This is a genomic window from Amycolatopsis jiangsuensis (assembly GCF_014204865.1).
Taxonomy (GTDB): domain Bacteria; phylum Actinomycetota; class Actinomycetes; order Mycobacteriales; family Pseudonocardiaceae; genus Amycolatopsis; species Amycolatopsis jiangsuensis.
This window is the reverse complement of record NZ_JACHMG010000001.1, coordinates 2,630,643-2,744,781: the sequence shown is the minus strand read 5'-3', so window position 1 is coordinate 2,744,781 and position 114,139 is coordinate 2,630,643. Positions and strand designations below refer to the sequence as shown.

105 protein-coding genes and 1 pseudogene (1 of these 106 running past the window's edge) are annotated in these 114,139 nt (G+C 70.9%); 69 read left to right on the top strand and 37 right to left on the bottom strand.

Going from position 1 to position 114,139, the window contains the following annotated elements:
• A protein-coding gene (locus BJY18_RS12025; protein WP_246458847.1) for a bifunctional acetate--CoA ligase family protein/GNAT family N-acetyltransferase crosses the window boundary here: on the top strand, positions 1–1,061 show its final stretch. The gene continues 1,861 nt to the left of window position 1, outside the view; only the last 1,061 of its 2,922 coding nucleotides appear in the window; its start codon lies beyond the left edge, outside the window; it ends in the stop codon at positions 1,059–1,061.
• Between the two features lie 36 nt (positions 1,062–1,097).
• Here BJY18_RS12025 and BJY18_RS12020 read toward each other — a convergent pair whose 3' ends face one another.
• Together BJY18_RS12020 and BJY18_RS12015 are read right to left on the bottom strand one after the other, a co-directional pair.
• Positions 1,098–2,120, bottom strand: a complete 1,023-nt coding sequence (locus BJY18_RS12020; RefSeq protein ID WP_184780052.1) for an acyl-CoA dehydrogenase family protein — start codon at positions 2,118–2,120, stop codon at positions 1,098–1,100.
• 8 nt (positions 2,121–2,128) lie between these two features.
• Positions 2,129–3,310 carry an acyl-CoA dehydrogenase family protein gene (locus BJY18_RS12015; protein WP_184780051.1) on the bottom strand — a complete coding sequence of 394 codons (1,182 nt, stop codon included), beginning with the start codon at positions 3,308–3,310 and terminating at the stop codon, positions 2,129–2,131.
• A 103-nt stretch (positions 3,311–3,413) separates the two neighbouring features.
• On the opposite strand from BJY18_RS12015, the gene BJY18_RS12010 reads away from it, so the two are divergent.
• The 13 genes from BJY18_RS12010 to BJY18_RS11950 all read left to right on the top strand — a co-directional run bounded on the left by BJY18_RS12010 (position 3,414) and on the right by BJY18_RS11950 (position 15,261).
• Positions 3,414–3,605 (top strand): ferredoxin, encoded by a 192-nt coding sequence (locus BJY18_RS12010; RefSeq protein ID WP_184780050.1) that lies wholly within the window; start codon positions 3,414–3,416, stop codon positions 3,603–3,605.
• Between the two features lie 155 nt (positions 3,606–3,760).
• Complete coding sequence (locus BJY18_RS12005; RefSeq protein WP_184780049.1) at positions 3,761–4,642, top strand: 3-oxoacyl-ACP reductase; 882 nt, start codon at positions 3,761–3,763, stop codon at positions 4,640–4,642.
• A 42-nt stretch (positions 4,643–4,684) separates the two neighbouring features.
• The gene (locus tag BJY18_RS12000; RefSeq protein WP_184780048.1) at positions 4,685–5,443 is read left to right on the top strand and encodes a glucose 1-dehydrogenase; all 759 of its coding nucleotides are present in this window, start codon (positions 4,685–4,687) and stop codon (positions 5,441–5,443) included.
• An 87-nt stretch (positions 5,444–5,530) separates the two neighbouring features.
• On the top strand, positions 5,531–6,325 hold the full coding sequence (locus BJY18_RS11995) for an MlaE family ABC transporter permease (protein ID WP_184780047.1): 795 nt from the start codon (positions 5,531–5,533) through the stop codon (positions 6,323–6,325).
• Between the two features lie 2 nt (positions 6,326–6,327).
• Positions 6,328–7,200: an MlaE family ABC transporter permease gene (locus tag BJY18_RS11990; RefSeq protein ID WP_184780046.1), complete on the top strand. Its 873-nt coding sequence runs from the start codon at positions 6,328–6,330 to the stop codon at positions 7,198–7,200.
• On the top strand, positions 7,197–8,552 hold the full coding sequence (locus BJY18_RS11985) for an MCE family protein (protein ID WP_184780045.1): 1,356 nt from the start codon (positions 7,197–7,199) through the stop codon (positions 8,550–8,552). Before BJY18_RS11990 ends, BJY18_RS11985 begins: the two co-directional genes overlap by 4 nt.
• A complete protein-coding gene (locus BJY18_RS11980; protein ID WP_184780044.1) occupies positions 8,549–9,586 on the top strand; it encodes an MCE family protein in 1,038 nt (345 codons plus the stop codon). The genes BJY18_RS11985 and BJY18_RS11980 overlap by 4 nt, the downstream gene beginning before the upstream one ends.
• Entirely contained in the window at positions 9,583–10,614 is a 1,032-nt protein-coding gene (locus BJY18_RS11975; RefSeq protein WP_184780043.1) for an MlaD family protein, read from the top strand. Before BJY18_RS11980 ends, BJY18_RS11975 begins: the two co-directional genes overlap by 4 nt.
• A 43-nt stretch (positions 10,615–10,657) precedes the next feature.
• Entirely contained in the window at positions 10,658–11,854 is a 1,197-nt protein-coding gene (locus tag BJY18_RS11970) for an MCE family protein (RefSeq protein WP_184780042.1), read from the top strand.
• Positions 11,851–13,050, top strand: a complete 1,200-nt coding sequence (locus tag BJY18_RS11965) for an MCE family protein (protein WP_184780041.1) — start codon at positions 11,851–11,853, stop codon at positions 13,048–13,050. The genes BJY18_RS11970 and BJY18_RS11965 overlap by 4 nt, the downstream gene beginning before the upstream one ends.
• Positions 13,047–14,288 (top strand): MlaD family protein, encoded by a 1,242-nt coding sequence (locus BJY18_RS11960; protein WP_184780040.1) that lies wholly within the window; start codon positions 13,047–13,049, stop codon positions 14,286–14,288. The genes BJY18_RS11965 and BJY18_RS11960 overlap by 4 nt, the downstream gene beginning before the upstream one ends.
• Entirely contained in the window at positions 14,288–14,776 is a 489-nt protein-coding gene (locus BJY18_RS11955; protein WP_184780039.1) for an Rv1363c family protein, read from the top strand. Before BJY18_RS11960 ends, BJY18_RS11955 begins: the two co-directional genes overlap by 1 nt.
• Positions 14,740–15,261: a hypothetical protein gene (locus tag BJY18_RS11950; RefSeq protein WP_184780038.1), complete on the top strand. Its 522-nt coding sequence runs from the start codon at positions 14,740–14,742 to the stop codon at positions 15,259–15,261. Before BJY18_RS11955 ends, BJY18_RS11950 begins: the two co-directional genes overlap by 37 nt.
• A 35-nt stretch (positions 15,262–15,296) precedes the next feature.
• Here the strand turns inward: BJY18_RS11950 and BJY18_RS11945 are convergent, their stop codons facing one another.
• A complete protein-coding gene (locus BJY18_RS11945) occupies positions 15,297–15,779 on the bottom strand; it encodes a hypothetical protein (RefSeq protein WP_184780037.1) in 483 nt (160 codons plus the stop codon).
• A gap of 61 nt (positions 15,780–15,840) precedes the next feature.
• Between BJY18_RS11945 and BJY18_RS11940 the strand changes: the two genes are divergently transcribed.
• From BJY18_RS11940 to BJY18_RS11930, 3 genes are all read left to right on the top strand, one after another.
• The gene (locus BJY18_RS11940) at positions 15,841–17,085 is read left to right on the top strand and encodes an aspartate aminotransferase type Ic (protein WP_184780036.1); all 1,245 of its coding nucleotides are present in this window, start codon (positions 15,841–15,843) and stop codon (positions 17,083–17,085) included.
• Positions 17,086–17,161: 76 nt separating this feature from the next.
• Positions 17,162–18,268, top strand: coding sequence for an FAD-dependent oxidoreductase (locus tag BJY18_RS11935; RefSeq protein ID WP_184780035.1), 1,107 nt, complete (start codon positions 17,162–17,164; stop codon positions 18,266–18,268).
• Positions 18,269–18,295: 27 nt separating this feature from the next.
• A complete protein-coding gene (locus tag BJY18_RS11930) occupies positions 18,296–18,754 on the top strand; it encodes a YbjQ family protein (protein ID WP_184780034.1) in 459 nt (152 codons plus the stop codon).
• A gap of 156 nt (positions 18,755–18,910) precedes the next feature.
• Here BJY18_RS11930 and BJY18_RS11925 read toward each other — a convergent pair whose 3' ends face one another.
• On the bottom strand, positions 18,911–20,707 hold the full coding sequence (locus BJY18_RS11925) for an AMP-dependent synthetase/ligase (protein WP_184780033.1): 1,797 nt from the start codon (positions 20,705–20,707) through the stop codon (positions 18,911–18,913).
• Positions 20,708–20,818: 111 nt separating this feature from the next.
• Here BJY18_RS11925 and BJY18_RS11920 point away from each other — a divergent pair, with 111 nt between their 5' ends.
• Genes BJY18_RS11920 through BJY18_RS11895 form a run of 6 tightly spaced genes read left to right on the top strand, consistent with a single transcriptional unit; the run spans position 20,819 to position 25,100 of the window.
• Positions 20,819–21,247 (top strand): polyketide cyclase / dehydrase and lipid transport, encoded by a 429-nt coding sequence (locus BJY18_RS11920; RefSeq protein ID WP_184780032.1) that lies wholly within the window; start codon positions 20,819–20,821, stop codon positions 21,245–21,247.
• Between the two features lie 9 nt (positions 21,248–21,256).
• Positions 21,257–22,051, top strand: coding sequence for a metallophosphoesterase family protein (locus BJY18_RS11915; RefSeq protein WP_184780031.1), 795 nt, complete (start codon positions 21,257–21,259; stop codon positions 22,049–22,051).
• A 27-nt stretch (positions 22,052–22,078) separates the two neighbouring features.
• Complete coding sequence (locus BJY18_RS11910; protein WP_184780030.1) at positions 22,079–22,516, top strand: SRPBCC family protein; 438 nt, start codon at positions 22,079–22,081, stop codon at positions 22,514–22,516.
• Positions 22,517–22,524: 8 nt separating this feature from the next.
• Entirely contained in the window at positions 22,525–23,688 is a 1,164-nt protein-coding gene (locus tag BJY18_RS11905) for an ArsA family ATPase (RefSeq protein WP_184780029.1), read from the top strand.
• Positions 23,685–24,131 (top strand): hypothetical protein, encoded by a 447-nt coding sequence (locus BJY18_RS11900; protein WP_184780028.1) that lies wholly within the window; start codon positions 23,685–23,687, stop codon positions 24,129–24,131. Before BJY18_RS11905 ends, BJY18_RS11900 begins: the two co-directional genes overlap by 4 nt.
• Positions 24,132–24,146: 15 nt before the next feature.
• Positions 24,147–25,100 carry an ROK family protein gene (locus BJY18_RS11895; protein ID WP_184784574.1) on the top strand — a complete coding sequence of 318 codons (954 nt, stop codon included), beginning with the start codon at positions 24,147–24,149 and terminating at the stop codon, positions 25,098–25,100.
• Positions 25,101–25,145: 45 nt separating this feature from the next.
• On the opposite strand, the gene BJY18_RS11890 is transcribed toward BJY18_RS11895, so the two are convergent.
• A complete protein-coding gene (locus BJY18_RS11890) occupies positions 25,146–26,141 on the bottom strand; it encodes a zinc-binding dehydrogenase (protein WP_246458843.1) in 996 nt (331 codons plus the stop codon).
• A gap of 123 nt (positions 26,142–26,264) precedes the next feature.
• Between BJY18_RS11890 and BJY18_RS11885 the strand changes: the two genes are divergently transcribed.
• The 3 genes from BJY18_RS11885 (at position 26,265) to BJY18_RS11875 (ending at position 28,479) form a co-directional block, all read left to right on the top strand.
• Positions 26,265–26,876: a TetR/AcrR family transcriptional regulator gene (locus tag BJY18_RS11885; RefSeq protein WP_312873821.1), complete on the top strand. Its 612-nt coding sequence runs from the start codon at positions 26,265–26,267 to the stop codon at positions 26,874–26,876.
• Between the two features lie 114 nt (positions 26,877–26,990).
• A complete protein-coding gene (locus BJY18_RS36800; protein WP_221457687.1) occupies positions 26,991–27,566 on the top strand; it encodes a GNAT family N-acetyltransferase in 576 nt (191 codons plus the stop codon).
• 46 nt (positions 27,567–27,612) lie between these two features.
• The gene (locus tag BJY18_RS11875) at positions 27,613–28,479 is read left to right on the top strand and encodes an NUDIX domain-containing protein (protein ID WP_184780025.1); all 867 of its coding nucleotides are present in this window, start codon (positions 27,613–27,615) and stop codon (positions 28,477–28,479) included.
• Position 28,480: 1 nt separating this feature from the next.
• Here the strand turns inward: BJY18_RS11875 and BJY18_RS11870 are convergent, their stop codons facing one another.
• From BJY18_RS11870 to BJY18_RS11845, 6 genes are all read right to left on the bottom strand, one after another.
• Positions 28,481–29,905, bottom strand: coding sequence for a glycosyltransferase family 39 protein (locus tag BJY18_RS11870; protein ID WP_184780024.1), 1,425 nt, complete (start codon positions 29,903–29,905; stop codon positions 28,481–28,483).
• A gap of 23 nt (positions 29,906–29,928) precedes the next feature.
• Complete coding sequence (locus BJY18_RS11865) at positions 29,929–31,473, bottom strand: sensor histidine kinase (protein ID WP_184780023.1); 1,545 nt, start codon at positions 31,471–31,473, stop codon at positions 29,929–29,931.
• Complete coding sequence (locus tag BJY18_RS11860) at positions 31,463–32,191, bottom strand: response regulator transcription factor (protein ID WP_184780022.1); 729 nt, start codon at positions 32,189–32,191, stop codon at positions 31,463–31,465. Before BJY18_RS11860 ends, BJY18_RS11865 begins: the two co-directional genes overlap by 11 nt.
• Before the next feature lie 99 nt (positions 32,192–32,290).
• Complete coding sequence (locus BJY18_RS11855; RefSeq protein ID WP_184780021.1) at positions 32,291–33,439, bottom strand: glutamate--cysteine ligase; 1,149 nt, start codon at positions 33,437–33,439, stop codon at positions 32,291–32,293.
• A gap of 10 nt (positions 33,440–33,449) precedes the next feature.
• On the bottom strand, positions 33,450–33,947 hold the full coding sequence (locus tag BJY18_RS11850) for a hypothetical protein (protein WP_184780020.1): 498 nt from the start codon (positions 33,945–33,947) through the stop codon (positions 33,450–33,452).
• The gene (locus BJY18_RS11845; protein ID WP_184784572.1) at positions 33,944–34,708 is read right to left on the bottom strand and encodes an alpha/beta hydrolase; all 765 of its coding nucleotides are present in this window, start codon (positions 34,706–34,708) and stop codon (positions 33,944–33,946) included. The genes BJY18_RS11850 and BJY18_RS11845 overlap by 4 nt, the downstream gene beginning before the upstream one ends.
• A 219-nt stretch (positions 34,709–34,927) precedes the next feature.
• Here BJY18_RS11845 and BJY18_RS11840 point away from each other — a divergent pair, with 219 nt between their 5' ends.
• Both BJY18_RS11840 and BJY18_RS11835 read left to right on the top strand, forming a co-directional pair.
• Positions 34,928–35,689, top strand: coding sequence for a lysophospholipid acyltransferase family protein (locus BJY18_RS11840; RefSeq protein WP_184784571.1), 762 nt, complete (start codon positions 34,928–34,930; stop codon positions 35,687–35,689).
• 62 nt (positions 35,690–35,751) lie between these two features.
• Positions 35,752–36,243, top strand: coding sequence for a polyadenylate-specific 3'-exoribonuclease AS (locus tag BJY18_RS11835; RefSeq protein ID WP_184780019.1), 492 nt, complete (start codon positions 35,752–35,754; stop codon positions 36,241–36,243).
• A gap of 27 nt (positions 36,244–36,270) precedes the next feature.
• Here BJY18_RS11835 and BJY18_RS11830 read toward each other — a convergent pair whose 3' ends face one another.
• The gene (locus BJY18_RS11830) at positions 36,271–37,362 is read right to left on the bottom strand and encodes a 3-deoxy-7-phosphoheptulonate synthase (RefSeq protein WP_184780018.1); all 1,092 of its coding nucleotides are present in this window, start codon (positions 37,360–37,362) and stop codon (positions 36,271–36,273) included.
• 288 nt (positions 37,363–37,650) lie between these two features.
• Here BJY18_RS11830 and BJY18_RS11825 point away from each other — a divergent pair, with 288 nt between their 5' ends.
• The 10 genes from BJY18_RS11825 (at position 37,651) to BJY18_RS11780 (ending at position 49,889) form a co-directional block, all read left to right on the top strand.
• On the top strand, positions 37,651–38,676 hold the full coding sequence (locus BJY18_RS11825; protein ID WP_184780017.1) for a 6-phosphofructokinase: 1,026 nt from the start codon (positions 37,651–37,653) through the stop codon (positions 38,674–38,676).
• A 97-nt stretch (positions 38,677–38,773) separates the two neighbouring features.
• Positions 38,774–40,069, top strand: a complete 1,296-nt coding sequence (locus BJY18_RS11820; RefSeq protein WP_184784570.1) for a S41 family peptidase — start codon at positions 38,774–38,776, stop codon at positions 40,067–40,069.
• Positions 40,070–40,314: 245 nt separating this feature from the next.
• The gene (locus tag BJY18_RS11815; protein WP_184780016.1) at positions 40,315–41,559 is read left to right on the top strand and encodes a glycoside hydrolase family 18 protein; all 1,245 of its coding nucleotides are present in this window, start codon (positions 40,315–40,317) and stop codon (positions 41,557–41,559) included.
• Between the two features lie 90 nt (positions 41,560–41,649).
• Positions 41,650–42,315 carry a DUF2461 domain-containing protein gene (locus BJY18_RS11810; RefSeq protein ID WP_184780015.1) on the top strand — a complete coding sequence of 222 codons (666 nt, stop codon included), beginning with the start codon at positions 41,650–41,652 and terminating at the stop codon, positions 42,313–42,315.
• Positions 42,316–42,431: 116 nt separating this feature from the next.
• On the top strand, positions 42,432–43,856 hold the full coding sequence (gene pyk / locus BJY18_RS11805) for a pyruvate kinase (RefSeq protein ID WP_184780014.1): 1,425 nt from the start codon (positions 42,432–42,434) through the stop codon (positions 43,854–43,856).
• A 29-nt stretch (positions 43,857–43,885) separates the two neighbouring features.
• On the top strand, positions 43,886–44,785 hold the full coding sequence (locus BJY18_RS11800) for an acyl-CoA thioesterase (RefSeq protein WP_184780013.1): 900 nt from the start codon (positions 43,886–43,888) through the stop codon (positions 44,783–44,785).
• 418 nt (positions 44,786–45,203) lie between these two features.
• Entirely contained in the window at positions 45,204–46,106 is a 903-nt protein-coding gene (locus tag BJY18_RS11795) for a helix-turn-helix domain-containing protein (protein WP_184780012.1), read from the top strand.
• A 13-nt stretch (positions 46,107–46,119) separates the two neighbouring features.
• The gene (locus tag BJY18_RS11790; protein ID WP_184784569.1) at positions 46,120–46,329 is read left to right on the top strand and encodes a DUF397 domain-containing protein; all 210 of its coding nucleotides are present in this window, start codon (positions 46,120–46,122) and stop codon (positions 46,327–46,329) included.
• Between the two features lie 177 nt (positions 46,330–46,506).
• Positions 46,507–46,707, top strand: coding sequence for a hypothetical protein (locus tag BJY18_RS11785; protein WP_221457685.1), 201 nt, complete (start codon positions 46,507–46,509; stop codon positions 46,705–46,707).
• Positions 46,708–46,880: 173 nt separating this feature from the next.
• Entirely contained in the window at positions 46,881–49,889 is a 3,009-nt protein-coding gene (locus BJY18_RS11780) for a helix-turn-helix transcriptional regulator (RefSeq protein WP_184780011.1), read from the top strand.
• Positions 49,890–50,198: 309 nt separating this feature from the next.
• Here BJY18_RS11780 and BJY18_RS11775 read toward each other — a convergent pair whose 3' ends face one another.
• Both BJY18_RS11775 and BJY18_RS11770 read right to left on the bottom strand, forming a co-directional pair.
• On the bottom strand, positions 50,199–51,812 hold the full coding sequence (locus tag BJY18_RS11775; RefSeq protein WP_184780010.1) for a succinic semialdehyde dehydrogenase: 1,614 nt from the start codon (positions 51,810–51,812) through the stop codon (positions 50,199–50,201).
• Positions 51,813–52,130: 318 nt separating this feature from the next.
• Positions 52,131–52,799, bottom strand: coding sequence for a TetR/AcrR family transcriptional regulator (locus BJY18_RS11770; protein WP_184780009.1), 669 nt, complete (start codon positions 52,797–52,799; stop codon positions 52,131–52,133).
• Positions 52,800–52,902: 103 nt separating this feature from the next.
• On the opposite strand from BJY18_RS11770, the gene BJY18_RS11765 reads away from it, so the two are divergent.
• Together BJY18_RS11765 and BJY18_RS11760 are read left to right on the top strand one after the other, a co-directional pair.
• Entirely contained in the window at positions 52,903–54,057 is a 1,155-nt protein-coding gene (locus BJY18_RS11765; protein ID WP_184780008.1) for an acyl-CoA dehydrogenase family protein, read from the top strand.
• Positions 54,058–54,089: 32 nt separating this feature from the next.
• Positions 54,090–55,232, top strand: coding sequence for a CaiB/BaiF CoA transferase family protein (locus tag BJY18_RS11760; RefSeq protein WP_184780007.1), 1,143 nt, complete (start codon positions 54,090–54,092; stop codon positions 55,230–55,232).
• A gap of 3 nt (positions 55,233–55,235) precedes the next feature.
• On the opposite strand, the gene BJY18_RS11755 is transcribed toward BJY18_RS11760, so the two are convergent.
• Complete coding sequence (locus BJY18_RS11755) at positions 55,236–55,781, bottom strand: GNAT family N-acetyltransferase (RefSeq protein WP_184780006.1); 546 nt, start codon at positions 55,779–55,781, stop codon at positions 55,236–55,238.
• A gap of 209 nt (positions 55,782–55,990) precedes the next feature.
• Here BJY18_RS11755 and BJY18_RS11750 point away from each other — a divergent pair, with 209 nt between their 5' ends.
• The 5 genes from BJY18_RS11750 to BJY18_RS11730 all read left to right on the top strand — a co-directional run bounded on the left by BJY18_RS11750 (position 55,991) and on the right by BJY18_RS11730 (position 58,846).
• On the top strand, positions 55,991–56,158 hold the full coding sequence (locus BJY18_RS11750; protein WP_184780005.1) for a hypothetical protein: 168 nt from the start codon (positions 55,991–55,993) through the stop codon (positions 56,156–56,158).
• A 317-nt stretch (positions 56,159–56,475) separates the two neighbouring features.
• The gene (locus BJY18_RS11745; RefSeq protein ID WP_184780004.1) at positions 56,476–56,967 is read left to right on the top strand and encodes a helix-turn-helix transcriptional regulator; all 492 of its coding nucleotides are present in this window, start codon (positions 56,476–56,478) and stop codon (positions 56,965–56,967) included.
• 151 nt (positions 56,968–57,118) lie between these two features.
• Positions 57,119–58,015, top strand: coding sequence for a lytic transglycosylase domain-containing protein (locus BJY18_RS11740; protein WP_184780003.1), 897 nt, complete (start codon positions 57,119–57,121; stop codon positions 58,013–58,015).
• A gap of 67 nt (positions 58,016–58,082) precedes the next feature.
• Entirely contained in the window at positions 58,083–58,469 is a 387-nt protein-coding gene (locus BJY18_RS11735) for a hypothetical protein (protein WP_184780002.1), read from the top strand.
• Positions 58,470–58,495: 26 nt separating this feature from the next.
• The gene (locus BJY18_RS11730; RefSeq protein WP_184780001.1) at positions 58,496–58,846 is read left to right on the top strand and encodes a DUF3817 domain-containing protein; all 351 of its coding nucleotides are present in this window, start codon (positions 58,496–58,498) and stop codon (positions 58,844–58,846) included.
• 74 nt (positions 58,847–58,920) lie between these two features.
• On the opposite strand, the gene BJY18_RS11725 is transcribed toward BJY18_RS11730, so the two are convergent.
• Together BJY18_RS11725 and BJY18_RS11720 are read right to left on the bottom strand one after the other, a co-directional pair.
• Entirely contained in the window at positions 58,921–60,519 is a 1,599-nt protein-coding gene (locus tag BJY18_RS11725) for a monocarboxylic acid transporter (protein WP_184780000.1), read from the bottom strand.
• Positions 60,516–60,950: a DUF485 domain-containing protein gene (locus tag BJY18_RS11720; protein ID WP_184779999.1), complete on the bottom strand. Its 435-nt coding sequence runs from the start codon at positions 60,948–60,950 to the stop codon at positions 60,516–60,518. The genes BJY18_RS11725 and BJY18_RS11720 overlap by 4 nt, the downstream gene beginning before the upstream one ends.
• A 970-nt stretch (positions 60,951–61,920) precedes the next feature.
• Here BJY18_RS11720 and BJY18_RS11715 point away from each other — a divergent pair.
• From BJY18_RS11715 to BJY18_RS11695, 4 genes are read left to right on the top strand one after another with little or no spacing between them, the layout of a single operon-like run.
• Positions 61,921–66,732, top strand: coding sequence for a nitrate- and nitrite sensing domain-containing protein (locus BJY18_RS11715; protein ID WP_312873820.1), 4,812 nt, complete (start codon positions 61,921–61,923; stop codon positions 66,730–66,732).
• Positions 66,729–67,181, top strand: coding sequence for a roadblock/LC7 domain-containing protein (locus tag BJY18_RS11705; RefSeq protein ID WP_033295708.1), 453 nt, complete (start codon positions 66,729–66,731; stop codon positions 67,179–67,181). The genes BJY18_RS11715 and BJY18_RS11705 overlap by 4 nt, the downstream gene beginning before the upstream one ends.
• 7 nt (positions 67,182–67,188) lie before the next feature.
• Positions 67,189–67,956: a DUF742 domain-containing protein gene (locus BJY18_RS11700; RefSeq protein WP_184779998.1), complete on the top strand. Its 768-nt coding sequence runs from the start codon at positions 67,189–67,191 to the stop codon at positions 67,954–67,956.
• Positions 67,937–68,566 carry a GTP-binding protein gene (locus tag BJY18_RS11695; protein ID WP_184779997.1) on the top strand — a complete coding sequence of 210 codons (630 nt, stop codon included), beginning with the start codon at positions 67,937–67,939 and terminating at the stop codon, positions 68,564–68,566. The genes BJY18_RS11700 and BJY18_RS11695 overlap by 20 nt, the downstream gene beginning before the upstream one ends.
• Before the next feature lie 43 nt (positions 68,567–68,609).
• Here the strand turns inward: BJY18_RS11695 and BJY18_RS11690 are convergent, their stop codons facing one another.
• Both BJY18_RS11690 and BJY18_RS11685 read right to left on the bottom strand, forming a co-directional pair.
• Positions 68,610–68,945 carry an SRPBCC family protein gene (locus tag BJY18_RS11690; protein WP_184779996.1) on the bottom strand — a complete coding sequence of 112 codons (336 nt, stop codon included), beginning with the start codon at positions 68,943–68,945 and terminating at the stop codon, positions 68,610–68,612.
• Positions 68,935–69,183, bottom strand: a pseudogene (locus BJY18_RS11685) (ArsR/SmtB family transcription factor); the annotation flags it as partial. The pseudogene BJY18_RS11685 and the gene BJY18_RS11690, both read right to left, overlap by 11 nt.
• Before the next feature lie 78 nt (positions 69,184–69,261).
• Between BJY18_RS11685 and icmF the strand changes: the two are divergent.
• Positions 69,262–72,501: a fused isobutyryl-CoA mutase/GTPase IcmF gene (gene icmF, locus BJY18_RS11680; protein WP_184779994.1), complete on the top strand. Its 3,240-nt coding sequence runs from the start codon at positions 69,262–69,264 to the stop codon at positions 72,499–72,501.
• Positions 72,502–72,505: 4 nt separating this feature from the next.
• On the opposite strand, the gene BJY18_RS11675 is transcribed toward icmF, so the two are convergent.
• Positions 72,506–73,204: a class I SAM-dependent methyltransferase gene (locus tag BJY18_RS11675; RefSeq protein ID WP_184779993.1), complete on the bottom strand. Its 699-nt coding sequence runs from the start codon at positions 73,202–73,204 to the stop codon at positions 72,506–72,508.
• 105 nt (positions 73,205–73,309) lie between these two features.
• Here BJY18_RS11675 and BJY18_RS11670 point away from each other — a divergent pair, with 105 nt between their 5' ends.
• Entirely contained in the window at positions 73,310–74,140 is an 831-nt protein-coding gene (locus tag BJY18_RS11670) for an LLM class F420-dependent oxidoreductase (protein ID WP_184779992.1), read from the top strand.
• Between the two features lie 421 nt (positions 74,141–74,561).
• Here the strand turns inward: BJY18_RS11670 and kstR are convergent, their stop codons facing one another.
• Positions 74,562–75,194 (bottom strand): cholesterol catabolism transcriptional regulator KstR, encoded by a 633-nt coding sequence (gene kstR, locus BJY18_RS11665; protein WP_184779991.1) that lies wholly within the window; start codon positions 75,192–75,194, stop codon positions 74,562–74,564.
• Positions 75,195–75,338: 144 nt separating this feature from the next.
• On the opposite strand from kstR, the gene BJY18_RS11660 reads away from it, so the two are divergent.
• Positions 75,339–77,378: an acyl-CoA dehydrogenase family protein gene (locus BJY18_RS11660; RefSeq protein ID WP_184779990.1), complete on the top strand. Its 2,040-nt coding sequence runs from the start codon at positions 75,339–75,341 to the stop codon at positions 77,376–77,378.
• A 43-nt stretch (positions 77,379–77,421) separates the two neighbouring features.
• On the opposite strand, the gene BJY18_RS11655 is transcribed toward BJY18_RS11660, so the two are convergent.
• The 3 genes from BJY18_RS11655 to BJY18_RS11645 form a co-directional block, all read right to left on the bottom strand.
• The gene (locus tag BJY18_RS11655; RefSeq protein ID WP_184779989.1) at positions 77,422–78,138 is read right to left on the bottom strand and encodes a YoaK family protein; all 717 of its coding nucleotides are present in this window, start codon (positions 78,136–78,138) and stop codon (positions 77,422–77,424) included.
• Between the two features lie 277 nt (positions 78,139–78,415).
• Positions 78,416–78,994 (bottom strand): TetR/AcrR family transcriptional regulator, encoded by a 579-nt coding sequence (locus BJY18_RS11650; RefSeq protein WP_184779988.1) that lies wholly within the window; start codon positions 78,992–78,994, stop codon positions 78,416–78,418.
• Complete coding sequence (locus BJY18_RS11645) at positions 78,991–80,067, bottom strand: lipase family alpha/beta hydrolase (RefSeq protein WP_184779987.1); 1,077 nt, start codon at positions 80,065–80,067, stop codon at positions 78,991–78,993. Before BJY18_RS11645 ends, BJY18_RS11650 begins: the two co-directional genes overlap by 4 nt.
• Positions 80,068–80,516: 449 nt before the next feature.
• Here BJY18_RS11645 and BJY18_RS11640 point away from each other — a divergent pair, with 449 nt between their 5' ends.
• Both BJY18_RS11640 and BJY18_RS11635 read left to right on the top strand, forming a co-directional pair.
• The gene (locus BJY18_RS11640; RefSeq protein WP_512699128.1) at positions 80,517–83,249 is read left to right on the top strand and encodes an SCO1167/SCO6262 family helicase; all 2,733 of its coding nucleotides are present in this window, start codon (positions 80,517–80,519) and stop codon (positions 83,247–83,249) included.
• Positions 83,249–84,391, top strand: coding sequence for an SWIM zinc finger family protein (locus BJY18_RS11635; protein ID WP_184779986.1), 1,143 nt, complete (start codon positions 83,249–83,251; stop codon positions 84,389–84,391). The genes BJY18_RS11640 and BJY18_RS11635 overlap by 1 nt, the downstream gene beginning before the upstream one ends.
• 324 nt (positions 84,392–84,715) lie before the next feature.
• Here BJY18_RS11635 and BJY18_RS11630 read toward each other — a convergent pair whose 3' ends face one another.
• A complete protein-coding gene (locus BJY18_RS11630; RefSeq protein ID WP_184779985.1) occupies positions 84,716–85,405 on the bottom strand; it encodes a helix-turn-helix transcriptional regulator in 690 nt (229 codons plus the stop codon).
• 130 nt (positions 85,406–85,535) lie between these two features.
• On the opposite strand from BJY18_RS11630, the gene folE reads away from it, so the two are divergent.
• Positions 85,536–86,129, top strand: coding sequence for a GTP cyclohydrolase I FolE (folE, locus tag BJY18_RS11625; RefSeq protein WP_184779984.1), 594 nt, complete (start codon positions 85,536–85,538; stop codon positions 86,127–86,129).
• Here the strand turns inward: folE and BJY18_RS11620 are convergent.
• Positions 86,093–87,367, bottom strand: a complete 1,275-nt coding sequence (locus tag BJY18_RS11620) for an alpha/beta hydrolase (protein ID WP_184779983.1) — start codon at positions 87,365–87,367, stop codon at positions 86,093–86,095. The genes folE and BJY18_RS11620 overlap by 37 nt on opposite strands.
• Before the next feature lie 58 nt (positions 87,368–87,425).
• Between BJY18_RS11620 and BJY18_RS11615 the strand changes: the two genes are divergently transcribed.
• From BJY18_RS11615 to BJY18_RS11605, 3 genes are all read left to right on the top strand, one after another.
• Positions 87,426–88,817 (top strand): WS/DGAT/MGAT family O-acyltransferase, encoded by a 1,392-nt coding sequence (locus tag BJY18_RS11615; protein WP_184779982.1) that lies wholly within the window; start codon positions 87,426–87,428, stop codon positions 88,815–88,817.
• Positions 88,818–88,899: 82 nt separating this feature from the next.
• Complete coding sequence (locus BJY18_RS11610; protein WP_184779981.1) at positions 88,900–91,008, top strand: CHAT domain-containing protein; 2,109 nt, start codon at positions 88,900–88,902, stop codon at positions 91,006–91,008.
• Between the two features lie 17 nt (positions 91,009–91,025).
• Positions 91,026–91,538 (top strand): trypco2 family protein, encoded by a 513-nt coding sequence (locus BJY18_RS11605; RefSeq protein WP_184779980.1) that lies wholly within the window; start codon positions 91,026–91,028, stop codon positions 91,536–91,538.
• On the opposite strand, the gene BJY18_RS11600 is transcribed toward BJY18_RS11605, so the two are convergent.
• Positions 91,535–92,485 (bottom strand): alpha/beta fold hydrolase, encoded by a 951-nt coding sequence (locus BJY18_RS11600; protein WP_184779979.1) that lies wholly within the window; start codon positions 92,483–92,485, stop codon positions 91,535–91,537. The two genes, BJY18_RS11605 and BJY18_RS11600, sit on opposite strands and share 4 nt — an antisense overlap.
• A 139-nt stretch (positions 92,486–92,624) precedes the next feature.
• On the opposite strand from BJY18_RS11600, the gene BJY18_RS11595 reads away from it, so the two are divergent.
• The 6 genes from BJY18_RS11595 to BJY18_RS11570 all read left to right on the top strand — a co-directional run bounded on the left by BJY18_RS11595 (position 92,625) and on the right by BJY18_RS11570 (position 98,048).
• On the top strand, positions 92,625–93,692 hold the full coding sequence (locus tag BJY18_RS11595) for an acyl-CoA dehydrogenase family protein (RefSeq protein ID WP_184779978.1): 1,068 nt from the start codon (positions 92,625–92,627) through the stop codon (positions 93,690–93,692).
• Positions 93,693–93,694: 2 nt separating this feature from the next.
• Positions 93,695–94,867, top strand: coding sequence for an acyl-CoA dehydrogenase family protein (locus tag BJY18_RS11590; RefSeq protein WP_184784566.1), 1,173 nt, complete (start codon positions 93,695–93,697; stop codon positions 94,865–94,867).
• The gene (locus BJY18_RS11585) at positions 94,864–95,772 is read left to right on the top strand and encodes a bifunctional MaoC family dehydratase N-terminal/OB-fold nucleic acid binding domain-containing protein (RefSeq protein ID WP_184779977.1); all 909 of its coding nucleotides are present in this window, start codon (positions 94,864–94,866) and stop codon (positions 95,770–95,772) included. The genes BJY18_RS11590 and BJY18_RS11585 overlap by 4 nt, the downstream gene beginning before the upstream one ends.
• Positions 95,769–96,167 carry a MaoC family dehydratase gene (locus BJY18_RS11580; RefSeq protein WP_184779976.1) on the top strand — a complete coding sequence of 133 codons (399 nt, stop codon included), beginning with the start codon at positions 95,769–95,771 and terminating at the stop codon, positions 96,165–96,167. The genes BJY18_RS11585 and BJY18_RS11580 overlap by 4 nt, the downstream gene beginning before the upstream one ends.
• The gene (locus BJY18_RS11575) at positions 96,164–97,333 is read left to right on the top strand and encodes a lipid-transfer protein (protein ID WP_184779975.1); all 1,170 of its coding nucleotides are present in this window, start codon (positions 96,164–96,166) and stop codon (positions 97,331–97,333) included. Before BJY18_RS11580 ends, BJY18_RS11575 begins: the two co-directional genes overlap by 4 nt.
• A gap of 166 nt (positions 97,334–97,499) precedes the next feature.
• Positions 97,500–98,048 carry a DUF5134 domain-containing protein gene (locus BJY18_RS11570; protein ID WP_312874097.1) on the top strand — a complete coding sequence of 183 codons (549 nt, stop codon included), beginning with the start codon at positions 97,500–97,502 and terminating at the stop codon, positions 98,046–98,048.
• A gap of 4 nt (positions 98,049–98,052) precedes the next feature.
• On the opposite strand, the gene BJY18_RS11565 is transcribed toward BJY18_RS11570, so the two are convergent.
• The 6 genes from BJY18_RS11565 to kstD are packed head-to-tail and all read right to left on the bottom strand — an operon-like array spanning position 98,053 to position 103,577.
• Complete coding sequence (locus BJY18_RS11565) at positions 98,053–98,511, bottom strand: riboflavin kinase (RefSeq protein ID WP_184779973.1); 459 nt, start codon at positions 98,509–98,511, stop codon at positions 98,053–98,055.
• A gap of 27 nt (positions 98,512–98,538) precedes the next feature.
• Positions 98,539–99,399, bottom strand: coding sequence for an enoyl-CoA hydratase ChsH3 (chsH3, locus tag BJY18_RS11560; RefSeq protein WP_184779972.1), 861 nt, complete (start codon positions 99,397–99,399; stop codon positions 98,539–98,541).
• Between the two features lie 9 nt (positions 99,400–99,408).
• Positions 99,409–100,440, bottom strand: coding sequence for a ferredoxin--NADP reductase (locus tag BJY18_RS11555; protein ID WP_184779971.1), 1,032 nt, complete (start codon positions 100,438–100,440; stop codon positions 99,409–99,411).
• Positions 100,433–100,717 (bottom strand): hypothetical protein, encoded by a 285-nt coding sequence (locus BJY18_RS11550; RefSeq protein WP_312873819.1) that lies wholly within the window; start codon positions 100,715–100,717, stop codon positions 100,433–100,435. The genes BJY18_RS11555 and BJY18_RS11550 overlap by 8 nt, the downstream gene beginning before the upstream one ends.
• The gene (locus BJY18_RS11545; protein WP_184779970.1) at positions 100,714–101,901 is read right to left on the bottom strand and encodes a 3-ketosteroid-9-alpha-monooxygenase, oxygenase component; all 1,188 of its coding nucleotides are present in this window, start codon (positions 101,899–101,901) and stop codon (positions 100,714–100,716) included. Before BJY18_RS11545 ends, BJY18_RS11550 begins: the two co-directional genes overlap by 4 nt.
• Positions 101,898–103,577, bottom strand: coding sequence for a 3-oxosteroid 1-dehydrogenase (gene kstD / locus BJY18_RS11540; protein WP_184779969.1), 1,680 nt, complete (start codon positions 103,575–103,577; stop codon positions 101,898–101,900). Before kstD ends, BJY18_RS11545 begins: the two co-directional genes overlap by 4 nt.
• Before the next feature lie 99 nt (positions 103,578–103,676).
• Between kstD and BJY18_RS11535 the strand changes: the two genes are divergently transcribed.
• The 5 genes from BJY18_RS11535 to hsaB all read left to right on the top strand — a co-directional run bounded on the left by BJY18_RS11535 (position 103,677) and on the right by hsaB (position 109,683).
• Complete coding sequence (locus BJY18_RS11535) at positions 103,677–105,260, top strand: FAD-binding protein (protein ID WP_184779968.1); 1,584 nt, start codon at positions 103,677–103,679, stop codon at positions 105,258–105,260.
• Positions 105,261–105,291: 31 nt separating this feature from the next.
• Positions 105,292–106,461 (top strand): 3-hydroxy-9,10-secoandrosta-1,3,5(10)-triene-9,17-dione monooxygenase oxygenase subunit, encoded by a 1,170-nt coding sequence (gene hsaA, locus BJY18_RS11530; RefSeq protein ID WP_184779967.1) that lies wholly within the window; start codon positions 105,292–105,294, stop codon positions 106,459–106,461.
• Positions 106,461–107,306, top strand: a complete 846-nt coding sequence (gene hsaD, locus BJY18_RS11525) for a 4,5:9,10-diseco-3-hydroxy-5,9,17-trioxoandrosta-1(10),2-diene-4-oate hydrolase (RefSeq protein ID WP_184779966.1) — start codon at positions 106,461–106,463, stop codon at positions 107,304–107,306. The genes hsaA and hsaD overlap by 1 nt, the downstream gene beginning before the upstream one ends.
• The gene (gene hsaC / locus BJY18_RS11520) at positions 107,306–108,205 is read left to right on the top strand and encodes an iron-dependent extradiol dioxygenase HsaC (RefSeq protein ID WP_184779965.1); all 900 of its coding nucleotides are present in this window, start codon (positions 107,306–107,308) and stop codon (positions 108,203–108,205) included. Before hsaD ends, hsaC begins: the two co-directional genes overlap by 1 nt.
• Before the next feature lie 776 nt (positions 108,206–108,981).
• The gene (gene hsaB, locus BJY18_RS11515; protein ID WP_312873818.1) at positions 108,982–109,683 is read left to right on the top strand and encodes a 3-hydroxy-9,10-secoandrosta-1,3,5(10)-triene-9,17-dione monooxygenase reductase subunit; all 702 of its coding nucleotides are present in this window, start codon (positions 108,982–108,984) and stop codon (positions 109,681–109,683) included.
• Position 109,684: 1 nt separating this feature from the next.
• Here the strand turns inward: hsaB and BJY18_RS11510 are convergent, their stop codons facing one another.
• The 4 genes from BJY18_RS11510 to BJY18_RS11495 all read right to left on the bottom strand — a co-directional run bounded on the left by BJY18_RS11510 (position 109,685) and on the right by BJY18_RS11495 (position 113,817).
• The gene (locus tag BJY18_RS11510; RefSeq protein WP_184779964.1) at positions 109,685–109,939 is read right to left on the bottom strand and encodes a Smr/MutS family protein; all 255 of its coding nucleotides are present in this window, start codon (positions 109,937–109,939) and stop codon (positions 109,685–109,687) included.
• 306 nt (positions 109,940–110,245) lie between these two features.
• Positions 110,246–111,184 carry a prolyl aminopeptidase gene (gene pip / locus BJY18_RS11505; protein WP_184779963.1) on the bottom strand — a complete coding sequence of 313 codons (939 nt, stop codon included), beginning with the start codon at positions 111,182–111,184 and terminating at the stop codon, positions 110,246–110,248.
• Between the two features lie 514 nt (positions 111,185–111,698).
• A complete protein-coding gene (locus BJY18_RS11500; RefSeq protein ID WP_221457675.1) occupies positions 111,699–112,769 on the bottom strand; it encodes an MBL fold metallo-hydrolase in 1,071 nt (356 codons plus the stop codon).
• A gap of 10 nt (positions 112,770–112,779) precedes the next feature.
• Positions 112,780–113,817 (bottom strand): fatty acid desaturase family protein, encoded by a 1,038-nt coding sequence (locus tag BJY18_RS11495; RefSeq protein ID WP_184779961.1) that lies wholly within the window; start codon positions 113,815–113,817, stop codon positions 112,780–112,782.
• Between the last annotated feature and the right edge of the window lie 322 nt (positions 113,818–114,139).

Sequence of the window (114,139 nt, the reverse complement as noted above, 5' to 3'; positions counted from 1 at the left end):
TGGACTCGCCGGAGACCGACGCGTTGATCGCGGTGTTCGCGCCGCCGGTGGCGATCCCGGGCACGGCGTACGCGCGGGCGTTGAAACAGGCCGTGCTGGAACCGGAGCAGCTGAAGCCGGTCGTCTCCACTTTCCTTGCCGCGGAGGGGATTCCGGACGAGTTGGCGGTGCTGTCCGAGGACGGGGTGCCGGTGCGGGGGTCGATCCCGTCCTATCCCAGTCCGGAACGCGCCGTCACCGCGCTGGCCCGCGTCGTGCGGTATGCCGCGTGGCGGCAACGTCCGCACGGCACGCTGGTGCGTCCGGGCGGCCTGCACGCGGAGCAGGCCCAGGAACTCGTGCGCGAGCTGCTCCCCGCGGACGGCAGCGCCACCCTGCTTTCCGACGACGACGTGGTGCGGCTGCTCGGCTGCTACGGCGTGGACGTGGTCGGGTTCCGCGTGGTGTCCAGTGTGGACGACGCGGTCGCGGCGGCCGCGGAGCTCGGGTATCCGGTCACGCTCAAGGCGCTCGACGAACGGCTGCGCGGCCGGCCGGACCTCGCGGGTGTGCGGCTCGACCTCACCTCCGAGGACTCGGTCCGCGTCGCCTACCGCGCGCTGCGCGAGGTGTCCGGTGACGACGACGTGTACGTGCAGCGGATGGCCCCGAAGGGCGTGTCCTGCGTGATCGGGCTGCAGGACGATCCGTCGTTCGGCACGCTCGTGTCGTTCGGGTTGTCCGGCCTGGTCAGCACGCTGCTCGGCGACCGGGCCTACCGGGCGGTGCCGCTGACCGACATGGACGCGGCGACGCTGGTCCGCGAGCCCCGCACGTCACCGCTGCTGACCGGCTACCGCGGCGACGAGCCGGCGGATCTGGCCGCGCTGCAGGACATGGTGCTGCGGGTGGCCGCGCTCGCCGAGGACAACCCGGAGGTGCGGTCGCTGGCGCTGGACCCGATCCTCGCGTCCCCGGACGGTGTGTTCGTGGCGAACGCCCGGATGGTGCTGGGCCCGCCGCCCACGCGTCCGGACACCGGCCCGCGCCGTCTGCGACCGATCACCCCTCCCGAAGAATGAACCGCTGCGTACCTCGTGAGGAGACGGCGTCGCCACTCACGAGGTGACCAGGCGGCCGAGTGTCAGCAGTTGTTCGGTCGCGCCGCCGCTGGTGAATTCCAGACGCTTCGCCGCGGCGAAGTAGCGGTGTACGGGATGCTCCACGTCGATGCCGACACCGCCGTGCAGATGTACGGCGGTGTGCGCGACGCGGTGCCCGGATTCAGCTGCCCAGTACTTCGCAGTGGCCACTTCGGCGTCCGCGGGCAAGCCTTCGGACAGCCGCCACGCAGCCTGCCACAGCGTGAGGCGTACGGCTTCGACGTCGATGTACGCGTCGGCGAGACGATGCCGTACTGCCTGAAAGCTACCCAGCACCTTGTCGAACTGCTTGCGTTCGCGGGTGTACTCGGCCGTCAGCTCGAGCGCGCGCTCCACGACGCCAAGCTGTTGCGCGCAAAGGCCCAGCGTGCCGCGGAGACGCAGTTCGTGCGCGACGTCGCCCAGCGGCGTACCCGACGCGTCCGACAGCTCGACCAACGCGGCGTCCGCGTGGTCGATGGTCGCTTGCGGTGTGATCGAGACGCCAGGCGCCTCCTTCTCGACGATGTACACGCCGTCGGAAGCCTCTACGAGCACAGCGTCGGCGAAGGCCGCGAAGGGCACCGCAGTTTGCGTACCGGTGAGCTTCCCGCCTGAAGCGGTGAAGGCGCCACCGAGCGCCACCGCCAGCACTGCCTGACCTCGCGACACCGGCAGTAGCCAGCGTTCGACCAGCTGTGGATCGTTCGCCAGCACTGATCCGGCTTGCATCACCGAAGGCAGGTACGGCACGGGAGCGACCGCGCGGCCGACCTCGATGAGTACCGAGCACTGCTCGAGGACTCCGAAGCCACCACCGCCTGCCGACGACGGAAGCGCGGCGTCCAGTACCCCGGCCCGCGCCAGTGTCGTCCACAGTGGAGCGTCGAAGCCGCCGGATCCGTGCGGCCCCAGCGATTCCGGGGTCACCTGCTCGGTGAGGATCCGTCGAGTGAGCGCGGCGAGGTCTTGCTGCGCCTCGGTGAGGGAGAAGTCCACAGCGTCTCCTAACGCGTCACGGGCTGGCCGAGGGCGGTGGCGGCGACGAGGTCGCGCTGGACCTCGTTCGTCCCGCCGCCGAAAGTGAGAATGAGTGCGGAGCGGTGCAGCCGTTCGAGCCGCCCGGCGAGTACGGCGCCGGGCGATCCTTCGCGGACGACAGCGGCCGCGCCGACCACTTCCATGAGCAACCGGTACGCCTCGATCGCCAGCTCGGTACCGAACACCTTCGTCGCCGACGCCTCCGCCGGACCGAGCTCGCTGGCCGCCGCGGCCCACGCGATACGCCAGTTGCGCAGCTTCAGGTACTCGGCGTGCGCATGCACGCGGGCGAGATGCAGCTGTACCCACTCGTGGTCGGTCAACGGGCGTCCGTCGGCCGCAGTGGCGCCGCGGGCCCACGCGAGCACCTCAGCCAGCGCCGTGCGCAACGGCGCGGCCGAAGTCAGGGCGACGCGCTCGTGGTTGAGCTGGTTGGTGATCAACGGCCAGCCTGCGTTCTCGTCGGCGATTCTCGACGTGACCGGCACGCGTACGTCGTCGTAGTAGGTGGCGCTGGTGCCCGGGCCGGCCACGGTGCGCACCTTCGTCCACGAGAAGCCCGCTGCCGAGGCCGGCACGATCAGAATCGACAATCCCTTGTGCTTGGGTGCTTCCGGATCGGTGCGCGCGGCGAGCCACACGTAGTCGGCGTACTCGATCAGGCTGGTCCACATCTTCTGCCCGTTCACCACGTACTCGTCCCCGTCGCGTGTGGCACGCGTGCGCAGCGAGGCGAGATCCGTGCCGGCACCCGGCTCGGAGTAGCCGATGGAGAAGTGCAGCTCGCCGGCGGCGATCTTCGGCAGGTAGAACGCCTTCTGTTCTTCGGTGCCGAACCGCATGATTGTCGGCCCGATGGTGTTGACCGTCAGGAACGGCACGGGCACGCCGGCCGCGGCCGCCTCGTCGGTGAACACCAGCTGCTCGAGCATGCCGCGCGCCTGGCCGCCGTACTCCTCCGGCCAGCCGAGCGCCAGCCACCCGTCCTTGCCGAGCTGGCGGACGATCTCCTTGTACGCCAGTCCGTCCCCGTACTCACCGCCCGCTGCCGCGAGACTGTCCCTGCGGACCGGGGTCATCAGCTCGGCGAAGTACTCACGCAGCTGCCCGGCCAGCGCCCGCTGCTCTTCGGTGTAATCGATACGCACCCGTCACCTCCACCCCGCCGGGCTCGTTGTGGTGTGGTACCGGGCGCCGACGGTAGGCTAGAACTTGTTCTAGTTGTACCAGGAGTGGCGGACGGGAGGAAGTATGGAGGTCGGTGTCGACCGCACGCTGTGCGAGGCGAACGCGGTCTGTGTGGGATTCGCGCCGGAGGTGTTCGACCTCGACGACGACGAGGAACTGGTCGTGACGCCGGGCGCGGTGCCCGCCGAGCAAGTAGAACGTGTTTCGCAAGCCGTCTCGGGCTGTCCGAAGAATGCCCTGTTCATCACGGGTTGACCCTGTCAAAATGGGACTTGCCTGTAACGAGAACAGATTCTAGTCTGTGGTCGGTCAAGGCAGGCTTCGACGAGGAGGCTCGCGGTGGGGACAGCCGTAGTGGACACCGTCGGCGGCGTGCCGCGCCGCCGTGGCATCCGGGTGGTGGCAGCCCGATGAGCCTGGCAGGCAAGGTCGCCGTGGTCACCGGTGCCGGAGCGGGGCTGGGCCGTGCGGAGGCCCTCGCGCTCGCCCGGGAGGGTGCGGCGGTGGTGGTCAACGACATCGCCGAAGCCCGCGACGTGGTCGACGAGATCGAAGCCGGCGGCGGCAAGGCCCTCGCGGTCGCCGGCGACGTTTCGCTGGCCGAGACCGCGGACGCGGTGCTCGCCGCCGCCGTGGACCACTTCGGCACTCTCGACGTGGTGGTCAACAACGCCGGCGTGCTGCGGGACCGGATGCTGTTCTCGATGTCCGACGACGACTGGGACAAGGTGATCGCGGTGCACCTGCGGGGGCACTTCCTGCTGTCCCGCAATGCCGCCAGGTACTGGCGCGATCGGTCCAAAGCGGAAGGAAAACCCGTCTATGGGCGGCTGGTGAACACCGCGTCCGAGGCGTTCCTGGTCGGCTCACCCGGCCAGCCCAACTACTCCGCGGCGAAAGCGGGCATCGCGGCGCTCACCACGTCCGCCGCGCGCGGTCTGGCGAAGTACGGCGTGCGCGCCAACACGATCTGCCCACGGGCGCGCACCGCGATGACCGCCGACGTGTTCGGCGAAGCTCCGGAGGGCAGGATCGATCCGCTTTCGGTCGAGCACGTCGCGCCGTTCGTCGCCTACCTCGCCTCGCCGGCCGCCGACGCGATCAACGGCCAGGTCTTCGTCGTGCACGGCGGCATGGTCGCGCTGCTGAACCCGCCGTCGGTGGAGCAGCGGTTCGACACCGCGAGCGGGGTCTGGACCACCGGTGAACTCGCCGAAACCGTGGGCGCGCACTTCGCCGGCCGCGATCCGGAGCGGATGTTCGCCGCGACCGATCTGCTTGCCCTGCCCTGATTTCCGCACACCCCGTGCGCTCACCGCGAGGAGATGATGCAGATGGGCCGGCTGGCCGGCAAGGTCGCGCTGATCACCGGGTCCGCGCGAGGGCAGGGCGCCGCCGCTGCCCGGGCTTTCGTCGCCGAAGGCGCCCGCGTGGTGGTGGCCGACGTGCTCGACACCGAAGGCAAGGCGCTGGCCGGCGAACTCGGCGAGACGGCGGCGTTCTGTCACCTCGACGTCGGTGACGAGGACAGCTGGGCGGCCGCGGTGGAACGCACCGTGACCGAGTTCGGCCCGCCGTCGGTGCTGGTCAACAACGCCGGGATCCTGCACTTCTCCGAGCTGGCGAGCACGACGCTTGCCGATTACGAGCGCGTGGTGCGGGTGAACCAGATCGGGGCGTTTCTCGGCATGCGGTCGGTCGTTGAACCCATGGCAGGGGCCGGTGGCGGCTCCATCGTCAACGTGTCCTCTGTGGAGGGTCTTGCCGGAATGCCGTTCCTCGTCGCCTACACCGCCAGCAAGTTCGCGATCCGCGGGATGACCAAGGTCGCGGCACTGGAACTGGGCGCCCGCGGGATCCGGGTCAATTCGGTGCACCCCGGCATGATCGACACGAAAATGGTCTCCGAGGCCGCCGGCACCGACGTGGACGTGTCCTGGGTCGGCAAGAAGGTCGCGCTGGGGCGGGTGGGGCGGGCCGAGGAAATCGCGCCGCTGCTGGTGTTCCTCGGCAGCGACGAGAGTTCGTACTGCACGGGTGGCGAGTTCGTCGCCGACGGGGGAGCGACGGCCACGCACGCGCTGAAGGTGTGACCGAGCCGACGGAAACGAGGAGTGAACACCGCTAACGGAAACCGGCGGCAGGGGATGGGCAAGACTCGGGGGTGACTACTGGGAGGTGTGGTGGGCGAGACCGGCTCGATCGCCCTCCCGGGCACCGCGGCGCTGACCCAGGTCGGCCGGCTCGCCACGCTGTCCTGGGAGGTGCTGCGGGCGATCTTCCGGCGCCCGTTCCAGTTCCGTGAATGGATCCAGCAGTGCTGGTTCTTCGCGAGTGTCACCATTCTGCCGACCGCGCTGGTGGCCATCCCGTTCGGTGCGGTGATCGCACTGCAGCTGGGTTCGCTGACCACGCAGATCGGCGCGCAGTCGTTCACGGGCGCGGCCAGTGCGCTCGCGATCGTGCAGCAGGCCAGCCCGCTGATCACCGCGCTGCTGGTGGCCGGGGCCGGCGGAAGCGCCGTCTGCGCCGACATCGGCGCGCGCAAGATCCGCGAGGAGATCGACGCGCTGGAGGTCCTCGGCGTCAACCCGGTGCAACGCCTCGTGGTGCCCAGGGTACTCGCCGCGATCGTCGTGTCGGTCCTGCTGAACGGGCTGGTCAGCGTGGTCGGCGTGCTCGGCGGCTACTTCTTCAACGTGGTGCTGCAGGGCGGCACGCCGGGTGCCTACCTGGCCAGCTTCAACGCCCTCGCGCAGGTACCGGACCTCTGGGTCAGCGAGATCAAGGCGTTCCTCTACGGCTTCGTGGCCGGGGTGGTCGCCGCGTTCCGCGGGCTGAACCCGGCCGGCGGGCCGAAGGGCGTGGGCGACGCGGTGAACCAGGCCGTGGTGATCACCTTCCTGCTGCTGTTCCTGATCAACGTCGTCCTGACCGCGGTCTACCTCAAGATCGTCCCGGCGAAGGCGCTCTGACCGTGACCACGCAGACAGCCGAACCGGTCGAGCGCGGCGCCGCCGAGGACGCCCGGGTGCTGGAGATCATCGCGCGCCCGGGGGCGAGCCTGGAGGGCCTGGGCAGGCAGCTGTCCTTCTACGGCCGCGCGCTCGCCTGGTCCCCGCGCACGCTGCGGCGTTACGGCCGGGAGACCACCCGCCTGCTCACCGAGGTCTGCTTCGGCACCGGGGGGCTCGCGGTGATCGGCGGTACCCTCGGCGTGATGATCGGGATGACCTTGTTCACCGGTCTCATCGTGGGCCTGCAAGGGTATTCGGCCCTCAACCAGCTCGGCACGGCAGCGCTCACCGGTTTCATCTCCGCCTACTTCAACACGCGCGAGGTCGCGCCGCTCTCGGCCGGGCTCGCGCTGTCGGCGACGGTCGGCTGCGGGTTCACCGCACAGCTCGGCGCGATGCGGATCTCGGAGGAGATCGACGCGCTGGAGGTGATGGCGGTCCCGAGCATGCCGTACCTGGTGACCACGCGGGTGCTCGCCGGGGTGACCGCGGTGATCCCGCTGTACGCGGTCGGGCTGCTCTCCTCGTACCTCGCTTCGCGGCAGATCACCATCTGGCTCTACGGCCAGTCGGCCGGCACCTACGACCACTACTTCACGCTGTTCCTTCCACCGGAGGACGTGCTCTGGTCGTTCGCCAAGGTGATCGTGTTCAGCGTGCTGGTGATCCTCTCGCACTGCTACTACGGCTACACCGCGTCCGGTGGGCCGGCGGGCGTCGGCGTCGCGGTGGGCCGGGCGGTGCGCACGTCGATCGTGCTGATCTCGGTGCTCGACTTCTTCCTCAGCCTCGCCATCTGGGGCGCCAACACGACGGTGCGGATCTCCGGATGAGCACCCGGCGGGAAGTCCTCATCCGGCTGCGGCACCAGGTGCTGGGGCTGGCGTTCCTCGTCGTGGCCGCGGTCTTCTTCGCGACCACGATCGCGGTGTACCAGAAGGTGTTCACCCCGGTCACGCTCGTCAGGCTGGAGACCGACCACGTCGGCAGCCAGCTGCGCACCGGCGGCGACGTGAAGGTGCGCGGAATGCTCGTCGGCGAGATCCGGTCGGTCACCTCGACCGGCGACCACGCCGAGCTGGAGCTGGCCCTGCAGCCGGACAAGGTGGACGTGATCCCGGCGAACGTGTCCGCCCGGCTGCTGCCCAAGACGCTGTTCGGCGAGCGGTACGTGGCGTTGCAGCTGCCGGCCAGCCCGCAGTCGCACATCGAGGCCGGCGCGGTGATCCCGCAGGACCGCAGCAGCAGCGCGATCGAGCTGGAGCAGGTGCTCGACCACGTGATGCCGCTGCTGCAGGCGGTGCAGCCGGAGAAGCTGGCGAGCACGCTCACCGCGGTGTCCACCGCGCTAGAGGGACGCGGCGAGCAGCTCGGGCAAACGCTCACCCGGCTCTCGGACTACCTCGGCAAGCTGAACCCGTCGCTGCCCGACCTCAACGCTGACATCACCGGGCTGGCGAACGTGTCCGGGATCTACGACAAGGCCGCGCCGGACCTGCTGCAGGCGCTCTCGGATCTCACCACCACCAGCCGGACCGTGGTGGAGAAGCGGCAGGGACTGTCCGATGTGTACTCCTCGGTGGCCGCCGCTTCCGGTGACCTGACGAACTTCCTTGACGTCAACAAGGACAACCTCATCCGCCTCACCACCGCGATCCAGCCGACGCTCGACGTGCTCGCGAAGTACGCGCCGGAGTACCCGTGCATGCTCGAGCAGCTGGCGGGTTCGGTGCCGGAGGCGGAGCTCGCGTTCGGCAAGGGCACCGCGCATCCGGAGGTCAGCCGCGTGACCATCGAGTTCGCCGCGAGCCGGGGCAAGTACCTGCCCGGGGTCGACGAGCCGAAGTACGACGACAAACGGGGCCCGCGCTGCTATCCGCAGGTGCCCAAACCGGGGTACTGGCCGCAGTACCCGCCCGACGGCGCGGTGCGTGACGGGTCCGGCAAGCCCGCGCCGCCGCGGGTACCGGACGGTTCGCTGCCCGGGGAGATCACCTCCGGCGCGATCTCCGGCGGGTCCGGCGCGCCGGGCGGGGCGCCGTCGGTGGTCGGCTCGAGTGCCGAGGACAAGCTGATCGGGCTGCTCGCCTCGCCCACGCTCGGCACCACCCCGGAGCAGGTGCCGGGCTGGGCAGGGCTGCTCGTCGGCCCGCTCTACCGCGGGGCGGAGGTCGAGCTGAAATGAGGTCGTTCGTCCCGGCGCTGGTGAAGATCCTGATCTTCGCCGCGGTCACCGTGCTGCTCACCGGCGTGCTCGCGGCGACCATCGCGAACACGAACTTCGGGAACGCCTCGGGGTACGTCGCGAAGTTCACCGACGCCTCGGGCCTGCAGGCAGGCGACGACGTGCGGATCTCCGGCGTCAAGGTCGGGCAGGTCGACACGATCGACGTCGCCGAGGGCGAGCAGGCCCGCGCCGAGGTCCGCTTCGCGGTCGACTCGTCCTACCGGCTGCCCGCGCTGGCCACCGCGACGATCAAGTACCGCAACCTCGTCGGCCAGCGGTACCTGGCGCTGGGCACCGACGTGACCGGGCCCGGCACGCTGCCCGCGGGCGGCACCATCCCGGCGGAGCGGACCAAGCCGGCGCTGAACCTGACCGTGCTGTTCAACGGGTTCAAACCGCTGTTCAAGGCGCTGGACCCGAAGGAGGTCAACCAGCTCTCCGCCGAGATCGTGCAGGTCTTCCAGGGTGAGGGCGGCACGATCACCAGCCTGCTCGCGCACACCGCGTCGATCACCACCTCGATCGCGGACAAGGACCAGGTGATCGGGCAGGTGATCGGCAACCTCAACCAGGTGCTCGGCACGGTCAACGCGCGCGGACCGCAGCTGGGCGACCTGATCGACCAGACCCAGCGGCTGGTCAGCGGGCTCGCGCAGCAGCGGGAGCCGATCGGCGAGGCGGTCGGCGCGTTGGGCGAGCTGACCACCGCCACCGCCGGCCTGCTCGCCGACGCCCGGCCGGCCGTGGCCGACGACGTGAAGCAGCTCGGCACGGTGTCGAAAAACCTGGCCGATTCGCAGCAGCTGCTGGAGCACCTGCTGCAGGTGCTGCCGGGGAACCTGGAGAAGTTCACCCGGACGCTGAGCTACGGCAGCTGGTTCAACTACTACCTGTGCGGTATCGAGGGCACGGTCGGCATCTCCTCGCTCGACGTCACGCTGCCGATCGTGCCGATCCCCGGTACCGAGCGAGCGCCGAGGTGTGGCCCGTGAAGCGGCTGAAGGAACGCAACCAGGCAGCGGTCGGCGCGGTCACGCTGGTGCTCATCGTGCTGGTGACCGCGGTGACGTACTTCTCCGACAGCATCCCGATCTTCGGCAACGGCACCACCTACACCGCCTCGTTCGCCGAGGCGGCGGGGCTCGCGCCGGACAACGAGGTCGAGGTGGCCGGCGTCAAGGTCGGCGAGGTGACGTCGGTGTCGCTGGGGCACAAGCAGGTGCTGGTGAAGTTCCGCGTCAAGGGCGTACGTGTCGGCGAGCAGTCCACGGCGTCGATCGAGATCAAGACGCTGCTGGGGGAGAAGTACCTCGCGCTCACGCCGAAGGGCGGTGGCGCCCAGGATCCGGATGCGGCCATCCCGGTGCAGCGCACGCGTACGCCGTTCCAGCTGCAGGACGCGTTCGACCAGCTGTCCACCACGGTCGGCGACATCGACACGAAGCAGCTGGCGGACAGCTTCAACGCGCTCTCCGGTGCGCTCAAAGACAGCCCGAAGTACCTGAAGGACACGCTGTCCGGGCTGTCGTCCCTGTCGCGGACGGTGTCGTCGCGAGACGCCGACCTGCACACCCTGCTGTCCAACACGAGCCAGGTGTCCAAGACGCTGTCCGACCGCAACGCCCAGCTGCAGCAGGTGATCAGCGACGGCAACCTGTTGCTCTCGGAGCTGCAGAAGCGCCGCGAGCAGATCAGCACCCTGCTGAAGGGCACCCAGCAGATCTCGCAGCAGCTCTCCGGGCTCGTCGAGGACAACCGCACGCAGCTCGCGCCGACGCTCGCCGAGCTGGGGAAGGTGACCGATGTGCTGCAGCACAACCAGAGCAACCTCGACCGCAGCCTGCAGCTGATGGCGCCGTTCGCCAGGGTCGGCGCCAACGCGACCGGCAACGGGCGCTGGTTCGAGGGGTACCTGTGCGGGCTGCTGCCGCCGACGATCACCGCCGGTGGCTTGTCGATCAACCCGGAGGGCTGCACCCCGCCCATCGCCGCGCCGAACCAGGGGGTGGGCGGCCGATGACCCGCCACAGCCACCCCCGCCACAGCCACGCAGGGAGGGCGACATGACCATCGAGACCAGGGCCGGGCGATCGCTGGTCACGTGGCTGGCTTTCGGGTGTGTGGCGGCGCTTCTGCTGACCGCCGGGCTGTGGCTGCTGCTGCGTGACACGGGCGGCACGAAGATCTCCGCGTACTTCGGCAAGACGGTGGGGCTCTACGCGGGTTCGTCGGTGCGGGTGCTGGGCGTGCCGGTCGGCCAGGTCACGTCGGTGACGCCGGACGGGCAGGCGGTGCGCGTGGAGATGCGGGTGGACGGCGACGTGCCGATCCCCGCCGGTGCCGGGGCGGTGGTGGTCGCGCCGAGCCTGGTCAGCGACCGCTACGTGCAGCTCACCCCGGCCTACGACACCGGGCCGACGCTGGCCGGCGGCACCGTGCTGGCGCGGGACAAGACCGCCACCCCGGTGGAGCTCGACGACCTGTACGCCAGCCTCGACAAGCTGTCCACCGCGCTGGGACCCCACGGCGCCAACAAGAACGGCGCGCTGTCGGACGTACTCGACACCGCGGCGGACAACCTCGACGGCAACGGCTCCGACCTCAACTCCACGGTGACCCGCCTCGCCGACCTATCGTCTACTTTGGACAAGTCCAAGGACGATCTCTTCTCCACCGTGCGGAACCTGAACTCGTTCACCTCCGCGCTGGTGCGCAGCGACAGTCAGCTCAACCAGTTCTACGAGCGGGTGTCCGATGTGAGCGGCTTCCTCGCCGACGATTCCGGGGACGTCGGGGCCGCGCTCGACTCCCTGTCCTCCTCGCTGGGCCAGGTGAAGCAGTTCGTGGCGGACAACAAATCCGCCCTCAGCTCCAATGTGGACAAACTGGCCTCGCTGACCAAGGTGCTGGTGGACCAGCGGGCCGCGCTCGCCGAGGTGCTCGACGTGGCGCCGACCGGGGCGACGAACTTCATCAACTCCTACGACGCGGCGTCCGGCACGATCGCGGTGCGGGACAACCTCAACGAGGTCACCAACCCGCCGATCCTGACCGTGTGCCGGCTGATCAGCGCCGGCACCCCGAAGCCGATCCCGGACGCGCTCGGCGGCATCTGCAAGAAGCTCGCCCCGGTGCTCGACGGCACGCTGAAGCTGCCCACGATCCCGCAGGCGCTCAACTCCCTGCAGAACGGGCAGTTGCCTCCGCTGCCGCTGCCGTTGTCCGACGTGCTGACCCAGCTTTCCGGGGGTGGCAAGTGAAGCGGGTGCGCCGGCGGCTGGCCGGCGTGCTGGCCGGGGTGCTGGTGCTCGCCGGGTGCAGTGACGGCGGGTTCAACGGGCTCTACTCCACCCCGCTGCCCGGCGGCGCGGATCTGGGTGATCACCCGTACCACGTGACCGCGCTGTTCACCGATGTGCTCGACCTGGTGCCGCAGGCCACCGTGAAGGTGAACGACGTGGCGGTCGGCCGGGTCGACAAGGTCACGCTCACCCCGGACACCCGGTCCGCGCTCGTCGCGATGACGGTGAACGGCGACATCGCGCTGCCTGCCAACGCGCGTGCCGAACTGCGGCAGTCGAGCCTGCTGGGGGAGAAGTTCGTGGAGCTGGGCGCACCGGGGGCGGAGCAGCCCGCCGGCCGGCTGGCCGACGGCGCGCAGATCCCGCTCGGGCGCACCAATCGCAACCCGGAGATCGAAGAGGTCCTCGGCGCGCTTTCGCTGCTGCTCAACGGCGGCGGAGTGGAGCAGCTGCAGAACATCACCCACGAGCTGAACAGTGCGCTGTCGGGCAACGAACCGCAGATGCGTGCGTTGCTGTCGCGGGTGGACGAGCTGGCCACCCAGCTGGACGGGCACAAGGGCGAGATCCTGCGGGCGATCGACGGGCTGGACAAGCTGTCGCACACCCTGGTCGGCCAGCAGCAGAACCTCACCACCGCGCTGGACGACCTGGCGCCGGGGATCAAGATCGTCGCCGACCAGCGCGATCAGCTGGTGGACATGCTGAACGCGCTGAACAAACTGTCCGGGGTCGCGGTGGACACCGTGCACCGCAGTCGCGACCAGCTCGTGGCCAACCTCGAGGCGCTGGAGCCGACGCTGCGCGAACTCGGCGCGGCAGGCAAGAACCTGCCCGACGCCCTGCAGATCCTGCTCACCTACCCGTTCCCGGACTACGCGGGCAACGTGATCAAGGGCGACTACGCGAACGTCGACGCGCGGATCAACCTCGACCTGGACAAGCTCGTGCAGAACTTCACCCACTCCTCGCAGCCGCCGATCCAGCTGCCCGGTGCCTCGCCGACCGCGCCGGGCTCGCTGCCGCTGACCAACGGGCCCGGCGAGGCACCGCTGCCGCTGCCGACCACCGCGCCGCCCGCAAGCAACCAGCCCGGGTTCGGCGGTGTCCTGGGCGGACTGCTGGGCGGACTGACCGGAGGGGGCGGGAAATGACCACCCGCAAGACCCGGATCCAGCTGCTGGTGTTCGTCCTGATCGCGGTGGTGTCGGTGGTCTACGCCGGCGGCCACTATGCCGGGCTCGACCGGCTCTTCGGCAGCCGCGGCTATCAGGTCACCCTGCAGCTGGCGGACTCCGGCGGGATCTTCGTGAACTCGGAGGTCGCCTACCGCGGGGTGACCGTGGGCCGAGTCGCGAAGCTCGACCTCACCGGGCACGGTATCGACGTGACCCTGGACCTGGACTCCGGCGGCCCGGAGATCCCGGCCGATCTGCGGGCGCAGGTGGCGAACCGGTCCGCGGTCGGGGAGCAGTTCGTGGACCTGCTGCCGAACCGGGATTCCGGGCCCTACCTGGAGAACGGCGCGGTGATCGACCAGCAGCGCACGTCGCTGCCCACCTCGCCGGAGTCCGTGCTGTCGCATCTGGACAACCTGGTCGCGAGCGTCGACCCCGGATCGCTGAAGACGGTCGTGGAAGAGACCTACGACGCGTTCGCCGGTTCCGGGCTGCAGCTGCAGAAGCTGCTCGACAGCACCGGTTCGCTGACCGCGACCGCCACCCAGTACGTGCCGGAGACCCAAGGGCTGCTGGGCAATTCGCGTACCGTGTTCGCGACGCAGGAGCGGCAGGCCCGGAACATCACCTCGTTCGCCTCGGGGCTGCACACGATCGCCGGGCAGCTCAAGAGCTCCGATCCCGAGCTGCGCACGGTGATCGACCAGGCTCCCCAGCTGAGCCGCCAGATCAGCGACGTGCTCGCGACGTCGGGAACCGACCTCGGGGTGCTGTTCGCGAACTCGCTGACCACCGCGCAGATCACCTCCTCGCGCACCGATGCGCTCGAGGAGCTGCTCGTGGCCTATCCGGTGATCTCGGCGTTCGCGCCGTCGACGTCGCCGGACGGCAGCGGGCACCTCGGCGTGGTGTTCAACTTCTTCGACCCGGCGTCGTGCACCAAGGGGTACGAGGGCACCAAGCAGCGTCCGGCCAGCGACACCACCGAAGCGCCGGTCAACCTGAACGCCTATTGCGCGGAGCCGCCCGGTAGCCCGACCGCTGTGCGGGGTTCGCAGAACGCGCCGTACGCCGGGAAACCGCCCGCGATCCCGGCCGCACCGCACCCGTCCGAACCTTCCTCGTCCGCCGGGAAGAACGAGCTGCCCGGGCTGCTGGGCTCGTTGGGCACGCCCGCGGCGGGTGGGCTCGGGGCGTTGCTGGGCGGGTCCTGATGATCACGCGGCTGCTGTGGGTGCTGTCCGTGGTGGGTGTGCTGGCGGCCGCGTGGTTCGGCTGGTCGTGGTGGCAGGCCGCGCACGACGACGGGTTCGCCCGCGGCCGGGACCGGGACGCCGTGCTCGCCGCGGCGGGCACGGAGCTGGTCACCCTCAACACGGTCGACTACCACAGCGGGGCCGCCGACGTGGACCGGTGGATCGCCGCGACGACCGGGCAGTACGGGAAGGACCTCGCCGGCGACCGGCAGCTGCAGATCCAGCGGGCGACGAGCACGAAAACGGTGTCGACCGCGTCTCTCGTGCAGGCCGCGGTGACCGACCTCGACCCGGCGGCGGGCACCGCCCGGCTGATCGCGGTGCTCGACGTGCGGGTGAGCACCGGCGGTGGCGCCGCGACGGCGAAACAGGCCCGGTTGAGTGTCGATTTCGCCCGGGAGGGTGAGGCATGGAAGGTCGGGGGAGTGCAGGCGGTGGGCTCGTGAAAACACGCGTACTGCCGCTGGCGATCGCGGTCGTGACGCTGGGGTGCGCCGTGTGGTTCGCCGTCCAGGCGTGGCTGCTGCGCCCGGGCGACGACGAGGCGCTGGCCGACCAGTCCGCGACCGCGGAGGTGACCGGCCAGGTCGGTGCGGCGGTGAAGGCGGTGTTCTCCTACGACTACGCCAATCTCGACCGCACCACCCGCGCCGCGGCCGAGGTGCTGAGCGGGCCCGCGGTGGCCCAGTACCGGACCCAGTTCGCCTCCGCCCGGCAGAAGGCTGCGGAGCAGAAGCTGATCCGCACCACCACTGTCCGTGCGATCGGCGTGCGCAGCCTGCGTGGCGACGACGCGAGCCTGCTGCTTTTCCTGGACCAGCAGACGATCCTGCCCTCGGGCGGCGCCCCGAAGTCGTCCGTGGCGCCGCTCTCGGTGACCGCCCACCGCAGCGACGGACAGTGGAAGATCACCGGCATGGACCCGCTGTGACCACGCCTCGCCCCCGGATCGTGCACCGGCCGAGCTCAGCCGTCCCAGACCGCCGCGCCGGCGCGGCGGACGGCGACGGGAGCGGGGGAGGCCGAAGGCCACAGGTCCAGTACGTAGCGGAAGTGGGCGCCGAACTCGTGCTCGTTCCACGGTGCGGCAGGGGGCCCGCTCTCCACATAGGACACCCGCACCCGGTACCGGCCGGGTGCCAGTGAGAGGTGGTGCCACCGGTCCGGGTAGTCGGTGGGGCCGGCGAGCGTCACCTCGCCGCCGGGAACCGCCAGATCGGCCTCCACGACGTGCTCCGCGTCCACCCGGACGGGTGGTGCGGACGGATGCGCGGACACCTCCACCTCGACCAGATCGGACCGCGCGGTCGCCACCGCGAGCGACGACGGCTCCACGGCGATCCGATGCGAGGTCACCGCCTCGTCGGTCCACCCGCCGTCGCCCGGGAGCCAGGCACTCTTGTCCCGCAAGGAGAACTGCCGCAGATCGGCATGCACCACGTACCGCACGTACCCACGCTAGCCCACCCTGTCGGAAAACCGTGTCGACGAGCGGTTTAGCGTGGAGGCCATGACCACAGCTTCCGTCGACGTCGACTCCGCCCGTCGTGCCTACGCGGCGCTCGTCGACCGCGGCCTGTCCCTGGACATCACCCGCGGCAAGCCGTCGCCCCGCCAGCTCGACCTCGCCGCGGACCTGCTGACCCTGCCCAACGGCGAGTACCGCGCCGAGGACGGTTCCGACACCCGCAACTACGGCGGGCTCAAGGGCCTGCCCGAGCTGCGCCGCATCTTCGCGGGCGCACTGCAGGTGCCGGAGGAGCAGCTGCTCGCGGCCGGGAACTCGAGCCTGGAGCTGATGCACGACACGGTCGCGCAGGCGATGCTGTCCACCCTGCCCGGTGGGGAACGCCGGTGGGCGGACGAGCCGCGCGTGGCCATGCTGTGCCCGGTGCCCGGCTACGACCGGCACTTCAACCTCGCCGCCCGGTTCGGCATCGAGCTGATCCCGGTGGCGATGACCGGGACCGGCCCGGACATGGACGAGGTCGAGCGGCTGGCCGCCGCGGACGCCGGGATCAAGGGCATCTGGTGCGTGCCCAAGTACTCGAACCCGACCGGGGTCACCTTCTCCGACGAGACCGCCCGGCGGCTGGCCGCGATGCCCACTGCCGCACCGGACTTCCGGATCATCTGGGACAACGCCTACGCCGTGCACCATCTCACCGAGGTGGAGACCGAGGTGGCGGACCTGCTCGCGCTGTGCGCGGAGGCCGGTAATCCGGACCGTGCGTTCGTGTTCGGGTCCACCTCGAAGATCACCTTCGCCGGGGCGGGCGTCGGCTTCTTCGGTGCCTCCGAGGCGAACATCGCGTGGTGGCTGGGTCTGATCGCGCTGCGCACCATCGGCCCGGACAAGGTCAACCACCTGCGGCACGTGCGGTTCCTCAAGGACGCCGACGGGCTTCGCGCGCACATGCGCAAGCACGCGGAGATCATCGCGCCGAAGTTCGACGCGGTGGACCGGATCCTCACCGAGGAGCTGGGTGACTCCGGCCTGGCGAGCTGGACGAAGCCGGCCGGCGGGTACTTCATCTCGCTGACCGTGCCCGAGGGCACCGCGAAGGAGGTCGTGCGGCTGGCCAAGGAGGCGGGCATCGCGCTGACCCCGGCCGGGGCGACCCATCCGCACGGAGACGACCCGGCCGACGCGACCATCCGCATCGCGCCGACGTTCCCGGAGCTGGCCGAGGTGGAGGAGGCGGTGCGCGGTCTCGCCGTCTGCCTGCGGCTCGCGGTGGCCGAGCGCGCCTGAGAGACCCCGGAGAGCACGTCCGTGCCGCCGCCACCCGTTACGGTGGCGGCGGCACGGACGTTTCCAGGGGGTGGTGATGCGGGTTCTGATCGCAGGCGGTGGCGTCGCGGGCACGGTCACGGCGATGGCGCTGCAGCGGGCCGGTCACGAACCGGTGGTCTTCGAAGCGCATCCTTCCGGCGGCGCGGACGCCGGGGCCTTCCTCACCGTGATGCACAACGGCATGGACGCGCTGCGGGCGATCGGGGCCGAAGCTCCGGTGGTCGAGGCGTCGTTCGCCGCACGCGGTGTCGAGCTGGCCGGACCGGACGGGAACACGCTGAGCAGCCGGCAGTTCGGCACCGAAGACCTCGCCGGCCCGCGCACGCTGACCCGGGCCGGGCTCTACCGCGTGCTCCAGGACGAAGCGAAGCGCCGCGGCATCGCTCTCGCGCACGGCCGCCGGCTGGCCGGGGCGACCTCCGGCGAGCACGGCGTGACCGCGACGTTCGAGGACGGCAGCACCGAGTCCGGTGATGTCCTGGTCGGCGCGGACGGAGTGCACTCGCGCGTGCGCGGGCTCATCGACCCGGACGCGGCGCTCCCGCGGTTCACCGGGGTGACGGTGGTCTACGGCTACACGCGCGCCGAAGGACTGCCCGTCGCGCCCGGGATCTACCGGATGATTCGCGGCAGCCGGGCCGCGTTCGGCTTCACCACCGCACCCGACGGGGCCACGTTCTGGTTCGCCCGGGTCTTCGACGGCGAACGCCCGCGTGCGGAGGTCGCCGCGGTCACCCCGGCCGGCTGGCGGGAGTTCGCCGGTGCCGCCTTCGCCGGCGATCCGCTGCCGTGCGCGGAGATCGTGGCCGCGACCGGCGACGAGGTGTACGGCGGGCATTCCTACGACCTGCCCACCACCCGGGTGTGGTCGACGCCGGACCTGGTGCTGGTGGGGGATTCCGCGCACGCGGCCTCACCGGCGGCGGGGCAGGGCGCGTCGATGGCCATCGAGGACGCCGTGGTGCTGGGCAAGTGCCTGCGGGACCTGCCCGCTCCGGCATCCGCTTTCGCGGCCTACGAACGAGTGCGCCGCGCCCGCGTCGAGAAGCTGGTGGCCGCGAGCGCAGGGAAGGACGTGGGGGAGGAACGTGGCTGGGTCTACCGCCATCGCCTGGACTGGAATACGGAAATCACCGCGTGAGCGCTCGCGCGACGATACGATCCGCGCATGACTCAACCGGCACCACCAGCACCACAGCAGTATCAGCAGTTTCCGATCATGCTGTCCACGATGAACGATTTGCCGGGCTACCGGGTGGTCCGCGTCTTCGGCGAGGTGTTCGGCCTCACCGTGCGCAGCCGCAACATGTTCTCCAACATCGGGTCCGGCTTCAAGGCGATGGCGGGTGGTGAGCTGAAAGGACTGTCCAAGCTGCTCTCGGACTCCCGTAACGAGGCGCTCTTCCGGCTGTCCCAGGAAGCCATCCAGCACGGGGCGAACGCGGTGCTCGCGTTGCGCTTCGACTGCAACGAAATCGCCCAGAGCGCCAGTGAGATCGCCGCCTACGGCACGGCGGTGTACGTGGTGCCGGACGGCGCCCCGCAGCAGCAGGCCCAGCAACAGCAGCAGCAACAACAGCAGCAGCAGTTCCAGTCGCCCCAGCAGTACCAGGCCCCGCAGCAGTGACCGTGCACCGCGGCGGCCTGCGTACTTCCGGCCGCCGCGGTGCACGGGTCTCCGGTGCCACCGGGCGTGCTCGAGGTCCGGAACCCGGACGTGCTGCGAGGTCCGGACCCCTGACCCGGCTGAACGTCCACTGTGGACGGAGCCGGGCGCCCGCGGTCACTTCCGGTACAGCGCCTCGATGTCGTTCGCGTAGTTCTTGTTCACCACGTTGCGCTTGAGTTTCAGGCTCGGCGTGATCTCGCCGCCCGCCTCGGTGAAGTCGCCGGACAGCACGGTGAACTTCTTGATCGCCTCGGCGTGCGAGACCTGCTTGTTGGCCTCGTCGACCGCGGACTGGATCTCCGCCAGCAAATCCGGGTCCGTCGCCAGCTCGGCGACGGTGGCCTCGGCCGGTTTGCCGTGCTGGGTCTTCCAGGACGGGAAGTACTCCTCGTCCACGGTCACCAGCGCGGCGATGAACGGGCGCTGGTCGCCCACCACCATCGCCTGGCTGATCAGCGGTGCGGCCTTGATGGTGTCCTCGAGACCGGACGGCGCGACGTTCTTGCCGCCCGCGGTCACGATGATCTCCTTCTTGCGCCCGGTGATCTTCAGGAAGCCGTCGTCGTCGAGTTCACCCAGATCGCCGGTGTGGAACCAGCCGTCGGTGAGCGATTCGGCGGTCGCCGCCTCGTTGTTGTGGTAGGAGCCGAAGACCACGTCGCCCTTGAGCAGGATCTCGCCGTCCTCGGCGATGCGGACCGAGGTGCCCGCGACCGGCCGCCCGACGGTGCCCACGCGGAATGCGGCGGTGGTGTTCACGTTCGCCGCCGCCGAGGTCTCGGTGAGGCCGTAGCCCTCGAACACCGGAACGCCGATGCCGCGGAAGAAGTGCGCGAGGCGTGCGCCGAGCGGGGCCCCGCCGGACACCGCCGCGACGCACCTGCCGCCGAGCGCGGCGCGGAGCTTGCCGTACACCAGCTTGTCGAACAGCAGGTGCTTCGCGCGCAGGCCCATTCCGGCGCCACCGCGGTCCTGCGCCTCGCTGTAGGCGACCGCGGTCGCTTCGGCGGCGTCGAAGATCTTGCCCTTGCCGTCGCTGTGCGCCTTCTGCTTGGCGGTGTTGTAGACCTTCTCGAACACGCGGGGCACGGCGACCACGAACGTCGGGCGGAACGTACCCAGGTCGGGCACCAGGTTCTTGACGTCCGGGGTGTGGCCGAGGGTCACCCGCGCCGACAGCGCGGTCACCGCGATCGCGCGGGCCAGGATGTGCGCCAGCGGCAGGAAACACAGCAGCGAGTTGCCCTGCTCCATCAGCTCCGGGAACGCCTCGATGTCGGCGCGGATCTCGGTCAGCAGGTTGCGGTGGGTGAGCACCACACCCTTGGGCCTGCCGGTGGTGCCGGAGGTGTAGACGATCGTGGCCGCCTCGTCGGCGGTCACGCCGCGGCGGCGCTCGTGCAGGTCCTCGTCGGACACCTCGGCGCCCAGCGCGGTCAGCTCGTCGACCGCGGGCGAGTCGCCCTCGATCTGCCAGGTCCGCGTCAGCCCGTCCAGCCGGCCGCGGACCTGCTCGACCGCGTCCCGGTGCGCTCCGGTCTCGACGACCACGGCGGTGGCCGCGGAGTCGGACAGGATCCACTGCACCTGCTCCGGGGACGAGGTTTCGTAGATCGGCACGGTGACCGCGCCCGCCGCCCAGATCGCGAAGTCGAGCAGCGTCCACTCGTAGCGGGTCTTGGACATCAGCGCGACCCGGGCGCCGTGCCCGACGCCGGCCGCGATCAGGCCCTTGGCCACCGCGGACACCTGATCGGCGAAGTCCTTCGCGGTCACGTCCAGCCAGGTGCCCTCGACCTGCCTGCGGAAGCTCACGACGTCGGAGAAGCGCTCGGCGTTCGCCCAGACGACGTCGGCCAGGTTCTCGTCGTCGGTCACCGGCTTCCCGGCGGGGGCGCTGTATTCGCGCACGTGGACCTCCGTGTTCGGCGCGGCGGTTACCCGCCGGTCAACTTAGCGTGCCGTAGACCTTAAGACCATGCTGGCACGAGGTGCTCGTCGAGGGCGTGACATCGTGGCGAGGTGAACCCCGGACCACCTGTGCTCGACCTCGTCGACGAGACGTTCATCGCGGTGCCGCCGGGCACGCTCGCCGCCGCGTTCGCCGGTCCGGCCTCGTGGCGGCGCTACTGGCCGGATCTCGTGCTCGAGGTCTACACCGACCGCGGCGACAAGGGGCTGCGCTGGACCGTCACCGGAGCTCTCGTCGGTACGATGGAGGTCTGGCTGGAACCCGTGCTCGACGGCACCGTGCTGCACTACTTCCTGCGCGCGACGCCCGCCGGTCCCGGCGGTGCCGTGCGCGAGCTGCGCCCACGTGAGCTGCGCCGCGAGTTCGACCGGCGGGCCAGGGCGGCGAAGGACGTGGCGCTGGGGCTGAAGGAGATCCTCGAGGACGGGCGCGCGCCGGGGGTGCCGCCCCGGCACGGGGAGCCGGGCACCGGCGACTAGGGAGGTCTTGTGCGGGTTCACGTCGTTTCGGACGTGCACGGCAACGCCGACGCGCTGAAGCGGGCGGGGGACGGGGCGGACGCCCTGGTGGTACTCGGCGACCTGCTGGATTTCGTCGACTACCACGACCACGACAAAGGCATCATGGGCGCGTTGTTCGGCGCGGAGAAGGTGGGCGAGTTCGCCCGGCTGCGCCGCGAGGGCACCCGGGAGCAGACGGTGGCCTACTCGCGCACGCTGTGGGCCACCCTCGAGGATCCGGCCGCGGCCGTCGACGAGGCGATCCGGGAGCAGTACGCCGCGTTGTTCGCTGCGATGACTGCACCGACCTACGCCACGCCCGGCAACGTCGACGCGCCCGCGCTGTGGCCGGAGTTCACCGGATCGGGAGTGCAGGTGCTCGACGGCGAGGTGACCACCATCGGCGGGCTGCGCTTCGGCTTCGCCGGTGGCGCGGTGCTGCCCGAGGGCGTGCAGCCGCGTCCGCGCAAGGGCGCTGCCTGGCGGCCGTACCTGCGGGCGCGCGAGGAGTACGACGAGTCGGTGGCGCGGCTGGAGAACGTGGACGTGCTCTGCACGCACATCCCGCCCGCGGTGCCGGAGCTGACCTACGACGTGGTCGCCCGGCGGGCCGAACTGGGTTCGCGGGCGCTGCTGCGGCTGATTGACCTGCAGCGTCCCCGCTGGTCGCTGTTCGGCCACGTGCACCAGCCGCTGGCCGTCCGCAGGCGGGTCGGGCGCACCGAATGCCGTAACGTCGGTCACTTCAAGGAGACCGGGCAGCCCTACGTGCTGCGCTGGTGACGGGGCTGTCCGGCTACCCTTCGTCCCATGGCCGAGCAGTCCACGCAGTCCATCGAGGTCGACGCCGAGCCCGCGCGGGTGCTGGCGGTGATCGCCGACTTCCCCGCGTACCCGGAGTGGGCCAAGGCCGTCCGGGAGACCGAGGTGCTGGACACCGGCGGCGACGGCAGGGCCAAGCAGGTCAAGCTCACCCTCGACGCCGGCCCGATCAAGGACGTGTACACGCTCGAATACGACTGGGACGCCTCCGGCCTCGGCGTCAGCTGGCACCTGGTGAAGGGCCAGATGCAGAAGGCACAGGACGGCCGGTACGCGCTCGAGCCGCTCGAGGGCGGGCGCACCCGGGTCACCTACACGCTGTCGGTCGAGCTGGCGCTGCCGATGATCGGGCTGCTGCGGCGCAAGGCGGAGAAGATGGTGATGGACACCGCGCTCAAGGAGCTCAAGCGGCGGGCCGAGGACTAGAGGACCACATGCGGATCCTGCTGTTCACCGGCAAGGGGGGTGTCGGGAAGACCACGCTCGCCGCGGCGACCGCGCTCGCTCTCGCCGGCCGCGGCAGGAAGACGCTGGTCGTCTCGACCGATCCGGCGCATTCGCTCGGCGACGCGTTCGGCGCGGCGCAGGGCAGTGAACCCGCCGAGGTGGACGTGCGGGGGGACGGCAGCCCGGCGGGCCTGTGGGCAGCGCAGGTGGACTCGCGGTCGCTGGCCGACCGGACCTGGCACGAGCTGCGCGGCGAGCTGCGCGCCGTGCTCTCCGGTGCGGGTCTGGACCTGCTGGATGCCGAGGAGCTGACCGTGCTGCCCGGTGTGGACGAGCTGCTCGCGCTCGGCGAAGTGCGCCGCCTGGCTGCCCAGGGTCCGTGGGACACCGTGGTGGTCGACTGCGGGCCGACCGCGGAGACGTTGCGGTTGCTGGCCCTTCCGGAGGCGGTGTCCGGCTATCTGGGCCGCGTGCACGGCGGACGGCGCCGGCGGCTCGCGGATCCGGTGCGTCGGCTCGGTGCGCACCTGGACGCGCTGCGTGAACTGCTCACCGATCCGGCCGTGACCACCGTCCGGCTGGTGCTGACGCCGGAGCGGGTCGTGGTCGCCGAGGCCCGGCGCACGCTCACGTCGCTGGCGTTGCGCGGGATCGCGGTGGACGGCCTGATCGTGAACCGGCTGATGCCCGCGCCGGGCTTCTGGCGTGGTTCGGCGGCGAACTGGCTGCGCACCCGCCGTGCCCAGCAGGACGCGGTGCTGGGGGAGCTGGCCGCCACCGGGATCGGCGCCGGCGAACTGGCCCGGGTCGAGCACCGGGCGGGTGAACCGGTCGGCACAGCCGCGCTCACCGCGCTCGCGCGTGAGCTGTACGGCGACCGCGATCCGTTGTCCGGCAAGGGAAAGCCGGTTACGCCGTTGTTGCGGGCGGAAGCGGTGGACGGTGGCTTCCGGCTGCGCGTGGCGATTCCGCTGGAGCAGAACTCCGCGGTGGACCTGGCCCGGGTGAACGACGACCTGGCGATCACCGTGGACGGGTTCCGCCGGCTCGTCGCGCTGCCGGAAACCCTGCGTGCATGCCGGATCACCGGCGCGGAGTCCGATGCCGACGGCCTGGTGGTCAGCCTGGCCGGGGACCGGGGTCCCGGATGAGCGAGCAGGAAGCGGCCGACGGCGAGGCGGCGAGCCTGCGGCTGGCCGAGGAGATCCGGCTGCTGGTCGAGATGGTGCTCGACCGCGCCGCACCGTGGCTGGAGGGCGTCGTCGCGGCCGGGCACGGTGCGCCCGACGGTGCGCAAGCCCACGATCAGGGGGACTCGGGGTGCGGGTGGTGCCCGCTGTGTGCGATCGTCGCCGTCGTGCGTGGTGAGCGGCCGGAGTTCGCCGCGCGGCTGCTGGAGCAGGCGGCGCAGCTGGTGGCGTTGTTGCGGGCGGTGCTCGCGGACCGCTGGCAGCCGGACGAGGGAGTGCACATGCCGGGATTCCAGCCCGCGGCGCGCCCGTCCGCGGCGGAGCCCGCTGCGCCGGAACCGTCGCGGGTGCAGCGCATCGTCGTGCGCCGGCGGGAAGACTGGCGGCCGGAGCGGGAGAACTGAGTGCTGACCATAGGGGTGGACGTCGGCGGGACCAGCGTGCGCGCCGGGGTGGTGGACGAGCGCGGTTCGCTGCTCGACACCGCGCGCGTCGGGACGCCGAGCGAGGAGAACGCGCTCGAGGACGCCATCGCGGGCGTCGTCGAGGACCTGCGCAACCGGCACGACGTCGCCGGGGTGGGCCTGGCCGTGGCCGGGTTCGTGGCCCGCGACCGGCGGTCGGTGATGTTCGCGCCGCACCTGGCGTGGCGGGACGCACCGGTGGCGGACCGGATCTCCAAGCGCGTGGGCCTGCCGGTGACGCTGGAACACGACGTGAACTCCGCGGTCGTCGGCGAGCACCGGTTCGGGGCCGCGCGTGGTGCCCGGGTCGCCGCGCTGGTCGCCCTCGGTACCGGAATCGGTGCGGGGCTGCTGCTGGACGGCGAGATCTACCGCGGGGCGCACGGCGTGGCCCCGGAGCTGGGTCACCTGACCGTGGTGCCCGGTGGCCGGGCGTGCCCGTGCGGCAAGTACGGCTGCTGGGAGCGTTACTGCAGTGGCACCGCGCTGACCGCGACCGCAGTCGAGCTGCTGGCCCGCTATCCGGGCCGGTCCACCGTGCTGTCGCGGGAGATCGCCGGCGATCCGGGTTCGGTCACCGGCCGCAGGGTGGCCGGTGCCGCCCGGGACGGCGATCCGATCGCGCTGCGTGCGATGGCCGAGCTGGCCAAATGGCTGGGCGAGGGGCTGGCACTGGTGGCCGACGTCTTCGACCCGGAGATCATCGTGATCGGCGGGGGTGTGTCGGAGTCCGCGCCGCTGTTCCTCGACGAGGCCCGCGAGCACTACGCCGGCGCGATCACCGGTGCCCGGTTCCGTCCGCTGGCGCGGATCCGTACCGCGCACCTCGGTGACGACACGGCCATCGTCGGGGCCGCCGCGCTGGCTCAGGACGCGGCGGAGACCCCGGCCCTCGGCGCGACCGGCTGACCTCCGGACGCGCGCCCTTTCGGCGAACCCCGCCGACCCCCGGGCTCAGCTCCCCGACGCCACCACGATCTTGCCGATGGTGCGGCCGGCTTCGACGAGTTCGTGCGCGCGACGCATGCTGGGCACGGTGAGACCGTCGAGTACGGTCGTCGCGATCGGGCGCAGCCGGCCTTCGGTGGTCTCCCGCGCCAGTTCGGCGAGCATCGCCTGCTGGCTGGCGCCGTCGGCGAGCCTGCTGAACACCAGCTCGGCGTGCAGTGACAAGGACTTTCCTGCGAGGGGATCGGTGTCGAGGGGCCCGCTGAGGTCGATCGCGCAGACGTGGCCGAACGGTCGGAGCACCTCGGCGATCCACCCGAGGTTGGCGGTGGTTCCCGCGGTGGACAAGACCAGGTCGACCCGGTCGATGCCGGCGTCACGCAGCTGTCCGACCACCTCGCGCGAATGGTCGACGACCAGGTCCGCTCCCATCGCGGTCGACCACTCCCGCGACGCATCACGTGACGCCGTGCCGATCACGAAGGCCGGCGTCCTGGTTTTCAGCAGCTGTGTCGCCATCGAGCCCACACCGCCGGCGCTGCCCACGACGAGCACTCGGTCCACCGCCGGCGGCAGACGGTCCTGGTCGCGGAACAGCGCCTCCCACGCGGTGAGCCCGCCGATGGGCAGCGAAGCGGCGTCCACGAAGGACAGCCTGTCCGGAATCTTGACGACCACGCGATGATCGACCGCCAGTCGCTCGGCCCAGGCTCCGTCCCGGGTCATGTCGCCGGTGCCCATGACGCGATCGCCGGCGGCGAACCCCGTGACGGCCGCCCCGGCCTGCACGACCACCCCGGAGAACTCCCAGCCGAGGATGATGCGTCCGCCCGGCTCGGCGCTGCGCGTCCGGCGTATCGCCGCTTCGCCGGGATTGATCCCGACGGCGCGGATTTCGACCAGCAGGTCGGTCGCGCGCGGCCGGGGCTCCGGCACGTCGATCCGCTCCAGGGCGAACGCGCTGAGTGGGTGCGCCTTCTCGTACCCGAGGGCCTTCATCATGCGTGCTCCGTTCTCCCGATGAGGAGGCTCAACATCAAAACTACAATGTCATCTAACATTATTAACTGTCAACTTTGATGACAGGTAGCATCGGAAGGCGAGCCGGCCAGGGAGGTGTCCGAGGTGCCCCGGATCACGCAGGAGCAGAAGCGGCGCAACCGCGAGAAGATCGTCGACGCCGCGGGTGCGGGCTTCCGGTCGCGGGGCATCGACGGCGTCGGGATCGAGGAGGTCATGAAGAACGCCGGGATGACCCACGGCGGCTTCTACAACCACTTCACCTCGAAGGAAGCCCTCGCACTCGAAGTCCTCCACGAGGGCTTCACCTCGTCGCTGGACGCTGTCGCCGCCACGCGCGCGGCCCATCCGCGCTCCGCACGGGCCGCGCTGAACGGGATCGTCGACGACTACCTCACCACGACCCATCGCGACCACCCGGAATCCGGATGCGCCTCCGCCGCCCTGGTCTCCGACGCCGGCCGGCACGGCGCCGCCGCACAGGCCGAGTACCGGCGCGGGCTGGAGGGTTACTTCGCTGCCTTCACCGAGCTGCTGCTGGATCGGGCGCGGCAGTCGGATGCCGAGCTCGATCCCGCGGCCGCCCGCGAACACGCCATCGCCGTGTTCAGCCAGATGGTCGGTGCGCTGGTGCTCTCCCGCGCCGTCGCCGACGCCGAACCCGCGCTGTCCGACGAGGTCCTGACAGCCAATCGCCGTCAGCTCAAACGGAAGTGAGGCAGCCTTTCCGCAACGGTGTCTCACGCCCCGCGGGCACGGTCGCCGAGCGCGGCGAACAGGCGAACGTCCGCCCGGCTCGCCGTCTGTCGTCGCGATACCAGGCTGGCGATCGTGCAGCCGGACTCCAGTGACGGGGCGAGCGCCGAGCTCGCCGTCCTCGATGCCGCGGAGCTGGCCTCCGACCCGGACCTGGACGCCCGGTTCGCCGAGTCCGCCCACCGGATCCTGGCGGACCTGGTCGGCGGAGGTGCCGCGCTGGGCTGGGTCGAACCACCCTCGCGAGCGGAGGTGGCGGAGCTGGTCGGCCTCGTCGTCGGCGCGGTGCGAAACGGCGACGCGTCTCTGCGCGCCGCATACCTCGATCGTCGGCTGGTGGGGTTGGGGTACTGGCTTCGCTACGCCCGGCCCACTCATCGGCCGCACGCCGATCTGGAGAAGATCGCGGTGGCTGCGTCCGCTCACGGCCGCGGAATCGGCCGGGCGCTGACCACGGCCCTGATCGCGGACGCCCGGGAGACCGGCATCGAGGTCCTCACCCTCGACGCCCGCGGCGACAACGCCGGTGCCCTGCACCTCTACCGAACACTGGGCTTCGCCGAATACGGTCGCCTGCCCGGCTTCGTCGCCGTCGGCGAACGTCGCTGGGACAAGGTCTTCTGCATGCTGGACCTCCGCCGGCACGGGTGAGCCGGCCAGTGCCCGTTCGGCGGACAGGTGTGCAAAGCTGGGGGTGATGACGCCGAGGACCGCCAACCGCTTCGTGCGGTGTTCCTGCGGGCGGTTGCACTGGGGCGCGTTCGGCGCGGCCGGCTTGCTGCTGTGCGACCCCGAGCGGGGCGTGCTGATGCAGCGGCGGGCCTGGTGGGTGCACAACGGCGGCACCTGGGCCCTGCCCGGCGGTGCGCTCGAGATCGGCGAGACGGCGCGTTCGGCGGCGGCACGTGAGGCGTGGGAAGAAGCCGACGTGCCGGTGTCCGCGTTCCGGGCGATGTCGGCTTTCGTGCTGGACCACGGGGTGTGGCAGTACACGACGGTGCTCGGGATGGCAGGCAGCGGCCTCGAAGCCCGCGTCGCGAATCCGGAGAGCACCGAACTGCGCTGGATCCCGCCGGATGAAGTCCCGGGGCTGAAGCTGCACCGCGATTTCGCCAGGTCCTGGCCGCTGCTGCGTGCGCAGCTGGGCCGGGAGCTGGTCCTGGTGGTGGACGCGGCGAACGTACTGGGTTCCCGCCCGGACGGCTGGTGGCGGGATCGCCGCGGTGCCACCGAACGCCTGCGTGACCGGCTGGCCACCCTGGCCGGGGAAGGCCTGCGCGACCCGGTCGCCGGCGTCGGTGCCGGACCGGCGTGGCAGTGGTGGCCGCGCGTGGTCCTCGTCGTCGAGGGCGAGCCCAGGACGGTGCCCTCGGTCCCGGGCGTGGAAGTGGCCGCCGCGGACGCCGACGGCGATGCGAAGCTCGTCGAGGTCGCGGCGCAAGCGCGTGAGCGCGCGGAAAACCACGTGGTCGCCGTGACCGCCGACCGTGAGCTGCGTGACCGGGTGTCCGCGCTGGGGGCGCAGGTGCTGGAGCCCGGCGCGCTGCTGCGGGAGCTGGGCTGACTCAGAACTGCCGCGAGTACAGCCGTAACCGGAGGGATCCGGCACGTTCGTCGAACGCGACGCGCCGGCCGTACCGCACATTCCGTGGTACCGCGTCACCACCGGTTTCGACCAGCCAGACGCGGTTTGCCGCGCCCACCCGCCGGGCCAGGGTGTCCGGGTCCACTTCGGTGCCGCGCAGCGTGCCCGACGCGGCCGGCGACCTGTCCAGCGCGAGGTCGTCGAGGCGGCCGAACGCCTCCGGGTATGCGGAGGCGAACTCGCGGGGCAGGTCGGGATAGTGGCAGGAAGGACAGTGGTAGAGCACGCCGTCACCGGGTCGCGCGTGCTGGTCGAGAGCTTGCGCGGCGGCTCTGATGTCCTCACCGTGGCCGTCCTGCCCGCGCTCGGCCAGCTGTACCGGAAGACCGAGCGCGGCCACCAGGAGCAGTGCGATCACCCGGTGCGGCCACGCCGTCCTTGCCAGCCCCGCGCCGATCGCCAGGGCCAGCGCGGGCAGGCAGAATGCCAGGTACCGCGGCACGTACACCGGCACCGCCAGACGAGCCGCGAGCAACAGCAGCACCGGCGGAGCGATCAGCCAGGGCAGGGACAGCCACGCCGGACCCCGGAAGCGCAGGCCCAGTCCCACGAGAACACCCATCAGCGCGGCCGCACCGGACGAACCGGCCAGCCAGACCACGAGGTCCCCACCCGCGGACGCGTCCGGCGCGGCGACCCAGCCCAGCTGGTCGCGTTGCTGCCAGGCCAGGATCGCGATCGGTACCGCGGGAAGGCAGCCGAGCGCGGCCGGTACCGCCCAGGCGCGCAGCCGGGACCTCGCCGTGCCGAGCAGGTAGAGCGCGTGCCCGGCCAGCAGCAGCAGACCGAACAGGTTCAGCGTGCCGAGCGCGGCGACCGCCCAGCCGTAGCCGGTCAGACCGCGCCGGGGCTCAGTGCCCCCGCGTACCAGTAGCCAACTCGCCAGTACCGCGCAGGCGAGGACGAGCGCGTAGGACCGCGCTTCCTGTGCGTACCTGCTGACTTGCGGCAGCACCGCGAAAACGAGTCCGGCGAGCAGCCCGGTCGCCCGACTCTGCAGACGCCGGCCGATCGCCGAGATCCCGGCCGCCGCGGCGGCCATGGCCAGCACCGACGGCAGCCGGAGCACGATCTCCCCGGTGCCGAAGACGTGCACGACCGGCCACAGCACGACGTAGTAGCCGCCGTGTACGGCGTCGACCGTGGTCAGCATGTGCAGCAGTGCGGGAAAGGGCCGGGTCACCGCGTCCAGGGTCGCGGCTTCGTCCCGCCAGTACGACGGCGTGCCGAGGTGCCACAGCCCGATCACCACCGTGGCGAGCGCCGGGCCCACTGTCCACAGCGCGGTGCCGCGCACGGCTCGAGGGAGCGGGACCGCTTTGCCGGGCGTGCGAAGTGTGGACACCCCGCAATGCTGGCGAGCGGAGTTCAGACCTGCGCGGGAGAACTGTGGGAGTCCGGTGTGAGTCGATCGGGCAGCGGCAGCGTGATCCGCACCCGCAGGCCGCCCGACGGATGCGCGCCGGCTGTCACGGCTCCTCCGTGCACGGTGACGATCTGGGTCACGATGGCCAGGCCGAGGCCGGCTCCGGGACCCGGTGTGCCGGAGCCGGCGCGGTAGAACCGGTCGAAAATGTGCGGCAGGCGCTCGGCCGGCACCCCGGGGCCGGTGTCGGCGACCTCGATCTCGGCCATGCCGTGCCGTTCGCGCAGCGTCACCGTGGCCGTGGCGTCCTGCGGGGTGTGCGCGAGCACGTTGGCCAGCAGGTTGTCCACCGCCCGGCGCAGCAGTTCCTCGTCGCCGACCGAGAGCACGTGATCGGCGAGTTCCGTGTGCCAGCGGCGTTCCGGCGCGGCCACTCGGATCCGGTCCACGCAGCCGGCCACGAGCTCGCTCAGGTCCACCGGCTCGGAGTCCCGGGCCGGATGCTGGTCCAGCCGCGCCAGCCGGAGCATGTCGTCGACCAGCCGGCTCATCCGCCGCGACTCCAGCGCGATGCGCCGCATCACCTCGTCGACCTGGTCCGGCCCGGCCAGCGCACCCTGCTGGTACAGCTCGGCGTTGGCGCGCAGTGAGGCGAGCGGGGTGCGCAGCTCGTGGCTGGCGTCGGCGAAGAACCGGCGCATCAGCTCCTGTTCGGCCTCCCGCTCGTGTACGGATGTCTCGATCCGGGTCAGCATCCCGTTGAGCGCGTTGCCCAGTCTGCCCACTTCGCTGTGCGGATCCTGGTCGGTGACCCGCTCGGTCAGGTCACCCGCGGTGATCCGGTCGGCCTGTGCCGCCATCGTCTCGATCGGCCGCAACCCGCGCCGCAGCAACCAGAACACGCCCAGCCCGATCACCAGCACGGCGGCGACCGAGCCGAGGACCATGATCAGCCGCATCCGGTCCACAGTGCGCTCGACCGAGCCCAGGCCGGAACTGATCAGCAGCAGTCCGCCGGGCGCCGGAGCAGCCACCAGCCGCACGTCCGCCGTGCCGTCCATGGACCGGTCGGTGCGGGCTCCGCCGCCTGCGGCCAGTGCCCGCACATCCGGCGGAATCGTGGCCGAGTTCGCGTACCCGGGCACGGTGGACACGATCGAGTCGCTGACCGCCAGCGCGAGCGACTTTTCCCCGTCGCCGGGCCAGTAGAGCACCGAGTACGAGCCCACCGAGACGTAGTCGACCGGTCCGGTCGACTCGTGCAGTGCACGCAGTACATCGGGCGCTGCCAGGATCGGCCCGCGCCCGGTCGCGGGACGCTGCCGCAGCACCGAGGCCAGCACGTCGGACAGCCGGGCCTGGATGCTGTCCGCGGCCGCGTGCAGGGTGGCGTCGGTCTGGTTCATCAGATAGCTGCGCAGCCCGCCGACCGCGGCGAGGTCGAAGGCCGCCAGCGCCACCAGGACCACCGACACCACAGGGAGGAGCACCCGCAGCCGCAACCGGCTGCGCACCAGCCGCGGAAAGGACAGCCGTTCAGCGTTCATCGGTGGCCGCCGGGTGGGGCAGCCGCAGCCGGTAGCCGACGCCGCGCTGGGTGTGGATCAGGTCCTCGCCGAACTCCGCCAGCTTGCGCCGGAGATAGGCGATGTAGGTGGACACCACGGTGCTGGAGCCGCCGAAGTCGTAGGCCCACACATGATCCAGCAGCTGTCCGCGGGTCAGCACCCTGCCCGGGTTGAGCATCAGGAACCGCAGCAGCCGGAACTCGGTCGGGGACAGGTCAACCGGATGACCGGCGCGGCGTACCTCGTAGGTGTCCTGATCGAGCTCGAGATCGGCGAAGGTGAGCACCGGCCCGGTCCCGGGCGGGCGGGCGCGGCGCAGTACCGAGCGGATCCGGGCGGCCAGCTCCTCCAGCCCGAACGGTTTGGTCAGGTAGTCGTCGCCGCCGATGCTCAGCCCGGTGACCTTGTCCGCCTGGGTGTCCTTGGCGGTCAGGAAGATCACCGGCACCTGGCAGCCGTCCCGGCGCAACCTGCGCAGCACCTCGAAGCCGTCGGTATCCGGCAGCATGACGTCCAGTACCGCCAGGTCGAACGGCCGGTCCCGCAGCAGGCCGAGCGCCTCCGCGCCGGTCCCGCCGGTGGTCACCTCGAAGCCGAGGAAGCGCAACGAAGCGGCGACCGCGTCCCGAAGGAACGGTTCGTCGTCGACCACCAGCAGGTCACCGTGGTCCGGAGGCGGCTTCGGGGCCGGTTCCATGCGCGCGCTCCTCTTCGTCCCGGCTATCCGACCACACCCGGCCGCGAACGGCATGGGAACTGTGTGTGAGTTTCGTGAGAGAAACCAGCCCCGAGTAGGTCAGCTGTGCGGGGAGTGTGGGACGCCGTCACGCATTTCCGCGACCAGGGAGGCCACCACGGCCTTCAACGAACCGTCGTAACTCTTCGCCACCGCGCGCTGGCGCTGGTAGCTCGCGCCCACACGGAGAATTTCCGCGACGTCGCCCAGCTCCCGGGCGCAGTCGAGCCGGCGGGCCACCGGTTCCAGGCGCTCCAGCAGGTCGGCGAGGTCGTCGGTGACGAGGCGTTCGCGGCCGGCCGCGTCGAGGATCACGATCGCGTCGGTGCCGTAGCGGGCGGCGCGCCACTTGTTCTCCTGCACGTGCCACGGCGGCAGCACCGGCAGCGTCTCGCCCCGGTCCAGCCGGGTACTGAAGTCCTCCACCAGGCACTGGGTGAGCGCGGTGATCGCACCCACCTCATGCAGAGTGGGCAGGCCGTCGCAGACCCGCGTCTCGATCGTGCCGAAATGCGGGGCCGGCCGGATGTCCCAGCGGATCTCCGAGAAGGAGTCGATCACGCCCGTGGTGAACATGTCGTCCACGTAGTGCTCCAGCTCGGCCCATTCGCGGAACTGGAACGGCAGCCCGGCGGTGGGCAGCTGCTGGAACATCAGCGCCCGGTTCGACGCGTAGCCGGTGTCCTCACCCGACCAGTACGGCGACGACGCGGACAACGCCTGCAGGTGCGGGGCGTGGCACAGCAGGGCGTCGAGCACCGGCAGCACCTTGTCCCGGTGATCGAGCCCGACGTGCACGTGGACGCCGTAGATCAGCATCTGCCTGCCCCACCAGCGGGTGCGGTCGATCAGCTTGGCGTAGCGCTCCTCGTCGGTCACCTTCTGCCGGTACCACGACGAAAACGGGTGCGAGCCGGCGGAGAACAGCTCCACGCCGAGCGGGTCGGCCACCCGGTGCACCTCGTCCAGCGCGGCGGCCAGATCGGCCTTGACCTCGGCGACCGCGCGCCGCGCGCCGCTGATCACCTCGATCGTGTTCAGCAGCAGCTCCTGCTTGATCCGCGGGTGCTCGCAGGCGCCCTCCGGGCGCACCGCCTCGAGCAGCTTCTCCGCGACCGAGCGCAGCTCGCCGCTGCGCCGGTCCACCAGCGCCAGCTCCCATTCGGCGCCGACCGTGGAGCGCGCCGACGGGGTGAAATCGATCCGCATGCCCGTCCGGTCAGACCTGGGCGCCGTTGCTCGGGTCCGCGCCGGGCGGCGGGCCCTGGCGCACCCGCAGCAGCAGCAGTGCGATGCCGGTGGCCAGCGCCAGGATGCCCAGCGGCGTGGCCAGCGCGGGGCCGACCCCGATCAGGTTCGGCACGATCAGCAGGAGCAGCCCCACGACGAAGAACAGCAGCACCACGAACGCGCCCTTGCGCCAGCGGGGCAGCGGCGGCGGCTCCGGCGGGACGAAGTGCTCGTCGTCCTCGGCCGGGTCGTCGGAGAACACCGTCTCGTCCCAGCCGGTGCCCCCGGTGCGCCAGCCGTCCGCGCCGGGTTTCGCCGCGGCGGTGGTGGCGGGCGGGCCCGCGGCCGGTGGCTCCGGCTCGTCCTTCCCGGCGGGCGCGGGCGGATCCTCCTCGAGGAACATGCCTACGCCCTCGGCCCGCAGGTCGGCCACGATCTCGGCGAACGTGGCGTCGACGTCCTCGGGCCCGTCCTTCCCCCGGGTCATCCGGCACCCACCTGTCCCGCCCGGGGCGCCCGGGCGAAGTCGACACTCCGGCTGAAGATCAGGTCCGCGTCGTGGTCCTGGGTCGCGACGTGGAAGCTGTTCTCCAGCACCACCTCGGTCACGTCCGCGCTGGACACCCCGGACAGCACGATCCGCGCGTTCTCCGGCTCCACCACGTGGTCGACCCGGGAATGCAGCAGCAGCACCGGCTGTGTCACCTTCGGCAGGTCGGCGCGCACCTTCTTCCACAGCCGCGCGAGGCTCGCCGCGGCACGGACCGGCGTGCGCGGGTAGGCCAGCTCGGTCTCCCCGGGTTTGGCGATGTCATTCGCGATCGCCGGGACCGACGGAACCACCCGGGACAGCAGCGGCAGCAGCTTCGCGTCCGCGCTCAGCCGCGTCACCGACGGGTTGACCAGCACGAGCCCGGAAATCCATCCGAACTCCTGCGCCAGCGCCAGTGCCAGCGTGCCGCCCATGGACAGCCCGCCGACGAACACCTGGTCGCAGCCGGCGCGCAGCGCGAGCAGCTCCTCGCGGACCGCGCCGTACCAGTCCTGCCAGGTGGTGCGGTTGAGATCCGGCCAGCGGGTGCCGTGTCCGGGCAGCAGCGGGCAGCGCACCGCGAAGCCCGCCGCGGACAGGTGCTCGCCCCAGCCGCGCAGCCCGGCCGGGGTGCCGGTGAACCCGTGGCAGAGCAGGAAGCCCGCGCCGGACGTGCCGGGGAAGGCGAACGGTTCCGCGCCGGCGAGCACGCCCATGACGAACGCCCTTCCGATCGGGGTGGCGGTGGAGTCCTTCCATGCTCTCACGCCGGAGACGGGTTGTGGGGCGCGCTCCGGACGTGGTGCCAGCCGGTGACCGCTGTGAGATCGGTCGCTGCCCGGCGGTGACCGGGCCGCCGCGCGTTGTGCGGGGGACCGCCGGTTCCGTAGGCTGCACAGTCGGCGACCAGGCTGGTGAGGAAGGACTCGAGCGCGGTGCTGTACTTGCTGATGAAGTGGGTGTTCATCGGACCGCTGCTGAAGACGCTGTGGCCCACCAAGGTCGTCGGCGCGGAGAACATCCCGGAGACCGGCGGGGCCATCCTGGCCGGCAACCACCTGGCGGTGGCCGACTCGTTCTTCATGCCGCTGCGGGTCAAGCGCAAGGTCACCTTCCCGGCGAAGTCCGAGTACTTCACCGAACCGGGGTTCAAGGGCCTGCTCAAGAAGTGGTTCTTCACCGGCGTCGGCCAGTTCCCGATCGACCGCTCCGGCGGCAACGCCGCGCAGGCGGCGCTGGACACGGCCACCCGCCTGGTCACCGAAGGCCACCTGCTCGGCATCTACCCGGAGGGCACCCGCTCGCCGGACGGGCGGCTGTACAAGGGCAAGACCGGCGTCGCCCGGATCGCGCTGGAGTCCCGCGGCGTGGTGGTCCCGGTGGCCATGGTCGGCACGGACAAGGTCAACCCGATCGGCTCGAAGATGTGGTGGCCGCGCCGGCTGGAGATCCGCTTCGGCACGCCGCTGGACTTCTCCCGCTACGACGGGCTGGCCGGCGACCGGTTCATCGAACGCTCGATCACCGACGAGATCATGTACGCGCTGATGGAGCTCTCCGGCCAGGAGTACGTGGACATCTACGCGGCCAAGGCCAAGGAACTGCTCGCCGCGGAGGCGGCCGGTGCGAAGCCCTCGGTGCCCGCGCAGCCGTCGGTCCGCGAGGCCGACCGTGTGCCGCAGACCAAGGCGGGTTAGCCCGGCCGGTGCCCCTCGCCACCCTCGAGGAAGGTGCCACGCACCGCTGCTAACCTCCGCCGGTGCGTTTTTTCTACGACACCGAGTTCATCGAGGACGGCGTGACGATCGACCTGGTGTCGATCGGTGTCGTTGACGAGCGCGGCCGTGAGTTCTACGCCGTGTCCACCGATTTCGATCCGGACCGGGCCGGGCCCTGGGTCCGCGAGAACGTGCTGCCCAAACTGCCCTCGCCGGCCGACCCGGCGTGGCGCGGCCGCGAGCGGATCCGCACCGACCTGCTGGAGTTCTTCGGCAAGCCGCCCGGCGGGATCGAGCTGTGGGCCTGGTTCGCCGCCTACGACCACGTGGCGCTCGCCCAGCTGTGGGGGCCGATGCCGGCGTTGCCCCGCCAGCTGCCCCGGTTCACCCGCGACCTGCGTCAGCGGTGGGAGGACGCGGGCAAGCCGAAGCTGCCCGCGGCCCCCACCGACCAGCACGACGCACTGGCCGACGCCCGGCACAACCGGGACCGCTGGGACGTCATCGACACCGCGTTCCGCCGCCGTCCGTGACAGCCGCGAAGGCGGCCTTCACGGCTGTCAGCGGCGATCGCGGACCGCGGCGGCCAAGGTGTCCAGTAGGCCGTCGGTGGTGTCCCAGTCCAGGCAGGCGTCGGTGATCGACTGGCCGTAGGCGAGGTCGCCGCCCCTGCCGAGCACGAGTTCCTGACGTCCGGCGACGAGGTTGCTCTCCAGCATCAGCCCGGCGATCCCGCGTTCGCCGCCGGCGATCCGGGCGGCCAGCTCACGCACGACCCCGGCCTGGCGGACGTGGTCCTTGCCGCTGTTGCCGTGGCTCGCGTCGACCACCAGGCGCTGCGGCAGCCCGGACTTCGCGAGCCGGCCGAGCGTGTCGGCCACCGAGTCCGGATCGTGGTTCGGTCCGGCCGAGCTCCCGCGCAGGATCACGTGGCAGTCGGAGTTGCCCGCGGTCGTCATGAGCGCGGCGAGGCCGTCGAGGGTGATCCCGGGGAACACGTGCGACGCGGCGGCCGCGCGGGTGGCGTCCACCGCGACCTGGACGTCGCCCTCGGTCGAGTTCTTGATCCCCACCGGCATGGACAGCGCACTGCACAGCTGCCGGTGCACCTGGCTGGCCGCCGTGCGCGCGCCGATCGAACCCCAGGTCACCACGTCCGAGATGAACTGCGGGGTGATCGGGTCGAGGAACTCGCAGCCCACCGGCAACCCGAGTGCGGACACGTCGAGCAGCAGCTTCCTGGCGATCCGCAGACCCTTGTTCACCGCGAACGTGCCGTCGAGATCGGGATCGTTGATCAGGCCCTTCCAGCCCAGCGTGGTGCGCGGCTTCTCGAAGTACACGCGCATCACCACGTGCAGCTCGCCGCGCAGCTGCCCGGCCTTCTCGGCGAGCCGCCGTGCGTAGTCCAGCGCCGCGGCGGGGTCGTGCACGGAGCACGGGCCGACCATCACCGCGAGCCGGTCGTCCCGGCCGTCGAGGATGTCGAGGGTCCGCGCGCGACCGGTCTGCACGACCTCGGCCACGTCGGCGTCCACGGGATGCTCTTCGCGCAGCAGCGCGGGGGAGATCAGCGGGCTCACCGCGGTGGTGCGCTGCTGGTCGAGCGCACCAGGACCGACGGGCGCGGAGAGCAGGGAAGGGGTGGTCATGGTCGGGGGTGTTCCTCTCTGGCGAACACCGGCCCGCGGGGGACTCGCCGAGCCGGTGGGAAAACCGGCTCGGGGTGGGGTCAGCGCAGGTCGGCGCCGCCAGGCCCACCCGGGGCCGGCTTCGCAAACCAGAAATACCGCTGCACGGCGCCACCGTAGCACAGCCGGGGCCGTCTCCCGTCTCGGACCGATTCGGCAGGTGGTCCGCCCTGCACCGATCCAGACGAAGCCCGCTACGCTGGCCGCGATGTGACCCCACTCTCCACGTGACGAAGACGGAGGCAACAGATGCGTGTCGGTGTGCTGACCGGTGGCGGGGACTGCCCCGGCCTGAACGCGGTGATCCGCGCGGTGGTCCGCAAGGGCATCGAGGTGCACGGCTGGGATTTCGTCGGCTTCCGCAACGGGTGGCAGGGTCCGCTCACCGGGGACAGCCGGCCGCTGGGTCTCGCCGACGTCGAGGACATCCTCACCCGCGGGGGCACCATCCTGCGGTCCTCGCGGACCAACCCGTACAAGGTCGAGGGCGGCGTCGAGAAGATCCGCAAGGTGCTGGCCGACCAGGGCGTGGACGCGCTGGTCGCGATCGGCGGCGAGGACACCCTCGGCGTGGCGAAGCGGCTGACCGACGACGGCATCGGCGTCGTCGGCGTGCCCAAGACGATCGACAACGACCTCGGCGCCACCGACTACACGTTCGGCTTCGACACCGCGGTCTCCATCGCGACCGAGGCGATCGACCGGCTGCACACCACCGCCGAGTCGCACCACCGCGCGCTCGTGGTCGAGGTCATGGGCCGGCACGCGGGCTGGATCGCGCTGCACTCCGGCCTCGCCGGTGGCGCGAGCGTGATCCTGGTGCCGGAGCGGCAGTTCTCCGTCGACCAGGTCGTGAAGTGGGTCGAGCAGCGGTTCGAGAAGGAGTACGCGCCGATCATCGTGGTCGCCGAGGGCGCGCTGCCCGAGGGCGGCGAGGAGAAGCTGCTGACCGGGGAGAAGGACGCGTTCGGGCACGTGCGGCTCGGCGGGATCGGCACCTGGCTGGCCGACGAGATCGCCTCGCGCACCGGCAAGGAGTCGCGTGCGGTGGTGCTCGGTCACGTGCAGCGCGGTGGTACGCCGACCGCCTACGACCGGGTGCTGGCCACCCGGTTCGGCCTGCAGGCGGTGGACGCGGTGGCCGACGGCGACTTCGGTGTGATGGTCGCGCTGAAGGGCACCGACATCGTCCGGGTCAAGCTTTCCGAGGCGACTGCCGAGCTGAAGACCGTGCCCGCCGAACGGTACGAAGAAGCCGAAGTCTTCTTCGGCTGAGCACCGGCTTTTCGGGTGGGGGCAGCCCTACCCGCCGACCGGGGGCGCGCGGCATTCCGCGCGCCCCCGGTCGCTCGTTAACGTCGCTCTCGTGCGAATGTTCCTGGCAGCCATGGCTGCGCTCTCCGTCGTAGCGGTGCCCGCCGAATCCACTGTGGACGGTGTATGGCAGACCGACGGCTACCGGCAGCTGATCGAGGTCCACGCCGGGAAGCTCACCACGTACGACGTCACCGAGGTCGGCTGCCTTCCGGGTGCGGTCACCGGAACCGGCGACGGAACCACGTTCACCACCAATGAAGGTTTGGTCGCGACGCTCGACCGGCGCGCCGCCACCTTGAGCTTCGATGGCGACCTGGGTGTGCGGTCGCTGCGGCGGCTGTCGCGACTGCCCGCGGAATGCCGCTCCACTCCGTCCGCAGATCCACTGTCCACTTTTGACGTTTTCTGGCACACGTTCGCCGAGAACTACCCGTTCTTCGCCGCGAAAGGCGTCGACTGGCAGGCGCAGGGGATCTCCGCGCGTCGCGAGGTGGCTGCCCATCCGGAACAGCTGTACGACGTCCTTTGTGGACTCATCATGCCGCTGCGCGACGCCCACGTCGGCTTGTTCGCCCCCGGCAAGCGGTGCACTTCGACGCGGTCCGGCACGCCGGATCCGACGACCACCGTCCCGCGCGCGGTAGCAGTCGCCGATGCGAACCTCGGCGCGCCCGTGCGGCGCTGGGCCGAAGGTGCGATCGCGTACGCGGACCTGCCCGGCGATGCGGGATACCTGCGGATCCGGAGTTTTCAGGGCTATACCGACACTTTCGCCGGTGATCAAGCCCTGCTGGGCAAGGCGCTCGACGAGATCTTCACCGCGGAACGGGTTTCCACGCTGCGCAACCTGATCCTGGACGTGCGCGTGAACGGTGGTGGTGCCGATCCGCTCGGGCTCCAGGTCGCCGCTCGGCTCACCGACGTTCCCCATTTCGCGTACGCCAAGTGCGCCCGCAACGATCCACACGACCCGGCGCGGTTCACCTCGCCGCAGCCTTTCGTGGTCCGCCCGGCCGCCGGCCCGCGCTACACCGGTCCGCTCGCGGTGCTGATCGGCAACCTGGATGTGTCGGCGGGGGAGACCTTCGTCCAGGCGCTGGTGAACCGCCATCCGCGTCCGGTCCTCGTCGGAGCGCCCACCCAGGGCGTCTACTCGGATGTCATGGACCGCGCGCTGCCGCTGCCCGGCTGGCGGGTGGACGTGCCGAACGAGCAGTACCTGGACCCGCGGGGCCGAACCTACGACGGGACCGGAATCGGGCCGGACGTGACGGTCCCGGTCTTCACGCCGCAGGACCTCACCGCCGGCCGCGACCCGGCACTGGCCGCGGCGCGGCGGTCAGCGGGGTAGGAGTGGCTGCCGGCCGCGAAACGCGGCGTCGCGCCCTGTTTCTGCTCCGGAATTCGCTGCGTACGGTCTCTTCACGCCCTCGGGACCGCGGCCTCCGTCCGCTGGAAGCAGTCCGCGGCCGGTACCGCCATCCTGGTCTACACCAATCGAAAGCATTGACGATTGGTCTAGTCCACTTTACGGTGTGATCGTCCCCACATCCATCCGGTCCGTCACCACAGGTGACTCCCCGAAGGGAGCCCGGAATGTCCCGTCCGCGCAGCAGAAGACGCACGCTGTCCCTCCTGGCCGGCCTGGCGAGCGTGGCACTCGCCGCCGTCGCGCCGGCCGTACCCGCCACCGCCACCCCCGCCGGTCCCGCCGCGTCCGAGAGCGAGCAGGCCTCGGTCGGCAAGGTCGTCGGGTACTTCACCGATTGGGGCGTCTACCAGCGCAACTACCACGTCAAGAACATCGAGACGTCCGGTTCGGCCGCGAAGCTGACGCACATCAACTACGCGTTCGGCAACGTCACGAACGGTGGCTGCGCGGTCGGCGACTCCTTCGCCGACTACGAGAAGACCTACGACGCGGCGGGCAGCGTCGACGGTGTCGCCGACACCTGGGACCAGCCGCTCGCGGGCAGCTTCAACCAGCTGAAGAAGCTGAAGGCCCAGCATCCCGGGCTCAAGGTCATCTGGTCGTTCGGCGGCTGGAGCTGGTCGGGCGGGTTCGGGCAGGCCGCCCAGAACCCGGCCGCCTTCGCGGACTCCTGCTACAACCTGGTCAACGACCCTCGCTGGGCCGGCCTGTTCGACGGGATCGACATCGACTGGGAGTACCCGAACGCCTGCGGGCTCAGCTGCGACACCAGCGGGCCGGACGCGCTGAAGAACGTGCTTTCCGCGCTGCGCGCCAAGTTCGGCTCGTCGAAACTGGTCACCGCGGCGATCACCGCGGACGGCTCCGACGGCGGCAAGATCGACGCGGCCGACTACGCCGGGGCCGCGCAGTACGTCGACTGGTACAACGTGATGACCTACGACTTCTTCGGCGCCTGGGCAGCGCAGGGGCCGACCGCCCCGCATTCGCCGCTGACGAGCTATGACGGCATTCCCACCGCGGGCTTCTACTCCGACGCCGCGATCCAGAAGCTGAAGGCGAAGGGCGTTCCGTCCGAGAAACTGTTGCTGGGCATCGGTTTCTACGGCCGGGGCTGGACCGGTGTGACCCAGGACGCGCCCGGCGGCACCGCCACCGGACCGGCACCCGGAACCTATGAACAGGGCATCGAGGACTACAAGGTGCTCAAGTCCAGCTGCCCGGCCACCGGCACGGTCGCGGGCACCGCGTACGCCAAGTGCGGCTCGAACTGGTGGAGCTACGACACCCCGTCCACCATCGTGGGCAAGGTGTCCTACGCGAAGGACCAGGGCCTCGGCGGAGCGATGTTCTGGGAGCTCTCCGGTGACACCACCGGCGGCGAGCTGATCGGCGCGCTCGCGCAGTGACGCCTCCCCGGTGCGGCCGGCAGCGCAGGGGCGTGCCGGCCGCACCGGGGCACCACCGGACTGTCGGTGCCGCGGTTTATCGTGCGGCAGGTGAAGTTCAGCGGATTCGGGGAGCACGCCGTCGAGTTCTACGACGGGCTGCTCGCGGACAACTCCAAGCCCTACTGGGCAGACCACGTCGAAATCTACAAGACCCACGTGCGCGAGCCGATGGAGGCGCTGCTCGGCGAGCTGCAGGCCGAGTTCGGTGCCGGCTTCGGCGAGGGCAAGGTGTTCCGCCCCTACCGCGACGTGCGGTTCGCCCGCGACAAGACGCCGTACAAGACCCACTGCGGCGGGGTGATCGAGGCGGGCCGCGGCGGTGGTGCCTACTACGTCGAGCTGGGCCCGGCCGGGCTGCGCGCCGGCGGCGGCTGCTTCCACCTCGCGTCCGACCAGCTGGCCCGGTTCCGCGCCGCGGTGGACACCGAGCTGCACGGCCCGGCGCTGGAGAGGATCCTGGCCGCGTTGCGCCGGAAGGGCTGGGAAATCCTGGGCGACCGGCTCAAGTCGCGCCCGCGCGGATACGCCGAGGACCACCCGCGTCTCGATCTGCTCCGGTACCGCTCGGTGTACGCGATCCGGGCCTGGCAGCCGGACGACTTCCTGCACGAGCGCGAGGCGCTGACCCGGGTGCGCACGGCGTGGCGGCAGCTGCGCGAGTTCAACGAATGGGCCCGTGACCACGTCGGGCCGAGCGAGCAGCCCCGCCGCTGACCGGCACCGCCGTGGCCGGGACACCGGGTGCCCGGCTGAATGGTTTCCGAAGACTTCGCCACGAGTTTCGGGATCGGTACAGACGGGAGCGGGCGAAGGGACTACCCTGTCCTGACGTGAGCCGACGCGCGAAGATCGTTTGTACCCTGGGCCCCGCCACCTCCACCGCGGAGAAGATGCGGGCACTCGTCGACGCCGGAATGGACGTCGCGAGGATGAACTTCAGCCACGGCAGCCACAGTGACCACAAGCAGGTCTACGACCTGGTTCGGTCCGCGGCCGCCGAGAGTGGCCGGGCGGTCGGCATCCTCGCCGACCTGCAGGGCCCCAAGATCCGGCTGGGCACGTTCGCCAGCGGCTCGGCCGAGTGGCACACCGGCGACGTCGTCCGCATCACGGTCGAGGACGTCGTGGGCACCCACGACCGGGTCTCCACCACCTACAAGGGCCTCGCCACCGACGCCAAGCCGGGCGACCGGCTGCTGGTCGACGACGGCAAGGTCGGCCTGGTGGTCAAGGAGGTCGACGGCCAGGACGTGGTATGCGAGGTGACCGAGGGCGGCCCGGTCAGCAACAACAAGGGCGTGTCCCTTCCCGGGATGGACGTCTCGGTGCCCGCGCTGTCCGAGAAGGACATCGAGGACCTCGAGTTCGCGCTGCAGCTCGGCGTGGACTTCATCGCGCTGTCCTTCGTCCGCTCGCCCGCCGACATCGACCTGGTGCACCAGGTGATGGACCGCGCGGGCAAGGGCAGGCTGCCGGTGGTCGCGAAGATCGAGAAGCCGGAGGCGGTCTACAACCTCGAGGCCATCGTGCTGGCCTTCGACGCGGTCATGGTCGCCCGCGGTGACCTGGGTGTCGAGCTGCCGCTCGAGCAGGTGCCGCTGGTGCAGAAGCGGGCCATCCAGATCTGTCGGGAGAACGCCAAGCCGGTCATCGTCGCCACGCAGATGCTGGAGTCGATGATCAGCAACTCGCGGCCCACCCGCGCGGAGGCCTCCGACGTCGCGAACGCGGTCCTGGACGGCACCGACGCGGTCATGCTCTCCGGTGAGACCAGCGTCGGGCGGTACCCGATCGAGACGGTGCAGACGATGGGCCGCATCGTCGAGGCGGTCGAGACCGACTCGCCGATCGTCCCGCCGCTCACCCACGTGCCGCGCACCAAGCGGGGCGTGATCTCCTACGCCGCCCGCGACATCGGCGAGCGGCTCAACGCCAAGGCGCTGGTCGCGTTCACCCAGTCCGGCGACACCGTGCGCCGGCTGGCCCGGCTGCACACCCGGCTGCCGCTGATGGCGTTCACGCCGGAGCAGAACGTGCGCAGCCAGCTCGCGATGACCTGGGGCACCAGCACGCAGATCGTGCCGCGGGTGGACTCGACCGACCAGATGATCCAGCAGGTGGACCACGCGATGCTGGAAATGGGCAAGTACCAGCGCGGCGACCTCGTGGTGATCGTGGCAGGCTCCCCGCCCGGCACCGTCGGGTCGACCAACCTGATCCACGTGCACCGCCTCGGGGAAGACGACCACGCCTGACGCGGGAGACCGCGGGGTACGTTCCGGACATGACCGAAATGGCCAGGCAGGCCGCCACCGGGCTGGACACCGGTCCCGGTGGCGGCGGGCAGCCGGTGCTCGACAAGCTCGTCGCCCTGCTCGACCTCGAGCAGATCGAGGAGAACTTCTTCCGCGGGGTCTCGCCCGCGCACTCACCGGTCCGGGTGTTCGGCGGGCAGGTCGCCGGGCAGGCGCTCGTCGCGGCCGGCCGTACCGTGCCGGAGTCGCGCAGGGTGCATTCGCTGCACGCCTACTTCATCCGCGGCGGCGACCCGAGCGTGCCGATCGTGTACGAGGTGGACCGCATCCGCGACGGCCGCTCGTTCACCACCCGGCGGGTCGTCGCGATCCAGCACGGCAAGGCGATCTTCTCGCTGTCCGCCTCGTTCCAGGTCGACGAGCCGGGAATCGACCACGCCGAGACCATGCCGGACGTACCGGATCCGGAGAGCCTGCCGACGTTCGCCGAGCGCATCGAGGGTTTTCCGCTGCGCTTCACCGACCGGCCGCGCCCGATCGACGTCCGCTACGTCGGCGATCCGCCGTGGATCACCCGGACGAGCGGACAGCGGCCGCGGCACAACCGGGTGTGGATGCGGGCCGACGGGGCCCTGCCGGACCGGCAGCTGCTGCACGTCTGCGTGCTCACCTACGCCTCGGACATGACGCTGCTCGACTCCGCGCTCGCGCGCCACGGCGTGTACTGGGACGTGGACCGGGTGCTCGGCGCCAGCCTCGACCACGCGCTCTGGTTCCATCGGCCGTTCCGCGCGGACGAGTGGTTCCTCTACGACAGCACCTCGCCCAGCGCCTCGGGCGCTCGCGGGCTGGCCACCGGACGGTTCTTCAGCCGCGACGGCACGCACGTCGCCACGGTCGTGCAGGAAGGCCTGCTGCGGGTGCTCTGAGCCCTCTCGACCGAGGGAACCACGGAGAGTGGTTCCGGGGTCCGGAAAATTCCGGAACACCATACTTTCGTGGGGCCTGAATAGCCGGAAAACGCTGATGAGTAATGGCCCGACGAAAGTCGGGTGGCGCCCGGGACCGGTCGGGGGACAGCCCCGGGCACCCGACGCCGGGAAAACACCCGCGCACTCCGTGCGTTTCCCGGCGGGTCTTCGTCTACGCTGCTCAGAAGCCCTGGGCAGCCGGACGTGCACGGTGTCAGAGTACAACCGCACTCTGCATTTTGCAGTTCGGAACCGGCCCGCAGGCGACGCGGGAATTCCGCGGTGTCACCATTCCACGGACCGGCCAGGTGACTGGTTAGATATGCGGTGCGGGCAAGGGGTGCGCGCACGCGGAAGACGAACCGGAGGTGCTGTCGTGGCGAGAGGCCAGGGACCCACCGTTCGGCGCCGGAGGCTCGCCAGCGAGCTGAGAAGGCTGCGCGAAGCCGCCGATCTCACCATCGACGAGGTCGGCGAGAAGCTCGAGTGCTCCGCCTCGAAGGTGAGCCGCATCGAGACCGGGCACGTCGGCGTGACCCCGCGCGACGCCAGGGACATGCTCGCGCTGTACGGGATCACCGGCGACGAGCAGGAAGCGCTCGTGCAGCTGGCCCGCGAGGCACGCAAGCGCGGCTGGTGGCATGCCTACAACGAGGTCTTCACCGGCACCTTCGTGGGCCTGGAGGCGGATGCCAGCTCGCTGCGCGCGTTCCAGGCGCTGCTGGTGCCCGGGCTGCTGCAGACCGAGCGCTACGCGCACGCGGTGATCCGCGCCCTGCGGCCGGACGCCGAGGACGCCGAGATCCGGCGCCGCGTGGCCGCGCGCACGGCCCGCCAGGAGCTGCTGAACGAGACCCCGCCTCCGGAGTACTGGGCGGTCGTCGACGAGGCGGTGCTGCACCGCGTCGTCGACGGCCCGGAGGTGATGGCCGAGCAGCTGCACCGGATGACAGTGGTCGCCGAGAAGCCGAACGTGACCATCCAGGTGGTGCCCTTCGGGGCCGGGGCGCACCCCGGGATGGAAGGACCGTTCCTCATCATGGGCTTCCCCGAGCAGGCCGATCCCGACGTCGTCTACGTGGACGACAGCACCTCCAGCGGGCTGTACCTGGAGCAGCCCGAAGACGTCCGGCGCTACGCGCTGATGTTCGACCACCTGCGCGCAGCCGCACTGAAACCGGACGACTCGGTCGATCTGATCACCGAGGCGGCCGGCCGGTTCGCCGAGAAGGCCGCCGGCACGGGCTCAGTGCACAAACTGGAACCGAGGACACAGTGAGGAAGTGGGGATCATGATGCCGGACGCGGACCTTTCCCGGGCGCACTGGCGCAAGAGCAGCTTCAGCGGCGGCGGCAACGACTGCGTCGAGGTCGCCTTCGTCGACGGTGGCGCCGCGGTGCGCGACTCCAAGAATCCCGCAGGGGGTGCGTTGCGCCTGCCTGCCGCGGGCTGGCGAGGGCTGCTGGCCGCGGTGCGTGCCGGCGGCCCGGAATCCGCCTGAGCCCTTCCGGGCTCTGCTCGACCCCTTACCCCGGTGAACAGGCCTTCGTTGGCCGGCAGCGTGGGTAAGGGGTCGATCTGTATGCGGTGATGGGTGATCACCCGATGCGTCGGGCTGCCCCTCAGCACGAGTGTGGACGTCGTACCGAAGACGATCCGCGAAGCTGGGGAGAACCCGATGAACGCTGTATTTCTGGACGCGACCCAGGCCGAGGTCGAATACCGGGCGGCCGAGTTGCGCCGCGCCGCCCGCCGGTCCCGTCTGTCCGGCCCGAACCGGGTGCTGCACTGGATACGCAGACACCGAGCGGCCGCGGCGACGGTGCCCCGGCAGGAACGCCGCACCCCGGTGACCGGCGCCGCCCGCGGCCGTGCGTGACCGGCCGGCGGGTGTGGGGCTGCGGCTGTGTGTAGTGCTGCGGCTCGGCGGCGCGGCGGCCCGGTACCGCTCTGCCGTGTGAACCCCGGGTGCGGGGATCCGCGTGAGCCTCGGAGTGGGATCGGAGCGGCCGGGTGAAAACCGTGCCGGAACTGTCGGAGGTGTGGGACAGAATGCCTCTCGTGCCTCGTCTCGGTTCCGGAATTCCGCTCGTCGCCCGCACTCACGAGATGCGGCGGCTGCGTGCGGCCTTCGCCCGTGCCGAACGGGGCGAGGCGGGTGCGGTCCTGGTCGCGGGCGACGCGGGGGTCGGCAAGACCCGGTTGCTCGCCGCGCTCGGTGAGCATGCGGCCGGCCGCGGTGCGCTGGTGCTCACCGGCCGCTGCATCGACGTGCGCGACGGCGGCCTGCCCTACCTGCCCTTCGCCGAGGCGCTGGAGCCGCTCGGCGCGGCGGCCGATCCGGTGGTCGCGGCCGCGGTGCGGGTTCGCCCGGCGCTGCGCCGGCTGTTGCCGCAGGGCGGCGTACCGGAGCCGGCCGGCGGTGATCACGGGCAGGTGTCCGCCGGCGAGCGGGACTCCGCGCGAAGACCCCGGCCGGAACAGGATCTCGGTCAGCTCCAGCTGTTCGACGCGGTACTGGGGGTGCTGACCGAGATCGCCCGCGACCGGCCGGTGGTGCTGGTGGTCGAGGATCTGCACTGGGCCGATCCCTCCACCCGCGACCTGCTGTCGGTGCTGCTCAGCCGGCTGCGGACACAGCGGCTGCTGGTCGTGGGCAGTTACCGCGAGGAGGACGTGCACCGGCGGCATCCGCTGCGCGGCCTGCTGTCCGAGCTGGTGCGGCTGGCCACCGTCGAACGACTGGAGCTGCCGCCGTTCGCGCCGGCCGACGCGCGGGCCTTCGTGTCCGCGCTCGCCGAGGAACCGCTGCACCCGCAGGTGATCGCCGAGATCGCGGAGCGGTCGGAGGGCAACCCGTTCTTCGTCGAGGAGCTGCTGGCCAGCGGTGCCGATTGCGACGACCTGCCGGCCGGGCTCGCCGAGGTGCTCCTCGCCCGGCTGGAGCGCCTCCCGGACGAGACCCGCCGCGTGCTGCGGGTGGTCGCGGTCGCCGGCGAAGGGGTGTCGCACGCCGCGCTCGCGCAGGTGGCCGGCGTAGGCGAGCTGGAACTCGACGATGTGCTGCGCGAGGCAGTGCAGCACCACGTGCTGGTGATCGAGGACGGATTCTACGTCTTCCGGCACGCGCTGCTGCAGGAGGCCGTCTACGCGGACCTGTTGCCGGGCGAACGCACCCGGATGCACGCCGGATACGCCGCCCGCATCCGGGAAATCCCGCAGGGGCGCGGAAAAGACGCCAAGCTGGCGTACCACAGCCTGGAGAGCGGCGATTTCGGCACGGCGCTGCCCGCGTTGCTGCGGGCGATGTACGAGGCGGAGAAGCTGGGTGCGCCCGGAGCGGCGCTGCGGCACGTGGAGCGGGCGCTGTCCATCTGGGACGCGGTCCCGGAGGACATCCGCCCGGACGATGTCGACGAGGTGAAGCTCCTGCACGAGGCGTCCTACTTCTCGGGTACCTCGGGGGAGCCGGAACGCGCGGTGGCCTACGCCCGTTCGGCGGTGGACGCGCTCACGTCGGAGACTTCGCCGCCGCACGCGGCCCACACGTGGCGGCGTTACGCCGAGGCGCTGCTGGTCCTCGACGGAACGTTCGACGAGGCGATGGCCGCGATCGAACGAGCGTGGCAGCTGCTCGAGAAGGAGCAGCCGAGCGCGGCGCGGGCCTGGGTGCTGGCCGCGCGCGCCGGGTTTCTCCGCAGCGGTGACCGGCCGGACGAAGCGCTGGCGAGTGCGCTCACCGCGGTCGCCGACGCACGGTCGGTCGGTTCGGCGGGTGCCGAGGCGTCCGCGCTGGTCACGCTCGGCACGTTGGCCGATTCGTCGGGCGATGCCGCCGAGGCGCGTGAGCGGCTGGGGGAGGCCCTGCGGAAGGCGCACGACGCGGGATCGCTGAACGTGGAGCTGCGCGCGAGGTACTTTCTGGCGCTGAGTCACGACGACCAGGCCGAGCTCGAGCCCGCGCTGGCGCACGCCGCCCAGGGTGCGGCGCGGGCCGAGGAAACCGGGCTGACCTGGAGTTCCTACGGGCTGGAGCTGCGCGCCCGGCAGCTTCACCTGCGTTACCTCAGCGGCGATTGGCCGGAGCAGGACGAGGCCGGCCGGGGTGGCCGCGGGGTGTCGAGCGCGGTCGTCGCGCGAATCCTGGCCATCTGGGTGCTGTTCCTGGTGGCGCGAGGCCGGTTCGACGAGGCCGGGCAGCTGGTCGCGGAGCTGCGCCGGCTGTGGACCGCGGACATCCAGATCGCGCTGAACGCGGGCGACGCCGCGATCCAGCTCGCCGCCTGGCGCGGTGACCATGCCAAGGCTGTCGAGGGCGCTGAGGAACTCGTGGCATGGCTGGAAAAGGTCGAACCGTCGCTGCTCGGCGGCATCCGGGTGGCCGCGCTGGGCATGTCGTCGGCCGTCGCGCTGGCTGCCGAGGCGCGGGCGCGTGGTGACCAGCGCGCCGAGGAAGCGTTCGTCCGTTCCGGGCGGCGGCTGCTCGAGCACGGCCGCCGCTGCGCCACCGACGGAACTCCACGCTCGGGCACCCTCGGCCCGGAAGGCCGCGCCTGGCTGGCGCGCCTCGAAGCCGCGGCGTCCGGGCTGCACGGACAGCCGGATCCGGCGCGCTGGTCCGAAGCTGCCGAGGCGTTCGCGTACGGCGCGGTCTACGAACAGGCGGTCTGCCGCTGGCACGAAGCCTCCGCGCGGCTCGCCGCCGGTCAATCGGGCACCGCCGCGTTGGAGGCCGCACACGAGGTCGCCGTGAAACTGGGTGCCACGCCGTTGCGGGACGCCGTGCGCACCCTCGCCCGCCGAGCGCGAGTGGACCTCCCCGGCGCCGAACCGGCCGCGAGCCCGCCGGGCCCGAGCCCCCTGACCGAACGCGAACGGGACGTCCTGGAGCGGGTGGCTCTGGGCCGCACCAACCGCCAGGTAGGGGAGGAGTTGTACATCAGCGAGAAGACAGTGAGCGTGCACCTGTCCCGTGTCATGGCAAAGCTGGGCGCGAGCCGCCGCGCCGAAGCCGTAGCCATCGCCTACGACCGTGGCCTGCTCACCACCCCAGCCGAATAACGCTCACCCCGGCACAGACGGCTTCGCTGCACACCGGTCGCTGCCCCCTGGCACTAGCCACCGACTGAACCCACGGCGGCACAGCGTCCACCGAGCCCGGTCCCGGTTCGGATGGGTGCAGCATCAACCCGTACCGGGCCACGACGCGTTGTGGCCCCGGCCCGTGCTTGTCAGGGCCACTGTCGTCCGCCGTGCGAGTGGGGTCGTTAGCCCGAGGTTGTTGTCGGCAACGGGAAAGTCCGCACGCGGCCTCGTCCGCCGTGCCCGCCCAGCCGCGCGGAGTCGTCGGCGCCGGGCCGATCGGATGGTTCAGCGGCCGGGCAGACGGCGCAGCAGCTTCATGCTCACCGACATCAGCCGCGCCCACAATGATCCCGGTACCGGTTTCGGTGGGCGCAGAGCCAGGCCGCGCTGGATGGCGATCGACTGCGCTTCGGTGTACTTGAGCAGCCCCTCGGCTCCGTTGCGGCGGCCCGCGCCGGACTCCTTCATTCCGCCCATCGGGACGCCGACCGTCCCGAACGTGGCGGCGTAACCCTCGTTCACGTTGACCGTGCCCGCTTTCAGCCGGGCCCCCACCTCCCAGCCGGCGCGGCCGTTGCGCGTCCAGACGCTCGCGTTGAGGCCGAACGGGGTGTCGTTGGCGCGTTCGATCGCATCGGCGACGTCGGTGAAGCCGTAAATCGACACGACCGGCCCGAAGGTCTCGTCCGCAAACGGCACCATCTCCGGCGTCACGTCCGTCAGCACGGTCGGCTCGTAGAACAGCGGGCCGAGGTCCGGTCGCGCACGGCCGCCGGTGAGTACCCGTGCGCCCTTGGCCCGGGCATCCTCGACGTGCGCGGTCACCGTCGCCAGCTGGCTTTCCGAGGTCAACGACCCCATGCCGGCGTGGTAGTCCAACGCGCCGCCCAGCTTGAGGGCCTCCGTGCGCGCGACGAACGCCCGGGTGAACTCCTCGCGGACGCTCTCGTGCACGTAGATCCGCTCCACTGACACGCACAACTGCCCGGCCGAGGAGAAGCACGCGGTGACCGCCCCGGTCGCGGCCTTGGCCACGTCCGCGTCCGGCAGCACGATCATCGGGTTCTTGCCGCCCAGTTCGAGCGAATAGCCGGTGAGCCGACGGGAAATCCGGCTCGCCAGGTCCTTGCCGGTCGGGGTCGATCCGGTGAAGCACAGGTAGTCGCATTCCTCGACCAGCGCGTCGCCGATCCGCGAACCCCGCCCGAGCACGATCTGCCACAGTCCCGCGGGCAGCCCGGCCTCCTCAGCCAGTTCCTGCAGCCAGAGCGCGGACAGCGCGGTCTGGTTGTCCGGCTTCTGCACCACCGCGTTGCCCGCCGCGAGTGCCGGGAAGACATCCATCGCGGTCAGCGCGAGCGGGTAGTTCCACGGCGAGATGATCCCGACCACGCCCTTGGGATGACGCAGTTCACCGGCTTTCGTCAGCGCCGGGATCACGCCCGCCTGTCGCCGCGGCGACAGGATTTTCGCGCTGTGCTTGCCATAGAACGCCGCGACCAGCGCGGTGGCGCTGACCTCGTCGAACGCGTCGATCCGCGCCTTGCCGGCCTCCACCTGGACCAGGTCGAGGACTTCCGCCTGCCGGTCGAGCAGGAGGTCGTGCAGCCGCACCAGGAACCGCTGCCGCTGCGCGACCGACGTCGCGGACCACTCGCGCTGCGCCTCTCGCGCGGCGGCGAACGCGGCCCGGACCTCGCCGTCGTCGGCCTGCGGAAGCGAAGTGACCGGCTGCCCGGTGAACGGCGCGAGCATCCGCACGGGCGCCGCATCCGCACCCCCGGTCACCCGCGCCACGAGCGCGGCAGCACGGGCCGCGGTGGGCGCCCCCGCCACCCCGCCGACGGTTGAAGGCAAGTCCTGCCCGGCCGCAGGGTCCGCGGGGCTCGTCCTGGTCACTCGGGCACCTTCCTTCCACGCCGAACGGAGTTACCGACGAGTACACCATACCGCCGGTATGGAAACCAGCGGAGTTCTCCACGCTCGGACGGTGCCGCCGGCCCGGAGAGACCATGGGGGACGGTGCTGCCTGCGCCACGGGAGTTGCCGGCTGCCAGGACCGCCGAAGACTGCCGGGGCTGCTGGGATTGCCGGCTACGGGTATGGTTGCCGGGGTTGTCACGGCTCGTGTGGCGCTGCGGTCGCCGGGGTCGCCTCGGGCCGGCAGGCCTCTTGTGTTGCTGGGGATGGCCGAAGTCGCCGAAGCTGCCGAGTCGCTCAGTGTCCGGTGTCGTGCGGGTCTGCGGAACCGCCGATGTTCCCGGACCCCGACCCGGCGGATGCGTCCGAGTACAGCTGTACCGCGATCCGCTTCCACTCCGCCAACAGCTGGCGGCGGCGGTTCGGGTCGCCACCGAGCTCGGCGTCCAGAGCCAGGCCTCGGGTGAGGTTCACGGTCAGCCAGAACAGCATTTCCGCCCGTTCCGGGGGCAGGTCGCCGGCGACCTGGCTGATCTGCTCGAGCGTGGCACGGCCCAGCGCGCGGTCCACCGGGCGGATCGCCGCCCGCAGCTCCGGATCGGTGCGGGCGGCGACCCACAGTTCCGTGACGGCAGTCGACAGCGTGCCCGAGTATCCCGTCCACAGCAGGTCGATCGCGGCGGCGACGCCGGACGATCCGCCGGGCAGTGCGTCGAGCGAGGCCGCCAGCCGGGTGCGCAGCTTCGTGGTGAGGTGCTCGACCGCCGCGGCCATCAGCTCCGCCTTCGTGGCGAAGTAGTGCTGCACGGCGCCTTTGGACACCCTTGCCCGCGCGCAGATCTCCTGGACCGACGCCCGTGCGTAGCCGATGTCCACCAGGCATTCGATCGTCGCGTCGAGCAGGGCGGTGCGTGTCTGCTCGCGCCGCTCCGCCTGGGTGCGGTGCCCGCGGGCGAGTTCGGTCATCGCGGTCCCCTTTACGTACCGGTCGGAACGGTTGTACATTCCGGAGAGAACTTACCTGCCAATCGTCATGTTTTCCAGCGTAGCTGCACAGGGAGGCGTCACCGTGCCGTTGCAGACCCCGAAGAGCTCGTGGAGCAGCACTCCGGAACTCCAGGACCTCCGGGAGCTTTCCCGGTCGTTCCTGCAGAAGGAGCTCGTCCCGCACCAGGAACGCTGGGCGGCGGAGAAGAAGCTCGACCGCGAGGTCTGGAACAAGGCCGGTTCGCTCGGCCTGCTCTGCCTGTCGATCCCGGAGGAGTACGGCGGGGGAGGCGGCACGTTCGCGCACGAGGCCGTGCTCTACGAGGAGCAGGCGCGCTGCGGCGACAACGCCTGGGGCGTCACCGTCCACAACGGAATCGTCGCGCACTACCTGATGTCCTACGCGGCGGAGGAGAAGAAGCGGGAGTGGCTGCCGAAGCTCGCCAGCGGCGAGTTCGTGGGGGCCATCGCGATGACCGAACCGGGCACCGGCTCGGATCTGCAGAACATCAAGACCCGCGCTGTGCGCGAGGGCGGCGACTACGTCATCAACGGCGCGAAGACGTTCATCACCAACGGTTTCCACTCCGATCTGGTGGTGGTCGCGTGCAAGACCGACCCGGAAGCCGGCGCGCAGGGCGTCTCGCTGATCGCCGTCGAGACGGACACCCCCGGCTTCCGCCGCGGCCGGGTGCTGGACAAGGTCGGGCTCAAGGGCCAGGACACCGCCGAGCTGTTCTTCGACGACGTCCGGGTGCCCGCCGCGAACCTGCTGGGTGATCAGGAGGGCCAGGGCTTCATCCAGCTCATGACGCAGCTGCCGCAGGAACGGCTGATCATCGCGGTGACCGCGGTCGCCGGGCTGGAGGCGGCGGTGGACCTCACCATCGACTACACCAAGGAACGCACCGCGTTCGGCCGCCCGATCTTCACCTTCCAGAACACGAAGTTCAAGCTCGCCGAAGCGGCCACGGAAGCCGCCGTGTCGCGTGCGTTCCTGGACCAGTGCATCGAACGGCACCTGCGTGGCGAGCTGGACGTGCAGGGCGCGGCGATGGCGAAGCTGTGGACCACCGAGCGGGTGAACAAGGTCGTGGACGACTGCGTGCAGCTCTTCGGCGGCTACGGCTACATGACCGAGTATCCGATCGCCCGCGCCTGGGCGGACGTGCGGATCTCCCGCATCTTCGGCGGGACGAGCGAGATCATGAAGGAGATCATCTCCCGCACGCTGTGAGGCAGTTTCCCCTACGCCGAAAGGACTTTCCGGTGAAGTCAGGTCCACTGGGCGGCGTGCGGGTGGTGGAGCTGGCCGGGCTCGCGCCCGCCCCGTTCGCCTGCATGCTGCTGGCCGACCTCGGCGCGGAGGTGATCCGCGTCGACCGCGCGACGCCGGGTGCCGACGTGCTCGGGATCCCGAACGACCCGCTCACCCGCGGCCGGCGCTCGGTCGGTGTGAACACGAAGACGGCCGAAGGTGTCGAGCTGGTGCTGCGCCTCGCCGAACGCGCCGACGTGCTGGTCGAGGGCTTCCGTCCCGGCGTCGCGGAACGGATGGGTCTCGGCCCGCAGCAGGTGCACGCGCGCAACCCGGCGCTGGTCTACGGCCGGATCACCGGCTGGGGACAGGACGGCCCGCTCGCCCAGTCGGCCGGGCACGACATCAACTACATCGGGATCGCCGGCGCGCTCGACCCGGTCGGCCGGGCCGGTGAGCGCCCGGTGCCGCCGCTGAACCTCGTCGGCGACTTCGGCGGTGGTGGCCTGCTGCTCGCCATGGGCGTGCTGGCCGCGCTGCACGAGCGCACGACTTCCGGGCGCGGGCAGGTCGTGGACGCCTCCATGGTCGAGGGCGCGGCGCTGCTGACCACGAGCCTGCACGGGATGCACGCGGCCGGGCTGTGGCCGGGGGAGCGTGGGCAGAACCTGCTCGACGGCGGCGCTCCGTTCTACGACACCTACGAGACCGCGGACGGCGAGTACGTCGCTGTCGGCGCGATCGAGATGCGGTTCTGGGCGGATCTGGTCAAGGTGCTCGACCTGCCCGCCGAAGACCTGCCGGTGCACGTCGACCAGTCCCAATGGCTGCGGTTGCGTGAAATCCTGGCCACGGCGATCCGCGGGTTCACTCGCGACGAGCTGCTCGCTCGCGCCGAAGGTACCGACGCCTGCCTCACGCCGGTGCTTTCGCCGTGGGAAGCCGCCGCCCATCCGCAGAACGCGGCGCGCGGGACATTCGTCGACATCGGCGGCACCGTGCAGCCGGCCCCGGCCCCGCGGTTCGACCGCACGCCGGCTGCGACGCCGGACGCGCCGCCGCGGACGGGCGCGGACACCACGGACGTCCTGACCGAACTCGGCTACGACGCCGACGGCCTCACGGCGCTGCGGGAGGCGGGAACGATCGCCTGACCTTCACGAGCTCAGATCGGCACGGACGACCGAGTACAGCACGTGGTCGCGCCATTCGCCGTCGCGGAAGTCGAAACCACGCAGGACGCCTTCGCGGGTGAACCCGGCTTTCTCCAGCGACCGCTGCTCCGCCCGGTTGCCCACCTCGGTACTCGCCTCCACGCGGTTGAACTGCGTGTGCGCGAACAGGTAGCGCACGAGCAGCCGCTGCGCCTCGGTGCCGAGCCCGTGCCCGCGAGCCTCCGGCAGCAGCACCATGCCGATGTTCCAGCAGTAGGTGTGCGGGCCGGTGCGGGTGCGGTGCCAGGAGACGAGCCCCAGCGGACGCTCCTCCGCTGTGGGGACGAGCATGCCGCCCTCGGTGCTCAGCAGGCCGGTGTCGCGCCAGCGACGGCGGAGGTAGCCCGGGTCGTGCCAGCCGAACCACTGGTACTCGCCGACCGTGGCGGGGTCGTTGGTCAGCGCCTCCAGCAGGTCCACATCGGACTCGCGGGCCGGGCGCAGCCCGACCGCGCCCGGGCCCCCGGCGGCTGGTCTCTGCACGTCCATCGCGGGAGCGTAGCGGGATCCGGGAGACACTTCCGGGGGTCACCCGGTAGTGAGGTGGCTCACTCCGGCCCGCTGATCGGCTCCGCCGCGGGCCGGGTCCGGGCTTTCCGGGCGGTTCGTCATTACAGTGGACCCGACCGCGCGCCGTGCCCGCGGGGTCACAGCAGGCGTCCGCGGGGCGTCCGGCGCACGTGCATCGGAGGGGAGCCATGTCGAGCGGCGTGAAGAAGATCATCGTGGTCGGAGTGGTCGTGCTCGTGCTCTTTTTCCTGATCACGCAGCCGACCGGCTCGGCAGAGCTGGTGCACCGCGTGCTCGGCTGGCTCCGGGAGGGCGCGGAGGCCATCGTGACCTTCTTCCGGACATTGTTCTCCTGACCCGTCCGGACGGTCGCCCGCCGGGGTGGTCACCCTTCGTGACCGGATTCCGGAATCCGGACGGGCTACTCGACCATCCGGGTGGATTGCCCCCTGAAACCGCCTGGTCACCGAATTTGTCGCTGCCGGGGTATGGCGGAGAAACCCGGCTCCGCCCTACGGTGCTCACATTGCGTGATCAGCCGGTGCTCCGGTCTTCCGGAAACCGGTCCCGGACGGGGTGTGTCCGCTGGTCACGCGGTCGTTGCCAATCGAGGAACCGCACAGCGGGGCAGGCGGTCAGGGCCTGTCCGACGCGGGCCGAGTAGGAGGCAGGGATGACCGGAGATCCCGGAGTGGACGCGTTGATCCGGCAGTGGGCGGCCGAGCGGGAGCGGACTCCCGAGGAGCTGGAGGTCGACCGCATCGCCTCCGCCTGGCTCGCGGACGCTCCCGTGGCACCGCCGGGCATCCCGGCCCAGCGCGGTGGCTCCGGTGGCTCCGCCCCCGGCCGGTTCGCCCCGGTCGAGGCCGCCGATCCCGGCTACCTCGACGCGATGCGCGAGCGGCTGCCGGAGGTCCCCGACGAGCTGCTCGTGGCCGCCGCGGGCTGGTGGCAGATGGTCGGCGACGTCGCCGAGGCCCAGCGGTGGTGGGACGCCGGGCTCAGCCCGCTCGACCAGCGCGCGCTGGACTACCGGGCGGCCGGTCTCGCGCCGTCCGACCTGAGCCGCAGGCTCGGCCCGATGACCGTGTTGCAGCACCTGCGCCGGGGCAGCGCGCCGGCCTGGTGCGTCGCGAGGCTGGCGAGGCAGCAGAAGCCGGCCTGAGACCGTTCCGGTCCGGCCGGGTGAACCGGGGTGGCGGGGCTCTCCGGTCCGCGCGCGTAACGCTAATCTGCGCGGACTCGTTGTTCGATCGACTGCGTTCGGCCCGAGCCGGTCGGATCGACCCACCGCCACCCTGGAGGACCCGAGTTTCGTGCCCGTCACCGGACAGACCCCCGACACCGAGCCGGCCGGGGACGAGATCGAGGCCACGCCGTCCCGCGTGCGTCGCCACGGCGTCGCACTGGCCGTGCGGCTCGCGGTCGTGGCCGGCGTGCTCGTACTGGCCGGCGGCGGGGTGTGGTTCGTGACCAGGGCCTCGGACCCGGTGGCGAGCCCGACCACCACGGACATCCCGGCGCTGAGTGTGAAAGCCGTGGACGTGCAGCCGGGGTCGATCGCCCCGGTGAGTGCCGCGGCCGCCGGCGGCGCGGACCAGGGCACGGCCCCGCAGTCGGCGAAGCCCTCCGGGGGTGACCCGCTGGAGAGCTGGGCCGAGCAGGTCGCGGATGCCACCGGGATCCCGGCTCGCGCGGTCCGCGCGTACGGCAACGCGGAGCTCGCGATGCGTTCGGCCGACGCCGGCTGCCGGATCTCGTGGGCGACGCTCGCCGGTGTCGGACGCATCGAGTCCAACCACGGCCAGTACGGCGGTGCGGTGCTCGGTGCCGACGGGCGTCCGTCCAAGCCGATCATCGGTGTCCCGCTCGACGGTTCGGCCGGCGTCCGCGCGATCACCGACACCGACCGCGGCCGTTTCGACGGTGATCCGGTGGCCGACCGGGCGGTCGGCCCGATGCAGTTCATCCCGAGCACCTGGGCGAAGTGGGCGTCCGACGGCAGCGGCGACGGGATGGGCGACCCGCAGCAGATCGACGACGCGGCGCTGGCCGCGGCGCGGTACCTGTGCGCGGGCGGGCGCGACATGGCCGGCCCGTCCGGCTGGTGGTCGGGCATCCTGTCGTACAACAACTCGACCGAGTACGCACAGAAGGTCTTCGGCCTGGCCGACGGCTACGCGAAGTCCGCGCAGCGGGTCCGGGCCGGCTGACGGTGGTGCGTCACAGCTGAGCCGCCTCTCAGGGAACGGGAGAGCGGCCAGTGCTAGCGTCGAAGCCGTGTCAGCAGAACCCGGCCCGGCCGCGTCCCCGCTCGGGCGGCGGCTCGCGATCGCCGCCACGTGTGTGGTGAGTCTTGCGCTGTGCTGCGGGCTGGCCTGGTGGCAGTGGGACCGGTTCATGTCCGCCAGCGGCACCTTCCAGAACCTCGGATACGTGTTGCAGTGGCCGCTGTTCGGGCTGTTCCCGGCGTTCATGTTCTGGCGCATCCGGAAGCTGCGCGCGCAGGAAGAGGCCGAACCGGCCGACGCCGGCGTTCCCGCGCCGGCCGCGGTGACCGTTCCCGCCCCGCGGCGCGCGACCCCGCCGCCGGCCGACGAGGACGACGAACTCGCCGCCTACAACCGTTACCTGCGCGAGCTCCACGCTCGCGACCAGCAGTCCTGAACGCCCGCGGAAATGAGGACGCTCCCATGACGACCAGCACCGAAGGCGCCGCCCCGGCCCGCTCCGCGAAGGTGACCGGTGCGCTGACCCGGTTCCGCGTCGCCGCCTACGTGACCGGCCTCGGCCTGCTCGCGCTCTGCGTGACCCTCGTCATCGAGTACGGCTTCGACAACGCGACCCCGGCCGCGGTGTACTCGCCGATCCACGGCGTGCTGTACATGATCTACCTGGTCCTCACCATCGACCTGGCGATCAAGACCCGCTGGTCGATCAAGAGCACCGTGCTGGTCCTGCTGGCCGGATGCATTCCGTTCGTGTCGTTCCTGGTCGAACGCCGGGTGTCGCACCGAGTCCCGGCAGGCCGGGACATCTTCTGAGACGCTCCGGCAGCACCACACCGCACACCGCGGCGGCCTCGGCCGGGGGATGACAGCCGAGGCCGCGCGTGTGCTCAGGTGTCGGAGCCGATGCCGGTCAGCGAGCGGACCTCCATCTCCGCGTGCTTTGCCGGGTCCGCCTTCGAGCGGCCGGCGAACGTGCCGATCGCACCGCACAGGAACGAGAACGGGATCGACACCAGGCCCGGGTTCTTCAGCGGGAACCAGTGGAAGTCCACGTGCGGGAAGATCGCGTCCGGCGCCCCCGACACGACCGGGGAGAAGAGCACCAGCAGCACGCACGCGCCGAGCCCGCCGTAGATGCTCCAGAGCGTTCCGGTGGTGTTGAACCGCTTCCAGAACAGCGAGTACAGCAGGGTGCACAGGTTCGCCGAGGCCGCCACCGCGAGCGCGAGCGCGACCAGGAAGGCCACGTTCTGGCCGTTCGCCAGGATCCCGCCGAGGATGGCCAGCACCCCGATCACGACCGCGGTCAGCCGGGCCACCCGCACCTCGTCGCGCGGCTCCGCCTTGCCCTTCTTGAAGATGTTCGCGTACACGTCGTGCGCGAACGAGGCCGACGCGGTGATCGTCAGGCCGGCCACCACGGCCAGGATGGTCGCGAACGCGACCGCCGAGATGATGCCGAGCAGCACCGTCCCGCCGATGTGCAGGGCCAGCAGCGGGGCCGCGGAGTTCTCGCCGCCGGGCGCCGCCTTGATCTCATCCGAACCGACCAGTGCGGCCGCGCCGAAGCCGATCACCAGCGTGCACAGGTAGAAGACGAACATGCACACCGTCGCCCACACCACCGAACGGCGGGCCTCCGAAGCGTTCGGCACCGTGTAGAAACGCATCAGCACGTGCGGCAGCGAGGCGATGCCCAGCACCAGCGCGAGCGACAGCGAGACGAAGTCGAGTTTCGTGGTGCCGTCCTTGCCGTAGGCTCCGCCCGGCTCCAGCAGCTGCTTGCCCATCGGGCTGCGGTCGGTGGCCGCGGAGAGCAGGTTCGAGAAGCTGAAGCCGAACTTGCCGAGCAGGAACACCGTGATCAGGGCACTCGCGATGAGCAGGATGCTGGCCTTGATGATCTGCACCCAGGTGGTGCCCTTCATGCCGCCGATCAGCACGTAGCAGACCATCACCAGGCCGACCACCACGATCACCAGGCTCTGGCCGAGTTTCGAGTGCACGTCCAGCAGCAGGGCGATCAGCCCGCCCGCGCCGGCCATCTGAGCGAGCATGTAGAAGAACGAGATGACCAGCGTCGAGGTCGCCGACGCGGCCCGCACCGGACGCTGCTGCATCCGGAAGCTCAGCACGTCGCCCATGGTGAACCGGCCGGTGTTGCGCAGCAGTTCGGCGATCAGCAGCAGGTCGACGAGCCAGGCGACGAGGAAGCCGATGGAGTAGAGGAAGCCGTCGTAGCCGTGCATCGCGATCGCGCCGGCGATGCCGAGGAACGAGGCGGCGGACAGGAAGTCACCGGAGAGCGCGACGCCGTTCTGCCGTCCGGAGAAGGCGCTGTCGGCGGTGTAGTAGCCGGAGGTGGAGGAACGGCGGTTGCCCGCGCGGTAGACGACGAACAGGGTGATCGCGACGAACACCGCGAACACCGCGATGTTCACCACCGGGTTGTTCGCCTCCGTGCCGGCGGCCAGGGTGGTGGTCACAGGGGCTTTCCTTCCGTCACGGCGGCCCGTTCCCGCAGCTCGGCGACGCGGGGGTCGATCTGGCGCTCCGCGAAGCGGGTGTAGAGCCAGGTGATGAGCGCGGTGGTCACGAACTGTGCGAGACCCAGCAGCATGCCGACGTTGACCAGGCCGAACACCGGCGTGGCCATGAAGTCGGTCGCGTACGCGGCCAGCACCACGTAGAGCAGGTACCAGAGGAGGAACGCCACGCTCATCGGGAACACGAAGCGGCGGAACCGCGTGCGCAGCGTGCGGAACTCCGGGCTGCGCTGGATCAGGTCGTAGTCCGGTCCCTGCGGGGCCGCCTCGGGTTCGGTGGGCGTGCTGCCGTCGCGGTCGAACAGCGCCGGCATCCGGCCGGTTTCCTCGAGCGGGGTGGCCGGCGCGGGGGTGCGCGCGACGTTGTGCATGGGAGAGCCTCCGGCAACTTGCGCCCGTGGTCGGGGTCGGACGGGACCGGGCCTCGTTCGGATGGCACCCGGATCGCCCTTGCGGACGGGGAGGCGGCCATACTAACGATGCCCCGAGAGTGGGGAAAAGCCGGTTCCGGGAGGCCCGCGGGGAATTCGATTTCGGCTGGAAAATACCGGTGCGGGACGTTTTCCGGAAGATCACGGTTCGATCACTCGGAATAGTGAGTGGCGATGTGACGGGGTGTTGCCGCCCCGCGGAGCGGTTGCGGCAAATGGCGGGGCGAACGCTGCTCCGACTGCCTCGGCAGTGACCCCGGGTAGTGAGCGCGGGCTGCCTCGTCCGGAGGCCGGCGGACCGTCGGGGGACGATTGCCGGACGGAGCCGGCAGGCCGAAAGAAATCACCGGGTCGGGCGGCGAGTCGCTGCATCTCCACAACATCGGGTTCATCTTCGGGGTTGATCCACCCGATGGGGGCACGCAGCGTAGGCCTGGTCCGGGTTTCGGCTACCCTCCGTGGGCTGATCGGGTGACCGGAGGACCGTCCGGTCCGGCGCAAGCGGTAACCGAAATTCCCTCTTCGCGTCCGCGACCGGAAACTCCACGGCGCACTCCCGCCGGTTCCGGCCATTTTCCCAGGTCAGCCGCGCGCCGCGGAAGACAATAAGGTTCCGCCGGATTGGTGTACGATTCTTTGGCCCAGCTGACCGCAGCGATAGATAAGGCACCGTCAAGTTGATCTCGACCGCAGCCGTGCAGTACGCAAGTTGCGCCGTGCACGTGCAGAGTCCCGGGAAGCCGGCCGGCTTCCGGTGCCGCGCCGGATCCGCACGTGCGGGCCTGGGGCCGGTCGATCGCGCGGATCGGCGGAACGCCGTGGACCGCACCCGTAGCGCCGGGTGCCGTCGGCGGGCAGCCACGACGCCGGACAGGGAGTCACTTTCGTGACCGTTGCAGGAGAAGGCCAAGTGCCTGTGGAGAAACTGCTCGGCCGCCCGCCGCGGCGGCCGCGCGGGTCGTCCGGCTGGCGGGCGGCGATGCGCTGGCGGGACTGGAGCCTGCCGGTCAAGCTGTCCGCCGTCACGCTGGTCCCCATCGTGCTCGCGCTGGTACTGGGTATCACCGCGATCGTGGGTCAGGTGTCGCGGTCCAGCGACTACCAGCGGATCGACCGGCTCGTCGCGCTCAGCACGCAGCTGCGTGCGCTCACCGACGGGCTGCAACGTGAGCGCACCCTGACCGCCGCGCAGCTGAGCGCGGGCGCCTCGGGGGTCACACCCGAGCTGAAGTCCGCGCGTGACGCCACCGACGCCGCCATCGGCCCGTTCACCGAGGCGGCCACCCGCGCGGGTGCCGACGGCTCCAGCGTGTCCGGCGCGGTGAACTCGGCGACCGCGCAGGTCAACGAGATCGCCGTGATCCGCCAGCAGGTCGGCGCCGGGCTGCTGCACGCGGCCGAGGCGGTCAGCGACTACAACGCGGTGACCGCGGCGCTGATCGGCGCGGACACCGCGGTGGCGGCGGGCGCCAGCGCGGACGCTCTCGGCAGCACCCCGAGCGCACTGCACGATCTCGAAGCCGCGAAGGAACAGACCTCGGTCACGCAGGCGATCGTGGCCTACGGCATCGACGACGGTTCGCTGACTCCGCAAGAGCTGAGCAACGTACGCGACGCGCAGCTGCGCTACGACGACCGCATCGCCGACTTCACCGCCGCGGCCACCGCGCCCCAGCGGCAGGACCTCGACAGCACACTCAAGCCGGACACGTCCTATGACCTGAAGCGGATGGTCGGCACCGTGCTCGGGCAGCAGGGCGCTTCGAGTGACGCCGCGCTCCGCGGGCTGTCCGCACAGGAGTGGAACGCCGCTGCGAACGCCGTCACCGGACAGCTGAACGAGGTCGGCAACCGGATGGCCACCGACCTCACCGCGGCGTCCGCGGCGCTGGTGGAGGACGCCAGCAGCAGTGCCGGCCTGCTCGCCGTGCTGCTGTTCGCCGCGCTCGCCGCGGCCGCCGCGGTCGTGTTCGTGATCACCCGGCAGCTGCTGCGTTCACTGAAGACACTGCGGCGCAGCGCGCTCGACGTGGCCGAAAAGGACCTGCCGGACGCGGTGCGCAACATCCAGGAGGGCCGCGCGCAGAGCGTCGAGGTCGAGCCGGTCCCGGTGCAGGTGCACGACGAGGTCGGTGAGGTGGCGCGCGCCTTCGAGAAGGTGCACAGCCAGGCGCTGCGGCTCGCGACCGAGCAGGCCGCGATGCGTGCCGGGTACAGCAGTGTGTTCGTGAACCTGTCGCGGCGCAGCCAGAGCCTCGTGCAGCGGCAGCTGCAGCTGATCGAGCGGCTGGAGCGCGACGAGGAGGACGCCGACCAGCTGGCCACGCTGTTCCAGCTCGACCACCTCGCCACCCGGATGCGGCGCAACAACGAGAACCTGATGGTGCTCTCCGGCGCCGAGCCGGGCCGCCGTTCCGGGCAGCCGGTGACCGCGCACGACGTGCTGCGTGCCGCGGTCTCGGAAATCGAACAGTACCAACGGGTTTCCGTGCAGCACCCGCCGGTGGTGAAGATCGTCGGGTTCGCCGCGAGCGACGTGCAGCGGCTGGTCGCGGAGCTGCTCGACAACGCGACCGCGTTCTCCGCGCCGGAGACCCAGGTGACGGTCGCGACGCGGCTCGCCGAGGACGGCTCCCTCAACGTCGACATCCTCGACAAGGGCATCGGCATGAACGAGCACGAGGTCCTCGAGGCCAATGGCCGCCTCACCGACTCGGGTTCGGTCGACCTCGCGACGTCGCGGCGGATGGGCCTGTTCGTCGTCGGCCGGCTCGCCGGGCGGCACCGCATCGGCGTCTCACTGCACGGTGGCAAGGACATCGTCGGGGTGCGCGCCACCGTGGTGGTGCCGCCGGAGCTGGTGATGACCGGTTCGATGACCGAGACCGGCCCGATCACGAGCATTCCCGCGCCGCCGTCGACTCCCGGTGGCCTGCCGCGCCGGCAGCGTCCGGCCAACGGCTCGCCGCGCCCGGGCATGCTGCCGTCCGGCGACCAGCGCTGGCCTTCGCCGAGCGACCTCGCGGGTTATCCCCCGGAGCAGGGTGTCCGCCCGCCGTCGGATCTGGAGGTCTCCGGGACCGCGTTGTTCAGCCCGATCCCGCGGGACGATCCGGCGCCGCCGTCCGCGCCGCGGATGCCGCAGGTCGTGGACGTGCCGCCGCCGCGGCCGGAACCCGTGCCCGGGCCGTCGTCTCCGGCTCCGCCGGCATCGTCTCCGTCGTCTCCGTCGCAGGAGTCCGGGGAACCACCGCGGGACGAGCTGCCCTCGGGCAAGGACCTGTTCTCCGCGGCCAACGGCACCACGCTGAGCGACTGGTGGAACCAGGCGGCGCAGCAGGTGCCGGAGGTGCCGCCGCCCTCGGCGGCCGAGACGACGATCGAGAACACGCCGATCTTCGACGAGATGCTGTCGGCCTGGTTCCGGTCGCCGGCGCCGTCCACTGAGGACGAGACGGCGGAGCCGGTGGCCGCGGCCGGGGATGCTCCGGTCACCACGCCCGCGCAGGACGAGCGCAACTGGGACTTCGCCAGCGATGAGAACTGGCGCACGGTCCAGGCGGTCACCCAGTCCGAGCCGACCGCGTTCACGAAGGCGGGCCTGCCCCGGCGCCGCAAGGGTGAGCAGCTGCTGCCCGGCAGCGCGACCCCGGAACCGATCGCGCCGGAACCGGACCAGGAGCGGGAACTGCCCGTCCGCGACCCATCCGACGTCCGCGGCCGCCTGACGAGCTTCCAGCGCGGAGTGAACCGGGGCCGCCAGCACGTCCGTGACTCCGGCGGCAGCCCGGGCGAGCAGTCCGCCCACCCGGTGGCGGGCTTCGCACCCGGCACGCCGGACGAGCAACAGCGACCGGCAGCCTTCGGCGTCCCGGCCGGCCAGCCGGGTCCGGTCGGATCGGTGTTCACCCCACAGACCGAGCGGTCTGGTCAGACGAGCGCCGGGCCAGTCCCGGGCGAGCAGTCCGGACAGGCGGGCGCTGGGTCTTCGTCGCAGGGTGAGCGGGCCGGTCAGGCTGATTCTGGATCTGGGGCGTCGGGCGAGCAACCGGACCGCGCCGGTTCCGTGCCGGCGCAGGATCTGCAGCGGGGATCGGCCACGCCTGATTCGACCACCGGCGGTTCCGCTACGGCCGGATCCACTACGGGCGGAGAGGAAGCTTCCCGCCCGGGCACCGTCGGCGGGCCGGATGGCGTTGCCGGCCCGGACCGTCCCGCCGCGATGCCGCGGCGCACTCCGGGTGCCACTTCGCCCGGTCCCGCCGGCGATGCGCCACGGTTCCCGTCCGCGTTCACGCCGGCTCAGGACGGTTCGTCCTCCGAAGGGGACGCGGGACACCGCCCGACCGCCGGCGAGGGAAGCCCCCCACCGGACACCGGACGTGCACGGGTCGCGGCCGCGTTCATGGGAAACCGGGGTCAGACCCCCGCCACGGACGACCCGGCAACTGGTCCGGACCAGTCCGGCTCAGCGGACGGCAGCAGGCCCGCCGAAGCAGACCGTCGCGACCCGTCCGCGGAGCACTCCGGCCGTCCCGCCCCGGCGGACGCCCAGTCCGCGGAGACGAACGGCCTGACCGCCAGGTCCGGCATCGAGGGCCCGAAGCCGTCGGTTCAGGCCGCGTCGAGTGCTGGTGTCGCCGAGACCGGTGTTGTGCGCCCGGATCCGGTGGAACAGCGTGGAGCGGGTGCTGGTGTGGCGGGTTCCGGTGCCGAGCGCCGGGAACCGGCGGATCAGTCGTCCGCGGGCACCAGCGCCACGTCCGGTGCGAGCGGGTGGGCCGCCGGTACGGCCGCGCCCGACACCGGTAGCCCGGCCGAGAGTGCCCCGGCTGCGAGTGATGCGCCTGCGACCGGATCTACCGAGAACGCCCCGGCCGCAAGCACTCCCACGGCCGGCGCCCCGGCTTCCGGCGCCCCGGTCGCAAGTGATCGGGACCAGACCATCGCGGACGCAAGTGGTCCGGACCAGCCGGACGCTGCCGGAGCGCCCACGCAGGCCGGTCCGGTCACCGAGGCCGGACAGCCCACCCAGCCTGGTCAGGCCACGCAAGCCGGTCCGGCCACACAGGCCGGCCAGCCGACGCAGCCCGGTCCGGCGACGCAACCGGGTCAGCCCGCACAACCGGGTCAGCCCACGCAGCTCGGCCAAGGCGGTCCGTCCACTCCGGCCGGTCAGCCCACGCCGTCCACCCCGGCCGGACAGCCCACCCCGGCCGGACAGCCCACCCCGGCCGGACAGCCCACCCCGGCCGGACAGCCCGCCACCCAGCCGGGCCGGCCCGGGGTGGACGGTGGACGTCCGGAGCGGCCGGAGGCGTTGCCGAGCCGGCGGCGGGGGGCGTCCGAGTTGCCGCCCGGGCCGCCCGCGGCCGATCCGGGGCAGGTGCCTGCCGCGGTGGCCGGGCTCGAGGCTGCCGGGGGAGGAAAGGGCGGCGCGGAGTGGACGTTCGGGTCGGATGAGGGCTGGCGGACCGTGGAAGCGGTGTCCCAGTCCGCGCCCACTTCGTTCACTTCGGCAGGATTGCCCCGTCGCCGCCGGGGAGAGCAGCTTCTCCCGGGTAGTGCACCGCCGCCTTCGGGGGCGGCGCGACCCCGTCCGTCCCGCGACGCGCACGATGTGCGTGGCCGCCTGAGCAGTTTCCAGCAGGGTATCCAGCGCGGCCGCCACCGCACCGCGCAGGCCGCCGAGAAGAACCACGAAACACTGGAGGGTGAATGACCTCGCCGAATGCGGCCCAGCCGCAGCAGAACCAGTTCGGCTGGCTGGTGAACGACTTCGCCGAGCGGGTCCCCGGAGTCGCGCACGCGGTCGTGGTGTCGGCCGACGGGCTGCTGCTCACCGCCTCCAACCGGCTGCCGCTCGACCGGGCCGACCAGCTCGCGGCCGTGGCCTCCGGGCTGGTCAGCCTGACCCAGGGCGCCGCACGCTGCTTCGAGGCGGGCACTGTACGCGAGACCGTCGTGGAGATGGAGCTCGGCATCATGGTGCTGATGTCCATCAGCGACGGGTCGTGCCTGGCCATCCTCGCCGCACCCAACTGCGACATCGGCCAGGTGGCCTACGAGATGACCATGCTGGTGGACCGGGTCGGTCAGATCCTCACCCCGGAGCTGCGTGCGCAGCTGCAGGGTGCCGGGGGCTCGCTGATCGGCGAACCGGTGGGATGATGGCGCGATGAGCCAGGGGTCCGGACTGTTCGGCGACGAGCCTCCAGACGGCGGCGAGCCCCCGCGCGGGGAGGCTCGCGACGCCGACGACGACGGCACGATCGCCGACGTCTTCAACGGCTTCAGCCTCGATTCGGGCCGCTCACGCAAGAAGCGGAAGAAGACCGGCAAGGAAACCCAGCCCCCCGAGCCGCCCGCCCCCGCAGCGCATGCGGCGGCGGAACCGCAGGCGGCACCGCCGCCTGCCGACCTAGGAGATGGTGTGACCTCTCTCGTCTCTCCACCGGGCAGTACGGACTCCGACGGCCCCAGACCAGGTGGGCTCTTCGATCCCGGACCGCCGAGCGGCGAGTTCTCCGTGCCCACCGCGTTCACCCGGCCGGACCGCATGGACCGCGTCGACCGCGTGGACCCGGACGAGGAGACGTCGATCGTGCGCCCGTACGCTCTCACCGGCGGGCGCACCCGGGCGAACTACGCGCTCGAACTGGAGACCCTGATCTCCACGAAGGACCACGTCGCCGCGGGGGGCTTCCCCGAGGCGGCCGCGGAGCAGATCGAGAGCGTCTCGATCATGGAAGAGTGCCGGACACCGCGTTCGGTGGCCGAGATCGCCGCGGCACTGCGGGTGCCGCTGGGGGTGGCCAGAGTGCTGATCAGCGACGCCGCCGACGCGGGCCTGGTCACCGTGCACCGGACGATCTCGGGCCAGGACGGCGCCGAAGCACACTTGATGTTGATGGAAAGGGTTTTGAGTGGACTCCGTCGGCTTTAAGGCACCGCGGGAAACCGCACCCCCGACCATGACATCGGCCAAGATCGTGGTCGCGGGCGGCTTCGGCGCGGGGAAGACGACGTTCGTGGGCTCGGTGTCGGAGATCGTTCCGCTCACCACCGAGGCGATGATGACCGACGCGAGCCGCGGCATCGACAACCTCGACCAGACCCCGAACAAGACGACCACCACGGTCGCCATGGACTTCGGCCGCGTATCGCTCGACGCGGACCTGATCCTGTACCTGTTCGGCACCCCGGGCCAGCAGCGGTTCTGGTTCATGTGGGACGACTTGGTGCGCGGGGCGATCGGTGCGGTCGTACTGGCCGACACCCGCCGCCTGGCGGACTCGTTCGCGCCGATCGACTTCTTCGAGGACCGCGGGCTGCCCTACATCGTCGGCGTCAACACCTTCGACGGGGTCCTCGAGCACGACATCAACGACGTGCGCGAGGCGCTGTCGATCGACCCGAGCATCCCGATCGTCCGGTGCGACGCCCGGGAACGCGAGTCGACGAAACAGACGCTGATCACGCTGGTCGAGTACGCCATGCGGCAGTGGATCGCGCTGCGGGCGGCCAACGCCGGCAGCAACGCGAACGCCCACTGATCCCGCGTCGCGCCGGGTCACTTTCCCCGTGGCCCGGCGCCGTTCAGCGTGAACGGGGACTGTCGCCGGGCGCGTCCAGCGCCGCCGCCAGGTCCTCGAAGGCCGACATCCAGCCGTACCGGTGGCCTTCGCGCTCCGTCTCGTCGGGGAACCTTCCCTGGTGGAAGGTCATCTCGGTCTTGCCGTCGGCGTCGGCGAAGGTGATCGTCACGACGGTCTCGCCCACCTCGTCGTCCGGCTCCTCCCAGCGGTAGGTGAACACCAGCCGCGAGGGCGGGCGCACCTCGCGGTAGACCCCGCCCATCCGGCGGTCGACGCCGTACTCCGCGCTGCGGATCCGGGCTCGCCACCCGCCGCCGGGGCGGGGGTCAGTGGCCACCTCGGAGGCCTGGAACTCGGTCGAACCTGTCCTCCCAGAACCGCCGGTACTCGGCCACCCAGCCGGCGATCCCGGCGAGCGGCGCGGGTTCGAGCCGGCACGGGCGCCATTGCCGGGTCCGTCCGCGGCTGATCAGCCCGGCTTGCTCCAGCACCTTCAGGTGTTTCGACACCGCCTGCAGGCTCACTTCGAACGGTGCGGCCAGCTCGCTCACGGTGGCCTCACCGCGGGCGAGCCGTCCGTGTCAAGGCTCGATGAGATCCCGGTCACTGCAGTTTGGCTATCCGATAGTAGGAAGTCCGAGTATTTTGGTGGGATGAGCGGCAGCGATCTGTACCGTCCGAAGAACCCGGTCCGGTTCGTCACGGCCTCGAGCCTGTTCGACGGCCACGACGCCTCGATCAACATCATGCGCCGGATCCTGCAGTCCCAAGGCGCCGAGGTGGTGCACCTGGGGCACAACCGTTCGGTGGACGAGGTGGCCACCGCCGCCATCGCCGAGGACGTGCAGGGCGTCGCCATTTCCGCCTACCAGGGCGGGCACGTCGAGTACTTCAGCTACCTCGTCGAGCTGCTGAACGAACGCGGGGCCGGGCACATCAAGGTGTTCGGCGGCGGGGGCGGCGTGATCGTGCGCGAGGAGATCGAGCTGCTGCACTCGCGCGGCGTCGCCCGGATCTTCTCGCCCGAGGACGGCTACGAGATGGGCCTGCCGGGCATGATCAACTCGATGATCGAGGCCTGCGACAGCGATCTTTCCACGCAGCCGCCCGCCTCGGTCGACAAGCTGCTGTCCGGTGAGGTGCCCGCGCTCGCCCGGGTGATCACGCAGCTGCAGCGGGAGAACCTGCCCGCCGACTGGCGTGCGGCGATCACCGAGGCCGCGGAGCAGCGGCCCGTGCCGGTCCTCGGCATCACCGGCACCGGCGGGTCCGGCAAGTCCTCGCTCACCGACGAGCTGATCCGCCGGTTCCGCCTCGACCAGGAGGACAAGCTGCGGATCGCGGTGCTGGCCGTGGACCCGTCGCGACGCAAGGGCGGTGGCGCGCTGCTCGGCGACCGGATCCGGATGAACTGCCTGGACGGCTCGCCGGTGTACTTCCGCTCGCTGGCCACCCGCACCACCGCCGGCGAGATCCCGGCGGGACTGCAGGAATCCGTCCTCGCCTGCAAGGCCGCCGGCTACGACCTGGTGATCGTGGAGACCCCCGGTATCGGCCAGGGTGACGCCGGCATCGTCGACCACGTCGACGAATCGCTGTACGTGATGACGCCGGAGTTCGGCGCCGCGTCACAGCTGGAGAAGATCGACATGCTCGACTTCGCCGACGTCGTCGCGATCAACAAGTTCGAGCGCCGCGGTGCCGAGGACGCCCGCCGTGACGTCGCCCGCCAGCTGGTGCGCAACCGGGAGGCGTTCGGTTCCGCCCCGGAGGACATGCCGGTCTACGGCACGAGCGCGGCGAAGTTCAACGACGACGGCGTGACCGCGTTGTACCAGCATCTGCGTGACGTGCTCGCCGAACGTGGCCTTTCGGTCTCGGCGGGCGTGCTGCCCGCGGTGTCGGGCAAGGTGTCCACGGACGCGAGCACGGTCATCCCGGGCAACCGCGCGCGCTACCTCGCGGAGATCGCGGACACCGTGCGCGACTACCACACGCAGACCGGCAAGCAGGTCGCGGCGCTCCGCAAGCGTGAGCACCTGGCCGAAGCCAGGACCGCGCTGTCCGAAGTGGACGCGAGCACGGACGCGCTGGACGGCCTGCTCGCCGCCGCCGAGTCCGATGTGGACGGCGAGTCGACAAAGCTGCTCGAACGGTTCCACGCGCTCGCCGAGGAGTACCGCGGCGAGGAGCTGGTGGTGAAGGTCCGCGACCGCGAGCTGCGCACCCAGCTGTGGCGCGACACCTTGTCCGGCAACCGGATCCCCCGGGTCGCGCTGCCGCGGTACACCGAGACCGGGGAGCTGCTGTCGTTCCTGCGGCGGGAGAACCTGCCCGGCTACTTCCCGTACACCGCGGGCGTTTTCCCGTTCAAGCGCGAGGGGGAGGACCCGGCGCGGATGTTCGCCGGCGAGGGTGATCCGTTCCGCACCAACCGCCGGTTCAAGCTGCTGTCGTCCGATTCCGAGGCCAAGCGGCTGTCCACCGCGTTCGACTCGGTCACCCTCTACGGCCACGATCCGGCCACCCGGCCGGACATCTACGGCAAGGTCGGCACGTCCGGCGTCTCCATCGCGTCGCTGGACGACATGAAGGTGCTCTACGACGGTTTCGATCTCACCGCGCCGAGCACCTCGGTGTCGATGACGATCAACGGTCCGGCGCCGACCATTCTCGCGTTCTTCCTGAACACCGCGATCGACCAGAAACTGGCGGAGTTCCGCGCCGAGCACGATCGCGAACCGGACGAGGCCGAGGCGGGCGAACTGCGCGAGTGGGCGCTGAAGAACGTGCGCGGGACCGTGCAGGCGGACATCCTCAAGGAGGACCAGGGGCAGAACACCTGCATTTTCTCCACCGAATTCAGCCTGCGCATGATGGCCGATATCCAGGAATGGTTCATCGAGCACGGTGTACGGAACTTCTACTCGGTGTCGATTTCCGGATATCACATCGCCGAGGCCGGCGCGAACCCGATTTCGCAGCTGGCGTTCACCCTCGCCAATGGCTTCACCTATGTGGAGTCCTACCTGGCGCGCGGGATGAGCGTGGACGACTTCGCGCCGAACCTGTCGTTCTTCTTCTCCAACGGGATGGACGCGGAGTACTCCGTGCTCGGCCGGGTCGCGCGGCGGATCTGGGCGGTGGCGATGCGCGAGCGCTACGGCGCGAACGACCGTTCGCAGAAGCTCAAGTACCACGTGCAGACCTCGGGCCGCTCACTGCACGCCCAGGAAATGAGCTTCAACGACATCCGTACCACGCTGCAGGCGCTCTGCGCGCTGTACGACAATGCGAACTCGCTGCACACCAATGCCTACGACGAGGCGATCACCACGCCGAGCGAATCGTCGGTACGCCGGGCGATGGCCATCCAGATGATCATCAACAAGGAATGGGGCCTGTCGAAGAACGAGAACCCGCTGCAGGGTTCGTTCGTGATCGACGAGCTGACCGATCTGGTCGAGGAGGCCGTGCTCACGGAATTCGACCGGATCTCCGAACGCGGCGGGGTGCTCGGCGCGATGGAGACCGGTTACCAGCGCGGCAAGATCCAGGACGAATCGCTGCTGTACGAACGGCAGAAGCATGACGGTTCGCTGCCGATCGTCGGCGTGAACACCTTCCGCAACCCGAAAGCCGGCGAGGACGAGGTGGAAGTGGAGCTGGCCCGCGCGACCGAGGACGAGAAGCGTTCGCAGCTCGACCGGCTCGCCGACTTCCAGCACCGGCACCGCGAGGACGCCCAGCAGGCGCTCAAGACACTGCGCGAGGCGGCCACCCGCGGCGGCAACCTGTTCGACGTGCTCATGGATGCCGCGCGGGTGTGCTCGCTCGGGCAGATCACCGAGGCGTTCTTCGAGGTCGGTGGTCAGTACCGGCGCAACGTCTGAGCCGTCACGCCCGCTGCGCGGTCAGCTGCCACACCGGCAGCAGCACTCGTCCCTGTTCGTCGACGGGCAGGCTGCCGAGGTCCGGCGCCTGTTCGCCCTGGAGCATCGTGCGCGCTACTTCGGCGGCCTCGTCACGCGTGATCGAGGCGGTGTAGGCCTTTCGCTCCAGCCGGGTGATCGTCCAGCCCTGCCCGACCGTGTCGCGCAGGCTCTGTTCGCTGATCCGGGCCGGGACGGGGAAGCCCTCGGGCAGGTCGTCGGAGAAGCAGAACAGGTGCAGCTGCGCCCCGGGCTTCGTCGCGCGCACGAGCGCGGCCACGTAGGCATGCCGCGCCTGTTCGTCCAGACAGTGGTAGAGCGCGCTGTCGAGCACCGTGTCGAACCGGTCCTCGTAGCCGTCCAGACGGGTCGCGTCGGCCTGGGCGAAGGTGATGTCCAGGCCCTTCGAGGCCGCCCGTGCACGGGCCTCGTCCAGCGCGGTCGGCGCGCCGTCGAGCCCGGTCACGTGGTGGCCGCGGGCGGCGAGGAACGTGGCGTTCTCACCGAGTCCGCAACCGATGTCGAGCACTTCGCCGCGGAAGCCGCCGGCCTCCTCGAGCGCCACGATGAGCGGCTGCGGTCCGCCGATGTCCCACGGGATTTTCGATGCCAGGGGAGTGGTGCCCTGGTACACCTGCTCGAAATCGATGTCCGCGACGTCCATCCGGGCCTCCTATTCAACGGTTGATGATTTCACGCTAGCGGACCGATCGGGTGAGTTGTCAACCGGCGCGGGAATACGTCACCCGGTCCGCGGGTAGGAACGACCATGGAATTTGGCATCTCCACGTTCGTGACCGACGACGGCATCCGGCCCGACGTGCTGGGCGAGGCACTCGAGGAACGCGGGTTCGACTCGCTGTTCCTGGCCGAGCATTCGCACATCCCGGCGAGCAGGCAGACCCCGTACCCCGGTGGTGGCGAGCTGCCGCGCATCTACTACCGCACTCTCGACCCGTTCGTCGCGCTGACCGCGGCCGCGGTGAACACTTCGCAACTGGTGCTGGGTACGGGGATCGCGTTGCTGATCCAGCGCGACACGATCCACACGGCCAAGGAGGTCGCCTCGCTCGACCTGGTTTCGCGTGGACGGGTCGCGTTCGGTGTCGGCGTGGGCTGGAACCGCGAGGAGATGGCGGACCACGGCACGGATCCGCGCACGCGGGGTGCGCTGATGGACGAGCAGCTGCAGGCACTGAAGGCGATCTGGACGCAGGAGCAGGCGGAGTTCCACGGCGAGCACCTCGACTTCGACCCGTTCTTCGCCTGGCCCAAGCCGGTGCAGACCCCGCATCCGCCGATCTACGTCGGCGGTGAGAGTCCGGCGGCCCTGCGCAGGCTGGCCGAGCACGGCGACGCGTGGCTGCCGCGCCCGGGCACCCCGACCGACGAGATCCGCCGCGTCCGCGACTGGCTCGCCGAACAGGGCCGCACCGACGTCCCGTTCACGGTCTTCGGCGGCACCCCGGACGCCGACGTGATCAAGGGCTTCGCCGACGCGGGCCTGGAGCGCTACACGTTCCTGCTGAAGACCATGCCGGAAGCGGAGACACTGAGCGCGCTGGACGACTTCGCCCGGGTGGCCGCCGGCTTCCGCTGAGCCGCGCGAGCGTGAGCCGGACCGGAGGCCGGGAGCTGACTCACGGGGTTTCGGTCCTGACCGTGCGGCCGGCTGACCGCGGGGGAGTACTCGGAAGCTGTTCGTGAGCGGAGCGTCGTCGGTCGTACTGCGTTGCCGATAGCCGGATGTGGCTTGCCCCGGCAGTGGGGAGAGCGACTGGCCGGCACTGCACGCGGTGTCTCCGCCGGCGCGCTGGCCGCGTGACTTGCGTGGCCGGTGCGCCGAGGCTTTCGAACGGATCGGGCGGCGGCTGTCCGAGCCGGCCACGGCGGCACGGCTCGGCGAAGCCACCTGGCAGCGGGCCCGACGGCGGTGCGCAGGCGTTGCCGGACTCATCGGTTCGCCGTCGCGCGGCCGGCGCTGGACGAGCTGCTCGCGCTGGCTTCCTGAAGTGCGGTGGTTACTTGTCCAGCAGCAGGTGCACCGACAGTTCGAGCCGGTTGGCGACGTCCGCGGCGGAGGCGCGGCGGGTGACCCAGGCGACCAGGTTGGCCATCCACACGTCCGCGACGACGTGGAAGATGTCGCGGTCGGCCTCGGTCGGTTCGTCGATGCCCATGGCGCTGGCGAACATGTCCTCCATCTGCCGGCCGACCAGTTCGACCTCGGCCGCCGCGGAGGTGTCGGCGAACATGAACGCGCGCACCATCGCCTCGGTCAGGTGCGGATCGCGCTGCATCAGTCGGGTGTTGCGGCCCAGGACGAACATCAGCCGGTCGGACGGGCTTTCCCCGGGGATCGCCGCGCGCTCGATCTTGTCGTGCGCCCGCTCGAACTGCAGCGCCAGGCCGGACACCAGCAGGTGGATCTTCGACGGGAAGTAGCGGTACAGCGTGCCCAGCGCCACGTCGGCCTTCTCCGCGACCGCGCGCATCTGCACCGCGTCGTAGCCGCCCTTGGACGCGAGCGAGAGGGTCGCCTCGATGATGCGGCGGCGGCGGTCGCGCTGGGCCGCCGAGCCCAGCTCGTCACCCATCGCGCCGAGGCCGTTCGCCCGGGACTTCGCCACCGGAGCCTTCGCCTTGCCCGGCATCGGCACTCTCCTGTCCTGCGGAACTCGTTCCAGTTCGACCTTCAGCGTACCTTCCCTGGCGACACAATCCACGATCGACCCACTGGCCGAAAAACTGTAACACGTTCTACACTCGCGAGTAGTCCCGTCTCGCGAGGAGGACCGATGCCGGTCGCGCTCACCGACGAACAGGCCGCACTGGCCGCCGCCGTCCGCGGCTGGGCCGCGGACCACGATCCGGTCGCGGCCGTGCGCGCGGCCGAGCAGGCCGGGGCGGGGGTGCCCGGCACGTTCCCGGCGCTCGGGCTGACCGGGATCGCCCTCCCCGCCGCGGCCGGCGGGGCGGACGGGACCGTCGCCGACCTCGCCGCCGGGCTCGCCGCGGCAGCCGAGGCGCTGGTGCCCGGACCACTGCTCAGTACGGCGCTGGGTGGGCTTCTGCTGGCGGAACACGACAAGGAACTCGCCGCTCGGATCGCCGAGGGCAATGAGCGGGTGGCCGTGCTGCTGGAACCGCTGTTCGCCGGGATTTCCGGGCCGGTACCGGGCGCGGACGCCGGAGCGTGGCTGCTCGTGCCGGAAGGCGGCCAGTACGTGCTGGTGCCACCGGATTCGCCGGGTGTCGAGGTGGAATCCTTGACACCGTTCGACTTCTCCCGTCCGCTGGGACGGATCCGGTGCTCGGGCGAGCTGCCGGGTGAGCGGCTGGCGCTGAGCGGCGTGCGCGATCTCGCGGCGACGCTCGCGATCGCGGAGGCCGCTGGTGTCGCGCGGTGGTGCCTGACCACCGCTGTCGAGTACGCGAAAGTGCGTGAGCAGTTCGGTCACCCCATCGGCTCCTTCCAGGCGGTGAAGCACCTGTGTGCGGAGATGTTGTGCCGTGCGGAAGCGGCCGAAGCGTTGGCGTGGGACGGCGCTTCGGCGGTCGAAAGCCCGCAGCGTGCGCTCGCGGTGGCGAGCGCGGCCGCGGTCGTACTCGACGCGGCTGTGGAGAACGCGAAAGATTGCGTACAGGTTCTCGGCGGAATTGGTTTCACGTGGGAGCACGAAGCGCACCTTTATCTGCGACGGGCATTGGCGTTGCGGCACTGGCTGGGCGGCACGCCGTGGTGGCGTCGCAGGGCTGCGGAACTGACGCTGTCCGGGGAGCGCCGAACGCTCGCCGTCGACGTCGGTGAAGATCCCGAAGTGACGCGCGCGGTCAGCGAAATCGCGGCGAAGCCGGAAGAACAGCAACGGGTCGCGTTGGCTGACTCGGGGCTGATGATGCCCCACTGGCCCGCGCCGTACGGCCGCGCCGCCGACCCGGCCACCCAGCTGCGGATCGACGCGGCACTGGCGGCCGCCGGAATCCGACGTCCGGACCTGGTCGTGGGCGCCTGGGCGGTGCCCACCATCCTCACGCACGGCACGTCCGAGCAGCGGGACCGGTTCGCCGGGCCGACCCTGCGCGGTGAGCTGACCTGGTGCCAGCTGTTCAGCGAACCCGGCGCCGGTTCGGACCTCGCGTCGCTGCGCACGGCCGCGCGCCGGGACGAGGGCGGCTGGCGGATCACCGGGCAGAAGGTGTGGACATCGCTGGCGCATGAGGCGGACTGGGCGATCTGCCTGGCCCGCACCGATCCGGAAGCCCCGAAGCACAAGGGGATCACGTACTTCCTGGTGGACATGCGGGCGGCCGGCATCACCACGCGCCCGTTGCGGGAGATCACCGGCCGGAGCGTGTTCAACGAGGTCTTCCTCGACGACGTGTTCGTGCCGGACGACGACGTCGTCGGCGAACCCGGCGGCGGCTGGAAGCTGGCCCGTACGACCCTGGCGAACGAACGCGTGGCGCTGGGCAGCGGTTCGGCGGTGGGGGAAAGCGTGGAAACCCTGCTGGAGGCGGTACCGGACGACGTGGATCCCGAACGGCTCGGCGCGTTGATCGGTCAGGGGAGCGCGTGCTCGGTTCTCGACCTGCGCGCCACGCTGCGCCGCCTGGACGGCCGGGGGCCCGGGGCGGAGTCGTCGGTGGCGAAGCTCCTGGGCGTGCGCCACCGCCAGGAGGTGGCCGAGTTCGCGCTCACGCTCACCCCGTCTCTGACGCCGGATTCCCCTGTCGCACAAGAGTTCCTGCTGACGCGCTGCCTGTCCATCGCCGGCGGCACGACGCAGATCCTGCGGACCGCGACCGCGGAACGGCTGCTCGGCCTGCCCCGCTGACCCGGATCGGTTGCGAATCCACTGTGGACGGTGGTGTCCGGGGTCACCGGCCTCCACGCAGCGGCTGCCGGTCGGCATTCTGCTGGTGCGGGATGGGGACCCGGTCGAGATGCACGTAGGTGTACACGCTCACCAGCGCGCACGCCACCGTGGTGGCGGCGAGCATCTGCGCTCCGGTGGTCACCAGGTCAAGCAGGCCGCCGGCGGCCGCGCCGACCGCGAACGACACGTACACCAGTGCGTAGCCGAGCCAGTCGAAGACGCTGCCGCCACTGAGGTGCCGCTCGATTCCCTGGCCCAGCTTGACCACCGTGCCCGTGACGTAGCTGAGCGGGATGGAGACCTCGCCGCCGCGGACGAACGAGCAGTTCAGCGCGCCCATGCCGAAGGCGATGAACAGCACCGGGGTGAAGGTGACCTCGTCGCCGAGCCATCCGTTGATCCCGAGCTCGACCACGGACGCGCCCACCAGGGAGATCGTGGTGAGCACGCTCGCCCCGTGCGGATGCCGTCGCCACACGTGCCGCCGCAGCAGTGAGGCCACCACGACGCCGGCGAGGAACGCCGCGATCAGCCCCAGTCCGCCGAACGCGACGTCGGAAGTGCCGACGAAGTGCCCGATCACGGCGCGTTCGGTGTTGCCCGTCATGAAGGTGACGAAGTAGCCGGAGGTGTGCGCGTAGGCGACCGCCCCGGCCATGCCGGCCAGGGCGGACAGCACCCAGGACAGGACAGCTTCGCTGTCGAGCTTCGTCTTCACGGGGTTCCTCCTGCGCCGTTGAAACGCGGCACGGCGGGGCCATCGGGAGACCACACCGGGCCGCACCGCCGCTTCCAGCCTAGGGAAAAACACCCGGGAAGCAGCCGAGGAGGGGTAAAAAGATCACCGGTGGTGCCCGATTCGGCACCATCGGGTGAACCGTGCCGGAGAGGCATGAACTCGCCCGCATTCCTGGTACACAACGCCGGGTGAAGCACCGGTGATGTCCGCCGGTGTGCCCGGCGCGGCGTCGCTGCCGTGGGCGTGCTGATCCGGATCAGCGCAGCAGGTAGTGCAACGCTCGTTCGGCGCGGTCCGGATCCGGGGTCTCACCGGTGATCGCGTCGGTGTAGACGAACGATTCGCCGACCCGGACGCACAGGTAGGCGAGGTCGTGCAGGCCGAGGTCCCCGGTGGTCAGGGCGCCGGCCTCGTGTTCCCGGGTGAGCAGGTCCTCGACCAGTGCGACGAGTCGTGGCTGGAAGGTCTGCTCGCCGCGGGTGAGCACGCGCAACGCGGTCTCGGTCTCGTTCGTGAGGAAGTGGCGCATTCCGGCGTGTGCGAGCGTGTGCCGGACGAACGTGGACATGGTGTTCGCGATCCGCCTGCCGCCGATTCCGCCGACCGCGGCGTAGGCCTGGTGCACGGTCTGCTCGCCGAGCCGCCAGATCACTTCGGCGAGGACGGCGTCCCGGTCGCCGAGCCAGCGGTAGATGGTCACCCGGTTGACGCCCAGTGCCGCGGCGAGGTCGTTGACCTCCACTCGCTGTTGCGCGTTGAAAGTCTTGCGCGCCAGCCGGAGCGCGGCCTCGCGGTCGGCCCGCTTGCGGGTGCCGGACGCGGCTGCCCTGGTCATTCCGCGCAGCTCGCGGTGACGTAGCAGGCCAGCGCCGGTTCCGACGGCACCCGGTGCGCCGCGACCGTCAGCTGTGCCGCGACCTGCGTGGTCACTCCCGTGAACGCGAGCGGGCCGGCCACCGGGTCGGCGCCGGGCATCAGCAGCTGCCCGCAGACCGAGGTGCCGATCCGGGAGCGCTGCGCGGGGCCGGGGTGGGACAGCGCGTCGACGGCGAGCGCCGACGTGACCGGGTCCAGCGTGCCGATCAGCAGGTGCTCGGGCACCGCGAGCGGGCAGACGTCCTGCACCGCCACGTTCGTGATGGCGCCACCGCCGCCGTGCACCGATGAGGTGCCGTGGTCGTCGAGGTTGGGTTGCACGAACTCGTCGGTGCGGGAGTAGATCTCGGTGTAGCTGATGCCGGGGAAGGTCTCCTGGCCGGAGTTGAGCGCCTTCGTGAAGTCGGAGTTCGCGCGCTGCTGCCACAGCGACGCCGCGCAGTTCGGGACGCACAGCGCCGGCACGATCACCGAGCCGTGGTTCGTGCCCGCCATTCCGATCACGTCGTCGACCATGTCCCGGGTGTCCGGCCAGAAGCGCAGCGACCAGCGCATGATCATGCCGCCCTGGCTGTGTCCCATGATGGCGATCGGCCGTCCGGCGAGCCGGTGCATCTCGCGGATGCCGTAGGTGACGTACTGCGCGCGGGTCTGCATGTCGCCCATGTTGTAGCGATCCGACGGCGAGTCCGACGTGCAGTAGGGGATGCCGAGCTGCCGGAACAACGGTTCGTAGTTGAAGCCGAAGTTCTGGTCGCTGTCGACCGTGGTCGCCGGGGTGAGCAGCACCGGTTCCCGCGTGGCGCCGCGGACGCCTTCGGTGCACCGGAGGCTTTTCGCGAGCTCGGCGGGAGGAATCGTCAAGGCCGGTCCCGGCTGGTCGACCGGCGCGTAGGCCGAAGTGGCGGCTTCGGCCACCGCGCCACCGCCGGCGCCTTCACTGCCTCCGGCTCCTCCGCCGATGACGGTGACCCCCGCGAGAAACACAGCGGCGGCAACGGTGAACAGACGACGTCGCGGTGGTGTGCGCATTCGGTTCCTCCCGGCAAGCGCCGCCCCGTCGCGACGCGAATGCAACTTAAGCACGAAGTGTTGCATCGAGCAAGCGTGCCGCCACGCCGCCACCCGGAACGGTCCTGGCTGCCCGACGTGAAGGGACGTCCGTGCTGGGGGATGGTGTGAGGGGGACGTTCACGCCGCGGCGACGGTGCGAAGGGGACACTCATGTCGGCAAGACGTCTCGCCGCCGCTGCGCCGAGGGGTTCCGTTCGCGCCGCTCGGGTGGGGTGAAGGTCGCCTTCATGCCGCGAAGATGAAATGAAGGCCTCCTTCACTCCGCCACTCCGCGCGTATGCCCGGTCTGTTCCCCGCAGATCATGTCCGCGAGGCGGCCTGACAGCTTCCGTGCCCGAAGTCATGAAGGGGAGCTTCACTCCGGCCGGTGCGCTGGGTTGTCGGTGCTGTGGCCTACCGTGCTGTTCGTGGAGTTCGGCATGCGTACCCAGGCGACGTACCTGCCCTCGGATCCGCCGCGGGACGGGGTGCTGGCGTTGTGGGGCGACGAGGTCGAGGGGGACACCCCGATCCAGCTCGTGCTGCCCGGGGCGGGCAAGTTCGCGCGGACCGAGGTGTCGGCGCGGCTCGTGCCGCTCGCGCGGGCCATTCCGCGGCTGCTGGTGGTTCCGGATGAGGCCAGTCCGGCGATCGAGGCGTGGTCGGCTGTCGTCAACGCGGGCGTGAATCTCGTGGCGCGCGGGCGGTTGCGGCCCGCGGCGACGGCGAGTGGGCTCGGCACCTGGCGGGTCGGCCCGCTCGACGCGGCGGACGAGGAGCTGCTGCACGGGCTGGCCGCGGCGTTGCCGCCGGAGGCGCATGCGCTGCCGCTGTCCGGGGTGAAGCGGATCCGGTTGCACTCGCCCGAATCGCTGGTGCGCGCGGTGTGGGACGCGGCCGCGGACGTGCTCGTGCGCAGTCCCGCGGCGGCGGTCGGGGCCGGGGGCGCCGGGTTCGCCGAACCGCAGGCCACGCTGCTGGATCCGGCGGGTGCGGCCTGGCTCTCCGAGCTGGAGGCCCGCCGGCCGGACGGCGCCCAGCTGCTGTTGCGCATCGAGGGCCGCGCGGACACTTTCGCTGGGGTGCTGGCCATGCGGTCCACTGTGGAGCCGAGCCTCGTCGTCGAAGCGGCCGCGTTGTGGGACGCCCCGGAAGCCGTCCTGCAGCGCCTCGGCGACCAGGTGGAGACGCAGCTGCTGCTCGGGCTCCGGCGCGGGGCACGGGCCTGGCCACCGCTCGGCCGGATACTGTCCGAGCCGGCCCCGGCCGAGCTGCCGCTGTCCGACGACGAGGTGGTCGATCTGCTCGGCGACGGCGCTCGCGGGCTGGGTGCCGCCGGGATCGAGGTGCTGTGGCCGAAGGACCTGTTCGCCGGCGAAGTCCGGGCGAAAGCCAGTGCCACGCAGGCGCCGGCGAGTGAGAGCGGGCCGGCGTTCCCGCTCAACGGGCTGCTGGAGTTCCGCTGGCGGCTCAGCCTCGGCGGCGCCGAGCTCACCGACGACGAGGTGGCCGCGCTCGCCGAGGCGAAGCGTCCGCTGGTGCGTCTGCGTGGGCAGTGGGTCCGGCTGGATCCCGCGCTGCTGGCGCGGATGCGGGCCCGCCGGTCCCGGCTCACCGGTGCCGAAGCACTCGCCGCGGCCCTCACCGGAGAGCTGGAGGTGGCGGGCGAACCCGTCGAATTCGCCGCGCAGCCCGCTCTTGCCGACCTGGTGAGCCGGTTGCGGCAGCGCGATCCGGAGCCGGTCGACCCGCCCGCGGACCTGGCCGCCACGCTGCGGCCTTACCAGCGGGCCGGGCTCGGCTGGCTGGCCACCATGACCGGGCTCGGGCTGGGTGCCTGCCTGGCCGACGACATGGGGCTGGGCAAGACGATCCAGCTCATCGCCCTGCATCTGCACCGGCGCCGGACCGGCGCGGGGCCCACCCTGGTCCTGTGCCCGACCTCGCTGCTGGGCAACTGGGAACGCGAGTTCGCCCGGTTCGCGCCGGGCGTGCCGGTCCGCCGGTTCCACGGCGGCGGGCGGCATCTCGAGGACCTCGCCGCCGACGAGGTGGTGCTGGCCACCTACGGCGTGCTCCGCCGCGATCGGGCGACATTGTCCGAAGTGGACTGGGGTCTGGTCGCCGCGGACGAGGCGCAGCACGTGAAGAATCCGTTGTCCGCCACGGCCAAAGAGCTGCGCAAGGTGCCGGCCGCGGCACGCGTGGCGCTCACCGGCACGCCGGTGGAGAACCGGCTCACCGAGCTGTGGGCGCTGCTGGACTGGACGACTCCCGGGCTGCTCGGCACACTGGAGAAGTTCCGGCGCACCGTCGCGCGGCCGATCGAACGCGATCGCGACTCCGTGGTCACCGGCCGGCTCGCCGCCACCGTGCGCCCGTTCCTGTTGCGCCGCCGGAAAACCGATCCGGACATCGCGCCGGAGCTGCCGCGCAAGACCGAGACCGACCGGTTCGTCCCGCTCACCGCCGAGCAGACCACGCTGTACGAGGCGGTGGTGCGGGAGAACCTGGCGCAGATCCGGGAATCCCAGGGGGTGCAGCGGCGCGGTCAGGTGCTCAAGCTGCTCACCGAACTGAAGCAGATCTGCAACCATCCGGCGCAGTTCCTCAAGGAGAGCGGCGGAGTCCTCAGTGGACGTTCGGGCAAGCTCGCCGCGTTCGAGGAACTGCTCGACGTGATCCTCGACGAGGGCGAGAGCGTGCTGGTGTTCAGCCAGTACGTGCAGCTGTGCCGGCTGCTGGAGCGGCGGCTCGCCGAGCGCGGGCTGCCGGTCGCGCTGCTGTCCGGCCAAGTGGGGCCGAAGCGGCGCGACGAGCTGGTGGCCGCGTTCCAGTCCGGTGAGACGCCGGTGTTCCTGTTGTCGCTCAAGGCGGGCGGTGTCGGGCTGAACCTCACCCGGGCCACGCACGTGATCCACTACGACCGCTGGTGGAACCCGGCGGTGGAGGACCAGGCCACCGACCGCGCGTACCGGATCGGGCAGGACCGGCCGGTGCAGGTGCACCGGCTGATCGCGGAGGGCACCCTCGAGGAACGCGTCGCCGCGGTGCTGGAGGGCAAGCGCGGGCTGGCCGAAGCGGTGGTCGGCGCCGGGGAGGACTGGATCACCGAGCTGTCCGACGATCAGCTCGCCGACCTCGTGCGGCTCGGTGGCTGATGCCGCCCCGGAGGACGTTCGGCCGCACGTGGTGGGGCCGGGCGTGGGTGGAGGCGCTGGAGCAGCGCGCGCGGCTGGACCCGAACCGGTTGCCGCACGGGCGCACGTACGCGCGTAAGGACACCGTGCGGCAGCTGGAAGTCGCGCCCGGGAAGATCACCGCGCGGGTACGCGGAAGCCGGCCGGAGCCTTACCGCGTCACGATCCGGATGCGGGAGTTCTCCCCGCGGGAATGGGACACGCTGCTCGACGTCGCGGGCCGACGGATGGGGCATGCCGCGGCGCTGCTCGACGGGGAGCTGCCCGAGGAGCTGGCCGCGCAGTCCCGCGAGGCGGGCGCCGACCTGCTGCCCGGCCCGGGAGATCTGCGGCCACGGTGTTCCTGCCCGGATTCGGCGAACCCGTGCAAACACGTGGCCGCCGTGTACTACCTGGTCGCCGACGCGGTCGACGCCGATCCGTTCGTGCTGTTCACCCTCCACGGCCGCCCGCGCGAGGAGGTCCTGTCCCGCCTGCGGGAACTGCGCGCGCCGGGGGTGACGAAGCCGGCCCGCCCGCCGGATCCCGGGCTGACCCCGAAGAAGGCCTACGCCCGTCGGGTCGCCGCGGTGCCGCCTCGGCCGGTGGTGCCGGACGAGCCCGGCCCGCCGGCGGTGCTGGACCTCGACCCGCCCGCCCGGACCGGCTGGACGTCCGCCGGGCTCACCACGCTGGCCGCCGACGCGGCGTCGCTGGCGTGGGAAATGCTGCGCGGCGTGCCGGCCGATCTCACCTTCGAGGAAGACCTGGCCCGCCGTGCCGCCCGCCCGTCCGCCGCGATCCCGGAACTGGCCGCCGCGGCCGGAATCGCGCCCGCCGACCTGACCGCCTGGGCCCACGCATGGCGCGAGGCGGGCCGCGGCGGCCTGGCCGCCCTGCGCGAACCGTGGACGCCCGGGCCGGGTCCGCTGGCGCAGGCCCGCGCGGATCTCGCGGAGCTGGGGGAGACGCGGGTCTGGCGCAACCGCGTGACGGCCGGCCCCCTGCAGCTCCGGTACGGACGCGACCACCGGTGGTACCGCTTCGTCCGCACGGCCGGCGGGTGGTGGCTGGACGGCCCGTCCGCGGAGCGACCGGTGGAGCTGGCGTATCCGGCGTCCTGACCCCGGGAAGTACGGCCGGTGGTCAGGAGCCTTGTCCCGATCCGCGACAGCCGCTCGACCGTCGTCGCCGGGCGTGCGGTTCCAGAATCTGAGCGAGCCCGGTGAGCGACCACTGTGGACGGTCGCCGCGGCACGGGTAGGTCCAGCCGGCGAGCGGGATCCGGCTCCTCCGCCGTGGCCGGGCTGGTGACGGCGGCGTGCTGACCGGTGTCCTCGTCGGGCAGTCGACGCTCGCGTTCCGGGTGGGCATCTCGCTGATCCTGCTTCTCGCCGTGCAGTGGCCGGACCTGAGACCGGTGGCCGCGGCCGCCACTCCGGCAGTGTTCAGTTCGTGCCGCGCAGTTCGACGCAGCAGCCCCCGGCCGGGGGCGGGACCGCGGCTGTCGCGACCCCGGGTACGGCCAATCCACCGAGTACCCCGGTCAGGAAGTTCCGCGTCAGGCCGCACACGAGGTCCGGGGCCCGGGCGGCCAGCGGATGGAACGGGCAGTTCCGCAGCCGCAGGCACACCGGCGTCTCCCGGCTCGGTTCGAAGCCGTGCCGGGCCAGGACCTCGCCTGCCAGGGTGAGGCCGCGTTCCGCGCCGAGCCTGCCGGGACGGGTACGGGCGCGTTCCGCCGCGCCGGCTTCCTCGCCGTGCTGCGCCGCCGTGCGCAACGCGGCATCCTTGGCCGACTCCGAAGGAGTGGCCGACACCACGGCGTCGATCAGGATGGCGCTCAGCACGTCCGGGCGGCGGGGCGGGATGGTGATGGAAAAGTCGGTCGGCGTGGGTTCGTAGACCTTCGGTGCGCGACCCACCTTGCCCGCTGTCTCGTAGCGGGCCCGCAGCAGGCCGGCGGTCACCAGCTTGTCCAGGTGGAAGGCCGCGAGCTTCCGCGAGATGCCCACCGCCGCGGCCGCCTCCTCGCGCGTCACCGGGTGGTGCGCTCCGCGGATGAACGCGTACATCCCGTGGCGCAGGTCCTCGTCCAGGGCCGCCACCGCGCTGATCGTCGCACGCTCACTCGTCACTCGAGCCACGATAACGCCCAGCGGCGTTGTCGAAGCCCAGCACCCGGGATGTTCACCTGGTCACATTGACTCCGTCACCGGATAAGACCAAAATTTCCAGGCGAAACCCGTCGAGCCCCGAGGATCGCCCATGCAGTCCGCACTTCGCGTCGTCCACGAACCCGATCCCGGTCTCGACCTCGCCGCCGCCGAACGGGCGGCCGGGGACTTCCTCCGCGCGCTGGGCGTCAGCCTCGACTCGGAGAGCCTGCAGGGCACCCCGGGGCGGATGGCCCGGGCCTACGCCGAGCTGTTCACCCCGCGCTCGTTCGACCTCACCACGTTCCCCAACGACGAGGGCTACGACGAACTCGTGCTGGCCCGCAGCATCCCGGTGCGCTCGGTCTGCGAGCACCACCTGCTGCCGTTCACCGGCGTCGCGCACGTGGGCTACCTGCCGGGCGAACGCATCCTCGGACTGTCCAAGCTCGCCCGCATCGTCGAGCACTTCGCCTGCCGCCCGCAGGTGCAGGAGCGGCTGACCAAGCAGGTCGCGGGCTGGCTTTCCGACCAGCTCTCGCCCAAGGGTGTCGGCGTGGTGATCGAGGCCGAGCACACCTGCATGACGCTGCGCGGGGTGCAGGCGACCGGGTCCTCCACGGTCACCTCGGCGCTGCTCGGCACGCTCCGCCGCGACGCCCGCTCCCGTCAGGAGTTCTTCGCGCTCGCCGGCGTCAACTCCTGACCTGAGGCCCACGCGCGGTAGGTGTGCTCGAGGAACCGCTCGACACCCCGCACCACGTGGGCACTGCGGATGGATGGGAAGACGTCGAACGCGTGCTGGGCGCCGGCCAGCTCCGCGTACGCCACCACCTTCGGCGACTTCTCGCGCAGCCGCCGCACGAACTCGCGTGCCTCGGCCACCGGCACGAGTGAATCGTCCCGGCCGTGGATCACGAAGAACGGCGGAGCCTCCTCGGACACCCGGTCCATCGGGGACGCGGCGCGATAATCGTCGAGGTGGGTGCGCGGATCCCGGTCCGGTTCGAACACGCGCTTCGCGAGAAGGCCTTCCAGGCGGTACCGGCTGTCCTCGGTGCCGCTGCTGGCCGCGATGTCGTACACGCCGTAGTGCGGCACGCAGGCCTGCACGCTCGTGTCCGCCTCGGCGAACCCGGGCTGCAGTGCCGGATCGTTCTGGCTCAGCGCCAGCAGCGCGGCGAGGTGCCCGCCCGCCGAACCGCCGGTGACCGCGACGAACCGGGGGTCGCCGCCGTAGTCCGCGATGTGCTCCCGGATCCAGGCGAGCGCCTGCTTGGCCGCCACGATGTGCGCGGGCCAGCGGTGCGCGGGGGCGAGCGGATAGTTGATCGCCACGCACACCCAGCCGCGGCGGGCCAGATGCCGCATCAGCGGCTGGCCCTGCTCCTCCTTGTTGCCGATCGTCCACGCGCCGCCGTGGATCTGCAGCAGCACCGGGGCGTCGCGCACCGGCTCACGCGGGCGGAAGACGTCCAGCAGAAAGCGTTTGCCGCCAGGGGCGTAGGCGATGTTCCGGTCGCGCGCGACCTCCGGGTCGCGGCCGCGGAACGGCATCGCGATCTGCCCCCACGGCGTGGCCAGGTCGCGCGGGCTGGGCGGATGCGCCAGCTGCGCCGTGTAGTCCGGGCCGAGTACCTCGGTGAGCGCCGATTCGACCTCGCCCCGCGCGCGCTGCGCCGTCGCGATCACCGAGCCGAGTCCGGCCGCGGACAGCGCGGCGAGCGCCAGCCCCGCCCGGTCTCCGCGGCCGCGGAGCCCCCGGCGGGCCAGGTGCTGCGCGGTGTCCGCCGCGGTGAGCGCGAGCAGGTGCGGGGCGAGCTCGCCGGCGAGCCATCCGGCGAAGAACACCGGGATCGAGGTCCGGCGTGCTTTCGGCGGCCGCAGTGCCAGCGCGGTGAGGCCGAGCTGCGCTGCGCGCCGGGTGAGGAAGTCCGGTTTCACCTGCTCGATGCTACCTCCGCGGGGCACCGCCGCCGCGGTTCTGGAATACCCTGGCAGCATGCAGAGACTGAGCGGGCTGGACGCGAGTTTCCTGTACCTGGAGACCCCATCGCAGCTGCTGCACGTGTGCGGGCTGCTCACGCTCGACGGTGCCACGATGCCCGGCGGGTACTCCTTCCCGGAGTTCAAGCGCCGGCTCGCGGACCGGGTGGCGATGATCCCGGCGTTCCGCCGCAAACTGCACAATCCGCTCTGGAACCTCAGCCACCCGGTGTGGGTCGAGGACGAGGACTTCGACCTGGACAACCACCTGCACCGGGTCGGGCTGCCCGCACCGGGCGACGACCGCGAGCTGGCCGAGCTGTGCGCGCACATCGCCGGCCAGCGCCTCGACCGCGCGCATCCGCTGTGGCAGTGCTACGTGATCGAGGGCCTTCCCGGCGGCCGGGTCGCGGTGCTGATCAAAATGCACCACGCGAGCGTCGACGGGGTCGGCGGCGCCAGCCTGATCACCTACCTGGCCGGGTTCGAACCGGACGCCCCGCTGCCGGAGATCCCCGACGCCCACGGCAACGCCGGCCTGCCCACCCGGCTGCGGATGCTGCGCGACAGCGCCGACGTGCTGCTGCAGCGTCCGAAGGAGGTCGCCCGGCTGCTGCCCGAACTGCTCGAGCTGGTTCCGCGGTGGGTGGGCCGGACGGTGCGGGGCAAGGGCATGCCGGTGCCGTTCACCGCGCCGCGCACCTCGCTCAACGGCACCATCACCGCGCATCGCACGGTCGCCTTCGCGCAGCTGGACCTGGCCGAGGCCAAACGGGTGAAGAACGCGTTCGGCGTGACGGTGAACGACGTGGTGCTGGCGCTGGTCTCCGGTGCGCTGCGGCAGTTCCTGCTCGGCCGCGGCGAGCTGCCGGAGGATCCGCTGGTGGGCACCGTGCCGGTGTCGGTGCACGGACGGACCGAACGCGACCACGGCAGCAACCAGGTGTCCGCGTTCTTCGCGTCGCTGCCCACGCACCTGCCCGATCCGGCGGCGCGGGTGTTCTTCCTGGCCGAGGCGAACCGGCTGGCGAAGGACCACCACTACGACATCAACGCCGACATGCTCGCCGACTGGGCGCAGTTCTCCCCGGCGTCGGTGTTCGGGCTCGGCGTGCGCGCGTACTCCGCGCTGCGCCTGGCCGAACGGCATCCGGTGGTGCACAACCTGATCATCTCGAACGTGCCCGGCCCGCCGGTGCCGCTGTACCTGCTGGGCGCGCGGGTCACCGGCCTCTTCCCGCTCGGTCCGGTCTTCCACGGTGCCGGCCTGAACGTCACGGTCCTGTCCTACGACGGCACGGTCGGGGTCGGCCTGCTCGGCGCCAAGGAACTGGTGAAAGACCTGTGGCCGCTGGCCGAGGCCCTGCCGGAGGCGCTGACCGAGCTGCGCAAAGCCGCCCCCGCCTGACAGTGCCCGCCGGGCGCGCTACTGGCGTCGCAGGTATGGGTGGGCGACACTGAGCTGGTCACTGGCGGGGCTTGGGGGCTGGATGCTGGATACCCGGTATGCCGAGCGGTACCTGCGGTTGCGCGCGGATCTCGCCGGCCGCGGCGACCCGGACTTCGCCGCGCTGGAAGCACTGGTGACCGCAGACCCGGCGGTGCGCGATGCTATCGCGGCGTTCGACCGGCAGCCGGATTCGGCGGCCGCACGGGAATCCGTGCTCGTGGCCCTGGGGTGGCTCGGCACGGCCGATCCGGACCGTGCGCGCCGGGCGGCAGCCGAGCTGGACCGGCTGTGGAGCCGTTCCGACGCGGACGCACCCGGTGACGTCCTGGGCTCGAGTGCCGACGTCCCCGCGCAACCACCGGGCGGCTGCGGCCAGCAGCCTGGCCCGTCCCAGGCAAGCTACGGCGAACAGCAGGAACTTCCTTGGGGCAGTCCACCGCCGGACCGGGGTGCCGCACCGCCGTCGCAGGGCAGCCAGCCGCCCGGCTCGGGCAGCCCATCGCCGTGGCAGGACAGTCCACAGCCGGAGCCGGACACCCCACCACCGGACTGGGGCAACCACTTCAACGGCTCCCGCGTCCCCGTGCCGGGCAGCGCTCGGGGCAGGCGTCGCAAGGTCCGCCGTCGCCGTGCCCGGCCGCGGGAGCCTGTCGTCGCCGATTCGTTCCGGCCGAGTCCGCCGCAGCCGGAGAGCCGCCGGCCCGCTCCGGGCGGCGACTCCCGTTACCTCGTCGCCGGCCTGCCGCACCGTGCCGGGCTGGGTGGTGAGATCAGCCTGCTCGTCCGCGTCGCGGCCGATCCGTCGCGCTGGTCCGCCGCCGCGTCGCTCGCGCGGCTGTTCGTTCCGGGCGGTGGCACTGAAATCTCCGTGTTCGTGCAGCCTTCGCCGGGCCTCGTTCCGCTCGGCGCACCGGAACAGCGCCTCAAGGTGCCGCAGTCCGGGGAGTCGGAGCCGGTGCGGTTCGCGTTCCGCACCGTGCAGCCCGGCCTGCACGGGGTGCGGGTGACGGCCTTCGCCGGCGGTACCTTCCTCGCCGAGCTCGAGGCTCAGGTCTCGGTGGAGCCGAATGGTCCAGCCGGGCAGCCGCAGTGGTCCGGGTTCGCGCTGCCCGACGACGTCCGGGCACGCCGTGGCGAAGTGACGTTGCAGGTCCGGTCGGTCGGCGGGCAGACGGTGTTCCAGTTGCTGTCCGATGCCTGCCTTTTCGAGCCGGTGCTCGCCCAGGGCACGGCCGGTGACGCGAGCGCGGCCATCGAACGGGCGATCACGACGCTGAAGCAGCTCGCACAGGGCCGCGGCCCGTACCAAGGGAACACGGCGCGGCGCTGGATGGCCGAGACCGGGGTCGGGCTGTGGCAGGCGATGGTGCCGCACGTCCTCAAGGAACAGTTCTGGCAGATCCGCGACGACATCTCCGCGTTCTCCATCGCCACCGACTTCGACGTGGTGCCGTGGGAACTGCTGTATCCGCTGCGTCCCGGCGCGGACGCCGGCTTCCTGGTGGAGCAGTTCCCGGTGACGCGCCGGGTGTTCGGCCAGGCACGCAACGACCGGCTCACCGTGACCCCGTGCACCTACGTGGTCTCGGCGCGGGCGCCCGCCGACGCGCAGCGGGAACTCGACGCGCTCAGCCGGGTCCTCGGCCCCGGCACGCCGGTCAGCGAGCTGGACGCACTGCTCGACCTCCTCTCCGCCGGTCACGGCGGCGGCCTGCATTTCGCCTGCCACACCACGTTCACCCCGGAGGACGGCGTCTCCATCGCGATGACCGGCGGCCCGTTCGTGCCGGGGCTGCTCAACAGCGCCACCGTTCGGCAGAGCCTTGCCGGGTACCGGCCGCTGGTGTTCCTCAACGCCTGCCGCACGGCGGGCAACGCACCGGAGTTCAGCCGGATGACCGGCTGGGCCCAGCAGTTCATGGCGGCCGGTGCGGGAGCGTTCATCGGGACGTTGTGGCCGGTGCGCAGCGAAAGCGCCCGGGTGTTCGCCGAGACGTTCTACGACGTTCTGCGCGGCGGCGAGACACTCGGCAACGCGCTCGGATGGGCGCGCCAGGCGGCCGTCCGCGATGATCCCGACCCCACCTGGCTGGCCTACACCGCCTACGGCGACCCCGAAGCGAGAGCGTTTCGGCCCCCGGGTGGCTGAGCACCGAGAGGACGAGCATGCACGTCACCGCGACCGGGGTACCGGTGAGCAGCCTGGTGGACGCGGTCAAAACGGCAGTGCGTGACGCCGGGATCTCCGCCGCGGACGCCGACCGGCGCGTGCGGGTCACCGCCGTCCAGCTGACGCTTCACGCGGTCGCCACGGCAGGCTCCGGCGCGAAGGTCGAGTTCAAGATCCCGTTCCTCGGCATGAACGTCAAGCTCGGCACCACGATCAGCACGGCGGACGCCCACACGATCGACATCATCCTGGTACCACCCGATCTCGCGCCCGCACACGAAATCCGCGCCGGCGCCGTCGACCAGGTACTGGTGGACGCGATCGACACCGTCGTGCAGGTGGTGGCGGACGCCGGCGGTGGGGAAAATCCGTTCCTGCTGAAGGAAAGCACCGTGGAACTCTCGTTCGCGCTCACCGAGGAAGGGTCGATCTCCCTGGGCCTCGATGCCGCGAGCAAGGACGAGCTGACGCACAAGCTCAAGATCACCGTCGCCCCCACCGGGGGCTAGGCGGTTCCGGCCTCCGGTTCGACCGCTTCCTCGCCGTCGAGGTCGGCGATCGCCGCTTGCACGGACGTGCAGGCCGCCATCAGCGCGGGCACGAACTGGCCCGAGGCGAACACGCACGCGGTGTGCCCGGCCGGAACGTCGTAGGTCGCCGCGCCCGCGACGCGGCGGGCCAGCGTGCGCTGGTGGGCCGGGGCGATGAAGCCGTCGCGGGTGGTCACCACGACCGCGGCGGGCACGTCCAGGGTGTGCAGCCACGGCGTGGAGTCGAACCGGCCGATCTCGTCCAGCGCGACCGCGATCGCCCACGGACTGGTGGACCGGAACTCACGCAGTGCCCAGCGGTGATCCTCCAGGCGGGCGAGCCGTTCCCGGCGCGGTTCGCCGGGGACCAGGCCGATCTTCGCCTGGTCGCGCAGCACCTGGAGGGTGCGGCCGAACACGTCGAGCGCGATCCGCTGGCGGATGCCGCGGCGGAAGTTGCTGGCGGTGGCGCACAGCACCAGCCCGCTCACCCGCTCCGGCGCCCGGTACGCGGTGAGCTGGCCGATCATCCCGCCCATCGAGTAGCCGGCGACCAGGAACCGGTCGATGCCCAGCGCGTCGGCGACCGCCACCACGTCGTCGGCGCAGTCGGTCAGGCTGAACTCGTGCGAGCGGATGCCCTGGCCGTGCCAGCGCTGGTCGAACACCACCACGCGGTAGTTCACCGCCAGCCGCTCCACCGACGGGTACCAGGTGAGCAGCCCGGTGGTGGCCACCGAATGCAGCAGGATGATCGTCGGCGCGTGCCGCGGGCCGATGTCGACCACCACGGTCTGCCCGCGCCCGGGCAGCGACAGCGGCTCGGGGTCGGGCACCCCGGCGGTGGACGGGATCGTGGCGAGCTTGCGGGTGGCCTGCCAGCCGACGTCGCTCAGCGCGCCTTTGAGAACCTGTTCCGCACCCACTTCGGTGTGCCGCTCCTCTCCGCCGGTCGCCCGATCAGCCTTTCGAGTACCCGGTTGCCGAAGCCGCCGGGGGTTGCCGATCCCGCTCGTTCCGGCTAAGACTAGAACGTGTTCCACTTTGTGCGGGAGGGAGATCGGCGTGGACTTCACCCCTGACGATACGCAGGCCGAGATCACCGCGCTCGGTGCGCGGGTGCTGGCCAAGAGCGACGAACCGGCGCAGCAGTGGCGGGCGCTGGCCGACGCGGGCCTGCTCACCCTGGCGCTGCCCGCGGACCTCGGCGGCGACGGGCTCGGGGTCGCCGAGGTCGCACCGGTGCTGACCGAAGTGGGCAGGGCGGCCGCTGCCGTGCCCGCGTACGCGGTGCTCGCGCTCGGCATCCTGCCGGTGGAGGCGCTGGGCACGCCGAGTCAGCGTGCGGAACTCCTGCCGCCGGCAGCGGCCGGGGAAAGCCTGCTGACCGCCGCGCTGCACGAACCGTCCGCGCCGCTGACCACGCTTCCCGCCACCAGGGGGACGGCCTCCGCCGGGGTCTGGGAGCTGACCGGGGTGAAGACCCACGTGCCCTACGCCGCGGAGTCGGCGCGGATCCTGACCCCGGTGGCGTTGCCCGGCGGGATCGGGGTCGCGCTCGTCCGTCCGCGCGCCGAGGGGGTCGAGGTGCTGCCTACGCACAACGCCGGCGGCACTCCGGAGTACACCGTGCGGTTCGACCGGGTACGCATCGACGACAGCGACTTCCTGCGTGACCGCACACCCGGGCACGCCGTGGCGACGCTGCACCGGCTCGCGCTGGCGGGTGCGCTCGCGTGGGGCGACGGACTGCTCGCGGGGGCGCTGGCACTGACGTCCCGCTACGTCGGGGAACGCACGCAGTTCGGGCGTCCCCTGGCCGGATTCCAGGCGGTGGCACAGCAGATCGCCGATGTCTACGTGGCTTCGCGGACCGTGCACCTCGCCACGGTCTCCGCGGTGTGGCGGCTGGCGGCGGGACTGAACGCGGACGCCGAACTCGAGGTGGCGGCGTACTGGCTCGCCCAGGAAACCCCGTCCGCACTGGCGATCTGCCATCACCTGCACGGCGGGGTCGGGGTCGACCGCAGTTATCCGCTGCACCGGTACTCCTCGGCGGTGAAGGACCTCGGCCACGCGGTCGGGGGCGCGGCACACCGGCTCGGCCGGCTGGGCGAACGAGTGGCGGGATGAGCATGCACATCGAACTGACGGCCGCGCAGCAGGAACTTCGGGCGCAGCTGCGGGAGTACTTCGCCGGGCTGCTGACCCCGGAGGAACGCCGGGCGCTGCTGCGGGAACGGCACGGGCCGGTCTACCGCGAGCTGGTGCGCCGGATGGGCCGGGACGGCAAACTCGGCGTCGGCTGGCCGAAGGAGTACGGCGGCGGCGGGTTCGGCGAGATCGAGCAGCACATCTTCGTGGACGAAGCGGCCCGCGCCGACGTCCAGCTGCCTTCGGTGACCCTGCAGACGGTCGGGCCCACGCTGCAGGCGTTCGGCACCGAGGAGCAGAAAGCCCGCTTCCTGCCGAAGATCCTGGCCGGCGAGGTGCATTTCGCGATCGGCTACACCGAACCCGAGGCGGGCACCGACCTCGCCTCACTGCGCACCCGCGCGGTCCGTGAGGGCGACGAGTACGTGGTCAACGGCCAGAAGATCTTCACCACCGGTGCGCACGACGCTGACTACGTGTGGCTCGCCGTGCGCACCGCGCCGGACGCGCCGAAGCACAAGGGGATCTCGATCCTCATCGTCGACACCACGGACCCGGGCTTCTCGTGGACGCCGATCATCACCTGCGACGGCGCGCACCACGTGAACGCCACCTTCTACGAGAACGTGCGGGTCCCGGCCGACCTGCTGGTCGGCGAGGAGAACCAGGGCTGGCGGCTGATCACCACGCAGCTCAACCACGAGCGCGTGATGCTCGGCCCGGCCGGCCGGATCGGCGGCCTGCACGACCGGGTGTGGGCATGGGCGGCGGCCCGGCGCACCCCGGACGGCGCGGGGTTGCTCGATCTGCCGGACGTGCGCGCCGTGCTGGCCGAGACGTTCGCCGTGGCCCGGGTGAACGAGCTGCTCAACTGGCAGGTCGCGGCGTCCGCGTCGGCCGGTCCGGTCGCGGTCGCGGACGCGTCGGCCACCAAGGTGTTCGCCTCGGAGCGCATCCAGCGGATCGGGCGGCTGCTGGAGGAGCTCGTGGCGCGCCACGGTGACCCGGCCGATCCGGACACCGCGGAGCTGGCCGAATGGCTCGACGTGCTGGCGAAGCGGAACCTGGTGCTGACCTTCGGCGGGGGCGTCAGCGAGATCCAGCGGGAACTCATCGCCTCCGCCGGGCTGGGATTGCCGAGGGTGCCGCGATGACGATCGAGGAGGCCGCCGCGAAGATCGCCGCGGCGGGGGAGTGCTCGCCGCGGCCGGGCCGCGATCCGGTCAACCAGGCCATGGTCAACAGCTGGGTGGAGGCGATCGGCGACGCCAACCCGGTCTACACCGATCCGGAGTACGCCGCGCGCAGTGTCCACAAAGGACTTGTCGCGCCGCCCGCGATGGCACAGGTGTGGACCATGGCCGGGCTGCACGGCACCCGGGCGGACGACGATCCGATGAGCGCGATCATGGCCGTGCTCGACGAGGCCGGCTACACCTCGGTGGTCGCGACGAACTCCGAGCAGACCTACCACCGCTATCTGCGTGCGGGTGAAGAAGTTTCGATCACCACCGAGCTCGAGGACGTGACCGGCCCGAAACGCACCGGGCTCGGCGAGGGGTGGTTCGTCACCACCCGGCTGAACTGGTACGCCGGATCCGAACTGGTGGCGGACATGCTGTTCCGCATCCTGAAGTTCCGGCCCCGCGAAGCGGAACCACCGCCGGCGCCGGTCCTGCGTCCGGTGATCAGCCCGGAGACCGCGTTCTTCTGGGAAGGCCTGCGCGAGGGCGAGCTGCGCATCCAGCGCTGGGGTGAGGTCCTTCGGCATCCGCCTGGGCCGATGCCGCCGGACGGTGCGCTGGACGCGGTGGCCGACCACGTCGTGGCGAGTGGCCGCGGCACGGTCTACAGCTACGTCGCGCACCACCATCCGCCGGTCCCGGGCAAGCGGCTGCCGTTCGTGGTCGCGCTGGTCGAGCTGGAGGAAGGGGTGCGGATGATGGCCGAGCTGCTGGACGTGGAACCGGACGAGGTGCATGTGGGACTCGCGGTGCGGGCGGCGTTCGTGCGGATCGACGACGAGCTGACCCTGCCGGCCTGGGAGGTGGCGCGATGACGGTCACGGTCGGGACGGAACTGCCGCCGATGGTGATCGAGGCGACTCCGACGATGATCATCAGCACCGCGCTGGCGACCCGGGACTTCCAGGACGTGCACCACGACCGGGACGCCGCGGTGGCGCGCGGGTCGAAGGACATCTTCCTCAACATCCTCACCGACACCGGGCTCGTGCAGCGGTTCGTGAGCGAGTGGGCCGGGCCGGAGGCGCTGGTGCGTTCGATCAAGATCCGCCTCGGCGTCCCTTGCTACGCCTACGACACGCTCACCTTCACCGGCCGGGTCACCGCTCGGGACGGCGCCGACCTGGAGCTGGCGGTGTCCGCCGTGGACAGTCTGGGAGAGCACATCGGCGGCACTGTTTCGGTGACCCTGCCGGAGGGGGACTCGTGACGTTCAGCGGAACCACGGCGATCGCCGGGATCGGGGCCACCGAGTTCTCCAAGGACTCCGGACGGAGCGAGCTGCGGCTGGCCGCGGAATGCGTGAGCCACGCGCTCGCCGACGCCGGACTGAGCCCGTCCGATGTGGACGGACTGGTCTCGTTCACCATGGACGGCAACGCGGAGATCGCGCTCGCCCGCGAGCTGGGCATACCGGAGCTGACCTTCTTCAGCCGGGTGCACTACGGCGGCGGAGCGGCGGCGGCGACCGTGCAGCAGGCCGCGCTCGCGGTGGCGGCCGGAGTCGCCGACGTGGTGGTTGCCTACCGGGCGTTCAACGAACGCTCCGGCCAGCGCTTCGGCCGCGTGCAGGCGGCCGCGGCGCAGCAGGTGAACTCCTCAGGCGTGGACAACGCCTTCCACTATCCGATGGGGATCGCGACCCCGGCCGCGACCGTGGCCATGGTCGCCCGCCGCTACCTGTACGAGTACGGCGCGACTAGCGAGGACTTCGGCCGGATCGCGGTGGTCGACCGGGCGCACGCGGCCACCAACCCGAAGGCGTGGTTCCACGGCCGCCCGATCACGCTCGAGGAGCACCAGGCCTCGCGTTGGGTCGCCGAACCCCTGCATCTGCTCGACTGCTGCCAGGAAAGCGACGGCGGGGTCGCGCTCGTCATCACGAGCCTGGAGCGGGCCCGGGACCTGCGGCAGCCGCCGGTGACCGTCGCCGCGGCGGCGCAGGGCAGTGGTCCGGACCAGTACGTGATGACCAGCTACTACCGGGACGACCTCGCCGCGCTGCCGGAGATGGGGGTGGTGGGACGCCAGCTGTGGGCGCAGTCCGGGCTGGCTCCCTCCGATGTGGACGTGGCGGTGCTGTACGACCACTTCACCCCGTATGTGCTGATGCAGCTGGAGGAACTCGGGTTCTGCGGGCGTGGCGAGGCGAAGGACTTCATCGCCGGCGACACGCTGACGCTGACGGGGAAGCTGCCGCTGAACCCGCACGGCGGGCAGCTCGGAGAGGCCTACATCCACGGTGTGAACGGGATCGCGGAAGCAGTGCGGCAGCTGCGCGGAACCGCGGCGAACCAGGTCGCGGACGCGGCGACCGCACTGGTCACCGCGGGCACCGGTGTCCCGACCAGCGGTCTCGTGCTGACCAGGCACTGAGCCAGTCGTACGCGCTGTGGTAACCCCTGTGGCGCAACGAGTTTCACCTCATTGCTGGCTGGCGCGCGCTCGTGGCTGCTGACACGGTGGAAGCCACTGTGCCCGTGCCCGGGAGTGAGGTGCCGAGGATGTTGCCAGCTCCTGCGTCGCGCGGTCCGCGGTGAACGTGCCGCTGGCCTGGCTGCTCACCGTGCTGTGCGCGCTGCTCGTACTGCCGTGCGTCCTGCGCCTGGCCCGGCTCGACTACGTGCACCTCGGGCGCGGTGTCCGCCACGGTGATCTGGCCGAACTGCTGCTCGTGGTTGCGATGGTGGCCATGCTTTCACCGGTCGGCGCGCCGATCCCGGCGGCCGGCTGGCAGGCGATGCTCGGCCTCACCGCCGGTTGGTTCGCCGTCTCCTGGTGGCGTGCCCGCCGCTCCGGTCAGCCGGTCGCCGGTGCCCATCACGCGGTGTCCGCGGTCGCCATGCTCTACATGGTGAGCGCGATGGCACACCACGGCGGGCCCTGGCTCACGCTGTCCGCAATGGACTCCGCGCTGGCCTGGCCGGTGGTGGCGGTGTTCGCCGCCTACTTCATCGCCGACGCTGTCCGTTCCGGCGTGGTGGCGCTGCGGTTGCGAGGTACGGAAGTGCCACCCGGACACGCGTCCCGCACGCTCTGCCGGTCCGCGATGGGGGCCGGCATGGGATACCTGCTGCTGGCCGCGGTGTGAGGCGTCAGCCGACGCGGAGGACTTCGCCGTCCGGCGGGGGCGCGCTGAGCGAGGGCAGCGTGGCTGCCGGGTGCTCGGCAACCCAGCCGCGAGTGGTCTCGACGTCGCGGGCCAGCGCCTCGATCAGCTCTTCGGCGGAGCCGTAGGCCTTCTGCTCGCGCAGGTGCCGGCCCAGCCACACCGTGAGCGATTCGCCGTACAGGTCGCCGGCGAAGTCGAGCAGGAAAGCCTCGACCAGCCGGTACCCGTCGGCGCCGTAGTAGGTGGGACGGCGGCCCACGGACACGGCGGCGGCTACGCGTGTGCCGTCCGGACGCTCCACCCAGCCTGCCCACACGCCGTCGCCGAGTTCGCCGCGCTGGTCACGCAGGGCGATATTGGCCGTGGGAAAGCCCAGCTCGCGGCCGCGCTGGTCGCCTGGCTCCACCCGGCCGCGCACCACGAAGTAACTCTCGTCCGCCATGTGGACACCGTAATACGCGCGGCGGGGTCACCGGGGCACGAGCACTGTGTCCGACAGCACAGCCGCGTCGTCCCGTTCCGGTGCGGTGGCGGTGACCAGCAGCCTTTCGTCCTCACGCCACACGCGCACGCGCAGCCGCTCGCCGGGGAACACGACGCCGGCGAACCTGGTCCCGAACAGTGAGACACGTTCCGGGTCTCCGTCGAGGAAAGCGTCGACCACTGCCTTCGCGACCACACCGTAAGTGCACAGGCCGTGCAGGATCGGCCGGTCGAACCCGGCGCTGCGGGCGAACTCCGGATCGGCGTGCAGCGGGTTGAGGTCCCCGCACAGGCGGTAGAGCAGCGCCTGCTGCGGCAGCGTCGGCACCTCGATCACCGCGTCCGGCGCACGTTCGGGCCAGACGATGCGGTCGGACGGCCCTCGTTCGCCACCGAACCCGCCTTCGCCGCGGGCGAAGATGCTCGACCGGGCCGTCCACAGTGGATCGCCCTGCTCGTCGGCGACCTCGGTCTCCTGGACCAGCACCGCGGCCTTGCCCTTGTCGAACACGTCCACCAGCCGGGTCCGGGCGATCGCCTTGCCCTCGGCCGGAAGCGGCCGGTGCACCCGCACCTCCTGTTTGCCGTGCAGCACCTTCGCCAGATCGATGTCCACCCCGGGGAACTTGACCGCGGGCGGGGTGAAGGTGCGCAGGTTCGCCGCGACGGTGGCGAACGTCGGCAGCACCCGCAGGCCCCGCTCGTAGGTGTAGCGCAGCTCCCGCTCGTCGAGCGGGTCGGCACCGGCTCCGAGGGCCAGGTGGTAGAGCAGCACGTCGGAGCGGGTCCAGGCGAACCGCAGTTCGCCGAGATCGGCGCCGATCGCGGCCGCGGGGTCGATGGGCACGGGCTCTCCTCACTCGTAGCTGACCGACACCTCGTCGGTCAGCGGCAGCGACTGGCAGCCCAGCACGATCCCCTCGGCGATGTCCTCGGCGTCCAGCACCTCGTTGTTCAGCATTTTGACCTCGCCCGAGACGAGGCGGCAAGCGCACGCACTGCACTGGCCCTCGCGGCAGGAATACGGTGCGTCGAAGCCCTCGGCGAGCAGGTGGTCGAGCAGCTTCCGCCCGCGTGGCCACGTGATCTGCCGGGTCTCGCCGTCGAGCGTCACCGTGAGCGCGGTGGTCTCGCCACCGGCTTCCTCCTCCGGGGCCGGAGCTTCGGGGTCCTCGAAGGGATTGCCGGTGAGCGAATGGAACTTCTCCACGTGCACGCGCTCGCGTGGAACTTCCAGCTCGCGCAACGCCTCCTGCGCGGCGGCCATGAACGGCGCCGGACCACACAGGAAAGCCTCGTGGTCGTGATGCGGTGCGGCGAGCGCCCGCAGCGCCGCGGCCGTGGGCAGGCCTTGCAAGCTCTCCAGCCAGTGCACGACGGTGAGCCGATCGCCGAACTTCCCGGCCAGCGTCTGGAGTTCCCGCGCGAAGATCACCGATTGCTCGTCACGGTTGGCGTACACGAGTACCACGTGACCACGCCCGTGTTCCAGCGCCGATTTGAGGATCGACATCACCGGGGTGATCCCGCTGCCCGCGGCGACCAGCAGGAAGTCCTCGTCCAGCGATGCAGGGCTGAACACTCCGGACGGGCGCAGCACCTCGATCGTCTGCCCCTCGGCCAGCTGGTCGCACACCCAGTTCGACCCGTAGCCTTCGGCGGTGCGTTTGACGGTGACCTGCACCTTGCCCTCGTGCGGTGCACTCGAAAGCGAGTAGCACCGCGCGACCGAACCGGTGCGGTCACTGGGAATCCGCAACGTGAGGAACTGGCCGGGAGCGTAGGCGAAGCGCTGCGCGTGCTCGTCCGGCACGATGAAGACGACGGACCGGGCGTCGGCGGTTTCCTCGATCACTTCGGCGACGGTGAGTGTGAACACCTCACTCATCCTGCACCGTCCGGAGAACGCCGTCCCGCACGGCCTCGTCGATGCTCGCGGACAGCTTCTCGCAGGTGTCCAGCAACGCGGTGCGGCCGCCGCCCGCCGCATGGGCCGCGAAGACCGGGCAGCTGCGGGCCGCGTCGGTGGTCCACTGGATGCTGGTGTGCTTCAGGCTGTTCTTCTTGACCAGCACACACGTCCCGCAGCTGCGGCATTCGTGCGGCCGCAGCCCGGCGGTGAGGAACTCGGTGACCTCGGACGAGGGGGATCCCACCGCCGTCACACCCCGGCCTCTTCGGCGCTCGCTTCGGCCTCCTCGCGCTGGCGGGCCAGGTTCTCCTGCACCTCGGCGGCCCAGACCTCGTTCGCCTTCGTGGTGTCGACCTCGAACTCGAACCGCCGGGTCATGTCCTCGGTGACGTCCGCGGCGTCCACGTAGAACTGGTCGTACCAGCGACGCAACTGGTAGACCGGGCCATCCTCCTCGCACAGCAGCGGATTGTCGATCTTGGTCTTGTTCTTCCAGATCTCCACGTCCTGCAGGAAACCGACGCCGATGCCCTTGGCCAGTTTCGCGGCGATCTTGTCCGCGTGCTCGTCGGAGACCCCGGGCATCTTCTTGACCATGATGCCCCACTGCAGCACGAACGAGGTCGGGCTGACCGGATAGTGGCAGTTGATCAGCACGTTCTCGATCTCGAAGCCCTGGAAGGAGTTCACCAGCCAGTTGATCATGTAAGCCGGGCCGAAGTAGGAGGCCTCCGAGCGCAGCAGGTTCTCCTCGCCGCCGTAGTTGGAGGCCATGCCCATGTCCGGGCGGCCCTTCGTGTTGAGGTACTGGGTGGCGATGTGGCCCTCGAACACGTTCTTGAAGTAGGTCGGGAAGGCGTAGTGGATGTAGAAGAAGTGCGCCATGTCGACCACGTTGTCGATGATCTCGCGGCAGTTCGCGTTCTCGATCAGGATGGAGTCCCAGGTCCAGTTGCTCCATTCGTCGCTGAACGCGCCCTCCACCCGCGGGATCACGATGTCCTCGGGCGGCGGATTGCCTTCCGGGTCGTGCCAGACGAGCAGCTGCTTGTTCTCCTCCAGCACGTGCCATGCCCGGGTGCGGGCGCGCAGCGGAACCCGCTTGGCGTAGGGGATCGACACGCATTTTCCGCTGCCGCTCCAGCGCCAGTCGTGGAACGGGCAGGCCACCTCGTCGCCCTTGACCGAACCCTGGGTGAGGTCGCCGCCCATGTGCCGGCAGTACCCGTCGAGCACGTTGAGTTTCCCGGCGGAATCCGCGAACACCACGAGTTTCGTGCCGAAGGCCTGGATCGCGTGCGGTTTCCCGTCGCGGAAGGACTCCGCCAGCCCGAGGCAGTGCCAGCCGCGTGCGAACCGCGCCGGCGGCGTACCGGCGTCGATCGTGCGGACGGCCTCGGAGCCCTGTTTCGTCGGCGTCTGCGCTTGTGGGGTCACTGGTTGCCTCCCGTGCCGGTCGTCCGATCTTCGTTCGCCAGCGCTCGTGCCGCAAGGTAGCCGAAGACCATCGCCGGGCCGATGGTCGCGCCGGGACCGGCGTAGGTGCGGCCCATCACGGCGGCGCTGGTGTTCCCCGCGGCGTACAGTCCGGGTACGACGGATCCGTCCTCGCGCAGCACTCTGGCGTGCTCGTCGGTGCAGAGCCCGCCCTTGGTGCCCAGGTCACCCGGTACGATCTTGACCGCGTAGAACGGCGGTTTCGTGAGCTCGCCCAGGCTGGGGCTGGGTTTCTGGCGGGGGTCGCCGTAGTAGTGGTCGTAGGCGCTGGCGCCGCGCTGGAAATCCTCGTCGACGCCGGCGCGGGCGAAGCCGTTGAACCGTTCGACGGTGCGTTCCAGCGCGCCCGCGTCCAGTCCGATGCGCTCGGCCAGCCCGGTCAGCGTCGAGGATTTGGTGACCACGCCGGATTTGTACCAACGGCCGGGCAGCGGCTGGCGTGGTCCGAGGCCGGTGAACAGGTAGCGGTCGCGGTAGCGCTGGTCGAACACCAGCCACGCGGGCAGGTGCTCGGCCGGGCCGTCGCCCTCGCCGTACATCGCGTGCACGGCTTCGACGTAGGGCGCGGACTCGTTCACGAACCGTTGCGCGCCGGAGTCGACGATCAGGCAGCCAGGCCGCGACCGTTCGGCGAGTGCGAACCACGGACCGCCGGTGAGCGGGAACGACGGTCCCCACCACGCGTCGTCCATCAGGTCGGTGGCCGCGCCGAGCTTGAGCCCGGCGTTGATGCCGTCGCCGGTGTTCGCGACCGCGCCCACGGTCCACTCGGTGCCGATCGGCGTGCGCTGATACTTGGTGCGCATCTCCTCGTTGTGCTCGAAGCCGCCACAGGCGAGGATGACGCCGCGGCGCGCGCGGAACAGCGTCTCGGCGCCTTCCCGTCGCGCCAGTACGCCGGTGACCTCTTCGTTCTCCGTGTGCAGATCGAGCAACGCGGTGTTCAGCAGCACCTCCACACCGGCCCCGCGCAGGCCGATCCGCAACCCGGCGGCCAGCGCCTGGCCCATGGCCAGCGGCTGCTGTCCGCGCAACCGCCCGAGCAGCCACTTCGTCCCCAGCGAAACGACGCGGGCGAGGCCGCGCGGATGCCGGGCGATCAGGCTCAGCCAGCGGTAGTCCGACTGGGTGATCGGCACCCCGAGCGGCGACGCGCTGTAGGGCGGTTCAAGCCGGGTGAGGTCGGCGCCGAGGAGCTTGCCGTCGAGCGGCCTCGGCTCCACGGACCGCCCGCCGGGCCGGCCGCCGGGCGCCTCCGGGTGGTAGTCGCTGTAGCCGGGCACCCAGCGGAATTCCAGCGGCGTGTGCCTCGTGACGAACTCCAGGACCTCGGGCCCGTGGTCGAGGAACGCGCTGCGCCGCTCCTCCGGGACCACGTCGCCGACGATGGCCGCCAGGTACTCGCGGGCGCGCTCCGGTGGTTCGTCGATGCCCGCGGCACGCAGCGCGGGATTGCCGGGCAGCCAGACGCCGCCGCCGGAGCGCGCGGTCGAACCGCCGAAGCAGACCGCCTTCTCCAGGACCACCACGGACAGGCCGCGATGCGCGGCGGCGAGCGCGGCGGTCATCCCGGCGGCGCCGCTGCCGGCCACCACCACGTCGTACTCGTACGCCATGCCACCTCACATGCAACGTGTTATCGACTACTGCAGGCCTGCTCGCGGCCACTTCAGCCACCATAGACGAGAACGTGTTTCAGTTCTAGGGTGGTGAGCATGGACGAGCTCGGGGCGGACGTCGTGATCATCGGAGCCGGCGCGGCCGGCGCGTGCGCGGCCATCGAGGCGGCGGACGCGGGCGCGGAGGTGCTGCTCGTCGACCGGTTCGCCGGCGGCGGGGCGAGCCGGGTGAGTGGAGGCGTGGTCTACGCGGGGGGTGGGACACCGCAGCAGAGCGCCGCGGGCGTCGAGGACAGTGTCGACGCGATGCATGCGTACCTGCGGATGGAAGCCGGTGACGTGGTGTCGGAGCGGACGTTGCGGCGGTTCTGCGAAGAGAGCGTCGGCATGATTGCCTGGCTGGAACGGCAAGGCGTGCCGTTCGAGGGCAGTTTGTGCGGATACAAGACGTCCTATCCCAGCAACAAGCACTACCTCTACTACTCCGGCAGTGAGGCCTCCGGTGGATTCCGCGACGTGGCGAAGCCGGCGCCGCGCGGGCATCGCGTGAAGGGCCCGGGAACGTCAGGAAAGCTGCTGATGGAACGCCTGCTCGCCACGGCCCGTGCCCGAGGCGTCCGGATGCTGCCGCAGACGCGGGTGACCGATCTCGTCCGGAACGCCGACGGCGCGGTGACCGGGGTGCTGGCCTCGAGTCTGCGGTCCGCCCCGGGCTGGGCTCGCGCCCGGCACGCACGCCTGTCGTCGTGGTCGGCGAAACCGGGCATCTACCTGCCCCAGCTGCGTCGTTCGCTGCACCGGCGGGTCACCCGGATCGAACAGAAACACGCCACTGAGCTGCGGATCACCGCAGGTGCGGTGGTGCTGGCGGCAGGCGGGTTCATCGCGAACCGCGAGCTGGTCCGCGAGCACGCGCCGGCCTACCGGGGCGGGCTGGCGCTCGGCACGTCCGCGGACGACGGTTCCGGCCTGCGGCTCGGCCTGGCGGCAGGCGGCCGCGCGGCGGAACTGGACCGTATCTCGGCGTGGCGTTTCCTGACGCCGCCGGCGGCGTTCCTCGGCGGACTGCTCGTGGACGCCGACGGCCGCCGGATCATCGACGAATCCCGGTACGGCGCCGCGGTGGGTGAGCGGATGATCACCGGACACGGCGGCCGCGGCTGGCTGCTGGTGGACGCGCCGATCGTCACCGAGGCCCGTCGCGAGGGCCGTCGGCAGGGACAGTGGTTCGCAGCCCTGCAGCTGCGCTACCTGCTCGGCCCGGGCCGGGTCTCGGGGCGAACGCTGGAGGAGGTGGCCCGGAAGGCGGGCGTCGACCCGGATGGCCTCGTCGCCACGTACGCGCAGTACCGGCAGGGTCCGGACCCGGTGGGCAAGCCGGCCGAGTTCGCGCGCCCGCTGGACACGCCGCCGTACTCCCTGATCGACGTGTCGGTGAAACCGAACCTGGGGTATCCGTGCCCGATGATCACCCTCGGCGGACTCGTGGTCGACGAGGACACCGGCGCGGTCGAGGGCACCCGGGGTCTTTACGCCGCCGGCCGGACCGCGGTGGGAATCTGTTCCAGGTCCTATGTGAGCGGCCTGTCGCTGGCCGACTGCGTGTTTTCCGGTCGTAGAGCGGGACTGCACGCGGCCAAGCCGGCGGGCTCCGTCGACAAAAACGAGAACGTGTTCTAGTCTTGAATGGTCGAGCGAGAGAGGACGGCCGATGAGCGAGCTGGCTGCCGTGATCGCGGGGGTGCGCGACCTGCTCCCGGTGCTGCGGGAACGCGCACAGGAAGCCGAGGATGCCCGCCGGATCCCCGCGGAGTCCGTGAAAGCCTTGCAGGAGACCGGGTTCTTCCGGCTCCTGCAACCGAAACCGTACGGCGGCCTGGAAGCCGATCCGGTCACCTTCTACACCGCGGTGAAACTGGTCGCGAGTGCCTGCGGCTCCACCGGGTGGGTCGCGTCGATCCTCGGGGTGCATCCGTGGCACGTCGGGCTTTTCGACGCGAAGGCGCAGCAGGAGGTGTGGGGCGAGGATCACGACGTGCGGATCTCCTCGTCCTACGCGCCGATGGGGAAGGCGACCGTCGTCGAGGGTGGCTACCGGCTGTCCGGCCGGTGGAGCTTCTCCTCCGGGTGTGACCACTGCAGCTGGGTGCTGCTGGGCGGGCCCGCCTTCGAGGGTGAGAAGCCGGTGGACTTCTGCACCTACCTGGTGCCGATCTCGGACTATTCCATCGTGGATGTCTGGGACACCGTCGGCCTGCGGGGTACCGGTTCCAACGACATCGTCGTGGAGGACGTTTTCGTTCCCACGCACCGCGCGCTGAGTTTCATGGCGACGTCGAAGTGCAAGACGCCGGGGCAGGAACTGAATCCGGGCCCGCTGTACCGGCTGCCCTACGGTTCGGTGCATCCGAGCACGATCACCGCACCGATCATCGGCATGGCCCAGGGTGCCTACGACGCGCACGTGGAGCACCAGGGCAAGCGGATGCGCGCCGCGTACGCGGGTGAGCAGTCCAAAGAGGACCCGTTCGCGAAGGTGCGGATCGCGGAGGCGGCCAGCGAGATCGACGCGGCGTGGCTGCAGCTCACGCACAACATCGACGAGCTGTACCAGCTGGCTTGCCGTGGTGAGAAGCTGCCGTTCAGCACGCGGTTGCGGGTGCGCCGGGACCAGGTGCGTGGCACGGAGCGGTCGATTGCCGCGATCGACCGGCTTTTCGAGAACTCCGGCGGCCGGGCGTTGCGCAGCGGCACGCCGATCCAGCGTTTCTGGCGGGACGCCCACGCCGGCCGCGTGCACGCGGCGAACGACGCGGAGCGCGCGTACGTCATGTTCGGTACCGGCGCCTTCGGGCTGCCCGTCGAGAATGCGATGGTCTGATGGCTCCCGAGGGATCCTACGTCGAAGTCCGAAATGGACTCAAGCTGCACTACCACGAGGCGGGCGCGGAAAACGACGAGGCGGTACTGCTGCTGCACGGCGGCGGCCCCGGCGCGTCGGCGTGGAGCAACTTCGGCCGCAACCTGCCGGTGTTCGGCAAGTCCTATCGCACGGTGGCGGTGGACCAGCCCGGCTTCGGCCGCTCCGCCAAACCGACCGAGCACCCGCAGTACTTCCGGCACAGCGCGGACGCCGTGGTCGGCTTGATGGACGCGCTGGGCATTTCCCGCGCGCACCTGGTCGGCAACTCGCTGGGCGCCGGCGCGGCGGTGCGCCTCGCGCTGAACCACCCGGACCGCGCGGGGCGGCTCGTGCTGATGGGTGCCGGGGGACTGAGCGTGAACCTGTTCGCGCCGGACCCGACCGAAGGCGTCCGCCTGCTGTCGCGGTTCGCCGCCGAGCCGACGCGTTCGCGGATGGAAGCGTTCCTGCGGATCATGGTGCACGATCAGTCGTTGATCACCGACGAGCTGATCGACGACCGTTTCGCTGCGGGCAGCGACCCGGACTCGCTGGCCGCGATGCGTGCGATGGGCCGTTCGTTCGCCCAGCCGGGTTCCTTCGAAGAAGGCATGTTGTGGCGGGAGGCGTACCGCCTGCGGCAGCGGGTGCTGCTGGTGTGGGGCCGGGAGGACCGGGTGAATCCGCTGGACGGTGCGTTGCTCGCGCTGAAGACCATTCCCCGCGCGCAGTTGCACGTCTTCGGTGGCTGTGGACATTGGGCGCAGCTGGAGAAGTTCGACGAGTTCAACCGGCTCGCCCTCGATTTTCTCGGGAGTGCGTGATGGCCATCCGTTCGCTGGGCTACCTCCGTATCGAGGCGACCGACCTGGACGCCTGGCGGGTGTACGGGTTGAAGGTGCTGGGCATGGTGGAGGGCCAGGGCACCGACCCGGACGCGCTGTACCTGCGCATGGACGATTTCCCGGCCCGCCTGGTCGTCTTCCCCGGCGCCCGGGACCGGTTGGCCCAAGCCGGCTGGGAAGCCGCGAACGCCGCCGAACTCGACGATGTCCGTGCCCGCCTTGACACCGCTTCGGTGCCGTACAAGGAAGGCACGCCGGAGGAGCTGGCCGACCGTCGGGTGGCCGAGCTGATCAGCTTCACCGACCCGTCGGGCAACACCCTGGAGGTCTTCCACGGCGTCGCCCTGCAACATCGTCGGGTGGTGAGCCCGTACGGCCACCGCTTCGTGACCGGCGAACAGGGCCTGGGGCATGTGGTCCTGTCCACCCATGACGACGCGGCCGCCCTGGCGTTTTACCGTGACGTGCTGGGTTTCCGCCTCCGCGACTCGATGCGCCTGCCGCCGCAGCTGGTAGGCCGCCCCGCCGACGGCGATCCCGCCTGGCTGCGGTTCTTCGGCTGCAATCCGCGCCATCACAGCCTGGCCTTCCTCCCGATGCCGACCCCGAGCGGAATCGTGCACCTGATGGTGGAAGTGGACAACACCGACGACGTAGGCCTGTGCCTGGACCGCGCCCTGCGCCGCAAGACCCCCATGTCGGCAACCCTGGGCCGGCACGTGAACGACCTGATGCTCAGCTTCTACATGAAAACCCCAGGCGGCTTCGACATAGAATTCGGCTGCGAAGGCCGCCAGGTGGACGACGAGAGCTGGATAGCCCGCGAAAGCACCGCAGTATCGTTGTGGGGCCACGACTTCTCGGTAGGCACCCAGTGACCCGCCCGAACTCGCCACCGTCTCCCCCCTGGCCTCCACCCCCGCCCCACCCCAGCGACCTGCCGTCGCGGTCGGTGGATTCTCGTCGTGGGGGCTCGGGTTCACCTTCCGCGCATTCCTGTGGCGGGGGCCTGGGTCAGTCCTCTGTGGTGCCTGGTGGTGGGGGCTTGGGTTCTTCGCCGACGGATTCTCGTGGTGGGGGCGCGGTTTCGCCTTCTGCGGATTCTCGTGCTGGAGGCACGGTTTCGTCCCCTGTGGAGCCTCGCGGCGCGGACCTGCCCCGGCCCTCGCCGCAGCCCCACGCTGGCGACCTGCCCGCGCCCGACGCCACCCTCACCCCGGCCCGCTTCCGAGAGGTTTTAGGCCAATTCTGCACCGGCGTGACCGTGGTGACCGCGTACGTGAACACCCCCGCCCGCGCGCATAATGGCTCCTCGTCCCAGTCTGCTGGTGGCGATCCGGTCGCCGGGGCCGGTGGTGGCCGTCCGGTCACCGATTCTGCTGCCGACCGTCCGGTCGCGGGATCTGGTGGCCCTCTGGTCGCCGGGTCCGCTGGTGGCGGTCCGGTCGTCGGGTCCGCTGGTGGGCCTCCGGTCATCGAGGCTGCTCGTGGCGGTCCGGTCGCCGAGCCCGCTGCCGATCGTCCGGCCGCCGGGTCTGGTGGTGACGCTCCGGTCACCGAACCAGCTGTCGACAGTCCCGTAGCCGGGTCCGCGACTGGCCTTCCGGCGTCGGAGCGCGGCCCCGCGCACACTGTGTCCGAGGTGAGCCGGACGGTGCCCGCAACCGAGACCCCGACCGCAACCGGGGCCGCGTCGGAGACCCCGACTGCAACCGAGACCACGACCGCAACCGAGACCACGTCCGGGACCGGGACCGGGACCCCGACCGCAACCGGGACCGCGACCGAGACCCCGACCGCGACCGGGACCGCGACCGCGACCACGTCCGGGACCGCGACCGCGCCCGAGACCACGTCCGGGACCGCGACCACGACCGCGCCCGGCCGCGCTTCGACTGCGTCCGCTCCCGGACCGGTGGGGTTCGCCTGCCAATCGTTCGCTGCTCTGTCGCTCGATCCACCTCTCGTTCTCTTCTGCGTCACCCGTACCTCACACACCTGGCCGCTGATCGCCGCCGCCGGGTGTTTCGCGGTCAACGTGCTCGCGGAGCACCAACAGGACGTGAGCGTCGTCTTCGGAAGCCGCGGCGGCGACCGGTTCTCGGCCGTCGATTGGCATCCCGCGCCGTCCGGAGCACCTGTGATCGAGGGTGCCCTCACGTGGGTGGACTGCACCGTGGAGGCCGTCCACCCCGCAGGCGACCACCACGTGGTGATCGGCCGGGTGACCGCACTCGGAGACGCCGCGGACGATCGCCCGTTGCTGTTCCACCGAGGTCGCTACACCGTGACCGAGCCGGTCCCGGACATTCTCTCCGCCCTGATGCCCTGGCCTCGTCCGGACGACTGGCTGTAGTTCACTTCCAGCGGAAGTGCACGAAGATCCGGCCGAAGTTGTCCTTGTCCTTCTCGACCCGATGGTAGAGCGCCTTCACCTCCTTGCGTTCCAGAAACCGCAGAACGTGCTTCTTGAGCTGTCCCGATCCCTTTCCGGGAATGATCTCCACCACCGGTGCCTTCTTCGCGACCGCTTCGTCGATCACCGCTCGCAGTGCCCGGTCGATCTCCCCGCCACGGTTGTAGATGTCGTGAAGATCGAGCTTCAGCTTCACGACTCCAGCCCGCCCTCGACCGAGGCAGGCGGCTGGAACCGATAGGTACAGGGCGTACCCGCCACCGCGGCGAACGGTCGCACCCGGCCTACCTCTGCGGTGTGCGGAACCGTTGTGGGTGAGCACGGGCGAGATGACCGATGGGACAGCACAGGCCGTGTTAGCGGCATACTGGCCGCGCTTTCCCCTCCTTCTCGCTTGAACGACTGCGGTCTCTCCCGCATGCGCGACTCTCTCCTTTCCGGCTGTGTGGCCTTCACTTTGCTGGTCGAGCAGCTCACTGTCGACCGACGGTATCGGTTGTGATCACCTGCCTCCTGCGAAACGGCTTCGCCATGCCCTCAGATACTCCCTCTTGGCCTCGCTCATCCGGTGTCCCGAGGCGTTGCAGACGAACAGTTCCGCTCCGGGCCACGCGTTCGCCAGCTCGTAGGCGGTCTCCACCGGACAGCTGAGGTCGAGTCTGCCGTGCACCAGCGCTCCCGGGATTCCGGCGAGCTTGCCCACGTTGCCGATCAGCTCGTCCTCGGCCAGCCAGCCGTAGCGTGCGTAGTAGTGCGAGCAGACGCGAACGAACTCGATCAGTGAGTCGTCTGCACGGGTGCCGAAGGTGGTCGGCTTCGCGCCGGGCTCCAGAGACAGCACGGTGGCTTCCCACCGCGCCCAGGCCGCGGCCGCTTGTTCTCGGGTACTGCGATCCAGATCCGCCAGCAACCGACCATACGCGGGAACCGGGTCGGCGGCACCGTCCGCGCCGGCGACGAATCGTTCGTGCTCCTCGGGGAAGAACCGCGAAACCCCGCTGTAGAGCCAATCTATCTCTTTCGGTCGGGTCAGGCTGATCGCGCTGAGCGAAATCCCGATCACCCGGTCGGGCTGGCGGAGTGCGTACGCCAGCGCCAGAGTGCTGCCCCAGGAACCTCCGGCGAGCAGCCAGCGGTCGATGCCCAGGTGCTTTCGCAGCAGTTCCATGTCCGCGACGAGATGGTGGGTCGTGTTGTACCGCATGTCCGTGGCCGGATCGGCGGCACTGGGTGTGCTGCGGCCGCAGCCGCGCTGGTCGAACAAGACGATCCGGAAGGTGCTCCCGTCGAATCCGGCGCGCATCCGCTCGGTACATCCCTGGCCCGGCCCGCCGTGCAGCACCACGAGGGGGGTGCCTGCCGGATTTCCGCACGTCTCCCAGTAGACCCGGTTGCCATCGCCGACATTCAGCCTCCCTTGTGCATCAGGAACAATCGTCATCCCGACAGCCAACCACACCGAACGCCGCGCAGCCCCGATCGGGGGAACTCGTGGCGGCTCCCGGGGTGTGCTGGCTAGAGTCGTGGGCACGAGATCGAATACGGCTCAGAGCCAGCCGGTGCACTCGCACCGGAATTCCCAGAATCCCCGTAATGCCAAGGCATCCGGTGGTCGCGTGGTGTGCGCGCCACGTGACTGCTTCCCCCGGCGCCTGCACCAGATCATCAGCCCGCCAAGGAAGTCAGTCCGTGAGTGGTCGAGCAAAGCACCATCCTCCGAGTCGTCCTAGGAGAAACCTATGTCCGGCAAGTGAATTTGAGATCCAGCGCCGCCACCCATTTCGCGACACCAGCAGAACGGAGAAGAGATGTACAAGGCCGGCCAAGGTGCCGCCGCACCTGCCGATCACCCGGGGCCGCGTCATAGTCGTGCTGCACCGCGCGGATCAGTGGGTCCCGGGCGCTCGGTGACAGCACGGCGACGTCGCGCCAGGGCGGGACGAAGACCCCTTCCGTCAGCCGAGGGCCTGCCACCAGCCGTCGACCGCGGGAGGATGGGCGACGTCGATCCGCTCACCCGGTTTCGGAACGGCGAGCGGAAGGTCGTTTGCCTTGGCCTCCCGCCACACCCGGTCCGCGGGCTCGGACCACGGATGCAAGGCGAGCGAGAACGTGGCCCAGTGCACCGGCACGAGCAACCCACCCCGCAGATCGATGTGCGCCGCCACGCCCTCCTCGGGTGTCATGTGGATATCGGGCCAGTGCGGGGCGTACGCGCCGATCTGGATCAGCGAGGCATCGAACGGGCCATACTGCGCGCCGATCTCGGCGAAGCCGCCGAAGTAGCCGGTGTCACCGCTGTAGAAGACGCGGTGGTGGGGCGCGGCAATGACCCACGAGGCCCAAAGCGTGCTGTCATTGGCGATACCACGGCCGGAGAAGTGCTGCGCGGGCGTGGCGATGAAGTGGACGCCCGCGACATCAGCAGTCTCGTTCCAGTCGAGCTCCACGATCCGGGCGGATGGGACGCGCCAACGCTCGAGGTGCGCGCCGACACCCAGCGGAACGAGGAACGGAGCGTCGGTGGCCGTGGTGAGCTCGCGGATGGTGGCGAGGTCGAGGTGGTCGTAGTGGTCGTGCGAGATCACGACCGCGTCCAGCCTGCCGACGTCGCGAAGCGGCACCGGCGGTGCGTGGAGACGGCGCGGGCCGGCGAACGCAGCGGGGGAGACCCTTTCGCTCCATACCGGATCGCACAGCACCCGGGCGCCATCGATCTCCACGAGCGTGGAGGCATGCCCGTACCACGTGAGGTGGAGGCCGGCACTGGAATCGGAGTCGGATTTCGCCGCGAAGGGCACGGCGGCCGCCGGCCTGCGCCGCCTGCGGTCGTCACCGAAAAGGAATTCGCGCAGGATGCCGCCCATCGAGGAGCGGGACGGAGTGGACCGGGTCGGCACCGTGTTGTGGAACATGCCGTCGGCGTACTGCGGTGATCGGCGCATGCGTTCGGCTCGCGCACCGGTCGCCTTTGCTCCGAAGGCCGCCCGGAGGTCGGTCAGCGCCGAGAACGTCTTCCTGCCCATGTTCGCGAGTTTACTGGCCATTCCTGAGAGGGGCCCCAGCTTCATGCAGATGTGTCAAGGTCTGCCGATAGGAGTCGACCAAACCGGTACGCAGGTATGGGATGCCCAGCTCGGAGCAGTACCGCTCGACGATCGGCTGCGCCCGGCGCAGGTGTATTGACGGCATGTTCGGGAACAGGTGGTGTTCGATCTGGTGATTGAGACCGCCGAGCAGAGTATCGAGAAGCGGTCCGCCGCGGATGTTGCGTGACGTCAGCACCTGCTTGCGTAGGAAGTCGAGCTCGGGCCGGCCGGTGAGGGTCGGCATGCCCTTGTGGTTGGGAGCGAAGATCGATCCCATATAGATGCCCCAGAGTCCTTGGTGAACAACGAAAAAGAGGACTGCCATGCCCGCGGGAAGGACGAGGAACAGTGCGGACACGTAGACCACGATGTGAACAGTGAGGAGGACGGCTTCCAAGCCGCGGCGCCGAAGGCCCGGACGCAGCACGGCGCGAATGCCGGACCAGTGGAGGTTGAGCCCTTCGAACGTGAGAAGCGGAAAGAACAGGGCAGCCTGGTGCCGCCCGACGAAACGGGGCAAGCCGCGGCTCTCACGGGCCTGGCGCTGGGACCAGACGAGGATGTCCGGCTCGACGTCCGGGTCGAGCTCCTCGTGGTTGGGATTGGCGTGGTGGCGCGTGTGCTTGTCCATCCACCAGCCGTAGCTCATGCCGATCGCGAGGTTTCCGGCCAGCCGCCCGGCGATCTCGGTCGGCCTGCGAGTCCGAAACACCTGACGATGCGCGAGATCGTGGGAGAGGAGCGCTATCTGACCGAACATGAACGCCTGGAACGCGGCGACGACTAGCTGCCACCACGAGTTCCCGAGCAGTGCGAAGGCTACCCAGCCGCCGATGAAGAAAACCGTCACCACGGAACCGCGGATCAGGTAATACCCGGGTCGCCGGGCGAGGAGGCCGGCGTCCGTGATGCGACGGGTGAGGCGGGAGAAGTCGCTGCCGGACCGGGTTGGTGGGGCGGGAAGGACGATTTTGTCGGTGGTCACCACCCAAGTCTTTCGGCGTCGGGTGCGGTCCAGAATCCTGCAGGCCCGAGAGCCGGCACGGGGGCTGGCCCCACCGTGGCGGTGTGGGCGAACTGGGGAAACGAGACGGGTGAACGGAGGAGAAGACTGTGGTGCGGCGGATCCTGAGCTGTGGAGGTGGGCAGCTCGGTGCTATCGGGCCAGGGCAGGTGCGCCGGTTCGTGCGAGCTGTGCGGCCGACAACGGTGCGGGAGAGGTGGTGCGGCTGAGGTACTACGAGTGCGGGTCGATGCACACTCCGCGTGCAAGAGATCGGTCGAGAGCGTTTCGGCTCGATGAGCGC

Bases quoted from the DNA above. Each gene is read 5' to 3' on its own strand.
- BJY18_RS12010 (WP_184780050.1), top strand. From the start codon at position 3,414: ATGGAGGTCGGTGTCGACCGCACGCTGTGCGAGGCGAACGCGGTCTGT.
- BJY18_RS12005 (WP_184780049.1), top strand. From the start codon at position 3,761: ATGAGCCTGGCAGGCAAGGTCGCCGTGGTCACCGGTGCCGGAGCGGGG.
- BJY18_RS12000 (WP_184780048.1), top strand. From the start codon at position 4,685: ATGGGCCGGCTGGCCGGCAAGGTCGCGCTGATCACCGGGTCCGCGCGA.
- BJY18_RS11985 (WP_184780045.1), top strand. From the start codon at position 7,197: ATGAGCACCCGGCGGGAAGTCCTCATCCGGCTGCGGCACCAGGTGCTG.
- BJY18_RS11980 (WP_184780044.1), top strand. From the start codon at position 8,549: ATGAGGTCGTTCGTCCCGGCGCTGGTGAAGATCCTGATCTTCGCCGCG.
- BJY18_RS11970 (WP_184780042.1), top strand. From the start codon at position 10,658: ATGACCATCGAGACCAGGGCCGGGCGATCGCTGGTCACGTGGCTGGCT.
- BJY18_RS11960 (WP_184780040.1), top strand. From the start codon at position 13,047: ATGACCACCCGCAAGACCCGGATCCAGCTGCTGGTGTTCGTCCTGATC.
- BJY18_RS11955 (WP_184780039.1), top strand. From the start codon at position 14,288: ATGATCACGCGGCTGCTGTGGGTGCTGTCCGTGGTGGGTGTGCTGGCG.
- BJY18_RS11950 (WP_184780038.1), top strand. From the start codon at position 14,740: ATGGAAGGTCGGGGGAGTGCAGGCGGTGGGCTCGTGAAAACACGCGTA.
- BJY18_RS11940 (WP_184780036.1), top strand. From the start codon at position 15,841: ATGACCACAGCTTCCGTCGACGTCGACTCCGCCCGTCGTGCCTACGCG.
- BJY18_RS11935 (WP_184780035.1), top strand. From the start codon at position 17,162: ATGCGGGTTCTGATCGCAGGCGGTGGCGTCGCGGGCACGGTCACGGCG.
- BJY18_RS11930 (WP_184780034.1), top strand. From the start codon at position 18,296: ATGACTCAACCGGCACCACCAGCACCACAGCAGTATCAGCAGTTTCCG.
- BJY18_RS11910 (WP_184780030.1), top strand. From the start codon at position 22,079: ATGGCCGAGCAGTCCACGCAGTCCATCGAGGTCGACGCCGAGCCCGCG.
- BJY18_RS11905 (WP_184780029.1), top strand. From the start codon at position 22,525: ATGCGGATCCTGCTGTTCACCGGCAAGGGGGGTGTCGGGAAGACCACG.
- BJY18_RS11900 (WP_184780028.1), top strand. From the start codon at position 23,685: ATGAGCGAGCAGGAAGCGGCCGACGGCGAGGCGGCGAGCCTGCGGCTG.
- BJY18_RS11890 (WP_246458843.1), bottom strand. From the start codon at position 26,141: ATGATGAAGGCCCTCGGGTACGAGAAGGCGCACCCACTCAGCGCGTTC.
- BJY18_RS11875 (WP_184780025.1), top strand. From the start codon at position 27,613: ATGACGCCGAGGACCGCCAACCGCTTCGTGCGGTGTTCCTGCGGGCGG.
- BJY18_RS11865 (WP_184780023.1), bottom strand. From the start codon at position 31,473: ATGAACGCTGAACGGCTGTCCTTTCCGCGGCTGGTGCGCAGCCGGTTG.
- BJY18_RS11860 (WP_184780022.1), bottom strand. From the start codon at position 32,191: ATGGAACCGGCCCCGAAGCCGCCTCCGGACCACGGTGACCTGCTGGTG.
- BJY18_RS11855 (WP_184780021.1), bottom strand. From the start codon at position 33,439: ATGCGGATCGATTTCACCCCGTCGGCGCGCTCCACGGTCGGCGCCGAA.
- BJY18_RS11850 (WP_184780020.1), bottom strand. From the start codon at position 33,947: ATGACCCGGGGGAAGGACGGGCCCGAGGACGTCGACGCCACGTTCGCC.
- BJY18_RS11845 (WP_184784572.1), bottom strand. From the start codon at position 34,708: ATGGGCGTGCTCGCCGGCGCGGAACCGTTCGCCTTCCCCGGCACGTCC.
- BJY18_RS11830 (WP_184780018.1), bottom strand. From the start codon at position 37,362: ATGACCACCCCTTCCCTGCTCTCCGCGCCCGTCGGTCCTGGTGCGCTC.
- BJY18_RS11825 (WP_184780017.1), top strand. From the start codon at position 37,651: ATGCGTGTCGGTGTGCTGACCGGTGGCGGGGACTGCCCCGGCCTGAAC.
- BJY18_RS11820 (WP_184784570.1), top strand. From the start codon at position 38,774: ATGTTCCTGGCAGCCATGGCTGCGCTCTCCGTCGTAGCGGTGCCCGCC.
- BJY18_RS11815 (WP_184780016.1), top strand. From the start codon at position 40,315: ATGTCCCGTCCGCGCAGCAGAAGACGCACGCTGTCCCTCCTGGCCGGC.
- BJY18_RS11800 (WP_184780013.1), top strand. From the start codon at position 43,886: ATGACCGAAATGGCCAGGCAGGCCGCCACCGGGCTGGACACCGGTCCC.
- BJY18_RS11790 (WP_184784569.1), top strand. From the start codon at position 46,120: ATGATGCCGGACGCGGACCTTTCCCGGGCGCACTGGCGCAAGAGCAGC.
- BJY18_RS11785 (WP_221457685.1), top strand. From the start codon at position 46,507: ATGAACGCTGTATTTCTGGACGCGACCCAGGCCGAGGTCGAATACCGG.
- BJY18_RS11780 (WP_184780011.1), top strand. From the start codon at position 46,881: ATGCCTCTCGTGCCTCGTCTCGGTTCCGGAATTCCGCTCGTCGCCCGC.
- BJY18_RS11770 (WP_184780009.1), bottom strand. From the start codon at position 52,799: ATGACCGAACTCGCCCGCGGGCACCGCACCCAGGCGGAGCGGCGCGAG.
- BJY18_RS11755 (WP_184780006.1), bottom strand. From the start codon at position 55,781: ATGGACGTGCAGAGACCAGCCGCCGGGGGCCCGGGCGCGGTCGGGCTG.
- BJY18_RS11750 (WP_184780005.1), top strand. From the start codon at position 55,991: ATGTCGAGCGGCGTGAAGAAGATCATCGTGGTCGGAGTGGTCGTGCTC.
- BJY18_RS11745 (WP_184780004.1), top strand. From the start codon at position 56,476: ATGACCGGAGATCCCGGAGTGGACGCGTTGATCCGGCAGTGGGCGGCC.
- BJY18_RS11730 (WP_184780001.1), top strand. From the start codon at position 58,496: ATGACGACCAGCACCGAAGGCGCCGCCCCGGCCCGCTCCGCGAAGGTG.
- BJY18_RS11720 (WP_184779999.1), bottom strand. From the start codon at position 60,950: ATGCACAACGTCGCGCGCACCCCCGCGCCGGCCACCCCGCTCGAGGAA.
- BJY18_RS11705 (WP_033295708.1), top strand. From the start codon at position 66,729: ATGACCTCGCCGAATGCGGCCCAGCCGCAGCAGAACCAGTTCGGCTGG.
- BJY18_RS11700 (WP_184779998.1), top strand. From the start codon at position 67,189: ATGAGCCAGGGGTCCGGACTGTTCGGCGACGAGCCTCCAGACGGCGGC.
- icmF (WP_184779994.1), top strand. From the start codon at position 69,262: ATGAGCGGCAGCGATCTGTACCGTCCGAAGAACCCGGTCCGGTTCGTC.
- BJY18_RS11675 (WP_184779993.1), bottom strand. From the start codon at position 73,204: ATGGACGTCGCGGACATCGATTTCGAGCAGGTGTACCAGGGCACCACT.
- BJY18_RS11670 (WP_184779992.1), top strand. From the start codon at position 73,310: ATGGAATTTGGCATCTCCACGTTCGTGACCGACGACGGCATCCGGCCC.
- kstR (WP_184779991.1), bottom strand. From the start codon at position 75,194: ATGCCGGGCAAGGCGAAGGCTCCGGTGGCGAAGTCCCGGGCGAACGGC.
- BJY18_RS11660 (WP_184779990.1), top strand. From the start codon at position 75,339: ATGCCGGTCGCGCTCACCGACGAACAGGCCGCACTGGCCGCCGCCGTC.
- BJY18_RS11650 (WP_184779988.1), bottom strand. From the start codon at position 78,994: ATGACCAGGGCAGCCGCGTCCGGCACCCGCAAGCGGGCCGACCGCGAG.
- BJY18_RS11645 (WP_184779987.1), bottom strand. From the start codon at position 80,067: ATGCGCACACCACCGCGACGTCGTCTGTTCACCGTTGCCGCCGCTGTG.
- BJY18_RS11635 (WP_184779986.1), top strand. From the start codon at position 83,249: ATGCCGCCCCGGAGGACGTTCGGCCGCACGTGGTGGGGCCGGGCGTGG.
- folE (WP_184779984.1), top strand. From the start codon at position 85,536: ATGCAGTCCGCACTTCGCGTCGTCCACGAACCCGATCCCGGTCTCGAC.
- BJY18_RS11615 (WP_184779982.1), top strand. From the start codon at position 87,426: ATGCAGAGACTGAGCGGGCTGGACGCGAGTTTCCTGTACCTGGAGACC.
- BJY18_RS11610 (WP_184779981.1), top strand. From the start codon at position 88,900: ATGCTGGATACCCGGTATGCCGAGCGGTACCTGCGGTTGCGCGCGGAT.
- BJY18_RS11605 (WP_184779980.1), top strand. From the start codon at position 91,026: ATGCACGTCACCGCGACCGGGGTACCGGTGAGCAGCCTGGTGGACGCG.
- BJY18_RS11590 (WP_184784566.1), top strand. From the start codon at position 93,695: ATGCACATCGAACTGACGGCCGCGCAGCAGGAACTTCGGGCGCAGCTG.
- BJY18_RS11585 (WP_184779977.1), top strand. From the start codon at position 94,864: ATGACGATCGAGGAGGCCGCCGCGAAGATCGCCGCGGCGGGGGAGTGC.
- BJY18_RS11580 (WP_184779976.1), top strand. From the start codon at position 95,769: ATGACGGTCACGGTCGGGACGGAACTGCCGCCGATGGTGATCGAGGCG.
- BJY18_RS11565 (WP_184779973.1), bottom strand. From the start codon at position 98,511: ATGGCGGACGAGAGTTACTTCGTGGTGCGCGGCCGGGTGGAGCCAGGC.
- BJY18_RS11555 (WP_184779971.1), bottom strand. From the start codon at position 100,440: ATGAGTGAGGTGTTCACACTCACCGTCGCCGAAGTGATCGAGGAAACC.
- kstD (WP_184779969.1), bottom strand. From the start codon at position 103,577: ATGGCGTACGAGTACGACGTGGTGGTGGCCGGCAGCGGCGCCGCCGGG.
- BJY18_RS11535 (WP_184779968.1), top strand. From the start codon at position 103,677: ATGGACGAGCTCGGGGCGGACGTCGTGATCATCGGAGCCGGCGCGGCC.
- hsaA (WP_184779967.1), top strand. From the start codon at position 105,292: ATGAGCGAGCTGGCTGCCGTGATCGCGGGGGTGCGCGACCTGCTCCCG.
- hsaD (WP_184779966.1), top strand. From the start codon at position 106,461: ATGGCTCCCGAGGGATCCTACGTCGAAGTCCGAAATGGACTCAAGCTG.
- hsaC (WP_184779965.1), top strand. From the start codon at position 107,306: ATGGCCATCCGTTCGCTGGGCTACCTCCGTATCGAGGCGACCGACCTG.
- pip (WP_184779963.1), bottom strand. From the start codon at position 111,184: ATGACGATTGTTCCTGATGCACAAGGGAGGCTGAATGTCGGCGATGGC.
- BJY18_RS11500 (WP_221457675.1), bottom strand. From the start codon at position 112,769: ATGGGCAGGAAGACGTTCTCGGCGCTGACCGACCTCCGGGCGGCCTTC.